The 115,343-nt window shown below is 50.5% G+C and carries 110 protein-coding genes, 2 tRNA genes and 3 pseudogenes (2 of these 115 cut by a window edge); 39 read left to right on the forward strand and 76 right to left on the reverse strand.

Translation table 11 applies throughout. From position 1 onward, the window contains the following. The 4 genes from lpdA to pdhR form a co-directional block, all read right to left on the reverse strand. On the reverse strand, positions 1-375 hold the beginning of the coding sequence (lpdA, locus tag AACH44_RS16965; protein WP_261847069.1) for a dihydrolipoyl dehydrogenase. It extends 1,050 nt beyond the left edge of the window; only the first 375 of its 1,425 coding nucleotides appear in the window; its start codon is at positions 373-375; its stop codon lies beyond the left edge, outside the window. 234 nt (positions 376-609) lie between these two features. Beyond that, positions 610-2,499 (reverse strand): pyruvate dehydrogenase complex dihydrolipoyllysine-residue acetyltransferase, encoded by a 1,890-nt coding sequence (gene aceF / locus AACH44_RS16970; RefSeq protein ID WP_261847070.1) that lies wholly within the window; start codon positions 2,497-2,499, stop codon positions 610-612. Between the two features lie 14 nt (positions 2,500-2,513). Next, the gene (gene aceE, locus AACH44_RS16975; protein WP_261847071.1) at positions 2,514-5,177 is read right to left on the reverse strand and encodes a pyruvate dehydrogenase (acetyl-transferring), homodimeric type; all 2,664 of its coding nucleotides are present in this window, start codon (positions 5,175-5,177) and stop codon (positions 2,514-2,516) included. Between the two features lie 143 nt (positions 5,178-5,320). After that, the gene (pdhR, locus tag AACH44_RS16980) at positions 5,321-6,085 is read right to left on the reverse strand and encodes a pyruvate dehydrogenase complex transcriptional repressor PdhR (RefSeq protein ID WP_261847072.1); all 765 of its coding nucleotides are present in this window, start codon (positions 6,083-6,085) and stop codon (positions 5,321-5,323) included. 658 nt (positions 6,086-6,743) lie between these two features. Here pdhR and AACH44_RS16985 point away from each other — a divergent pair. Further along, positions 6,744-8,102, forward strand: a complete 1,359-nt coding sequence (locus AACH44_RS16985; RefSeq protein WP_261847073.1) for an amino acid permease — start codon at positions 6,744-6,746, stop codon at positions 8,100-8,102. Between the two features lie 81 nt (positions 8,103-8,183). Here the strand turns inward: AACH44_RS16985 and ampE are convergent, their stop codons facing one another. Together ampE and ampD are read right to left on the reverse strand one after the other, a co-directional pair. Then, positions 8,184-9,038 carry a beta-lactamase regulator AmpE gene (gene ampE, locus AACH44_RS16990; RefSeq protein ID WP_261847074.1) on the reverse strand — a complete coding sequence of 285 codons (855 nt, stop codon included), beginning with the start codon at positions 9,036-9,038 and terminating at the stop codon, positions 8,184-8,186. Then, complete coding sequence (gene ampD / locus AACH44_RS16995; RefSeq protein ID WP_261847075.1) at positions 9,035-9,610, reverse strand: 1,6-anhydro-N-acetylmuramyl-L-alanine amidase AmpD; 576 nt, start codon at positions 9,608-9,610, stop codon at positions 9,035-9,037. Before ampD ends, ampE begins: the two co-directional genes overlap by 4 nt. Positions 9,611-10,044: 434 nt before the next feature. Here ampD and AACH44_RS17000 point away from each other — a divergent pair, with 434 nt between their 5' ends. From AACH44_RS17000 to hofC, 5 genes are all read left to right on the forward strand, one after another. Next, positions 10,045-10,905: a nucleoside-specific channel-forming protein Tsx gene (locus AACH44_RS17000; protein ID WP_261847076.1), complete on the forward strand. Its 861-nt coding sequence runs from the start codon at positions 10,045-10,047 to the stop codon at positions 10,903-10,905. 145 nt (positions 10,906-11,050) lie between these two features. Next, positions 11,051-11,941 carry a carboxylating nicotinate-nucleotide diphosphorylase gene (gene nadC / locus AACH44_RS17005; RefSeq protein WP_261847077.1) on the forward strand — a complete coding sequence of 297 codons (891 nt, stop codon included), beginning with the start codon at positions 11,051-11,053 and terminating at the stop codon, positions 11,939-11,941. Positions 11,942-12,267: 326 nt separating this feature from the next. Then, a complete protein-coding gene (gene ppdD / locus AACH44_RS17010) occupies positions 12,268-12,714 on the forward strand; it encodes a prepilin peptidase-dependent pilin (RefSeq protein ID WP_261847078.1) in 447 nt (148 codons plus the stop codon). Positions 12,715-12,716: 2 nt separating this feature from the next. After that, positions 12,717-14,189 carry a type II secretion system protein GspE gene (gene gspE, locus AACH44_RS17015; RefSeq protein WP_261847079.1) on the forward strand — a complete coding sequence of 491 codons (1,473 nt, stop codon included), beginning with the start codon at positions 12,717-12,719 and terminating at the stop codon, positions 14,187-14,189. Continuing rightward, positions 14,186-15,391, forward strand: coding sequence for a protein transport protein HofC (gene hofC, locus AACH44_RS17020; RefSeq protein ID WP_261847080.1), 1,206 nt, complete (start codon positions 14,186-14,188; stop codon positions 15,389-15,391). Before gspE ends, hofC begins: the two co-directional genes overlap by 4 nt. Before the next feature lie 86 nt (positions 15,392-15,477). Here hofC and AACH44_RS17025 read toward each other — a convergent pair whose 3' ends face one another. Beyond that, positions 15,478-16,518, reverse strand: coding sequence for a GMP reductase (locus tag AACH44_RS17025; RefSeq protein WP_261847081.1), 1,041 nt, complete (start codon positions 16,516-16,518; stop codon positions 15,478-15,480). A 294-nt stretch (positions 16,519-16,812) separates the two neighbouring features. Here AACH44_RS17025 and coaE point away from each other — a divergent pair, with 294 nt between their 5' ends. From coaE to yacG, 3 genes are read left to right on the forward strand one after another with little or no spacing between them, the layout of a single operon-like run. After that, positions 16,813-17,439 (forward strand): dephospho-CoA kinase, encoded by a 627-nt coding sequence (coaE, locus tag AACH44_RS17030; RefSeq protein WP_261847082.1) that lies wholly within the window; start codon positions 16,813-16,815, stop codon positions 17,437-17,439. Next, complete coding sequence (zapD, locus tag AACH44_RS17035) at positions 17,432-18,184, forward strand: cell division protein ZapD (protein ID WP_261847083.1); 753 nt, start codon at positions 17,432-17,434, stop codon at positions 18,182-18,184. Before coaE ends, zapD begins: the two co-directional genes overlap by 8 nt. Positions 18,185-18,241: 57 nt before the next feature. After that, positions 18,242-18,436, forward strand: coding sequence for a DNA gyrase inhibitor YacG (gene yacG / locus AACH44_RS17040; protein ID WP_261847084.1), 195 nt, complete (start codon positions 18,242-18,244; stop codon positions 18,434-18,436). Positions 18,437-18,479: 43 nt separating this feature from the next. On the opposite strand, the gene mutT is transcribed toward yacG, so the two are convergent. The 3 genes from mutT to secM all read right to left on the reverse strand — a co-directional run bounded on the left by mutT (position 18,480) and on the right by secM (position 22,296). Beyond that, complete coding sequence (gene mutT, locus AACH44_RS17045) at positions 18,480-18,875, reverse strand: 8-oxo-dGTP diphosphatase MutT (protein WP_261847085.1); 396 nt, start codon at positions 18,873-18,875, stop codon at positions 18,480-18,482. 90 nt (positions 18,876-18,965) lie between these two features. After that, positions 18,966-21,668: a preprotein translocase subunit SecA gene (gene secA / locus AACH44_RS17050; protein WP_261847086.1), complete on the reverse strand. Its 2,703-nt coding sequence runs from the start codon at positions 21,666-21,668 to the stop codon at positions 18,966-18,968. A 112-nt stretch (positions 21,669-21,780) separates the two neighbouring features. Continuing rightward, the gene (secM, locus tag AACH44_RS17055; RefSeq protein WP_261847087.1) at positions 21,781-22,296 is read right to left on the reverse strand and encodes a secA translation cis-regulator SecM; all 516 of its coding nucleotides are present in this window, start codon (positions 22,294-22,296) and stop codon (positions 21,781-21,783) included. 26 nt (positions 22,297-22,322) lie between these two features. On the opposite strand from secM, the gene AACH44_RS17060 reads away from it, so the two are divergent. After that, entirely contained in the window at positions 22,323-22,850 is a 528-nt protein-coding gene (locus AACH44_RS17060; RefSeq protein ID WP_261847088.1) for a DUF721 domain-containing protein, read from the forward strand. 18 nt (positions 22,851-22,868) lie between these two features. Here the strand turns inward: AACH44_RS17060 and lpxC are convergent, their stop codons facing one another. The 16 genes from lpxC to mraZ all read right to left on the reverse strand — a co-directional run bounded on the left by lpxC (position 22,869) and on the right by mraZ (position 40,729). After that, positions 22,869-23,786 (reverse strand): UDP-3-O-acyl-N-acetylglucosamine deacetylase, encoded by a 918-nt coding sequence (gene lpxC, locus AACH44_RS17065; RefSeq protein WP_261847117.1) that lies wholly within the window; start codon positions 23,784-23,786, stop codon positions 22,869-22,871. Between the two features lie 104 nt (positions 23,787-23,890). Next, positions 23,891-25,042 carry a cell division protein FtsZ gene (ftsZ, locus tag AACH44_RS17070; RefSeq protein ID WP_261847089.1) on the reverse strand — a complete coding sequence of 384 codons (1,152 nt, stop codon included), beginning with the start codon at positions 25,040-25,042 and terminating at the stop codon, positions 23,891-23,893. 68 nt (positions 25,043-25,110) lie between these two features. Beyond that, on the reverse strand, positions 25,111-26,367 hold the full coding sequence (ftsA, locus tag AACH44_RS17075; protein WP_010298002.1) for a cell division protein FtsA: 1,257 nt from the start codon (positions 26,365-26,367) through the stop codon (positions 25,111-25,113). After that, positions 26,364-27,245, reverse strand: coding sequence for a cell division protein FtsQ (gene ftsQ, locus AACH44_RS17080; RefSeq protein ID WP_261847090.1), 882 nt, complete (start codon positions 27,243-27,245; stop codon positions 26,364-26,366). Before ftsQ ends, ftsA begins: the two co-directional genes overlap by 4 nt. Position 27,246: 1 nt before the next feature. Continuing rightward, a complete protein-coding gene (locus AACH44_RS17085; RefSeq protein WP_261847091.1) occupies positions 27,247-28,167 on the reverse strand; it encodes a D-alanine--D-alanine ligase in 921 nt (306 codons plus the stop codon). An 8-nt stretch (positions 28,168-28,175) separates the two neighbouring features. Next, positions 28,176-29,636: a UDP-N-acetylmuramate--L-alanine ligase gene (murC, locus tag AACH44_RS17090; protein WP_261847092.1), complete on the reverse strand. Its 1,461-nt coding sequence runs from the start codon at positions 29,634-29,636 to the stop codon at positions 28,176-28,178. A 65-nt stretch (positions 29,637-29,701) separates the two neighbouring features. Then, positions 29,702-30,793: an undecaprenyldiphospho-muramoylpentapeptide beta-N-acetylglucosaminyltransferase gene (gene murG / locus AACH44_RS17095; protein ID WP_261847093.1), complete on the reverse strand. Its 1,092-nt coding sequence runs from the start codon at positions 30,791-30,793 to the stop codon at positions 29,702-29,704. Continuing rightward, the gene (gene ftsW / locus AACH44_RS17100) at positions 30,790-31,992 is read right to left on the reverse strand and encodes a cell division protein FtsW (protein ID WP_261847094.1); all 1,203 of its coding nucleotides are present in this window, start codon (positions 31,990-31,992) and stop codon (positions 30,790-30,792) included. The genes murG and ftsW overlap by 4 nt, the downstream gene beginning before the upstream one ends. Next, positions 31,992-33,308, reverse strand: a complete 1,317-nt coding sequence (gene murD / locus AACH44_RS17105) for a UDP-N-acetylmuramoyl-L-alanine--D-glutamate ligase (RefSeq protein ID WP_261847095.1) — start codon at positions 33,306-33,308, stop codon at positions 31,992-31,994. The genes ftsW and murD overlap by 1 nt, the downstream gene beginning before the upstream one ends. 3 nt (positions 33,309-33,311) lie before the next feature. Then, positions 33,312-34,394 carry a phospho-N-acetylmuramoyl-pentapeptide-transferase gene (mraY, locus tag AACH44_RS17110; protein WP_261847096.1) on the reverse strand — a complete coding sequence of 361 codons (1,083 nt, stop codon included), beginning with the start codon at positions 34,392-34,394 and terminating at the stop codon, positions 33,312-33,314. Next, positions 34,388-35,749 (reverse strand): UDP-N-acetylmuramoyl-tripeptide--D-alanyl-D-alanine ligase, encoded by a 1,362-nt coding sequence (murF, locus tag AACH44_RS17115; protein WP_261847097.1) that lies wholly within the window; start codon positions 35,747-35,749, stop codon positions 34,388-34,390. The genes mraY and murF overlap by 7 nt, the downstream gene beginning before the upstream one ends. Then, a complete protein-coding gene (murE, locus tag AACH44_RS17120; protein WP_261847098.1) occupies positions 35,746-37,233 on the reverse strand; it encodes a UDP-N-acetylmuramoyl-L-alanyl-D-glutamate--2,6-diaminopimelate ligase in 1,488 nt (495 codons plus the stop codon). Before murE ends, murF begins: the two co-directional genes overlap by 4 nt. Further along, on the reverse strand, positions 37,220-38,983 hold the full coding sequence (locus AACH44_RS17125; protein WP_261847099.1) for a peptidoglycan glycosyltransferase FtsI: 1,764 nt from the start codon (positions 38,981-38,983) through the stop codon (positions 37,220-37,222). The genes murE and AACH44_RS17125 overlap by 14 nt, the downstream gene beginning before the upstream one ends. A gap of 26 nt (positions 38,984-39,009) precedes the next feature. Beyond that, a complete protein-coding gene (ftsL, locus tag AACH44_RS17130; RefSeq protein WP_107171044.1) occupies positions 39,010-39,327 on the reverse strand; it encodes a cell division protein FtsL in 318 nt (105 codons plus the stop codon). After that, positions 39,324-40,268 (reverse strand): 16S rRNA (cytosine(1402)-N(4))-methyltransferase RsmH, encoded by a 945-nt coding sequence (gene rsmH / locus AACH44_RS17135; RefSeq protein WP_261847100.1) that lies wholly within the window; start codon positions 40,266-40,268, stop codon positions 39,324-39,326. The genes ftsL and rsmH overlap by 4 nt, the downstream gene beginning before the upstream one ends. A 2-nt stretch (positions 40,269-40,270) precedes the next feature. Continuing rightward, the gene (gene mraZ, locus AACH44_RS17140; RefSeq protein ID WP_261847101.1) at positions 40,271-40,729 is read right to left on the reverse strand and encodes a division/cell wall cluster transcriptional repressor MraZ; all 459 of its coding nucleotides are present in this window, start codon (positions 40,727-40,729) and stop codon (positions 40,271-40,273) included. An 890-nt stretch (positions 40,730-41,619) separates the two neighbouring features. Here mraZ and AACH44_RS17145 point away from each other — a divergent pair. Then, complete coding sequence (locus AACH44_RS17145) at positions 41,620-42,057, forward strand: L-alanine exporter AlaE (protein ID WP_261847102.1); 438 nt, start codon at positions 41,620-41,622, stop codon at positions 42,055-42,057. A gap of 67 nt (positions 42,058-42,124) precedes the next feature. On the opposite strand, the gene cra is transcribed toward AACH44_RS17145, so the two are convergent. The 3 genes from cra to mdh form a co-directional block, all read right to left on the reverse strand. Then, positions 42,125-43,129, reverse strand: coding sequence for a catabolite repressor/activator (cra, locus tag AACH44_RS17150; protein ID WP_261847103.1), 1,005 nt, complete (start codon positions 43,127-43,129; stop codon positions 42,125-42,127). Between the two features lie 283 nt (positions 43,130-43,412). Further along, entirely contained in the window at positions 43,413-44,801 is a 1,389-nt protein-coding gene (ltrA, locus tag AACH44_RS17155; RefSeq protein ID WP_338659228.1) for a group II intron reverse transcriptase/maturase, read from the reverse strand. A 528-nt stretch (positions 44,802-45,329) separates the two neighbouring features. After that, positions 45,330-46,268 carry a malate dehydrogenase gene (mdh, locus tag AACH44_RS17160; protein ID WP_261849446.1) on the reverse strand — a complete coding sequence of 313 codons (939 nt, stop codon included), beginning with the start codon at positions 46,266-46,268 and terminating at the stop codon, positions 45,330-45,332. A 468-nt stretch (positions 46,269-46,736) separates the two neighbouring features. Here mdh and argR point away from each other — a divergent pair, with 468 nt between their 5' ends. Then, positions 46,737-47,207, forward strand: coding sequence for a transcriptional regulator ArgR (gene argR / locus AACH44_RS17165; RefSeq protein ID WP_012773258.1), 471 nt, complete (start codon positions 46,737-46,739; stop codon positions 47,205-47,207). A 68-nt stretch (positions 47,208-47,275) separates the two neighbouring features. Here the strand turns inward: argR and tsaD are convergent, their stop codons facing one another. Next, positions 47,276-48,289, reverse strand: a complete 1,014-nt coding sequence (tsaD, locus tag AACH44_RS17170) for a tRNA (adenosine(37)-N6)-threonylcarbamoyltransferase complex transferase subunit TsaD (RefSeq protein ID WP_261849447.1) — start codon at positions 48,287-48,289, stop codon at positions 47,276-47,278. A gap of 227 nt (positions 48,290-48,516) precedes the next feature. Here tsaD and rpsU point away from each other — a divergent pair, with 227 nt between their 5' ends. From rpsU to rpoD, 3 genes are all read left to right on the forward strand, one after another. Continuing rightward, complete coding sequence (gene rpsU, locus AACH44_RS17175; protein WP_001144069.1) at positions 48,517-48,732, forward strand: 30S ribosomal protein S21; 216 nt, start codon at positions 48,517-48,519, stop codon at positions 48,730-48,732. Positions 48,733-48,886: 154 nt separating this feature from the next. Then, positions 48,887-50,641: a DNA primase gene (gene dnaG / locus AACH44_RS17180; RefSeq protein WP_261849448.1), complete on the forward strand. Its 1,755-nt coding sequence runs from the start codon at positions 48,887-48,889 to the stop codon at positions 50,639-50,641. Between the two features lie 153 nt (positions 50,642-50,794). Then, entirely contained in the window at positions 50,795-52,627 is a 1,833-nt protein-coding gene (rpoD, locus tag AACH44_RS17185) for an RNA polymerase sigma factor RpoD (protein WP_261849449.1), read from the forward strand. Between the two features lie 82 nt (positions 52,628-52,709). On the opposite strand, the gene mug is transcribed toward rpoD, so the two are convergent. Further along, entirely contained in the window at positions 52,710-53,213 is a 504-nt protein-coding gene (gene mug, locus AACH44_RS17190) for a G/U mismatch-specific DNA glycosylase (protein ID WP_261849450.1), read from the reverse strand. Between the two features lie 140 nt (positions 53,214-53,353). Between mug and AACH44_RS17195 the strand changes: the two genes are divergently transcribed. Beyond that, a tRNA-Ile gene (locus AACH44_RS17195) sits at positions 53,354-53,429 on the forward strand. 315 nt (positions 53,430-53,744) lie between these two features. On the opposite strand, the gene AACH44_RS17200 is transcribed toward AACH44_RS17195, so the two are convergent. The 9 genes from AACH44_RS17200 to AACH44_RS17240 all read right to left on the reverse strand — a co-directional run bounded on the left by AACH44_RS17200 (position 53,745) and on the right by AACH44_RS17240 (position 61,395). Next, on the reverse strand, positions 53,745-54,047 hold the full coding sequence (locus AACH44_RS17200) for a DUF1889 family protein (protein WP_338659337.1): 303 nt from the start codon (positions 54,045-54,047) through the stop codon (positions 53,745-53,747). Between the two features lie 444 nt (positions 54,048-54,491). Beyond that, on the reverse strand, positions 54,492-55,073 hold the full coding sequence (locus tag AACH44_RS17205; protein WP_338659338.1) for a hypothetical protein: 582 nt from the start codon (positions 55,071-55,073) through the stop codon (positions 54,492-54,494). Positions 55,074-55,383: 310 nt separating this feature from the next. Continuing rightward, positions 55,384-56,028, reverse strand: coding sequence for a hypothetical protein (locus AACH44_RS17210; protein WP_338659339.1), 645 nt, complete (start codon positions 56,026-56,028; stop codon positions 55,384-55,386). A gap of 53 nt (positions 56,029-56,081) precedes the next feature. Continuing rightward, on the reverse strand, positions 56,082-57,848 hold the full coding sequence (locus AACH44_RS17215) for a lytic transglycosylase domain-containing protein (protein WP_338659340.1): 1,767 nt from the start codon (positions 57,846-57,848) through the stop codon (positions 56,082-56,084). Then, positions 57,849-58,277, reverse strand: coding sequence for a hypothetical protein (locus AACH44_RS17220; RefSeq protein WP_338659341.1), 429 nt, complete (start codon positions 58,275-58,277; stop codon positions 57,849-57,851). It abuts the gene before it with no gap. A 14-nt stretch (positions 58,278-58,291) separates the two neighbouring features. Beyond that, positions 58,292-59,005: a hypothetical protein gene (locus AACH44_RS17225; RefSeq protein ID WP_338659342.1), complete on the reverse strand. Its 714-nt coding sequence runs from the start codon at positions 59,003-59,005 to the stop codon at positions 58,292-58,294. Positions 59,006-59,092: 87 nt separating this feature from the next. Next, positions 59,093-59,263, reverse strand: a complete 171-nt coding sequence (locus tag AACH44_RS17230) for a hypothetical protein (protein WP_005968153.1) — start codon at positions 59,261-59,263, stop codon at positions 59,093-59,095. A gap of 596 nt (positions 59,264-59,859) precedes the next feature. Further along, positions 59,860-60,180 carry a hypothetical protein gene (locus AACH44_RS17235; protein ID WP_338659343.1) on the reverse strand — a complete coding sequence of 107 codons (321 nt, stop codon included), beginning with the start codon at positions 60,178-60,180 and terminating at the stop codon, positions 59,860-59,862. 183 nt (positions 60,181-60,363) lie between these two features. Then, a complete protein-coding gene (locus tag AACH44_RS17240) occupies positions 60,364-61,395 on the reverse strand; it encodes an IS630 family transposase (protein ID WP_338659344.1) in 1,032 nt (343 codons plus the stop codon). Positions 61,396-61,549: 154 nt separating this feature from the next. Between AACH44_RS17240 and AACH44_RS17245 the strand changes: the two genes are divergently transcribed. Beyond that, on the forward strand, positions 61,550-62,584 hold the full coding sequence (locus AACH44_RS17245; RefSeq protein ID WP_261850241.1) for an IS110 family transposase: 1,035 nt from the start codon (positions 61,550-61,552) through the stop codon (positions 62,582-62,584). Positions 62,585-62,943: 359 nt separating this feature from the next. Here the strand turns inward: AACH44_RS17245 and AACH44_RS17250 are convergent, their stop codons facing one another. The 14 genes from AACH44_RS17250 to AACH44_RS17325 all read right to left on the reverse strand — a co-directional run bounded on the left by AACH44_RS17250 (position 62,944) and on the right by AACH44_RS17325 (position 71,921). Further along, positions 62,944-63,414: a hypothetical protein gene (locus AACH44_RS17250; RefSeq protein WP_338659345.1), complete on the reverse strand. Its 471-nt coding sequence runs from the start codon at positions 63,412-63,414 to the stop codon at positions 62,944-62,946. Positions 63,415-63,799: 385 nt separating this feature from the next. Next, positions 63,800-65,929, reverse strand: a complete 2,130-nt coding sequence (locus AACH44_RS17255; RefSeq protein WP_338659622.1) for a DUF927 domain-containing protein — start codon at positions 65,927-65,929, stop codon at positions 63,800-63,802. Next, positions 65,929-66,264: a hypothetical protein gene (locus AACH44_RS17260; protein WP_338659346.1), complete on the reverse strand. Its 336-nt coding sequence runs from the start codon at positions 66,262-66,264 to the stop codon at positions 65,929-65,931. Before AACH44_RS17260 ends, AACH44_RS17255 begins: the two co-directional genes overlap by 1 nt. After that, the gene (locus AACH44_RS17265; protein ID WP_205538213.1) at positions 66,242-66,436 is read right to left on the reverse strand and encodes a DUF4222 domain-containing protein; all 195 of its coding nucleotides are present in this window, start codon (positions 66,434-66,436) and stop codon (positions 66,242-66,244) included. The genes AACH44_RS17260 and AACH44_RS17265 overlap by 23 nt, the downstream gene beginning before the upstream one ends. Continuing rightward, positions 66,414-66,638 (reverse strand): hypothetical protein, encoded by a 225-nt coding sequence (locus tag AACH44_RS17270; RefSeq protein ID WP_151243189.1) that lies wholly within the window; start codon positions 66,636-66,638, stop codon positions 66,414-66,416. The genes AACH44_RS17265 and AACH44_RS17270 overlap by 23 nt, the downstream gene beginning before the upstream one ends. Beyond that, entirely contained in the window at positions 66,635-67,072 is a 438-nt protein-coding gene (locus AACH44_RS17275; protein ID WP_338659347.1) for a hypothetical protein, read from the reverse strand. The genes AACH44_RS17270 and AACH44_RS17275 overlap by 4 nt, the downstream gene beginning before the upstream one ends. After that, positions 67,065-67,382: a hypothetical protein gene (locus tag AACH44_RS17280; protein WP_338659348.1), complete on the reverse strand. Its 318-nt coding sequence runs from the start codon at positions 67,380-67,382 to the stop codon at positions 67,065-67,067. The genes AACH44_RS17275 and AACH44_RS17280 overlap by 8 nt, the downstream gene beginning before the upstream one ends. Continuing rightward, a complete protein-coding gene (locus tag AACH44_RS17285) occupies positions 67,375-67,557 on the reverse strand; it encodes a hypothetical protein (protein ID WP_120358150.1) in 183 nt (60 codons plus the stop codon). Before AACH44_RS17285 ends, AACH44_RS17280 begins: the two co-directional genes overlap by 8 nt. After that, positions 67,550-67,744, reverse strand: a complete 195-nt coding sequence (locus AACH44_RS17290) for a hypothetical protein (RefSeq protein ID WP_338659349.1) — start codon at positions 67,742-67,744, stop codon at positions 67,550-67,552. Before AACH44_RS17290 ends, AACH44_RS17285 begins: the two co-directional genes overlap by 8 nt. Next, positions 67,737-68,774 carry a host cell division inhibitor Icd-like protein gene (locus AACH44_RS21275; protein WP_425606601.1) on the reverse strand — a complete coding sequence of 346 codons (1,038 nt, stop codon included), beginning with the start codon at positions 68,772-68,774 and terminating at the stop codon, positions 67,737-67,739. Before AACH44_RS21275 ends, AACH44_RS17290 begins: the two co-directional genes overlap by 8 nt. Then, positions 68,764-69,570: an antA/AntB antirepressor family protein gene (locus AACH44_RS17310; RefSeq protein ID WP_338659351.1), complete on the reverse strand. Its 807-nt coding sequence runs from the start codon at positions 69,568-69,570 to the stop codon at positions 68,764-68,766. The genes AACH44_RS21275 and AACH44_RS17310 overlap by 11 nt, the downstream gene beginning before the upstream one ends. 8 nt (positions 69,571-69,578) lie before the next feature. Next, positions 69,579-69,776, reverse strand: coding sequence for a helix-turn-helix domain-containing protein (locus AACH44_RS17315; RefSeq protein WP_338659352.1), 198 nt, complete (start codon positions 69,774-69,776; stop codon positions 69,579-69,581). 124 nt (positions 69,777-69,900) lie between these two features. Beyond that, entirely contained in the window at positions 69,901-70,494 is a 594-nt protein-coding gene (locus AACH44_RS17320) for a hypothetical protein (protein ID WP_338659353.1), read from the reverse strand. Beyond that, positions 70,494-71,921, reverse strand: coding sequence for a site-specific integrase (locus AACH44_RS17325; RefSeq protein ID WP_338659354.1), 1,428 nt, complete (start codon positions 71,919-71,921; stop codon positions 70,494-70,496). The genes AACH44_RS17320 and AACH44_RS17325 overlap by 1 nt, the downstream gene beginning before the upstream one ends. 158 nt (positions 71,922-72,079) lie before the next feature. Between AACH44_RS17325 and AACH44_RS17330 the strand changes: the two genes are divergently transcribed. After that, a tRNA-OTHER gene (locus AACH44_RS17330) sits at positions 72,080-72,149 on the forward strand. Between the two features lie 131 nt (positions 72,150-72,280). Here AACH44_RS17330 and AACH44_RS17335 read toward each other — a convergent pair. Continuing rightward, complete coding sequence (locus tag AACH44_RS17335) at positions 72,281-72,595, reverse strand: molybdopterin-dependent oxidoreductase (protein WP_425606602.1); 315 nt, start codon at positions 72,593-72,595, stop codon at positions 72,281-72,283. 372 nt (positions 72,596-72,967) lie between these two features. Here AACH44_RS17335 and AACH44_RS17340 point away from each other — a divergent pair. After that, positions 72,968-74,173 (forward strand): annotated as a pseudogene (locus tag AACH44_RS17340) (glycoside hydrolase family 1 protein). A gap of 97 nt (positions 74,174-74,270) precedes the next feature. Here AACH44_RS17340 and AACH44_RS17345 read toward each other — a convergent pair. From AACH44_RS17345 to AACH44_RS17380, 7 genes and pseudogenes are all read right to left on the reverse strand, one after another. Then, a pseudogene (locus AACH44_RS17345) lies at positions 74,271-74,873 on the reverse strand (sulfatase/phosphatase domain-containing protein); the annotation flags it as partial. Positions 74,874-75,020: 147 nt separating this feature from the next. Continuing rightward, positions 75,021-76,244, reverse strand: a complete 1,224-nt coding sequence (locus AACH44_RS17350) for an anaerobic sulfatase maturase (protein WP_261849451.1) — start codon at positions 76,242-76,244, stop codon at positions 75,021-75,023. 24 nt (positions 76,245-76,268) lie between these two features. Next, positions 76,269-77,174: pseudogene (locus tag AACH44_RS17360) on the reverse strand (PTS transporter subunit EIIB). A gap of 315 nt (positions 77,175-77,489) precedes the next feature. Further along, the gene (copM, locus tag AACH44_RS17365) at positions 77,490-77,852 is read right to left on the reverse strand and encodes a CopM family metallochaperone (protein WP_261849454.1); all 363 of its coding nucleotides are present in this window, start codon (positions 77,850-77,852) and stop codon (positions 77,490-77,492) included. 71 nt (positions 77,853-77,923) lie between these two features. Beyond that, positions 77,924-79,393: a GGDEF domain-containing protein gene (locus AACH44_RS17370; RefSeq protein WP_261849455.1), complete on the reverse strand. Its 1,470-nt coding sequence runs from the start codon at positions 79,391-79,393 to the stop codon at positions 77,924-77,926. Between the two features lie 200 nt (positions 79,394-79,593). After that, on the reverse strand, positions 79,594-80,082 hold the full coding sequence (gene spy / locus AACH44_RS17375; RefSeq protein ID WP_261849456.1) for an ATP-independent periplasmic protein-refolding chaperone Spy: 489 nt from the start codon (positions 80,080-80,082) through the stop codon (positions 79,594-79,596). 270 nt (positions 80,083-80,352) lie between these two features. After that, a complete protein-coding gene (locus tag AACH44_RS17380) occupies positions 80,353-80,649 on the reverse strand; it encodes a hypothetical protein (RefSeq protein WP_261849457.1) in 297 nt (98 codons plus the stop codon). Between the two features lie 215 nt (positions 80,650-80,864). Here AACH44_RS17380 and AACH44_RS17385 point away from each other — a divergent pair, with 215 nt between their 5' ends. Beyond that, positions 80,865-82,919, forward strand: coding sequence for an NADPH-dependent 2,4-dienoyl-CoA reductase (locus AACH44_RS17385; RefSeq protein ID WP_338659355.1), 2,055 nt, complete (start codon positions 80,865-80,867; stop codon positions 82,917-82,919). Between the two features lie 16 nt (positions 82,920-82,935). Here the strand turns inward: AACH44_RS17385 and rlmG are convergent, their stop codons facing one another. Next, positions 82,936-84,075 (reverse strand): 23S rRNA (guanine(1835)-N(2))-methyltransferase RlmG, encoded by a 1,140-nt coding sequence (gene rlmG, locus AACH44_RS17390; protein WP_261849459.1) that lies wholly within the window; start codon positions 84,073-84,075, stop codon positions 82,936-82,938. 162 nt (positions 84,076-84,237) lie between these two features. On the opposite strand from rlmG, the gene AACH44_RS17395 reads away from it, so the two are divergent. The 3 genes from AACH44_RS17395 (at position 84,238) to sstT (ending at position 87,945) form a co-directional block, all read left to right on the forward strand. Then, a complete protein-coding gene (locus tag AACH44_RS17395; protein WP_261849460.1) occupies positions 84,238-85,236 on the forward strand; it encodes a Gfo/Idh/MocA family protein in 999 nt (332 codons plus the stop codon). A 272-nt stretch (positions 85,237-85,508) separates the two neighbouring features. Next, entirely contained in the window at positions 85,509-86,462 is a 954-nt protein-coding gene (locus AACH44_RS17400) for a TerC family protein (protein WP_261849461.1), read from the forward strand. A 235-nt stretch (positions 86,463-86,697) separates the two neighbouring features. Next, positions 86,698-87,945 (forward strand): serine/threonine transporter SstT, encoded by a 1,248-nt coding sequence (gene sstT, locus AACH44_RS17405; RefSeq protein WP_261849462.1) that lies wholly within the window; start codon positions 86,698-86,700, stop codon positions 87,943-87,945. Positions 87,946-88,017: 72 nt separating this feature from the next. Here the strand turns inward: sstT and AACH44_RS17410 are convergent, their stop codons facing one another. The 4 genes from AACH44_RS17410 to uxaC all read right to left on the reverse strand — a co-directional run bounded on the left by AACH44_RS17410 (position 88,018) and on the right by uxaC (position 93,137). Then, positions 88,018-88,548 (reverse strand): YgjV family protein, encoded by a 531-nt coding sequence (locus tag AACH44_RS17410; protein ID WP_261849463.1) that lies wholly within the window; start codon positions 88,546-88,548, stop codon positions 88,018-88,020. A gap of 89 nt (positions 88,549-88,637) precedes the next feature. Then, complete coding sequence (locus AACH44_RS17415) at positions 88,638-90,128, reverse strand: UxaA family hydrolase (protein WP_261849464.1); 1,491 nt, start codon at positions 90,126-90,128, stop codon at positions 88,638-88,640. A gap of 19 nt (positions 90,129-90,147) precedes the next feature. Further along, positions 90,148-91,614 (reverse strand): tagaturonate reductase, encoded by a 1,467-nt coding sequence (locus AACH44_RS17420; protein ID WP_261849465.1) that lies wholly within the window; start codon positions 91,612-91,614, stop codon positions 90,148-90,150. A 113-nt stretch (positions 91,615-91,727) separates the two neighbouring features. Then, entirely contained in the window at positions 91,728-93,137 is a 1,410-nt protein-coding gene (uxaC, locus tag AACH44_RS17425; RefSeq protein ID WP_261849466.1) for a glucuronate isomerase, read from the reverse strand. A 416-nt stretch (positions 93,138-93,553) separates the two neighbouring features. Between uxaC and AACH44_RS17430 the strand changes: the two genes are divergently transcribed. The 10 genes from AACH44_RS17430 (at position 93,554) to AACH44_RS17475 (ending at position 100,842) form a co-directional block, all read left to right on the forward strand. Next, positions 93,554-94,855 (forward strand): MFS transporter, encoded by a 1,302-nt coding sequence (locus tag AACH44_RS17430; protein WP_261849467.1) that lies wholly within the window; start codon positions 93,554-93,556, stop codon positions 94,853-94,855. 209 nt (positions 94,856-95,064) lie between these two features. Further along, positions 95,065-95,841 carry a transcriptional regulator ExuR gene (exuR, locus tag AACH44_RS17435; RefSeq protein ID WP_261849468.1) on the forward strand — a complete coding sequence of 259 codons (777 nt, stop codon included), beginning with the start codon at positions 95,065-95,067 and terminating at the stop codon, positions 95,839-95,841. A 561-nt stretch (positions 95,842-96,402) separates the two neighbouring features. Beyond that, a complete protein-coding gene (locus AACH44_RS17440) occupies positions 96,403-97,086 on the forward strand; it encodes a DedA family protein (protein WP_261849469.1) in 684 nt (227 codons plus the stop codon). A gap of 2 nt (positions 97,087-97,088) precedes the next feature. Beyond that, complete coding sequence (gene mzrA, locus AACH44_RS17445) at positions 97,089-97,484, forward strand: EnvZ/OmpR regulon moderator MzrA (RefSeq protein WP_261849470.1); 396 nt, start codon at positions 97,089-97,091, stop codon at positions 97,482-97,484. Positions 97,485-97,489: 5 nt separating this feature from the next. Continuing rightward, on the forward strand, positions 97,490-97,894 hold the full coding sequence (locus tag AACH44_RS17450) for a DUF1090 domain-containing protein (protein ID WP_261849471.1): 405 nt from the start codon (positions 97,490-97,492) through the stop codon (positions 97,892-97,894). A gap of 175 nt (positions 97,895-98,069) precedes the next feature. Further along, positions 98,070-98,375, forward strand: a complete 306-nt coding sequence (locus AACH44_RS17455) for a DUF883 family protein (protein WP_261849472.1) — start codon at positions 98,070-98,072, stop codon at positions 98,373-98,375. A gap of 14 nt (positions 98,376-98,389) precedes the next feature. Continuing rightward, entirely contained in the window at positions 98,390-98,785 is a 396-nt protein-coding gene (locus AACH44_RS17460; protein ID WP_261849473.1) for a phage holin family protein, read from the forward strand. Further along, positions 98,782-99,072 (forward strand): YqjK-like family protein, encoded by a 291-nt coding sequence (locus tag AACH44_RS17465; protein WP_261849474.1) that lies wholly within the window; start codon positions 98,782-98,784, stop codon positions 99,070-99,072. Before AACH44_RS17460 ends, AACH44_RS17465 begins: the two co-directional genes overlap by 4 nt. 274 nt (positions 99,073-99,346) lie before the next feature. Then, on the forward strand, positions 99,347-99,742 hold the full coding sequence (locus AACH44_RS17470) for a DoxX family protein (protein ID WP_261849500.1): 396 nt from the start codon (positions 99,347-99,349) through the stop codon (positions 99,740-99,742). A gap of 104 nt (positions 99,743-99,846) precedes the next feature. After that, complete coding sequence (locus AACH44_RS17475; protein WP_261849475.1) at positions 99,847-100,842, forward strand: glutathione S-transferase family protein; 996 nt, start codon at positions 99,847-99,849, stop codon at positions 100,840-100,842. Between the two features lie 60 nt (positions 100,843-100,902). Here the strand turns inward: AACH44_RS17475 and AACH44_RS17480 are convergent, their stop codons facing one another. Beyond that, on the reverse strand, positions 100,903-101,799 hold the full coding sequence (locus AACH44_RS17480; RefSeq protein ID WP_039303041.1) for a LysR family transcriptional regulator: 897 nt from the start codon (positions 101,797-101,799) through the stop codon (positions 100,903-100,905). Positions 101,800-101,911: 112 nt separating this feature from the next. On the opposite strand from AACH44_RS17480, the gene AACH44_RS17485 reads away from it, so the two are divergent. Together AACH44_RS17485 and zur are read left to right on the forward strand one after the other, a co-directional pair. Then, positions 101,912-102,610, forward strand: a complete 699-nt coding sequence (locus AACH44_RS17485; protein ID WP_261849476.1) for a pirin family protein — start codon at positions 101,912-101,914, stop codon at positions 102,608-102,610. A 105-nt stretch (positions 102,611-102,715) separates the two neighbouring features. Next, positions 102,716-103,225: a zinc uptake transcriptional repressor Zur gene (gene zur / locus AACH44_RS17490; protein ID WP_261849477.1), complete on the forward strand. Its 510-nt coding sequence runs from the start codon at positions 102,716-102,718 to the stop codon at positions 103,223-103,225. A 44-nt stretch (positions 103,226-103,269) separates the two neighbouring features. Here the strand turns inward: zur and AACH44_RS17495 are convergent, their stop codons facing one another. Beyond that, positions 103,270-103,479, reverse strand: coding sequence for a CsbD family protein (locus AACH44_RS17495; RefSeq protein ID WP_261849478.1), 210 nt, complete (start codon positions 103,477-103,479; stop codon positions 103,270-103,272). A gap of 250 nt (positions 103,480-103,729) precedes the next feature. On the opposite strand from AACH44_RS17495, the gene AACH44_RS17500 reads away from it, so the two are divergent. Further along, positions 103,730-103,870 (forward strand): hypothetical protein, encoded by a 141-nt coding sequence (locus tag AACH44_RS17500; RefSeq protein ID WP_261849479.1) that lies wholly within the window; start codon positions 103,730-103,732, stop codon positions 103,868-103,870. 70 nt (positions 103,871-103,940) lie between these two features. On the opposite strand, the gene lexA is transcribed toward AACH44_RS17500, so the two are convergent. Continuing rightward, complete coding sequence (gene lexA / locus AACH44_RS17505) at positions 103,941-104,549, reverse strand: transcriptional repressor LexA (protein ID WP_261849480.1); 609 nt, start codon at positions 104,547-104,549, stop codon at positions 103,941-103,943. Positions 104,550-104,659: 110 nt separating this feature from the next. Then, the gene (locus AACH44_RS17510; RefSeq protein WP_338659356.1) at positions 104,660-105,025 is read right to left on the reverse strand and encodes a diacylglycerol kinase; all 366 of its coding nucleotides are present in this window, start codon (positions 105,023-105,025) and stop codon (positions 104,660-104,662) included. 127 nt (positions 105,026-105,152) lie between these two features. Here AACH44_RS17510 and plsB point away from each other — a divergent pair, with 127 nt between their 5' ends. Further along, positions 105,153-107,603, forward strand: coding sequence for a glycerol-3-phosphate 1-O-acyltransferase PlsB (plsB, locus tag AACH44_RS17515; protein WP_338659357.1), 2,451 nt, complete (start codon positions 105,153-105,155; stop codon positions 107,601-107,603). 149 nt (positions 107,604-107,752) lie between these two features. On the opposite strand, the gene ubiA is transcribed toward plsB, so the two are convergent. The 5 genes from ubiA to AACH44_RS17540 all read right to left on the reverse strand — a co-directional run bounded on the left by ubiA (position 107,753) and on the right by AACH44_RS17540 (position 112,238). Further along, complete coding sequence (ubiA, locus tag AACH44_RS17520) at positions 107,753-108,616, reverse strand: 4-hydroxybenzoate octaprenyltransferase (protein ID WP_261849483.1); 864 nt, start codon at positions 108,614-108,616, stop codon at positions 107,753-107,755. A 12-nt stretch (positions 108,617-108,628) separates the two neighbouring features. After that, positions 108,629-109,162: a chorismate lyase gene (ubiC, locus tag AACH44_RS17525; RefSeq protein ID WP_261849484.1), complete on the reverse strand. Its 534-nt coding sequence runs from the start codon at positions 109,160-109,162 to the stop codon at positions 108,629-108,631. A 382-nt stretch (positions 109,163-109,544) separates the two neighbouring features. Next, on the reverse strand, positions 109,545-111,191 hold the full coding sequence (gene groL, locus AACH44_RS17530) for a chaperonin GroEL (protein ID WP_261849485.1): 1,647 nt from the start codon (positions 111,189-111,191) through the stop codon (positions 109,545-109,547). A gap of 45 nt (positions 111,192-111,236) precedes the next feature. Then, complete coding sequence (locus AACH44_RS17535) at positions 111,237-111,530, reverse strand: co-chaperone GroES (protein ID WP_005971295.1); 294 nt, start codon at positions 111,528-111,530, stop codon at positions 111,237-111,239. Between the two features lie 237 nt (positions 111,531-111,767). Then, entirely contained in the window at positions 111,768-112,238 is a 471-nt protein-coding gene (locus tag AACH44_RS17540) for an FxsA family protein (protein ID WP_261849486.1), read from the reverse strand. A gap of 480 nt (positions 112,239-112,718) precedes the next feature. Between AACH44_RS17540 and aspA the strand changes: the two genes are divergently transcribed. Together aspA and AACH44_RS17550 are read left to right on the forward strand one after the other, a co-directional pair. Beyond that, positions 112,719-114,158: an aspartate ammonia-lyase gene (gene aspA, locus AACH44_RS17545; protein WP_261849487.1), complete on the forward strand. Its 1,440-nt coding sequence runs from the start codon at positions 112,719-112,721 to the stop codon at positions 114,156-114,158. A 121-nt stretch (positions 114,159-114,279) separates the two neighbouring features. Beyond that, positions 114,280-115,343 carry the 5' portion of an anaerobic C4-dicarboxylate transporter gene (locus AACH44_RS17550; protein ID WP_261849488.1) on the forward strand. 238 nt of this gene lie beyond the right edge of the window, so 1,064 of the gene's 1,302 nt are visible here — the first part of the coding sequence; the start codon lies at positions 114,280-114,282; the stop codon falls past the right edge of the window.

The raw sequence follows: 115,343 nt of genomic DNA on the forward strand, positions 1-115,343 counted from the left end.
CAGCGTGTTAGCCCCAGAAAATTTGCCCAGACCGTTAACAACCTTAACCTTACGGCCCTTTGCCATACCAGCCAGGCCGCCAGTCATTTGATTAATGACCTTTTCTTTCCACAGTCGGATTTTATCAATGTCGGTTTTAGGTTCACCGAACACGATACCGTGTTCTGCCAGCGCCTTGGCTTCTTCAATCACTTTAGCAACGTGCAACAACGCTTTAGATGGGATACAGCCAACATTCAGACACACCCCACCTAACGTGGCGTAACGCTCTACCAGTACGGTTTCCAGCCCCAAATCCGCCGCGCGAAATGCCGCAGAATAACCTGCTGGGCCGCCACCAAGTACCACTACCTGAGCTTTAATTTCAGTACTCATCATGACCTCTTAATTAATTTCCGGCGGGTCTGTGACGTCACACCCGTCGTCGTTCCGATCGGGTACATTTTTAATAACGCCCTCTTCCACCGGGACGTATCTTTGCCGCTGTAGTTTACAAAATTGTTAACAATTTTGAAACAACAAGCGACTAACGATTTGTCCTTGATCACTGACCGCTGTAACAAATAACAGCTTATCAGAAAAAAGCCGGCCGTCAGGCCGGCTTTTCGATTACATCACCAGACGGCGGATGTCAGACAACGTGTTGTTAATGATGGTAATGAAGCGAGCACCATCAGCACCGTCAATGACACGGTGGTCGAAGGACAGAGACATCGGCATCATCAGACGCGGCGTGAACTCTTTACCATTCCAGACCGGTTCCATCGCAGACTTAGACACACCAAGAATAGCGACTTCTGGCGCGTTGACGATCGGCGCAAAGTGCGTAGTCCCGATGCCGCCCAGGCTGGAGATAGTGAAGCATCCCCCCTGCATTTCGCCTGCGGTCAGCTTACCGTCACGGGCTTTCTTGGAGATCGCCATCAGTTCGCGAGACAGCTCAATGATGCCTTTCTTGTTCACATCTTTGAACACAGGAACCACCAGACCATTCGGCGTATCAACCGCTACACCGATGTTGATGTATTTCTTCAGCGTCAGACGTTGAGCGTCTTCAGACAGTGAACTGTTGAAACGTGGCATTTGCTCAAGCGCAGCAGCAACGGCTTTCATGATGAAGACAACTGGGGTGATTTTCACATCCAGTCTGCGCTTCTCAGCTTCCACGTTCTGCTGTTTGCGGAACGCTTCCAGCTCAGTGATGTCGGTTTTGTCGAAGTGCGTAACATGCGGGATCACCACCCAGTTACGGCTCAGGTTGGCACCAGAGATTTTCTGGATACGACCCAACTCCACTTCTTCAACCTCACCAAACTTGCTGAAATCGACTTTCGGCCACGGCAGCAGTCCTGGCAGAGAACCACCAGTAGCAGCGCCAGCGGCAGGTGCAGACTCAGCGCGTTTCACGGCATCTTTCACGTAAGCCTGAACGTCTTCGCGCAGGATACGGCCTTTACGACCAGAACCCTTCACTTTTGCCAGATTCACGCCAAATTCACGTGCCAGACGACGGATAACCGGCGTTGCGTGAATATAAGCATCATTCTCAGCGAACTCGCTCTTGCCTTCAGCTTTCGCTGCCGGTGCAGCAGCAGGTTTGGCCGCTGGAGCAGGTGCAGCGTCTTGCTTAGCAGCCGGAGCCGCCGCCGCAGGTGCAGCGCCTTCTACTTCGAAGACCATGATCAGTGAACCGGTAGAAACTTTATCGCCGGTGCTGATTTTGATTTCTTTAACCGTACCCGCGAATGGCGCAGGAACTTCCATTGAAGCCTTATCGCCTTCAACGGTGATCAGCGATTGCTCAGCCGCGATTTTATCGCCAACTTTAACCATCACTTCAGTCACTTCGACTTCGTCACCGCCGATATCCGGTACGTTGACGTCTTTCGCCGCAGAGGCCGCTGGCGCAGCAGCAGGTGCCGCTTCAGCTTTCGCTGCTGAGGCAGCAGGTGCACTGCCAGCCACGTCGAATACCATGATCAGAGAACCAGTAGAAACTTTATCGCCAGTGCTGATTTTGATCTCTTTAACCGTACCTGCGAAAGGTGCAGGGACTTCCATAGAAGCCTTGTCGCCTTCTACAGTGATCAGAGATTGTTCAGCAGCAACGGTGTCGCCCACTTTAACCAGCACTTCGGTCACTTCGACTTCGTCACCGCCGATATCCGGTACGTTGACGTCTTTCGCCGCAGAGGCCGCTGGTGCAGCGGCCGGAGCCGTTTCTTTCTTCTCTTCTGCCTTAGCAGGTGCAGCGTCAGCTGCACCGTCGGCGGAATCGAAAATCATGATCAGTTTGCCAGTTTCAACTTTGTCACCAACAGAGACTTTAATCTCTTTAATGATACCAGCCTGCGGAGAAGGGACTTCCATAGAAGCCTTATCACCTTCCACCGTGATCAGCGACTGTTCAGCTTCAACTTTGTCGCCAACCTTCACCAGCACTTCGGTGACTTCAACTTCATCTGCACCGATGTCCGGTACGTTGATTTCGATAGCCATGTAATCTTTACCTCTTATGCCAGACGCGGGTTAACTTTATCTGCATCGATGTTGAATTTAGTGATGGCATCTGCAACCACTTTCTTATCGATTTCACCGCGTTTAGCCAGTTCACCCAGAGCCGCAACCACGACGTAAGACGCATCCACTTCAAAGTGGTGACGCAGGTTCTCACGGCTGTCAGAACGACCGAAACCGTCCGTACCCAGTACGCGATAATCGCTAGCAGGGATGAAGTTACGGATTTGCTCAGCAAACAGCTTCATGTAGTCAGTAGACGCAACCGCTGGCGCATCGCTCAGTACCTGAGCCACGTAAGGAACGCGTGGCGCTTCGGTCGGATGCAGCATGTTCCAACGCTCACAATCTTGGCCATCGCGCGCCAGTTCAGTGAAGGAGGTAACGCTGAATACGTCAGAACCCACACCGTAGTCTTTCGCCAGAATCTGAGCCGCTTCACGTACGTGACGCAGGATAGAACCTGAGCCCAATAGTTGAACGTTACCTTTGCTACCCTCAACCGTTTCCAGCTTGTAGATACCCTTACGGATACCTTCTTCCGCACCCTGCGGCATCGCAGGCATGTGGTAGTTTTCGTTCAGCGTGGTGATGTAGTAGTAAATGTTCTCTTGTGCTTCGCCGTACATGCGGTGCAGGCCGTCATGCATGATGACAGCAACTTCGTAGGCAAATGCCGGATCGTAGGAAATACAGTTCGGGATAGTCAGAGACTGAATGTGGCTGTGACCATCTTCGTGTTGCAGACCTTCGCCGTTCAGCGTTGTACGACCTGAAGTACCACCGATCAGGAAGCCACGCGCCTGTTGGTCACCCGCAGCCCAGCACAGATCGCCGATACGTTGGAAACCGAACATAGAATAGTAGATGTAGAACGGGATCATCGGCAGGTTGTTGGTGCTGTAAGACGTTGCCGCCGCCAGCCAGGAAGAACCTGCACCCAACTCGTTGATACCTTCCTGCAGAATCTGACCTTTCTGGTCTTCTTTGTAGTAGGCAACCTGCTCACGGTCCTGCGGCGTGTACTGCTGGCCTTTCGGGCTATAAATACCGATTTGGCGGAACAGACCTTCCATACCGAAGGTACGCGCTTCGTCAGCGATAATCGGAACCAAACGATCTTTGATAGATTGGTTCTTCAGCATCACGTTCAGAGCACGTACAAACGCGATAGTGGTAGAGATTTCTTTGTTCTGCTCTTCCAGCAGCGTGCGGAAATCCTCCAACGTTGGCAGATCAAGCTTCTCGTCAAAGTTCGGCTGACGAGACGGCAGGTAGCCACCCAGCGCCTGACGGCGTTCGTGCAGGTACTTGTACTCTTCAGAATCTTTATCGAAGGTGATGTACGGCAGCTGTTCGATATTTTCATCGCTAACTGGCACATTGAAACGATCACGGAAGTAACGCACGCCGTCCATGTTAACTTTCTTAACCTGGTGAGCGATGTTCTTACCTTCCGCCGCGTCGCCCATACCATAACCTTTAATGGTATGCGCCAGAATAACAGTTGGTTTGCCTTTGGTGTCCTGCGCTTTTTTCAGTGCAGCGTAGACTTTCTTCGGATCGTGACCACCACGGTTCAGTGACCAAATCTGATCGTCGCTCCAGTCTTTCACCAGTGCAGCCGTCTCCGGGTATTTACCGAAGAAGTGCTCACGCACATAGGCACCATTTTTGGATTTGAAGGTCTGGTAGTCCCCGTCGACGGTTTCTTCCATCAGTTGGATCAGTTTACCGCTGGTGTCTTTACGCAGCAGTTCGTCCCAACGGTCACCCCACATCACTTTGATCACATCCCAGCCAGCGCCGCTGAAGATGCCTTCCAGTTCATTGATGATCTTGCCATTACCCGTAACCGGACCATCCAGACGTTGCAGGTTACAGTTGATAACGAACACCAGGTTGTCCAGTTTTTCACGGGTCGCGATGGTGATCGCACCTTTGGATTCTGGTTCGTCCATCTCACCGTCACCCAGGAAGGCATAAACGGTTTGCTTAGAGGTATCTTTCAGGCCGCGATTTTCCAGATATTTCAGGAATTTAGCCTGGTAGATAGCACCAATCGGGCCCAGACCCATCGAAACGGTCGGGAACTGCCAGAAGTTCGGCATCAGTTTAGGGTGCGGATAAGAAGACAGACCGTTACCGTGAACTTCCTGACGGAAGTTGTTCATTTGGTCTTCTGTCAGACGGCCTTCAAGGAAGGCGCGAGCGTAAACGCCCGGAGAAATGTGGCCCTGGAAGTAGACCAGGTCGCCGCCGTCCTGCGCAGTGCGAGCACGGAAGAAGTGGTTAAAGCACACTTCATAGAAAGTGGCGGAAGACTGGAAAGAAGCCATGTGGCCGCCCAGATCCAGATCTTTTTTCGAAGCGCGCAGTACCGTCATGATCGCGTTCCAGCGGATTGCTGAGCGAATACGACGTTCCAGATCCAGATTACCAGGATACTCCGGTTCGTCTTCCACTGCGATGGTGTTGATATATTGACGTGCAGCCGTACCAGCAGCAACGCTAACACCGCCTTTACGCGCTTCACCCAGAACCTGATCTATCAGGAACTGAGCGCGCTCAACACCCTCTTCACGGATGACCGATTCGATCGCCTGCAGCCAGTCGCGGGTTTCGATCGGATCCACGTCATTATTTAAACGATCTGACATGGTTATTCCTTATCTTCTCTAATAAGTTGGTTTGTTGGAGCCTGTCTTCCTGCATTCTGGCTCATCGTTGATCATAAGCAAAATGCATGAAGACAGGCTCATCGTCGTCATAGCCGCATTCAGAGCACCAAAAACACGGGTGCTCAGTCCTTGCGTTGCTGGAGCCGACGCAGCGATCTCTCGCGCCGACTATGTTCCCGGTTAAGATCCAGCAATACTTCCTCAATAAACGCCAGATGGCGGTGTGATGCTTCGCGCGCCCTCTCCGGCTCACGGGCAACAATCGCCTCAAAAATGCTGGCGCGATGAATGCTAACCTGAGCCAACACTTCACGGCTCAAATAAAGCAATTCAAAATTCTGCCTCACGTTCTGTTCGAGCATCGGCCCCATGCAACGTACCAAATGCAACAAAACCACATTATGCGTGGCTTCTGTTACAGCAACCTGATACTGCATAACGGCTTCTGACTCGGCGTCTAGATCGCCCGCTTCCCTCGCCTTCTCAATCACGGCATGACAATCCCGGATGCGTTGCAAATCCGACTCGGTGCCACGCAACGCCGCATAGTAGGCAGCAATGCCTTCTAGCGCATGACGTGTTTCGAGAAGATCGAACTGTGATTCGGGATGTGTGCTCAGTAATTCTGCCAGCGGATCGCTGACACTTTGCCATAGATTGGCTTGAACGAAGGTACCACCACCCTGACGGCGCAAAAGTAAACCTTTGGCTTCCAGGCGTTGAATGGCTTCTCTCAGAGAAGGGCGGGAAACATCGAACTGTTTTGCCAGTTCGCGCTCCGGTGGGAGCTTCTCGCCGGGGCGCAAGGTTCCCTCAAGGATCAGAAACTCCAACTGCTGTTCAATCACATCTGACAGTTTGGGCTGACGGATCTTGCTGTATGCCATGGTGAATTCTTCTCTGCGAATGGCGCGGAGTCAATTGGTAATACCAATTTCAAAAACGTGACGCTAAAGTAACAAAGTATTCACCTTCTGTCCATAAGGACCTTGAGCTAAATCACCAATCCCACCAGATTTTAACAAATGCACGAGAAACATGCGGCAAAGTGATAGCCCACCTGTGGTATTACCATTAATCCCCCTGTCTATATTTTAACTTTTTTGAAACGTAAAGCAGGCAATGCTGAACCGTTTAAATACACAAATAGTGAATTTTTATTCAAAAAATAAGGTTTTTTATTCTTATAAAGATAGCGTAATAACCAGTAGCCCCCTATTGGGGTAAGCACTATTTTTACCGCAGGGATAAAGAGGTAATAAAAAGGGGTAAGCCCAAAGAGGTATTAATCTTCAAATCCCCCCACCCTTTTCCCATCATCAGGGGTTCAATCAAAGAGAGATAAAAATTTTGATGTAGCGATAGCTTTTAATTATCAGGCTATAAGAAATCAGTGCAATCTTGCGCACTTATCACTATTCTTTGGCAAACGGTAGCGGATTTCTTAATTTAAGAAATACCATTCCGTAAAAATAAAATTACACAAACGTACAGTCAATAATACGCAGCGTATTTTTTACTTGCACAGGCAGAGGGTTAAATTTGATGGATAATCAACAAGCGGACGGCACGCTAAAGCGTGGTTTAAAAAACCGCCATATTCAGTTGATTGCCTTGGGTGGCGCGGTAGGTACTGGCCTCTTTCTTGGTATTGCACAAACAATCAAAATGGCCGGGCCATCGGTCCTATTAGGCTATGCAATTGGCGGGCTGATTGCGTTTCTCATTATGCGCCAGTTAGGCGAGATGGTGGTTGAAGAGCCGGTAGCCGGATCGTTCAGCCACTTTGCGTATAAATATTGGGGCGACTTCGCAGGCTTTGCATCGGGATGGAACTACTGGGTACTGTATGTTCTGGTCGCCATGGCCGAACTCAGCGCCGTGGGGATTTACGTCCAGTACTGGTGGCCAGACATTCCGACCTGGGTATCCGCCGCCGTGTTCTTCCTACTGATTAACGCCATCAATCTGGCAAACGTCAAAGTCTACGGAGAGATGGAATTCTGGTTTGCCATCATCAAAGTCGCGGCGATTATTGGCATGATCATCTTTGGCGGCTGGCTGCTGATCAGCGGTACGGGCGGGCCGGAAGCCACCGTGACCAACCTGTGGGCGCAGGGCGGGTTCTTCCCGAATGGCGGGCTCGGTCTGGTGATGGCGATGGCCGTTATCATGTTCTCATTTGGTGGTCTGGAACTGGTCGGAATTACCGCAGCAGAAGCGGATAACCCAGAGAAAAGCATTCCACGCGCAACCAATCAGGTGATCTACCGTATCCTGATTTTCTACATCGGTTCACTCGCTATCCTGCTGTCACTGTACCCGTGGGGCAAGGTTGTGGAAGGCGGTAGCCCATTCGTCATGATCTTCCATGAACTGAATAGCAACGTCGTGGCTACGGTACTGAACATCGTGGTATTGACCGCAGCACTGTCGGTTTACAACAGCTGTGTTTATTGCAACAGCCGCATGCTGTTCGGGTTGGCAAAACAGGGTAATGGACCGAAAGTGCTGGAGACTGTCGATAGCCGTGGCGTACCCGTTGTCGCTATCGGTATCTCCGCACTGGCGACAGCGTTATGTGTACTGATCAACTACCTTATTCCCGGTAAAGCGTTCGAGCTATTAATGGCGCTGGTCGTGTCTGCTCTCGTGATTAACTGGGCGATGATCAGTCTGGCGCACCTGAAGTTCCGTGCACAGAAGGACAAAGAAGGTACGGTGACCAAGTTTAAAGCGCTGCTTTATCCGCTGGGTAATTACCTCTGTCTGCTATTCCTGGCAGGTATACTGGTGGTTATGTTCCTAACGCCAGGCATTCAGATTTCCGTCATGCTGATCCCGGTTTGGCTAGTTATTCTGGCCGTGGGCTACTTTATCAAAAAGAAAAATCAGACGAAGTAAGCCTCAGCGCCCACCGTATTTTTTCCGATTCGATGGCCGACCTTGTCGGCCATTATTTTTCCTACCAACGCACAATAAACATCAGACCAGCGCACCGTATATCGTCAAAAGTGCAACCACCACCACCAGCACCAACGTCACTTTTTTCGCCAGCGTCACGGCGGCTTTAGGCGTTTCTACAGGCTCGCTATGGGATTCACGCGCCAGAGAAAATTGCGCCAACTGCGTTAACACCCAATATTGTGAACTACGGAAATCCCCTAGCGATGCGAACCAGGCAGGTAACGCTTTTTCACCATGCCCCAGCAACGCATAAGCAGCACCAGCCAAACGGGTGGGAATCCAGTCAAGCCAATGTAACAAACGATCGACACCAGACTGCGCACGTTCCAGCGGCGTATTATGCCGGGCAAGCCAGGTTTGTCTGGCGCGCAAAAAACCATACCCCACTAGCGCAACCGGCCCGTATGACCCTGCAGCAACGAACCAAAATAGCGGAGCTAGATAAAACCGGAAATTTATCCATAGCAAGGCATTTTGCAATTCCTTTAACTGCTCGCTTTCACCTGCACCAACGGGTAAACCGTGAATCAACGCCAATTCCTCCGCCATTTCTCGGCTGGCATCCGCCTCGCCGCGCTGTGCCGCCTGCAAATAGCACCGATAGTGCTGACGAATCTCACCCGCACCAATACACATCAGGCTGATCACAATCCACAACAGAAGGGAAACCAGACCAAACAGAATGCCGCTCGTTAGCCACAACAGTCCCGCCACGATGCCCATACTGCATAGCGTCAGGAACAACGTTTGAAATAAAGAGGGAGAGGGAACGTGTCGGAACACAACGCCAAGCCGATGATCAATCTGCCAATGCTCCCCCTGTTTGAACAACCGTTCCCATGCGAGCGTAAGCAACAGTGTAAACAGCGTCATTGATCGAGACTCCTTTTATTTTCTATCCAGTTTTCTTGCAGCAGATGATGATAACCGTCCCAGTCAAATGCCGGGCCGGGGTCGGTTTTACGGCCCGGAGCGATGTCGCTATGTCCGGTAATTCGCGGCAGTGTAATAGGATAAGCCCGCATTAACAGGCGTGTAATCGCAACCAGTGAGTGATACTGCGCCATGGTAAAAGGCAGCGTATCCGTCCCTTCCAGCTCAATGCCAATAGAGAAATCATTACAGCGTTCACGGCCTTCAAACACCGAAACGCCAGCATGCCAGGCGCGCTGGTCGAAAGACACATACTGCGTGGTTTGCCCATCGCGACGAATCAGGCAGTGTGCCGCGACGCGTAAATGGGAAATATCAGCGAAATAGGGATGCGCAGTGGGGTCCAAAGTAGCCGTAAACAACTGGTCAATATACGGGCCGCCAAACTCACCCGGCGGCAGACTGATATTGTGAATCACCAGTAAGGAAGGCACCTCATTATTCGGACGACCATCATGATGCGGCGAAGGCGTGTGTGTAATGTCGGATAACCAGCCATTTTCCAAAAACATCGGCGATAACCTCGCATCGTATCGTTTGCCGGCTGAATCAGGCGAAAAAGCTCATTTCTGGCGTAAAAACTAATTTCAGGTGTAAAACCATATAGCCAAAAGTCCTTGTATCCAAGATACCATGTTTCACGCCATGCTATCTATTCAACTCGGTATCAATAGGCTTTACCATTCATTCAGTGATGCTCCCATCAATTTTCTGCCCGCATTCAATTTCTCGCCCTTTTCCACAAGGGAAAATACCAACATTATTTTGTGACAAAAATCACATTAAAAATGTAACACACCAATGGAAAGCAATCGTTTTCGTGCATTACATCTATTTTTACTTAAAATGCATGACAAAATTATCTTCTGATTTTTTTAGGTATTACCAAAGCTTATTTTACAACCTTACGCACAACGCACATGACGTCTAACATAGGGTACTTAACATGAAGAAAACTTTCGCCGCAGGCGCCTTGCTGGCACTGTCCTGCTCAATGCCTGCCCTTGCCGACAGCAATAAAGCCGAATACCTGTCCGACTGGTGGCATCAGAGTATTAACGTCGTCGGCAGCGCCCACACCCGTTTTGGACCGCAACTGAACAGCACGACCTACCTGGAATACGAAGCGTTTGCACGTAAAGACTGGTTCGATTTCTACGGCTACGCCGATGCGCCTAAATTTTTTGGTGGCGATCCCGACAGCCGTGGTATTTGGGACAAAGGCTCTCCGCTGTTTGTCGAGATCGAACCACGCTTCTCGATTGATAAACTGACAGGGGCTGACCTGAGCTTTGGTCCGTTTAAAGAGTGGTACATCGCCAATAACGTGATTTACGATCAGGGTCGCAACAGCGGTTCACGCCAAAGCACCTGGTACATGGGCTTAGGCACCGATATTGATACCGGCACCGATCTGTCTCTCTCAGTAAACGGCTATGCCAAATACCAATGGCAGAATTACGGCGCGGCGAACGAAAACGAATGGGACGGCTACCGCGTAAAAGTGAAATACTCTTACCCGCTGGGTTCTGTGCTGGGCGGCAATGTCTCGTATATCAGCTTCACCAATTTCGATTTTGGTTCAGAACTGCGTGATAAATCGAATGCAAGCCGCACCAACAACTCCATTGCCTCCAGCCATATTCTGGCGCTGGGCTACGACCACTGGCACTACTCTTTCGTCGCTCGTTATTTCCACAATGGCGGCCAATGGGCTGATGGCGCAGAACTCAATTTCGGCAAAGGTCCGTTTGAAGTGAAATCTACCGGCTGGGGCTACTACCTGGTTGTTGGTTACAACTTCTAAAATCGCATCCCTTTTCCGGCGGATATCAGTATTCGTCGGAAATACAAATAACATTAACATATTGAATTATAATAACTATTCATTCTGGATGTCCTGATATAAACAAGGTAGCATAGACCTCCGAATCCCCCTTCGGAGTTTTGTCATGTCAACGCGTCGCTACAGTCAGGAACAACGCCAACAAGCCTTGCTCGCTCGTATTGCACAAGATATCCCCGCCAGCGTGCAACTGGCACTGCGTGAAGATTTAGGTGGCATCGTCGATGCTAATCAAGATATTACCGCCCTTCTGTTACCCGACAATGAGACCGTCAGCGCACGTATTATCACGCGTGAAGCGGGTATATTCTGCGGCACGCGCTGGATTGAGGAAGTCTTTTCTCAATTAGGCAACACGACAACGATCATCTGGCACGTTACCGATGGCGACGCTATCACTCCCAACCAAACGCTGTGTGACATCACAGGCCCAGCCAAACAGCTCCTGACCGGTGAACGCACAGCGCTGAATTTTCTGCAAACGCTGTCCGGCGTCGCAACCGAAGTCAGCCGCTATGTTGCCGTATTGCAGGGAACGCGCACTCGACTGCTGGATACCCGCAAGACGCTGCCGGGGCTGCGAACCGCGCTGAAATACGCCGTATCATGCGGCGGTGGCGACAACCATCGTCTTGGTCTATCCGATGCATTCCTGATCAAGGAAAACCATATCATCGCTGCTGGCTCAATCAAAAATGCGGTAGAAAAAGCGCAGGCTTTACGCAGCGATGTACCGGTCGAAGTTGAAGTCGAATCGCTGGATGAGTTACAGCAAGCGCTAGAGGCTGGCGCAGATATCATTATGCTGGATAATTTTAGTCTGGATAGCATTCGGGAAGCGGTTGGCTTAACGCAAGGTCATGCGCTGCTGGAAATATCCGGCAATGTCACGCTCGACACACTGCGTGGCTATGCGGAAACTGGCGTGGACTATATCTCGGTGGGCGCATTAACCAAGCACGTACAGGCACTGGATTTATCCATGCGCTTTATTTAATCGCTTCTCTATTTCTACCAGCGAGGTGCCATTTCGCACCTCGTTCACCTCTCTACATCTCATCCCCTCACATACAATCGTAACGACGCAGACTGCATTTCCCACACAGATGCCCCCTCCCGGAAGCATGAAAATTGCGTCTCTGCTCGCAAAAAGTTTTCAATCCTCTGCAAATATCTAAAAACATGTCGTGGCGCCTTCCTGTTTCACGCTTCCCTGCTCGTCAGCCTTCACGCGCTTTTCTATGCTGCCAGCCATCCGTATGGATTTATGTAACGCAACATTTATGCGCCACAAAATTGATATGCAACAACAGGGAAATCAACATGACAAAACAACAAGGGTTTACGCTGATTGAGCTGATGATCGTCATTGCGATCGTCGCCATCCTCAGTGCTATTGGCGTACCGGCGTACCAAGGCTATCTGCAAAAAGCAGCGCTGACGGACATGCTGCAAACGATGGTGTCTTATAAAACGCCTGTCGATCTCTGTGGTCTGGAAAATGCCGCTTTTACGGCCTGCAATGCAGGTAATCAGGGAATACCAGGCAGCAAATCTTCACGCTATGTCAGCACCGTTAGCGTCACTCAAGGGGTGATTACGCTGACCGGACAATCTACTCTGCAAGGGCTGCGCGTCATTCTGACACCAACGTGGGATAGCGAAACTGGCGCTTCGCGCTGGACGAAAAATTGTGCCACAGACAACGGTACAGAGAGCCTGCAATCTGCCTGTCAGGACGTTTTCCGTTTCGATAACACGGCGGGTTAATCATGGCTGATTCCGCCTTCTCCACCGAGCATACGCTCAGCGAGTTACAGACATTGTGCCGACGTTATCAGGCATTATTGCTCAGTATTGATGAACAAACGCTGTCGGTTGCCGTCACAGCATCCCCTTCGGCAGAGATGATCGCTGCACTGCGTTTCGCCAGCAACCGTCGAATTATGGTGGAACAGTGGCCACAGGCAAGAATGGAACAACAGCTTAACCCAGTGAACGCCGTTGCCGAACCAGCAGAAACCTATCGTGCCAGTATTCATCACGCCAACGCAGAGCCGCAGGATCATGACGATGATTCCCCCGTTGCGCAGTTTATCCACCAAACGCTGCGCCTCGCCGTTCAACGCCGCGCCTCTGATATCCACTTTGAGCCGCAGCCAGACAGCTATCGCGTGCGGCTACGCATTGACGGTATGTTGCAGGCCATATCCGCGCCCCCTCCAGAGTTGACAGGCCGGATTACGGCACGACTAAAAATCATGGGCAAGTTGAATATCGCCGAGCGCCGGTTGCCGCAAGACGGCCAGTTCAGCCTAATGTTGGATCAACAAGCCTACTCGTTACGCATCGCCACCCTCCCCGTGCAGCAGGGAGAAAAAGTTGTATTGCGTATTTTACAAACGCACCAACAGGAGTTGGCGCTGGACAAGCTAGGTCTTAGCGAAAAAGCATTGCAGCAGGTTATCGGTGTGCTGAGCGCCTCACAGGGCATGCTGCTCGTCACTGGCCCTACAGGCAGTGGAAAAACCGTGACGCTTTACAGCGCAATATGCTGGCTGAATGAGTGCAGCCGCAATATCTGTAGCGTGGAAGATCCGGTCGAAATTCCCTTACAGGGAATCAACCAAACGGCGATCAATCCCAAAGCCGAACTGGGCTTTGGGCGAATTTTACGTGCGCTGCTGCGACAAGATCCAGACGTCATTATGATTGGTGAAATTCGCGATGCAGAAACCGCAGAAATTGCGGTAAAAGCCGCACAAACGGGCCATCTGGTGATGTCCACGTTACATACCAACTCTGCGGTAGAAACGCTAACTCGTCTCAATCACTTGGGCATTCCTGGATATCTGTTAGCTGCGGCGCTAAGGCTCATCGTCGCACAGCGGCTTGTGCGTCGACTATGCCCGCACTGTAAAACCCCCGGAGAACCGCTACGCTCACTACCAGACGACATATGGCAAGGGTCACTCCAGCATTGGCAGGCCAGCGGCTGTAGCCACTGTTTCTCCGGCTACTATGGCCGTGTCGCGCTCTATGAATTGCTGCCCATCACGCCAGATTTTCAGGTAGCGTTAGCAAGCAACGCCAGCATTGGGGAACTATCGGCTCTATCGAAAGACTCTGGTTTTCCGACACTACTGACCGCAGGGCTTGAGTTGGTCAACGATGGCCTGACTTCACTTGCTGAAGTCTATCGTGTAGTCGGCGATGAGTGGTCGATGAATCAGGAGGCACAATGAGGTTAGAGCGCTTATATCACTGGCAGGCAATCACATCCGAGGGTGAATTTGCTGACGGCGAACTTATTAGCACGCACCGCCAGCATGCCTATGCCAGTCTGATTGCTCAAGGCTACCAGCCGCTCATCGTAAAGGCTGGCCATTATCTGTCGCCCCGCTACTGGAAACGCGAACAGCTAGGTGAGTTAATCAAACAGCTCGCTGCTCTACTACAAGCTGGATTACCGCTGCTGGAAGCATTAAAACTGGTGTCGGAACAGCATGAACGCCCTGGCTGGCGTTGCGTATTACGTGACGTTCGTACTCATGTTGCTCAGGGAAGTTCGCTGTCTGAGGCATTACACGAATATCCCCATGTCTTTCCCGTTCTGTATCGCTCCCTAATTGCCGTCGGTGAATTGACGGGAAAACTAGACACATGCTGCCTACAGCTAGCCCAACAGCAAGAAAAACAGTCCAGATTGCAACAGAAAGTCATCAAGGCGCTACGTTATCCCTGTTTTGTTTTGGTCATTGCAATACTGGTCAGCATGATGATGTTGCTGCTGGTTCTACCCGAGTTTGCGACACTCTATTCTTCGTTCGATACGCCGTTGCCGTGGTTTACCCGACAGTTGCTTCATCTCGCCGATATCCTCGCTAGCTACGGATTCATTGGACTATTGCTGATTAGCGGCCTAATGCTGGAGTATGCCCGACTGAGACAGCAAAGACCATTATGGAAAATCCGAGAACAGGAATGTCTACTGAGGCTCCCTGTGGTGTCCAGTTTGCTACGCGGTAAATCACTGAACCAGATATTCAACATTCTGGCGATGACGCAACAGGCGGGTTTAACGCTCCCAGAAGGGCTGGATGCAGCCGCCACGATCCGCCACCCGCTTTATCAGGCCGCGATTCAGCAGATACAAGAGCAGTTGCATCAAGGCTCGTCGCTATACCATGCCACACAGCATCACATCGCTTTGTTCCCTGCACCGTGTCCGCAGTTGATTCGGGTAGGGGAAGAAACCGGAGCACTGGATACCATCTTTACACAGTTAGCAGAATGGCATGAGAGACGGGTACAACAACAGGCCGACATGCTGACACAAACGCTGGAACCGTTATTGATGATGGTCGTCGGGGGGATGGTCGGGGCGCTAGTGATTGGCATGTATTTGCCGATCTTCCAACTGGGAAATGTATTGGCCGGTGCCTAAACCGACCAATACAGCACGACAACGTTTACAAATCAGGTCGCGTAATCACTATTCACAGCGGAAAGAGGAAATGTGAAAACGTGCAACTATCCGTTGAAAATACGATTTTCCTGCTCGGCCACGCGAATAAACGTTGTACGTTTCGTCAGCTCTTTCAAACGGGATGCACCGACATAGGTACAGGCCGAGCGCAGGCCACCAAGAATATCGCGTACGGTATTATCTACCGGACCACGCAGAGGCAATTTCACGGTTTTTCCTTCTGCGGCACGGTACTCAGCCACACCGCCGACGTGACGTTCCATCGCAGATGCGGAACTCATACCGTAGAACAGCATCATTTTCTCACCGTTTTCTTCAACGATGGTACCTTCACATTCATCATGCCCTGCCAACATGCCGCCCAACATGACAAAATCGGCGCCGCCGCCAAAGGCTTTCGCGACATCGCCCGGCATAGCACAGCCGCCATCACTCACAATTTGCCCGCCGAGGCCATGTGCCGCATCGGCACATTCAATCACAGCGGAAAGCTGAGGGTAGCCAACGCCCGTTTTAACACGCGTAGTGCAGACAGAACCGGGGCCAATCCCGACTTTCACGATGTCCGCCCCAGAGAGAATGAGTTCTTCCACCATTTCGCCAGTTACAACGTTTCCAGCACAGATAACCTTGTCTGGATTGGCCTCGCGCGCTTTTTGCAGGAACGTCACAAAGTGCTCAGAATAGCCATTTGCTACATCGATACAGATAAGTTTTAGCTCTGGCGATAGCGCCAAAATTTGCTTTAACTTGATGAAATCAGCGTCGGATGTCCCAGTGGAGACCATGACATGACGTAATACCGATGCTGGGGCGCGTTGCACAAACTGGGACCATTGCTCGACAGAATAGTGTTTATGGACAGCAGTCAGAACATCAAAAGAAGCCAGAACTTCCGCCATACTAAACGTACCTACGGAATCCATATTGGCGGCGATAATCGGTACGCCGGACCAATTGCCGCCGGCGTGGAGGAAGGTGAATTGACGCTCCAGCTCGACGTCGGAGCGGCTTTTCAGCGTCGAACGCTTTGGCCGGATGAGAACGTCTTTAAAGCCTAACTTTAAATCTTCTTCAATACGCATGAGGTTCGAGTTCCTGGTGAGTGATGGCGGAATGCTCAGTATTGTTACTAAGCATAATCATTTCTGAAAAAATAATAGCCCTTTACCAGTGACGTTATCATACGCAGGAATAATCCTGCGGCAAGACTGCGATTTTCACTTTATTTGGGATAAAATCAGAAAAATTTACCTATCACCTGACAGGGTGATAGTGTGGAGCAAACTGCGGTTTATGCTTGATTGGATTCAGGGGATGGAAATGAACGCCTCTCCCCTTGAAGATAGTAAAAATGTTAACTTTTCAATACAGGTGCAATGACATACATCGTAGCCTTAACGGGCGGTATTGGCAGCGGAAAAAGCACCGTAGCCGATGAATTTGCCAAATTAGGAGCCACTATCGTTGATGCCGATATCCTCGCACGACAGGTAGTCGAACCAGGGAAACCCGCACTGGATGCCATTAAGCTCCGGTTTGGCGACGCTATGCTCAATACCGAGGGTTCATTGGATCGTGCCGCACTACGCCAACGGATTTTTTCCTCACCGGAGGAGAAACAGTGGCTGAATAATTTACTCCACCCGTTGATCCATCAGGAAACACAAGCCCAGTTTCAGGCTGCATCCGCACCGTACATTCTGTGGGTCGTCCCTTTACTGGTGGAGAACGGTTTACAACAGCGAGCACACCGTATTCTGGTCGTTGATGTAGACCAAGACACACAGCTTGCACGCACGCTGGCCCGCGATGGCATCAGCCAGCAGCAAGCAGAAAGCATACTGGCAGCACAGGCAACCCGAGAACAGCGCCTGGCTTATGCCGATGATATTATTGATAATAGTCGTTGCCCAAACGAGTTAGCTCCACAGGTTGCGGAATTACACCGCCATTACCTGGAGCTAGCCGCTTCCGCAGCCGACAGGATGACTAAGAATGAGTGACGCTCCCTCAACGATTTTATTTGAATATCCGCTGAACGAAAAAACGCGTACCTGGTTGCGTATCGAGTCATTGTTACAGCAGTTGCATCAAAACCATTCCCTGACCGATATGGGAAGTGCGCTGACATTTTTTCGCGCTATCGCCGAGTTGCTCGATGTGCTGGAGCGTGGAGATGTGCGGACTGAGTTGCTAAAAGATCTGGAACGCCAACAGCAAAAATTGCTGCAATGGAGTGATGTGCCGGGCGTTGATATGGAGCGCATCCACTCACTGCGACGTCAGCTAAAAGATCTGGCCAGTACGCTGATGGCAGCACCGCGGATGGGGCAATTCTTACGAGAAGACCGCTTGATTGGCATGGTTCGTCAGCGGCTCGGTATTCCCGGCGGATGTTGCAGTTTCGACTTACCAACGCTGCATAGCTGGTTGCATCAGCCTCAGGAATTGCGTGAGAAATTGGTTTATGGCTGGCTTAGTTCCTTGTCGCCACTTAAACAAGCGCTGGATATGATCTTGGAACTGATCCGTCACTCCGCCACGTTCCGTCCACAAACCAGTCTGAACGGTTTCTTCCAGGATAATGCCTCGGATGCAGACCTGCTACGTTTGCGTCTTGAGCAGGTACATCAGCTCTATCCACAAATATCCGGCCATAAGACACGCTACGCCATCCGTTTCCTGCCATTAGATAGCGAAAACGGCCACATTCCTCCTCGTTTAACGTTTGAACTGGCCTGCTGCTAGACTCAGCCCTGACAAACCAGAATGTGTTAAGTCACAAATAGAGTGAAAAAGAATCTTATGACAACAGAAATTACAACCGTAAAGTGCCCAACCTGCAAGCAAGCGGTCATCTGGGAAGCGGCCAGCACCTATCGCCCATTTTGTAGCAAGCGTTGTCAGCTCATCGATTTGGGCGAATGGGCTGATGAAGAAAAGCGCATTCCGAGTGATGATATGGTCTCAGACAGCGAAGACTGGAGCGAAACGCGCTAACGGCCACGTTTCGCGATAACGAGTTCACACAGAAAAGCGCAGATTAAAGCGATTTCAGCCAGCGGATCATCTCCGCATTCGCTGGCGGAAACTCCTCCTCACATAATTCTTCTACGCTCACCCAGCGAGATTCCTGACCTTCCCGGCCATAGGGTTCCCCCTGCCACGTTTCAACCAGAAAGAAATGAAGCGTGATGATTCTCTCCGGCGTAGAAAACGTTTTGTCGTTTAGCGGCTGTGGTGCACTAGCCTCTATGCCCGTTTCTTCACGCAGTTCACGAATCAAGCCCTGCTCTGGCGTTTCGCCCTCTTCAACTTTACCGCCGGGGAATTCCCACATCCCTGCCATATGAACGCCATCAGGACGACGAGCAATAAAGTATTGCTGTTCCGCATTGCGGATGATGCCCACTGCGACGGATAACTGTTTTTGCGTCATGACAATTCCTATCAGATTCTTACCAAGTAAAAGGCGGTCAATGACCGCCTTTGCACTTATCACCTATTAATCACTGGATTCAGCGGCCAATTATTTCTGTAAGCGACCGTGGCACTGCTTATATTTCTTGCCTGAACCACATGGGCAAGGGTCGTTACGTCCAATTTTACGGTCGGCCTGTGCTGGTGAACCTGTATTCAGGCTATCTTCTTCCTGATGGCTCAGTTGCTGCTGCCGCGCTAAACGTTCAGCCTCTTCGCGGCGTTGTTGTTCCAGCGCTTCGATTTCTTCCGGCATTCTCACCTGGACTTTGCTCAGCGTACTGATCACTTCATATTTCAGTGATTCCAGCATCGCGGCAAACATAGAGAACGATTCACGCTTATATTCTTGCTTCGGATCTTTCTGTGCATAGCCACGCAGATGGATGCCTTGACGCAGGTAATCCATTGCCGCCAGATGCTCTTTCCACAAAGAATCCAGCGTCTGCAACATTACGCCTTTCTCGAAGTTGCGCATGACTTCATCGCCAACCACTTCTTCTTTGCGATGATAAACTTCCAGCGCCTGTTGGAAAATACGCTCACGCAGCGTCTCTTCGTGCAGTTCAGGCTCTTTATCCAGCCACGCCTTGATCGGCATATCCAGATCGAAATCGTTCTTCAGGCGCTGTTCCAGACCTTCCGTATCCCACATTTCTTCCAGAGATTCCGGTGGAATATAGCTGTCTATAGTTGTCTTAAACACATCCTCACGAATACTGGTGATGGTTTCACTGATATCGGACACGTCTAGCAGCTCGTTACGCTGTGTGTAGATCGCACGACGTTGGTCGTTCGCCACATCATCGTATTCCAGCAACTGTTTACGAATATCAAAGTTACGGCTTTCCACTTTACGCTGAGCGTTAGCAATCGCCTTGGTGACCCACGGGTGCTCAATCGCTTCGCCCGGTTTCATCCCCAGTTTACGCATCATGTTAGAAACACGATCGGAGGCAAAAATACGCATCAGCGCATCTTCCATCGACAGATAGAAGCGTGATGAACCCGCATCCCCCTGACGACCAGAACGGCCACGCAGCTGATTATCAATACGGCGAGATTCATGACGCTCAGTACCGATAATGTGCAAACCGCCCGCCGCCAACACCGCATCATGGCGTACTTTCCAGGCCGCTTTGATTTCTGCAATTTGTGCGTCATCTGGGTTTTCCAGATGTGCCACTTCGGCCTGCCAGCTACCGCCCAATACGATGTCCGTACCACGACCAGCCATGTTGGTGGCGATAGTGACGGCACCAGACTGACCCGCCTGAGCGACGATGTCTGCTTCCATGGCGTGGAACTTCGCATTCAATACATTGTGTTTGATGCCTGCTTTCTCCAGCGCCTGAGAAACCACTTCGGATTTCTCAATGGAGATCGTACCAACCAGAATAGGCTGACCTTTTACCGAGCGATCTTTGATATCTTCAATGATGGCATCGATTTTTTCCTGCTCGGACATGTAGACCAGATCGGGCAAGTCTTTACGAATCATCGGGCGGTTAGTCGGCACCACAATCGTATCCAACTTATAGATGGAGCTGAATTCAAACGCTTCGGTATCTGCCGTACCGGTCATACCGGCCAGTTTTTCATACAGGCGGAAGTAGTTCTGGAAGGTAATAGAAGCCAGCGTCTGGTTTTCATTCTGGATAGCCACTTTCTCTTTCGCTTCCACAGCCTGATGCAGGCCATCTGACCAGCGACGCCCTTGCATGGTACGGCCAGTGTGCTCATCGACGATGATCACTTCACCGTCTTTCACAATGTAGTCCACGTCGCGGGTAAACAGCACGTGCGCACGCAGCGCGGCGGTCACATGGTGCATCAGCATAATGTTCGTCGGGGAGTACAGCGATTCACCCTCCTCCATAATACCTTCCCGCACCAGCAGTTCTTCTACCAGAACCAGACCACGCTCAGTGAGGTTAACCTGACGCGCTTTCTCATCAACAGAGAAATGGCCTTCACCCTGAAAAGTATCAGAATCTTCTTTTTCCTGACGGATCAGGTGAGGGATAATTTTATTGACGCTAATATAAAGCTCGGAGCTATCTTCAGCTGGACCGGAAATAATCAGCGGCGTACGTGCTTCATCGATCAGGATGGAGTCAACCTCATCCACCAGCGCGTAGTAAAGTTTACGCTGTACGCGCTCTTCCGGGCTGAACGCCATGTTGTCACGCAGGTAGTCAAAACCGTATTCGTTATTAGTACCGTAGGTAATGTCTGCGGCATACGCTTCACGCTTCGCTGGTGCGGGCATTCCCGGCAGGTTAATACCGACGCTCAGGCCAAGGAATTCAAACAACGGGCGGTTATTTTCGGCATCACGCTGTGCCAGATAATCATTCACGGTAACCACGTGTACGCCACGACCCGTCAGCGCGTTCAGGTACGCAGGTAATGTTGCCGTCAGTGTTTTACCCTCACCGGTACGCATTTCTGCGATACACCGCTCATTCAGTACCATGCCGCCAAGCAGTTGCACATCGAAGTGGCGCATGCCAAAGACACGCTTACTGGATTCACGCACGACAGCGAAAGCTTCCGGCAGCAGGTTCTCCAGCGTTTCGCCTTTCTCCAGACGAGCGCGAAACTCCAGCGTTTTCGCTTGCAGTTCCTCATCAGAAAGTTTTTCCATTTCTGGTTCTAAACGACCGATGACATCAACATTTTTACGCATACGACGCAGCGTACGATCGTTACGGCTACCAAAAATTTTGGTTAGGATATTCATGACCATAATAATTTTAATCTCACAAATGCCACGTATCCAGTGGCAACACAACATCGAAAACTGAGAAACTCAGCAAAAAACGAGAGAAATTTCTTCAGCTAATTTATCTACTACACTTTCAACTGAGAAGATAAGGTCCAGCACGAATGCCGCGGATTTTGGCAAGCCAGATGCCGATTTGATGGTGTGCCTGAGGATAAAAAGTGACGCGCTCGGCATGGGGGGAGATCACAAAGGGATATTGGGAATCCTGCGTCAGCAACGCATTTAGCGTATCCAGCAAAACCAGAGAATGAGGTTGAAGATCGTCAACCTGCTGGGCACTGGCCGCCTGTGGTGTCGTCAATGCAAAAGAAAGATGACGAATTACTGTTCGAATAGCATGCTGATGCCAATAATCTACGCTGTAGGACGAGCGCCGATGCGCTTCTTTCAGCGCGACCAGATCGGTAAGGTTCAGCGATACGTTATTCTGACGACTAACGCTAGAGCTTGAATTAGGGAGTGAAGTGATATCCTGTGAGTCGTTCAGGCTTGTCGGCAGGCCAAGACTCGCCGCGACCATCCCTAATAAGAGATGCGGCCAGAAATAACGTCTGCCAAATTGTCGCCAACGATTTAGAATACCAATCACGAGTAACATCCACCGGAGCCAGGTCTATGCGTGATAGCCGCCCACAATCACTGGAATTTCTGTTTGATAGCGCCTCTATGTCGGGTAAAGGCCCGCTACAAGATGTGCAACAGCGCGCTATCGCCTTATTAAAACTCAACCGTGCCGTGCGCGGATTATTGCCTGCACCGTTGCACCCATGGTGCCGCGTCGCTAATTACCGGCAAGGTTTACTGATACTGGAAACCGCCAACGCCAGTTGGCTGATGCGGTTACGTTACGAACAACCTGCGTTGCTCTCTGCATTACGCGCACAAATACTACCATCATTGGCTTCAATCGACATCAGGATTAATCCAACGCTTGCCGCAAAAGGGCATGAAATCGTGAAAAATGGTGACATTGCAGCGACAGAAAATACCGACGACAAACCGTTGCGTCAGCTGAGTGAACAAAGCGCGGAGACATTGAGGACGTTAGCAGGCAACAGCCCGGAAAAACTCAGAAAGATATTAGAACGACTGGCTTCACTGGCCGGAGAGAGTACCAGTAAAACCAGTCGTAATAAGAAATGATTACTTCAATTTCAAGCGTTACGCCAGCACGGTAGATGGTGCTTTAAACGCCAACGGCATTTCAGCTTCGTCTTCGAAGGTCACGTATTCCCACGCTTCCTGATTCGCCAGCACAGCCTGCAACAGTTTGTTGTTCAGCGCATGACCGGATTTAAACGCAGAAAACGCACCGATGATGTTATGACCACACATAAACAGGTCACCAATGGCATCCAGCATTTTATGGCGGACAAACTCATCTTCAAAACGTAGGCCGTCTTCGTTCAGAACGCGATAATCGTCAACAACGATGGCACAATCCATACTGCCGCCCAGGCACAACCCACGAGACTGCAAGTATTCGATATCGCGCATGAAGCCGAAGGTACGCGCACGGCTGATCTGGCGAACAAACGCATCAGCGGAGAAATCCAAACGATAGCGCTGGTTGCCCGCATCAATCGCCGGGTGGTTGAAGTCGATAGTGAAATCGAGGCTAAAGCCGTTAAACGGTTTCATTTCGACCCACTTGTCGCCGTCTTCAACGCGAACGGACTGTTTGATACGTACAAATTTCTTGGCGCAGTTCAGCTCTTCGATACCCGCATCTAGCAGCAGGTAAACGAACGGACTGGCGCTGCCATCCATAATTGGAATTTCTGGTGCGTCAACATCGATGACAATATTGTCAATGCCCAACCCTGCAAGCGCAGCGTTAAGATGCTCCACCGTAGAAATACGCACGTCATGCTCATTAACCAGGCAAGTACAGAGCATGGTATCACGCACGGATTTTGCATCAGCCGGAAAATCAACCGGGGGATTCAAGTCTGTGCGGCGATAGATGACCCCGGTATTTGCCGGTGCAGGACGCATGGTCAACGTGACCTTCTTGCCGGTATGTAACCCGACACCAGTCGCCTGAACAATACGCTTTAATGTACGTTGTTTGATCATCATTTTATCTCGCATGTTACTGAACCTACGAACCTAGTATAGACCAGGCTCGGTGGCACAGTTTAGCACAAAGAGCGGAGATTCCAACGTTATCTGGCAGCAAATTAGTCTGCCTGCTTACGCAGAAACGCTGGGATATCCAGATAGTCTGGCTCTTTATTCGTCTGCGGATTCTGGTCGTTAACCACTTTAGCAGCCGGTTTTTCCTGCGCCAGCGGCGTCATGCCGTGTTGCTGGTAACGATGATCCATCACAGGCTGGCTGGCCTGCTTGCTTGTCACCAGCGTAATCTCAGGACGTTTGTCCATGCCGATACCCGTCGCAACAACCGTTACACGCAGTTCATCATTCATTTCTGGGTCAAGAGACGTACCGATTACAACGGTCGCATTATCGGATGCAAATGCACGGATGGTGTTACCTACCGTCTCGAACTCGTCCAGACGCAGGTCAAAACCCGCCGTGATGTTGACCAACACGCCACGCGCACCGGACAGATCGATATCTTCCAGCAGTGGGCTGGAGATTGCCATTTCAGCCGCTTCTTCTGCACGGTCTTCACCACGCGCCACACCGGACCCCATCATGGCATAACCCATTTCGGACATCACGGTACGCACGTCTGCAAAGTCGACGTTCATCAAACCCGGACGCGTGATCAGCTCGGCGATACCCTGCACTGCACCTTTCAGTACGTCATTCGCTGCACCAAATGCATCCAGCAGGGAAATACCGCGCCCGAGCACTTTAAGCAGTTTGTCGTTTGGAATAGTGATCAGCGAGTCGACGTGCTTAGACAGCTCAGCGATACCCTGCTCCGCAAACGCCATACGCTTTTTGCCTTCAAAATTAAACGGCTTGGTCACCACAGCAACGGTCAGAATGCCCAGGTCTTTGGCGACTTCAGCCACAACCGGTGCAGCACCTGTACCTGTACCACCGCCCATACCTGCGGCGATAAACACCATATCCGCACCTTCCAGTGCTGAACGTAGCGCTTCGCGATCTTCTTCAGCCGAGTTACGGCCAACTTCTGGGTTAGCGCCGGCCCCCAGACCTTTGGTGATGCCGCTACCGATCTGAATCGTCTGGCCAACCGCGGTTTTACGTAATGCTTGCGCATCCGTGTTGACCGCAAAAAACTCGACGCCTTCGATGCGCTCACGCACCATGTGTTCGACGGCATTACCGCCGCCGCCACCAACGCCGATGACTTTAATCACCGCGTCGTTAGTTAATTCCATTGGTTCAAACATAATTTCTCTCCGTTTGTGCCTGTAACTGCGAGATCATAAAACTGTGCCAGGTGATCTCTTTGATAAAATTAGAATTCTTTCCTCAACCAGCTGTTGATTCGCTTGAACCAGTTGCTCACTGAGGCACGTTTTTCGACTTCATGCTCACCACCCAGATGAGATTCTTTCCCGTAATGCAGCAACCCAACCGCCGTTGAGTAATAAGGCTCTTGGGCGTAATCCGTCAGCCCTGTTATATTCATTGGCTGTCCAATACGCACCTGTGTATGGAACACACGCTGCGCACAAGCCGCCAGACCGTCTATTTGCGCGGCACCGCCCGTCAGCACAATCCCTGCTGCCAGATGGTGTTTTACGCCCTGTTGACGCAACTGCTCCTGCAACTGTAAAAGTTCATCGTTCACCAAGTTCAACAGCTCGGTGTAACGTGGTTCAATCACTTCCGCCAGCGTCTGTCTTTGCAGACTGCGGGGTGGACGTCCTCCAACACTCGGGACCTCCACATTCTCATCTTTGCCAACGATCGCGCCTAAGGCACAGCCGTGGCGCACCTTGATCGCTTCAGCATCCGTCGGCGGTGTACCAAACGCGTAGGCAATGTCGCTCGTCACCACGTTGCCTGCATAAGGAATCACTTTCGTGTGTCGCAATGCGCCGCCGGTATAGACCGCAATATCCATTGTGCCGCCGCCGATATCCACAACGCACACGCCCAGTTCACGTTCGTCTTCTGTCAGAACCGCATAACTGGAGGCCAGCCCCGCAAAAATAAGCTGGTCGACCTTTAAACCACAGCGTTCAACGGCTTTAACAATATTCTTCGCCATATCGTTATGGCAGGTTATCAGGTGGACTTTTGCCTGCATACGCACGCCAGATAAGCCAACCGGGTTTTTAATCCCTTCCTGATAATCGATCGCATATTCCTGTGGAATCACATGGAGAACACGGTGTTCATCACGCACGCGCACGGATTTAGCGGTATGCACCACGCTTTCTACGTCGTCCTGCGTGACCTCTTCTTCTGAAATAGGCACCATCCCTATTTCATTCTGGCAACTGATGTGTTTTCCCGACAACGCCAGATACACGGAAGAGATCTGGCAGTCAGCCATTAACTCCGCCTGATCGATCGCGCGCTGAACACACTTAACGACCGATTCCAGATCGTTTACGCCGCCTTTATCCATTCCGCGTGACGGGCAACTGCCTACGCCAATAATATTGACCATGCCATCGGGCAGGACTTCCCCTACCAGCGCAGCCACTTTTGCTGTACCGATTTCCAGCCCAACTACCAGTTTTCTGTCCGTCGACTTGATCATTGTTGTTTAGCCTGTGCCTGTTTCTGGTTACTGTTCTGTTGCTGATCAATGTCTTGTTGCTGACCAACTCGCTGCCGATCAACATGTTGTTGATCAAGCAAGGCTGGAGCCCAACCTATCGCGGCTCCGCTGTCGTATCGCAAGTCTACATGGCTGATACGTTTGTTTTCGCTCTGAGCCTGCCGCTGCAACAGCGGATACAGCTCGATAAAGCGTTGCAGACGTTTGGCCCTATCGTCTCGCCCCAATTCGAGGCGAGTATCATCGTCTAATCCCAGTTGCCATGAATGCCGTGCACTCATCGCCACCGTTTTTAACATAAACTTTCCGGTGGCTAGCGTCTGACTCATGATGCGATAGCCTTCTAAAACTTCTGTTTCACTGCCTTCCGGGCCATACAGCAACGGCATCTTACGGTTACCAACACGTTCAGCAGGTACACTGAACGAATTTCCTTCCGCATCAACCAGTAGCTGATCATTCCAACGCGCTACCGGTACATATTCAACCAGATGAATCTTTAATTCGTCCGGCCACTGCTTACGCACGCTGGCCTGTTTTATCCATGATAGACGTTCGATCTGCTGCTGGATCACGTTCACATCCTGTGTCATGAACGTTCCGGGCGACCCCAACGACAAAATCGCCTGACGAATATCGTCATTGGTGGTGTACTGCCTTTCCCCCGTTACTGCCATACGAGAGAGCGGCAAGCGGCTGGCATCTTTCATCCACCCCACCACCATCCAGCTTCCCCAGACGATCGTCCCTATCACCATCAGCAGGAAAATGATCCCTGCCAATTGGCCTCCATTACTGCGACGTGTTCCTTTCGGTTCAGGCTCTCGTCCGCGTGTATTCAGCGCTGCCTGCGACATATCAGCCAGCAAGCTCCAGAATTTTCACGACCAGTTGCGAGAAAGTCAGACCACGTTGACGCGCCGCCATAGGAACCAGGCTGTGGCTCGTCATCCCTGGTGACGTATTCACCTCAAGTAAATAGAAAGCACCGTCGCTATCCAACATAAAATCGACGCGCCCCCATCCGCTACAGTCCACCGCACGATAAGCCGCCATCGCCAGTACCGCTAACGCCTGTTCTTGATCATCAGGCAAACCGCTTGGACAGAAATACTGGGTATCGTCCGACAAATACTTCGCTTCATAATCGTAAAACGTACCCGCAGGTTGAATACGAATAGAAGGCAATACCTCATCACCCAAGATAGCAACGGTGTACTCTGGGCCACTCAGCCATTTTTCGACCAGAACATCATCATCATGGCGGAATGCTTCTTCCAATGCCGCAGGCAACTCACTAAGCGCGTTCACTTTGCTCATACCAACGCTGGAACCTTCACGGCTTGGTTTGACGATCAGCGGCAGCCCGAGATGCGTGAACTTCGCCAGCAATTCGTTTGCCGCCGTCTCTGAATACTGGCGACGATCCAATGCTACGTAAGGCGATACCGGTAATCCGACCGCTTGCCATACCTGTTTGGTGCGGAGCTTATCCATCGTCAGTGCAGATGCCATAACGCCACTACCGGTATAAGGCAATTCCAGAAACTCCAGAACACCCTGCAATGTGCCATCTTCACCACCACGACCATGTAAAGCGATGAAAACGCGGGTAAAGCCTTCTTCCTTCAATTTCGTCACGGGGAAGTCGCGGGTATCAACCGCATGGGCATTGATGCCATCTTCCTTCAGACCAGCCAAGACCGCCTGACCGGAAAGTAACGACACTTCACGTTCAGCAGAGGTTCCACCAAGCAATACAGCAACTTTCTCAGTCATGATGTTCCTCATTCACTTATCTGCGGCTGTAATCTGGAATCAGCCAGTTTACGCGCCAGTTTACCGATGTTGCCGGCTCCCTGAACCAAAATCAGGTCTTCGCCTCGCAGCGCCTGTGACAACAGTTCCGGTAAAGTATCCACATCCGTCACCAGAATCGGATCAATCTTACCTCTTCCACGAATGGTACGGCACAGTGAACGGCTGTCTGCACCCGGAATCGGTGACTCTCCTGCGGAATACACATCCAACATCAGCAACACGTCAACCTGCGATAACACATGCGCGAAGTCGTCATATAAATCGCGGGTTCGCGTATAGCGATGCGGCTGAAAAATCATAACCAACCGTTTATCCGGCCAGCCAGCACGGGCGGCTTTAATCGTAGCATCAACCTCTGTCGGATGATGGCCGTAATCATCCACCAACATCGCCGTCCCACTTTGCCCGTTAACCAGTTCAAGCGGGTACTCACCGAGGAAATCAAAGCGACGTCCGGTGCCCTGAAAACGCTCAAGCGCGCGCAGAATTGCCTCGTCATCAATGCCCTCATCGGTCGCCACCGCAACCGCCGCCGCCGCGTTGAGCGCATTGTGACGCCCTGGCGCATTCAGCGTAACGTTCAGCAACGGCTTATCTTTCCGCTCCAGCGTAAAGTGCCCTTGTGCGCCAGTCTGACGATAGCCAGCAACGCGCACATCAGCATCGTCGCTAAAACCATACGTAATGATATGACGGCCAACGCGCGGTAACAGTTCGCGGATTACCGCATCATCAACACACATCACAGCCTGACCATAAAACGGTAGGTTGTGCAGGAAATTAATGAACGTCTGCTTCAGGTTCTCAAAATCCCCCTGATAGGTGTCCATATGGTCGGCTTCGATATTGGTGACAATCGCCACCATCGGCTGCAAATGCAGGAAAGACGCATCGCTTTCATCTGCCTCCGCAATCAGGTAACGGCTTGAGCCCAGACGTGCATGCGTTCCCGCAGCCTTCACTAACCCGCCATTCACAAACGTCGGGTCTAATCCCGCTTCCGCGTAAATACTGCTAACCATCGCCGTTGTCGTCGTCTTGCCATGCGTACCCGCGATCGCAATGCCGTGACGAAAACGCATCAGTTCCGCCAACATTTCAGCGCGACGGATCACGGGAATACGAGCATCATGCGCCGCGACAATCTCCGGGTTATCCGCTGTAATCGCGCTCGATACCACCACCACACTGGCGTTCAGCACGTTCTCTGCACGGTGGTGGAAATAAATCTGTGCGCCCAGCTCGGTCAACTGTTGCGTCACCGCATTCGGTGCCAGATCGGAGCCACTAATTTCATACCCTTCGTTGGCCAACACTTCGGCGATACCACCCATGCCAGCACCGCCGATGCCAACAAAGTGTATGTGCCGGACGCGATGCATCTCGGGCACGATTGAACGTAGTTTCGCCAGTTGTTGAGTATTCACGTTATTCTATCGCTACCTTGTAGCGCCGCCGGGCAGTCTTCTCCAACCCGACAACGTTGTATTAATTAACCATGAGCCACATGTGTGGCCCGACTGCCTGCCGCTGCACTGACTTCCGCCGCAACACGATCGGTTGCATCTGGAATCGCCACTGCGCGGGCTTTTTGCGCCATCGCCAGCAAGGTTGTGCGATCCCAACCGGACAGCACCTCACTGACAGCCGCCACGCTAAACTGTAGCTGCTCAATAATTTTTGCCGCGCCAGCCTTTTCCAACGGCAGCGCATTCCAATATTGCTGCCGATCTTTATGCTGAAACGGCACAAACAGCGCCGGTAACCCAGCCGCTGCAATTTCACTGACGGTCAAGGCACCAGAGCGGCATACCACAACGTCTGCCCAAGCGTAAGCTGCTGCCATGTCATCAATAAACTCGGTAATCTTGTGCTGCGTCTGCCCAACATCCTGATAAGCCTGCTGAACAGTTGATAACGCACCTTTACCGACCTGATGCCAAATCGTCACGCGATCGCCCAGCTGTGCCGCCACACCGGGCATCGTTTGGTTCAGTACTCTTGCGCCCTGACTACCGCCGACAACCAGCACCCTCACTGGGCCTGAGCGATCGGCGAATCGTGTTTCCGGCGCAGGTAACGCCAACACATCGGTTCTGACTGGGTTCCCCACAATATCCGCGTTGGGAAACGCCCCCGGAAATGCCTGCAATACCTTTTTTGCGATATGGGACAACCAGCGATTGGTCAGCCCGGCAATACCATTCTGCTCATGCAGTACCACCGGAATGCCGCACAGCCAGGCAGCCAAACCGCCGGGACCGGAAACGTAACCGCCCATCCCCAGCACCACATCAGGCTGGTAGCGGCGCATAATCGCCCGCGCCTGACGCACGGCCTGAAAAATACGGATCGGTGCGCTTAACTGCGCCAAAATGCCCTTACCGCGTAATCCCGAAATGCGGATAAAATCAATTTCGATACCATGCTTAGGCACCAAATCGGCTTCCATACGATCCGCTGTACCTAACCAGCGAACCTGCCAGCCCTGCGCCATCAGGTGGTGGGCAACCGCCAAGCCCGGGAAGACATGTCCACCCGTGCCGCCAGCCATCACCATCAAACGCTTGCCTTCGCCACTCATCGGGCACCTCTCGTAAACGCCTGCGCTTTTGTCAGGCGCGTTTCAAAATCAATGCGTAATAGCAAAACAATCGCCGTCGACATAATCAGCAAACTGGAACCGCCATAACTGATCAGCGGTAGCGTTAACCCTTTCGTCGGCAACATCCCCGCCGCTGCGCCTACGTTCACCAGCGTTTGAAAGCTAAACCAAACGCCGATCGAACACGCCAGAAAGCCAGAAAAACGCTGATCGATCTCCAACGCCCGCTTTCCGATAGACATCGCACGAAAAGCGACGAAGAATATCATTAACAACGCCAAAACCACACCGATATACCCCAGTTCCTCACCTAAAATAGAGAAAATGAAATCGGTATGCGCCTCCGGCAGATATTCCAGTTTCTGTACCGAATTCCCCAGCCCCTGCCCCCAGAATTCACCGCGTCCAAACGCCATCAGAGATTGGGTTAGTTGGTAGCCATCACCGAACGGATCATCCCACGGGTTCCAGAAAGACGTCACACGCCGCATACGATAAGGTTCAGCCACAATCAGCAGCCCAACGGCAAATGCACCGGAACCAATGATCGCCAGAAACTGCCACATCTTAGCCCCGGCCAGAAACAACATCGCCAGCGTCGTAATAAACAACACAACTACCGTACCGAGGTCAGGCTGAGCCAGCAACAGCACCGCCAACACCACCATCACGCCCATCGGTTTGCAAAATCCCCAGAAGTTATTTCGTACTTCTTCAACCTTGCGCACCATGTAGCTGGACAGGTAGCAAAACAGTGCCAGCTTGGATAATTCCGCTGGCTGGATGCGTAACGGCCCCAGAGAAATCCAGCGAGACGCACCGTTAACCGAACTCCCCACCGCGAGTACAACCAGCAGCATGACCATGGCGAGCAATAACAGCACTGGGCTATAGCGTTGCCATATTTCCATCGGGACACGCAGCGTAATTAACGACAAGCCAAATGCTAACCCCAGATAAATCGCATCACGCTTCGCGAACAAAAACGGGTCGTTGGCCAAACGTTGCCCGACAGGCATGGACGCCGAGGTCACCATCACAAAACCAATCACAGCCAGCCCAAGCGTTAACCACACGAGCGTTCTATCGTACAGAACGATGCTCAACGTATCGCTTTCACGCGTTCCCATGACCCAGCTTTTGATGCGTTCGATAAACGCCATCCCGAAGAACCGCATCAACCTAATTCCTTCGCCAGGCGAGCAAATTCATCACCTCGCTGTTCAAAACTGCGAAACTGATCCAAGCTTGCACACGCTGGCGACAGCAACACCATGTCACCCGTCTTAATTCGTTCAGCGATGACGCGCATCGCCTGTTCCATTGTTTCTGTCTGTTCAGCAATCTCCGGGCGCAACGCAGCCAGTTGTTCACCATCATGACCAAAGCAATACAAACGAATACGCTCACCCTGTAAATACGGCACCAGCGGCGAGAAGTCGGCAGACTTTCCATCACCACCCAACAACAGATGCAACGTGCCTTCGACAGCTAAACCGCTTAATGCCGCTTCGGTGCTACCGACGTTGGTGGCTTTAGAATCATTGATCCACCGCACACCATTGCGCTCAAAGGCCATTTGGAAGCGATGCGGCAGTCCAGTAAATGCCGTCAATGCCGCCAGTGCAGAAGCCCGAGGAATCTTCACGGCATCAGCCAGTGCCAACGCAGCTAATGCGTTTGTATAGTTATGCTGTCCGACCAGCTTGATTTCACGGGTGTTAAGTACTCGTTCACCATTCACCCGCAACCACGTTTCGCCCTGCTGGCGGTTAAGATGATAATCACCGACATCAACACCAAAACTGCGGCAGCGCACATCTGCACCACGAATAGGCATAGTCAACGCATCGTCTGCGTTCACCACGCACAGATCCGCATGTTCATAGATACGCAATTTCGCCGCACGATACTGCTGTAGACCAAACGGGTAACGGTTGGTGTGATCTTCCGTTACGTTCAGAATGGTAGCCGCAGCAGCGTGCAGGCTACTCGTCGTTTCCAGTTGGAAGCTCGACAGCTCCAATACATACAGCTGAGCAGGCTGTTCCAGCAGTTGCAGCGCAGGTAGACCAATGTTGCCACCGACGCCCACCTGCCAACCTGCCGCGCGCGCCATATCACCGACCAGCGTTGTCACCGTACTTTTGCCGTTCGAACCAGTAATCGCCACAATCGGTGCCTGCGCTTCGCGACAGAACAGTTCGATATCGCCAACAATCTCAATACCAGCATCAGCAGCGTCACACAGAATCGGTGTCGCTAGCGCCACACCGGGGCTGGCGACGATCAAATCCGCGCTCATCAGCCAGTCTTCATTCAGGCTACCGAGGTGGCGTTCCACCTGCTCAGGCAACTTATCCAGACCCGGTGGACTGATGCGGGTATCCACCACGCGCGGTACAACCCCACGCGCGAGAAAGAAATCAACACAGGAGAGCCCAGTCAGCCCCAACCCGATAATGACGACTTTTTTACCCTGATAGTCCACCATGTCTTATCGTACCTTCAGCGTTGCCAGGCCAATCAGCACCAGCATCAACGAAATAATCCAGAAGCGCACAATCACGCGCGGTTCCGGCCAGCCCTTAAGTTCATAATGATGATGAATCGGCGCCATGCGGAAAATCCGCTGCCCGCGTAACTTAAAGGACCCGACTTGCAGAATCACCGACAGCGTTTCGACGACGAAGACACCGCCCATAATCACTAACAAAAACTCTTGACGTAGCAGTACCGCGATAGTCCCCAGCGCGCCGCCCAGCGCCAGCGAGCCAACGTCCCCCATGAAAACCTGTGCCGGATAAGTGTTAAACCACAGGAACCCAAGCCCTGCGCCCACAATCGCGGTGCAGACGATCACCAGTTCACTGGCATGACGGATATACGGGATATGCAGGTAACCAGCAAAATTCATATTCCCCGTTGCCCATGCAACTAGCGCAAAGCCCGCGGCCACAAATACGGTCGGCATGATTGCCAGCCCGTCCAGGCCATCAGTCAGGTTTACCGCGTTGCTGGTGCCGACAATCACAAAATAGGCCAACGCAACATACAACAGTCCCAATTGCGGCATCACATCTTTGAAAAACGGCACCACCAGCTGCGTGGCTGGCGTATCTTTACCGATGGAATACATGGTGAAAGCCACTACAAGTGCAATCACGGACTGCCAGAAATATTTCCAGCGAGCAATCAACCCCTTGGTATCCTTGCGAACCACTTTGCGGTAATCATCAACAAAACCAACCGCGCCATAGCCTACTAACACCAGCAGTACGCACCAGACATAGGGATTAGACAGATTCGCCCACATCAGCACGGAAACGATAATCGCCACCAGGATCATCACGCCCCCCATTGTCGGGGTTCCGCGTTTGCTAAAATGCGATTCTGGCCCTTCGTTACGCACAACCTGCCCAATCTGCAAACGTTGCAGCCAAGCGATCATATGCGGCCCCATCCATAAGGAAATAACCAATGCGGTCAGCAGGCTGACAATGGCGCGGAACGTCAAATAAGAAAAGACGTTAAAACCGGTATAAAGTTTGGCCAAATGTTCGGCCAGCCATACTAACATTGCGCATTCTCCTGTAATGCATGTACAACCTGCTCCATCGCAGCACTGCGTGAGCCTTTGACCAATACGCTGATGACGTTATGTTTTGACATCAGCACCTTCAAACGTGAAACCAGCGCGGCTTTATCATGAAAATGTTCACCATTGCCGCTGGCAACGCCGATCAATTCACTCAGTGTTCCTACACTCAATACGCAATCAATACCCACCACTCGCGCCGCTTCGCCCACCTGACGATGGCACTCAGGGGCTTCCTCTCCCAGTTCACCCATATCACCAACGACCATCACGCGGTAGCCCGGCATGTCAGCCAATACCTGTGCTGCCGCCGTCATCGAGCCCACATTCGCGTTATAGCTGTCATCCAACAACAGCTTGCCTTCAGACAACGCGATCGGAAACAATCGCCCTGGCACCGCCTGAAGTTGAGACAAACCTGCTTTAACCGCCTCCAGCGTCGCCCCGACAGACATCGACAGTGCGGCCGCTGCCAGTGCGTTAGAAATGTTATGTCGACCAGGTAAAGGCAGCAGAACCTGCGTTTCGCCAAACGGTGTGTGCAGAGTGAAGCGTGTACCTTGTGCCAAAACCGCTACGTCGCTGGCAAAAAAATCGATGTCGCCAGCAGCCTCCGGTGAGAAACGCCAGACAGTTTTATGATTCAAGGTGACCTGCCAGTGCGGGAAATCGTTACTGTCCGCATTCACGATCGCTACGCCGTCTACTGGCAAACCCGCAAAAATCTCACCTTTCGCCTGTGCCACGCCGGCCAGTGAACCAAAACCTTCCAAATGCGCAGCAGCCAGGTTATTGACCAGCGCACTTTCCGGCCGCACCAGATCGGTGGTATAGGCAATCTCACCAATGTGATTTGCCCCGAGTTCAATCACTGCAAATTGGTGTTCCGCCGTCAGACGCAGCAGCGTTAACGGCACACCGATGTCGTTGTTGAAGTTACCCGCGGTATACAACACCGAGCCGCATTGACGCAGAATCGCCGCTGTCATCTCTTTAACCGAGGTTTTTCCGGAAGAACCGGTCAGTGCAACAACGCGCGCCGTTGACTGCTGGCGAACCCAGGAAGCCACTTGCCCTAATGCCAAACGCGTATCGCTTACCAGCAACTGCGGTACATCAATAGGTAAGTACTTACTGACCAACAGTGCTGCCGCTCCGCCTTTCACCGCATCAGCAGCGTAATCATGTGCATCAAATTTCTCGCCTTTCAGGGCGACAAACAAGCAGCCAGACGACAGCTTGCGCGTATCGGTTGAAACATCCTCAATATCAATACTTTCGCCAATCAACTGCGCATTCAGCACCGTGGCAAGTTGCTGCAAAGAAACGCGAATCATGCGATCACCCCCAGCAGGCGGGCAACGGTGATGCGATCGGAATAATCAAGACGCTGATTGCCAACCAGTTGGTAATCTTCGTGTCCTTTGCCCGCGACCAGCACCACGTCATTTTCCTGCGCCTGCATGATCGCGCTAGTGACCGCTTCAGCACGTCCGTGAATCACCTGAACCCGTCCGGCATCCAACAGCCCAGAGAGAATATCGGCAACGATCGCCTGAGGCTCTTCACTGCGTGGGTTATCATCAGTCACCACAACGCGGTCGGCCAGCTGTTCTGCAATGCCGCCCATAAGTGGGCGCTTACCTTTATCACGATCGCCACCGCAGCCAAACACGCACCAGAGTTTCCCCAGACAGTGCAAACGCGCCGCTTCAAGCGCTTTTTCCAGCGCATCCGGCGTATGAGCATAATCAACAACGACCGTGGGTTTGCCTTCAGCATGGAAAACCTCCATGCGGCCACATACGGGTTGCAGTTGCGATCCAGCGATCACTAACTTATCGAGCGGATAACCAAGAGACAGCAGTGTTGCCAACGCCAGCAGCATATTGCTGACGTTAAACGCCCCCATCAGGCGACTTTCAATTTCGCCATGTCCCCAGCTTGAATCAAACGCAATCGTGGCACCGTTGTCGTGATAATCAATCTGTGTCGCTTTCAGCCAGCGCCCACGGCAGCCGGGGACCAAATTGTTTTCCATGGTTACAGCAACCGCGTCCGGCAGCTTCGCTAACCAGCGCAGACCAACCTCATCATCAGCATTGATAATCATCTGACCAACACGATGCTCGGCGAACAGCGCCCACTTGGCCGCTTCATAGCTTTCCATATCGCCATGGTAATCAAGATGATCGCGGCTCAGATTGGTGAACACCGCCGCCGCAAACGGCAAGGCGGCAACGCGATTTTGCACCAGCCCGTGTGAAGAGACTTCCATTGCGGCGAACGTCGCACCTTGCTCGACCAGTTGGCTCAGCACCTGCTGAACATCGACAGCAGATCCTGTCGTATTCTCTGTCGGAATCGCCCGACCCAATAGGCCATTGCCTACCGTGCCCATCACCGCACTCGTTTCGCCTAATGCCTGGCTCCACTGCGCCAGAAGCTGAGTCGTCGTCGTTTTTCCGTTGGTTCCCGTTACGCCAATCAGCTGTAATTTTTCCGCTGGCTGCTGATAAAAACGGCCTGCCAGCGCAGAAAGCCGTTGGTTCAGATTACTGAGATAGACCACTGGCACACCGTGCATTTCGCGAACCGTGCCATCAGCAGCTTCACCTTCTGCTTCGGCAACAATCGCTGCTACGCCTTGCGCAATTGCCTGCGGAATATAGCGCCGTCCATCTGTTTTGTGCCCGACAATCGCGACAAACAGATCCCCGGCAGCCGCGATGCGGCTGTCTAATGTCATTTCCCGCAGCGCGTGCACCGGGATGTCTTGCACCCACGGCGCAAGTAAATCGCGCAAATTACGATCTGCCACCTGATCCCTCTTCTCTATTAATTACAAACTCGTTTTTGTCGCCCGTCGACAACGCATCCGGTTCAATATTCATCGTACGCAGGACGCCACCCATGATGGCGCCAAAGATTGGCGCAGAAACTGCGCCGCCGTAGTACTTCCCTGCCTGCGGATCGTTGATCACGACAACCAGAGCAAAACGTGGATTACTGGCTGGCGCCACACCCGCCGTATAGGCAATATATTTGTTGATGTACTTACCATCTGGGCCGACTTTCTTGGCTGTACCCGTTTTAATCGCGATACGGTAGCCCTTGATGGCCGCCTTGGTGCCGCCACCGCCGGGTAGTGCAACGCTTTCCATCATGTGCACTACGGAACGCACGAGCGCTTCAGGGAAGACGCGCTCGCCAGGCACGGGGGGATCAACTTTGGTAATCGACAGCGGGCGGTAAATACCGAAGCTGCCGATCGTGGCATAGACTCGCGCTAACTGTAACGGTGTTACCATCAGCCCGTAGCCGAAAGAAAAGGTGGCCCGCTCTACGTCAGACCACCGTTGTTTTTGGGGGTATAAGCCACTGCTTTCTCCGACCAACCCCAAATTGGTCGCTTTTCCTAATCCAAAGCGGGCGTAAGTATCGACCAGCGCAGAGGAAGGCATCGCTAACGCCAGTCTGGAGACACCGACGTTACTCGATTTCTGCAACACGCCCGTCAGCGTCAATTCGCTGTAGCGCGCCACATCTTTGATTTCATGCCCATTAACGTAGTAAGGCAGCGTATTGAGTACGCTATTTTCTTTAACGACACCGCGCTGCAAGGCTGTCATCACCACCATCGGTTTAACGGTAGAACCGGGTTCGAAGATATCGGTGATAGCACGGTTACGCATAATGTCTTTCGGCGTACCTGCCAGATTATTCGGGTTGTAAGACGGGCTATTCGCCATTGCCAACACTTCACCAGTATTCACATCGACCAGTACGGCCGTTCCCGATTCGGCTTTGTTAAAGGCAACCGCGTTATTAAGTTCACGGTAAACCAGCGCCTGCAAACGCTCATCAATACTGAGCACCAGATTATGTGCAGCCTGACTGTCAACGGAGGAGATATCTTCAATCACACGGCCAAATCGGTCTTTGCGCACGGTACGCTCACCGGGTTGCCCGGTCAGCCAGCGGTCAAAACTTTTCTCAACACCTTCAATGCCTTCTCCATCGATATTGGTGAAACCAATGAGGTGAGAGGTCACTTGTCCAGAAGGATAGTACCGGCGAGACTCCTGCCGCAGATTAATGCCTGGTAATTTCAGCTTATGAACATATTCGCCAATAGCCGGATTCACCTGACGCGCTAGATAGACGAAGCGTCCTTTCGGGTTAGCATTGATCTTGGTTGCCAACTGATCTAACGGAATATCGAGCGCGTCAGAAAGGGCTTTCCAACGTGTATCCAGCGTGATACCACCACGGTCGTTCACCTCTTTCGGATCGGCCCAAACGGCATTCACTGGCACACTGACGGCCAAGGGACGGCCAGCGCGATCGCTGATCATACCGCGCGCCGTCGGCACTTCCTGCACGCGTAAGGAACGCATATCGCCTTCGCGCACCAGTTTATCTGGATTGATGACCTGAAGATAAGCTGCGCGAGCCATCAAGCCAACCATCGCAAGCAGGATACAGCCGCAAAGCAACGCAAAACGCCAGCTAACAAAGCTGGCTTGCTCTTCTTGGCGCTTTAACTTTCCTGTACGGGCTGCTTTCATGCTTCGTTGGTTGCCTATTTAGTTCATTACTTAACCACAATATTTTCCTGTGACGGATCAACATGCCCCATTTGCAGTTTTTCCGTCGCGATCCGCTCAACGCGGCTATGATCCCCTAATGAGTTTTCCTCCAGGATCAGATTTCGCCATTCGATATCCAGCGCATCACGCTCCAGCAAAAGCCGTTCGCGCTCTGCTGTCAGCAAACGCGTCCGGTGCGCCGTCGTTACGACAAAGACGGCAGAAATCAACACGGCGACCATCAGCAGCACCGGGAGTTTTGCATTACGTAGCAGATCCTCACCGATGACGCCAACCAGCGTATGCCGTTCATTACCGATCATGCTGGCAGTCTCTCAGCAAACCGCAGCACCGAACTGCGCGCACGCGGATTTTCTGCCACTTCTTCTTCCGACGGCATCAGTTTCTTTCCAACAGGCTTTAATGTTTGTCCACCTTGGCTGCGCAGTTGCTCTTCCGTTAGCGGCAGGCCAGCAGGCACCTGTGGGCCACGGCTTTGATGACGGATAAACCGTTTCACAATCCGATCTTCTAACGAATGGAAGCTGATCACCGACAGACGCCCCTGTGGCGCCAGTACGCTCAGCGCACCTTCTAATGCACGTTCGATTTCTTCCAGTTCACTATTGATATAAATGCGGATCGCCTGAAAGCTGCGCGTTGCCGGATGTTTATGCTTTTCCCGTACCGGGCTAGCAGCAGCAATCAATTCTGCCAGTTCTTTTGTCCGCGTCATCGGCTCAGTACGATTACGTTCCACAATGGCGCGCGCAATACGCTTGGCAAAACGTTCTTCACCGAACGTTTTTAAGACCCAAACAATGTCATCAGCTTCCGCTTTCATCAGCCATTCGGCAGCAGACAAACCGCGCGTCGGGTCCATACGCATATCCAGCGGGCCATCGCGCATAAATGAGAACCCACGCTCAGGGTCATCAAGCTGCGGGGAAGAAACACCGAGATCGAGCAAAACGCCATCGATCTGCCCGATCAGCCCGAGTTCCGAGACATAATCCGCCATGGCAGAGAACGGCCCATGAATAATGGAGAAACGCGGATCGTTAATCGCTTTGGCTGCTTCAATGGCCTGAGGATCGCGATCAATAGCTAACAGACGCCCTTCCGGCCCGAGTTGGGAAAGAATGAGGCGGGAGTGACCACCACGGCCAAATGTGCCGTCAATGTATGTGCCGTCGCTGCGAATATTCAGGCCATTTACAGCCTCATCCAACAGGACGGTGGTATGTTTATAATTTTCCAGCATGGCTATAGCGATAGATCCTGCAACCGCTCAGATAAAGGTTCCTGAGTCGATTGTTCAGCGTCAATATCATCCTTGACCTGTTGATACCAAGTCTGTTCATCCCACAGCTCAAACTTGTTGAACTGCCCGACTAGCATCACTTCTTTTTTAAGGTTCGCATGCTGCCTTAACGTATTCGCAATCAACAAACGCCCTGCACTATCCATTTGACACTCGCTGGCATGCCCCAATAACAAACGCTGAACACGGCGCTCCACAGGGTTCATGCTCGACAAGCGAGACAGTTTTTGTTCAATGATTTCCCATTCAGGTAAGGGATAAAGCAGCAGGCATGGCTGATGCAGATCAATGGTGCACACCATTTGACCTTGCGATTCCTCGTTCAGCATTTCCCGGTATCGGGTAGGCACAGCAAGACGCCCTTTACTGTCGAGGTTAACCAGCGTAGCCCCACGAAACATACCTGAGTTACCCCCCCCATCGCCTTTTTCACCACTTTACCCCACAAAATCCCACCTTTAAGAGTGTACGGAGGGTATGAAAACCTTGTCAAGCCAGAGCGGACGCGCTTTGGGATTATTCATGAATGAATTGAGGTCAGCATAGAGGTAAAAGGAATAAGGAGTCAGAATTAACAAAGATTAACATCATGATAATTTGAGAAAAATTCACAACGACGCTGAATTATTGCAAACATATAGCCACCAACTCGGGTATCTCGATTATTTTTACTGTCACACGCTGATACCAAAGACAAAGGTTTTCAGAATAGTCTCATCAGGCCGAACGCCTTGAATACCAAGGATTGAGCGAACCCGCTGGATCATACCGCAGAGGTTAACAGTTGCTCAATGTCACATTTCTAACATCTACATCGTCGATTTTTTATTAATTAGCCAATTTACCCTACGTTAAGTTCTTTCTCCGACAAATTCGGCTTCCTGAAAAGAAAAACAGGTTCAGGAAGCATGACGAATAAATCGTGCGTTTCATACATCCAGAAAAACATTAAAATGGACATCACAAGCGACCCTTTTTTATCGGTCATCCCCTCACTTCCTTTAATACTTCAACACAATTCCCCTTCCTCAGAAATGCCTCGCTCTCCATGAAATACAACTCATTGTTTTTAATTCATTTAAAATTCTTTGTCGCGATAAAAAAACGAGAAATTTACCGGATAGAAATAAAGTAGCGGAAAAGTATAAAAAACATTCGCAAATAAATATTTTTAGCTAGTACTAAGCCAGTCATTCAGTGATGTACACTACACAAATAAAATAAGTCATGACAAAAAACCACCCAACCCTTTAACACCAGTTTATCTGCCCTAAGAATGGAGCATCTCGGTATGTTTTCCCCGACGTCACGATTGCGAAGCGCCACCGCTGATACCTTTGCACTCGTTGTCTACTGTTTCATCATCGGCATGGCGATTGAAATTATGCTTTCTGGGATGAGCGTCGAGCAGTCATTGTCTTCACGTCTGCTATCTATCCCCGTCAATATTGCTATTGCGTGGCCATATGGGCTTTATCGCGATCGCGTGTTGAATATGGCCAAGCGTCACGGTGGTGATTATTTCCTGGTGCGCAGCGTTGCTGACCTGTTTGCGTATGTCAGTTTTCAATCTCCTGTTTATGCTGCGATTCTCTGGGTTATCGGGGCAAGTCCCGCACAAATATTGACCGCAGTCACTAGTAACCTGGTGATATCAATGGTGATGGGTGTAACGTATGGCTACTTTCTGGAATATTGCCGTCGGCTATTCCGGGTCGCACTGCCATAAAATGAATTGAGAGCAGATTAGAGAAGAAGCGCCATAGCAATCTATGGCGCAGAAAGGCAGAGGAAGATTATGCGCGGCTCAATGAGCCACGACGGTACAGATTGCGTCGAATACGATTCAAACCCGGCTTCGGCCTTTTCGGTTCATCCAGACTGGCCAACACCAATTCCAGCACACGCTCTGCAACTTCACGATGGCGCTGGGCGACAGACAATACTGGGCATTCCAGATAATCCAACAGCTCATTATCCCCAAAGGTCGCGATAGCCAGATTATTCGGCAAACGCCCGTTAATCTTCAGGTTAACGTCCATCACCCCCTGCAATAATGGGAATGAGGTAGTGAACAATGCATCAGGCATAGGATTATTATTTAAATAATCCATAAACGCTGCCGCCGCTGCTGCACGCTCATAGCTATTGGAATAAAGATATTTCACTTCACGCGGATCGCTCGCCCACGCCTGCCGAAACCCCTGTTCACGCAGGAAGCTAACAGAAAGCTCAGGTAACGCCCCAAGATAGACTACCGATTTCGCCGGCATTTTCCTTAATTCCTGCGCCAACATTTCAGCATCTTCAAGGTCGGCTCCGACCACGCTGGTGAAGTGTTCACGATCTAACGCTCGATCTAATGCAATAATCGGCAGGCCGCCGTTTATCCAGCGCTGATAAAACGGGTGCTCGGGTGGCAACGCGGTAGAAACGATAATAGCGTCAACTTGCCGCTGTAACAGATGTTCAATACACCGCATCTCGTTATCCGGCTGATCTTCGGAACAGGCGATTAATAACTGATATCCACGCTGTCTGGCCTGGCGCTCTAGATAATTGGCGATGCGTGTATAGCTGGTATTTTCCAGATCGGGAATAACCAGACCAATTGAACGTGTGCGTCCGGCACGTAATCCAGCCGCGACGGCGTTGGGATGATAATTGTGCTCCCTGACGACAGCCATGACTTTCTCAACGGTCTTATCGCTGACGCGATATTGTTTGGCCTTCCCGTTAATGACATAGCTGGCTGTCGTGCGTGAAACACCCGCAAGACGCGCGATTTCATCCAGTTTCACGGTAACCCCTTAGTAGGCCGGAAAATAAGTAGGCCGGCTCAATAAATAGTGCGATGACCATAAAATCATCATGGATATGGCGTAGATCTAACAGCAGAAGCTTTTGTACGGCAACTGCTTTTATCACGTTACCCACATATTTCAAGCCGCCATATCAATAATGGACGTCTTTTAGGCTGAATATATTGCTTTTATAGAAAATAAGGGATCGAGTAGGAGGCGAGATTACTCCCGCCGTCCTCTCACACCACCGTACGTGCGGTTCCGCATACGGCGGTTCATGTTAACTCTGGAACTGCCGTTGCTGCTCCACTAGTGATATCAAGCCGAGTCGTCTGAACTGCGCCGTCTTTATCGCATCATTCATGTGACTCGACCCCGCGTTCCACCACGCTCCTCGCTGGTTACTCGCCGACCTCCACGCTCGCTTTTCACACAAGCCCGCTCGCATTAGCATTCGGGCTCGCGTATACGTTCGTTTCCATTGCCGCCACAGTAGACTGCGCAGTTTACGCCTGACCCAGCCGTCAATCTTCTCCAGAACTCCTTTTACTTCCGTGTATCTGAAGTAGCTCATCCAGCCTCGCAGTATCGGTGTGAGTTCATTGATTACGCCTTTCACTGATTTCGTCGCGTGCCCTGTCGTCAGGCTACGGATCTTCTCCTTCAGCCTCTCGACACTGCTCCCTGCGATCTTCAGTCGGGTCTGTTTGTGCCGTGTCACGCTGTATCCCAGGAACTTACGCTCCCACGGTCGCGCCACCGCACTCTTCTGCTCATTGACCTTTAGCTTCAGTATGTCTCTCAGGTACACCCTGATTGCCCTAAAGATATGCTCGCCTGCTTTGCGACTGCTCACGTAAATGTTGCAGTCATCCGCATAGCGACAGAAGCTGTGACCTCGACGCTCCAGTTCTTTATCCAGTTCATCCAGCAGAATGTTCGACAGTAGCGGCGACAACGGTCCGCCCTGCGGCATTCCCTTACCTCGCTTCTCTGTCTCGCACCCGTTCGTCATTTCCGCTTCAAGGTAGCGACGTATCAGTTTCAACAGCCGTTTATCCCTGACATGCCTCGCCAGACGTGACATCAAAATGTCATGATCCACCCGGTCAAAGAACTTTTCCAGATCCAGATCGACCACCCAGCGTTTCCCGCTTTGTATGTAGCGCTGTGCCTGTTGCACTGCCTGCCACGCATTGCGGTTACTTCTGAACCCGTAACTCGATTCGCAGAAGTGCGGCTCCACGACCGGACTGAGTTGTTGTGCTATCGCCTGCTGGATAAGCCTGTCCACTACCGTCGGGATACCCAGGGTTCTCACGCCGCCGTCCGGCTTTGGGATATCCACTCTGCGTATCGCCTGCGGCTGGTAGGCGCCCGTAATCAATGCCTGCCTGATACTCGCCCAGTTCTGTTTCAGCCACGGCTTCAACTCCGTCACTTTCAGGTTATCTACCCCTGCCGCGCCGTTGTTTTCCACCACGCGCTGATAGGCCAGCATCAGGTTCTCTCTCGTTATCACCGTTTCCATCGTCAACGGCATTTCCGCTTTCGTTTGCCCACCGACCGCCGTGGGGATTTCAGCACCCTCATGCAGCACTGACGGATACTGTCCGTCTCCTCTGCCGCTGGCCGCAGTGCTCTGCGCTTGTGCCTCATTAATTCCCATCGAGTATCGGTGTCCTAATCACGGTTAATCATGTTCAGCCCTTCATGCTGCCAGTTATGCAGCACTACTACGGCTTCGGCTGACTGCTGCACGTTCATCCCGTCGCCTCTCGACGCTCGGTAGCCCTGAAGCAAACGTGCAGCCCTCCCGGGGTAATTCGCGCGACCTTCCTGCTTATGCCTGTCAGCTTTACGTCACAGCGTTCTGTGCAAGTATTGGGCTTTGATGATATTTGCCACCTTACCCCGCTGTGCCGCCTAAACTGCTTCCTGTTCGTCAGGCCAGCATTTTGCCTTCAGCTTCCTTCAGATCCCACCTCGCGGTGGGCACCCTTGCCGTTCGGCTAACACTTCCCCTTGCCGGGTGTGTAGAGGACTTTCACCGCCAAGTCGCCCCTTGACCACTACAGTCAACGGACAGCGCCCGTCAAGGCGCTACGCGCCATGCCCGGCGCACAAAAAGAAAAGCCGGAGATCGGCATCTCCGGCTTTTTACTCTGCGTATTATTAACGCCCAATAATACGCTAATTAGTTCTTGATGAACGTCTCACCTAACTCAATATCCTGCTTCAGCGTATCCAACATGCTGTTAAGTGCGTTTTGCTCAAACGCACTTAATACGCCAATGTCTTTACGCTCAGCGACGCCATCTTTGCCTAACAGAATCGGCTGCGCGAAGAAACGAGCATGTTTGCCATCACTCTCAACGTACGCACATTCCACCACACCGTTTTCACCTTGCAGCGCACGAACCAGAGACAAACCAAAACGCGCAGCAGCCTGACCCATGGACAACGTAGCCGATCCGCCACCTGCTTTGGCTTCAACAACCTCAGTGCCTGCATTCTGGATACGCTTGGTCAGATCGGCCACTTCCTGCTCGCTGAAGCTAATACCAGGAACCTGAGACAGCAGAGGCAGAATCGTCACACCAGAGTGTCCGCCGATAACTGGCACGTTAATATCCTGCGGCTGTTTGCCCTTCAGCTCAGCAACGAACGTGTTGGAACGGATGATATCCAGCGTTGTGACACCGAACAGTCTGTTTTTGTCGTACACGCCAGCTTTTTTCAGCACTTCGGCTGCAATAGCAACGGTCGTATTCACCGGGTTGGTAATAATGCCGATACAGGCTTTCGGGCAAGTAACCGCAATTTGTTCAACCAGATTACGCACAATACCCGCGTTGACGTTGAACAGATCGGAACGATCCATGCCAGGTTTACGTGCCACACCGGCAGAAATCAGCACGATATCTGCGCCAACAAGCGCGGGTTTAGCATCTTCACCGCTATAGCCTTTGATCTTCACTGCTGTAGGAATATGGCTCAGATCGACGGCAACACCCGGCGTGACCGGAGCGATATCGTAAAGGGATAGTTCTGAACCTGAAGGAAGCTGGGTTTTGAGGAGGAGTGCGAGCGCCTGACCGATACCACCTGCTGCTCCGAGAACTGCAACTTTCATCCTAAACTCCTTATTATCATAAAATAAAAAAGTGCCGTGAATTCATTTGGTTATAAACAGAATATAAAAATAGAGATAAAATCAGTCTACTTATCTTTCAACAAATGAACGAGAGACAAAAAATTTGCTATGTCTCTAATAATAAATCAAAAAAGACCGTTCGTTTGAATGGTAAGTAAAATTAATAAGCTATTGAGCTATAACGTGGTGTTAATTCACGTGCGTTTAACCAGTGGGCTACATTACACCGATCAATGGTGTCCAAACAACATCATTCTGATAACATTTGATTTACTTTTATGTGACGCGGGACGCATTTTTCGGACTGCCCGGAGGCTGAATTTTTTTGAAAACAGCGATTAGCGCATATCTGAGGAAACAGACTGGAATTATACGCGATTTAATTGCATAAAAATTCACACAACTGCATAATAGGAGGATTAACCATAACAATTAATCCGGTGCAGAATGCGAAATTCGACAAAACAAGAAGACCTCGTTAAAGCGTTCAAAGCGCTGTTAAAGGAAGAGAAGTTCAGTTCACAAAGTGAAATTGTTCAGGCATTGCAAGACGAAGGTTTTGAAAACATCAACCAATCCAAAGTCTCGCGCATGCTAACGAAATTTGGCGCAGTGCGCACACGCAATGCCAAAATGGAGATGGTATATTGCCTTCCTGCAGAACTCGGTGTCCCTACCACGTCCAGCCCGCTAAAGAATCTGGTGTTGGACGTAGACTACAACGACGCTGTCATTGTGATCCATACCAGCCCGGGTGCCGCGCAGCTCATCGCACGCCTGCTCGACTCATTAGGAAAATCTGAAGGTATTCTGGGCACCATCGCGGGTGATGACACCATCTTCACTACGCCAGCCAGAGGATTCAGCGTCAAACAGCTTTACGAAGCGATTCTGGTGTTATTCGAACAAGAACTGTAATTCGCTCGTCTGCTGCCGCTTTTTACTACGTGTAGACCTGCTACACGTAGTGATTATCGCCCGAACGCTCACACCGCGGGCAATTCAGCCAGTGGCCAGCGTGGCCGAACAGATACGCCAAGCGTCTGGCTCGCACCATGAACCAGACGCACGCTGCCCGCATAGGCAATCATCGCACCGTTATCTGTGCAAAACTCGGGACGCGCATAAAACACTTCACCACCGCGTTTCGCCATCACCTCGCCTAGACGCTGGCGTAATGAACGGTTGGCACTTACGCCCCCCGCCATAACCAGCCGCTTAAAACCGGTATCATCCAACGCACGACGACATTTGATGGCCAGCGTATCCACGACAGCATCCTCAAACGCACGTGCAATATCAGCACGCGTCTGCTCATCATCACCATTGCTACGAATTGTATTAGCAGCAAACGTTTTTAGGCCAGAGAAGCTGAAATCCAACCCCGGCCGATCGGTCATCGGGCGCGGAAACGTAAAGCGATGAGGATCGCCCGCCTGTGCCATTTTCGACAGCATCGGCCCCCCCGGATAGTCCAATCCCAGTAATTTGGCGGTTTTATCAAACGCTTCACCCGCTGCATCGTCAACCGATTCACCCAGCAAACGGTATTCACCAATCCCCGTCACGCTGATGAGCTGCGTATGACCGCCAGACACTAACAACGCAACAAAGGGAAATGCAGGTGGGTTATCTTCCAACATCGGGGCCAGCAAATGCCCTTCCATGTGATGCACAGGAATCGCCGGTACGCCCCAAGCGAAGGCCAGAGCACGGCCGACAGTCGCGCCCACCAATAATGCGCCAACTAAGCCAGGCCCAGCGGTATAAGCCACGCCATCAATATCACCGGCCTGCAACCCAGCTTCACGCAGCGCCGCCTGAATTAACGGAACCGTTTTACGCACGTGGTCACGTGAGGCTAGCTCAGGCACGACGCCACCGTAGTCAGCGTGCAATTTGATCTGGCTGTATAATTGATTGGCGAGCAAACCCGTTGCCGTGTCATAAATGGCCACACCCGTTTCATCACAGGATGTTTCGATACCCAATACGCGCATTACTGTTCCTACCTTGACGACGATACAAGCACGCGTTAAATGCTGCTTGCTTCAAACTGTGGGTAGTCTACCATAAGCGGCCTGATTTCTGCGCTGGCCTTGGTTGCGCGTTTTATGATCACCGCGATGCTTTACAAAGGCGTCACGTTTGCAGTAGAATTCCGCACCATTTTGAAAAGGCTGGCACAAGGCCAGCGGCAAACCGAATTTATTAAGGTGAGAGGCACATGCCGGTAATTAAAGTACGTGAAAACGAGCCGTTCGACGTAGCTCTGCGTCGCTTCAAACGCTCTTGTGAAAAAGCAGGCGTTCTGGCTGAAGTTCGTCGCCGTGAGTTTTATGAAAAACCAACGACCGAACGTAAGCGCGCTAAAGCTTCTGCAGTGAAACGTCACGCGAAGAAATTGGCTCGAGAAAACGCACGCCGCACTCGTCTGTATTAATTTTCAGGAGGGTTTCCCTCCAACGCGTGATTAATCCGCAGACTTAGCAGTTGCATACGTAAGGCCGTGCTTTCCGAAAGGAAGCGCGGCTTGTTGTCGTTTATAAGCTATATCCAATGTAACCACCTTACAGAAGGATATACACCAGGGGCTTATGGCTGGACGAATCCCACGCGTATTTATTAATGACCTGCTGGCTCGCACCGACATCGTCGATCTCATTGACGCGCGCGTCAAACTGAAAAAGCAGGGCAAAAACTACCATGCGTGCTGTCCGTTCCATCACGAGAAAACCCCCTCATTCACTGTAAACGGTGACAAACAGTTCTATCACTGTTTTGGCTGTGGCGCACATGGCAACGCCATAGACTTTTTGATGAATTACGATCGTCTCGAATTCGTTGAAACCATTGAAGAACTAGCTACCCAATACGGCCTCGACGTGCCTTATGAAAGCGGTACAGGCCCAACCCAGTTAGAGCGTCACCAACGGCAAAGTCTGTACAAATTGATGGGACAGCTCAGCGGGTTCTATCAACAAGCGCTAAGCCAATCCGTCGGTACACCAGCGTTACAGTACCTGCAACAGCGCGGTTTAAGCGCAGAAGTGATCAGTCATTTTGCAATTGGCTTCGCCCCGCCCGGCTGGGATAACGTTTTAAAGCGCTTTGGCCGTAATAATGACGACCGCAGTACATTGAACGATGCTGGCATGCTGGTGACTAACGATCAGGGTCGCATGTATGACCGCTTCCGCGAGCGTGTCATGTTCCCTATCCGCGACAAGCGGGGTCGAGTGATCGCCTTTGGCGGACGTGTATTAGGCGACGGTACGCCAAAGTATCTTAACTCGCCGGAAACAGAGATTTTTCATAAAGGTCGCCAGTTATACGGCCTGTATGAAGCGCAGCAGAGCCATACAGACCTCAAACGACTCTTGGTTGTTGAGGGCTATATGGATGTGGTGGCACTGGCGCAGTTTGGTATTGATTATGCGGTGGCGTCGCTGGGGACTTCCACGACCGCCGATCACATTCAGTTACTATTTCGCGCCACAGACCAGGTGGTGTGTTGTTACGACGGAGACCGTGCCGGACGCGAAGCGGCATGGCGCGCGCTGGAAACTGCGCTACCCTATTTGAATGATGGTCGTCAGCTACGCTTTATGTTCCTGCCGGACGGTGAAGACCCCGACACGCTGGTGCGTAAAGAGGGCAAAGCAGCTTTTGAACAGCGCATGGAACACGCTCTACCACTGTCACAGTTCCTGTTCGAGACACTGCAACAGCAGGTGGATATGAGTTCACCCGATGGCCGGACCAAGCTCAGCACGCTGGTGCTGCCGCTGATAGGCCAGGTGCCGGGAGAAACGCTGCGGCTGTATTTACGCCAGCAGCTCGGTAACAAGCTAGGGATTTTGGACGACAGCCAGTTGGACAGACTGCTCCCAAAAGTGGCAGAGCAGACTCAGTCCTACCAGCCGCCGCAACTAAAAGTCACAACTATGCGTATACTTGTAGGACTTTTAGTACAAAACCCAAGACTGGCGACAGAGGTGCCTGACCTCACGCTGGAAGACATTGAAGAAGACAAAGTGGCTGGCTTATCGCTGTTTCAGGATTTGGTAAAAACCTGCAACGCCAGCCCAGGAATGAATATGGGTCTGCTGTTGGAAAAATATCGCGACAGCAAATACCGTAAGCAGCTTGAAACCATGGCGTCATGGAACCATATGATCGTAGAAGAAGAGCTCGACGAGAAGTTCAGAATCAGTCTGGCAGAGCTCTACGATCAGTTATTGAACCAGCGATTAGATATTTTGATAGCCCGTGACAGAACGCATGGGCTCAACGCCAAAGAGAAAAAAGAGCTTTGGTCGTTGCAACTGGCATTGACCAGAAAACACTGAACAGAGGCTTAATTGCCGATAAATAGCAGGGTCGAGCCCTGCAAAGAGCCGCTACAGGGGCTGCGGCGATAATAAAAATACCCCTAATGCTATTGTTAGCGAACTACGCTGACCGACACCAACCCAAATACTCTGAAGTGTGGATACCGTCTTATGGAGCAAAACCCGCAGTCACAGCTGAAACTGCTTGTCACCCGTGGTAAGGAGCAAGGCTACCTGACCTATGCTGAGGTCAATGACCATCTGCCGGAAGATATCATCGACTCGGATCAGATCGAAGATATCATCCAGATGATTAACGACATGGGCATTCAGGTGATGGAAGAAGCCCCAGATGCTGACGATCTGTTGCTGGCCGAAAACACCAATGATGCCGATGAAGATGCGGCAGAGGCTGCTGCGCAGGTTCTATCCAGCGTTGAATCGGAAATTGGTCGTACTACCGATCCGGTTCGCATGTACATGCGTGAAATGGGTACCGTTGAGCTGTTGACGCGTGAAGGCGAGATCGATATCGCCAAACGTATTGAAGACGGTATTAACCAGGTTCAGTGCTCTGTTGCCGAGTATCCTGAAGCCATTACTTACCTGCTGGAACAGTATGACCGTGTCGAAGCGGGCGAAAGCCGCCTGTCCGATCTGATCACCGGCTTCGTCGATCCTAATGCGGAAGAGGACATTGCGCCTACCGCGACTCACGTTGGTTCCGAACTTTCGACCGAAGAAATGGACGATGAGGACGAGGAAGAAGACGAGGAAGAAGAAGACGACAACAGTATCGATCCTGAACTGGCGCGTGAAAAGTTCACCGAACTGCGTGAGCAATATGAAACGACCCGTCAGGTTATCAAAGCCCACGGTCGTAGCCATGCGCTGGCAGCACAGGAAATCCTGAATCTGTCCGAAGTGTTCAAGCAGTTCCGTCTGGTGCCGAAACAGTTCGATTTACTGGTTAACAGCATGCGCTCCATGATGGATCGCGTCCGTACTCAGGAACGTTTGATCATTAAGCTTTGCGTTGAGCAGTGCAAAATGCCGAAGAAAAACTTCGTCACGATGTTCACTGGCAATGAAACCAACAACACCTGGTTTTCCGCAGCCGTCGCAATGGGCAAACCTTGGTCTGAAAAGCTGAATGATGTTGAAGAAGACGTCACCCGTAGCCTGCAAAAGCTACAGCAGATCGAAGAAGAAACCGGTCTGACGATCGAACAAGTTAAAGACATCAACCGCCGTATGTCGATTGGTGAAGCGAAAGCTCGCCGTGCTAAGAAAGAAATGGTGGAAGCCAACTTGCGTCTGGTTATTTCTATCGCGAAGAAATACACCAACCGCGGTTTGCAGTTCCTCGACCTGATTCAGGAAGGCAACATCGGTCTGATGAAAGCGGTAGATAAGTTCGAATATCGCCGTGGTTACAAATTCTCGACGTATGCCACTTGGTGGATCCGTCAGGCGATCACCCGTTCTATCGCCGATCAGGCGCGTACCATCCGTATTCCTGTACACATGATTGAGACGATCAACAAACTGAACCGTATCTCTCGTCAGATGTTGCAGGAAATGGGTCGCGAGCCGACGCCGGAAGAGCTGGCTGAGCGTATGCTGATGCCAGAAGACAAGATCCGTAAAGTGCTGAAAATCGCGAAAGAGCCGATTTCAATGGAAACCCCAATTGGTGATGATGAAGATTCACATCTGGGCGATTTCATCGAAGATACGACGCTGGAGCTGCCGCTGGATTCCGCGACGTCGGAAAGCCTGCGTTCGGCGACACACGACGTATTGGCTGGCCTGACTGCGCGTGAAGCGAAAGTCCTGCGTATGCGTTTCGGTATCGATATGAACACCGACCATACGCTGGAAGAAGTGGGTAAACAGTTTGATGTTACGCGTGAACGTATTCGTCAGATCGAAGCGAAAGCGCTGCGTAAACTGCGCCACCCAAGCCGTTCCGAAGTGCTGCGTAGCTTCCTGGATGATTAATTCATTCCTTAGCTAATCCACACGATAAATAACCTCGGTTCGCCGGGGTTATTTTTTGTCTGTCAGAACCCCCAGATTGGATTTATGCCTTATCCTGCAACGCCAGATGCAGCTCCTGATAAGACGCCACCAGCGATTCCAGCGTCGCACGATTCAGTCCACTAGGATTCGGCAACACCCAAACCTGCGTCTCGCCAATGCGCAACTCCTGACGCCCCCACGAAACCTTCTTGATACCAAACGCCTGACTGAACGCCTGCTTACCCAGCACGGCCAGCGCACGCGGCTGATAGCGCTCCATCTTCTCAACAATCGCATTCCCGCCTTGCAGCAGCTCATCTCGACCCAGCTCGGTTGCCTCGACCGTTGGACGCTCCACCAACATGGTGATACCGCACCCCGTGTCAAGCAGATGCTGTTCTTCCGCAGGTGTCAGCAAGCGTTCAGTAAAGCCTGCTTGATAAATCACTTTCCAGAAGCGATTACTGGGATTAGCAAAGTGGTAGCCGTGATGCGCCGTCGACAGCCCGGGGTTAATGCCGCAGAAAACCACCTGAAGATGCATGGCCAGAATATCGGTAATCATGTCTTTCCCTACTGCCGTTGACTACAGCCATCGTAAATTCTGATAAGAATAACAACAAGCTATCTTGAGTATAAAACCACCACCCGGTAGATAGGCTATAGACCTTCCCCCACACATTACCGTATAATCACCGCCCATTCGGCCCCTTAGCTCAGTGGTTAGAGCAGGCGACTCATAATCGCTTGGTCGCTGGTTCAAGTCCAGCAGGGGCCACCAAACATATCAAGGAGTTACGTTAATAGCGTGACTCCTTTGTTTTTTCGGGGATACTTATGGGATACCTCGTAACAGTAACCGTAGGTATTAAAATGGCTAGGTGACCGAATTGCCGCACTATTACCATGTTTACGGCTGTGGTCTTTAGCATAAATACGGCATGAATTAATAAAAACTCACAACATATTGTTTTTAATTACTTTTATAAGAAATAACAGGCTTTTTTTTATAATATAAATACACTGGTTACTGAACAATAAAAAAAGCACCAGTACGGCACGGTGCTTTTTTGTTAAAACGCTTATTTTGATGAAGTCACTCGATGAGTGCTCGAAGTTCTTCCTGCATATTTTCAGAAAAATAGCCAGGGTGCTTAACTATTACACGACCACCAGAAGCAACTTTATCAGCCCACTCAGCCATCTTCTTCGTAAATCCTGAATCCCATCCATTTTGAACGCCACGAGCATAGATAGCGTCAGCACTGATAGGGTTATCCACACCTTTAAGGTATTTGAACATCTCTTTGGCACGGCTTTCATCCATAGGATGTGGAGCTGATGTCGAAGTGTTCATGCTGCTTATATAGTCGAGAGCTTTATCAATGATTGCTGACATCGGATTATCCTTATCTGATTTATTGTTCCGCCCCAGACTAACAAAAAATAGAGCCCAAAAGCACCAGATTGTCAGCATGATGCCGTTGTACGCATAATAACCCTGCCACCTCAACCTAGTGCCCCCCCTTCCTGCTGCATAATGCAACAATGAACTAACACCTACGTTGCAACAATCGTGACGCAACCAACTACCAGGCCAAATCTGAGATAGATTTCAGGGAACGGCCCAACGTCACCTCTCTGTCGCTAAGTTAGTGAGTGGATAGCTTTCTTAGTATCAAAAGTTACCATCTTGATCCCGAATCGTTCCGCCCCATTGCATCGTTTGGTTGTACATTAACTGTTGGAGAATAGTATTGCGGCTTCTGATGATTTTGAGAGCCACTCATAGGCTGTCATGCTAATCAGCAAAGTGCAGGAAAAAACAAGCACTGGTGACTATCTAATTATCTTCGGCCAGAACATAAAGCATTGAAGGGACCACCTCACGTATCGCCGTTGTCTCTGTTTCATCACTCATCAGCATCAGTGTGTAATCCCGGCACTCAAATACCACGTCAGCATTGGATAGCCCAAAGGCTCCACCAGCAATAATCTCCCCAACCTCACACGCTGGCGTTTCGACGATAGACAGGCGATAGCCGCCAAACGTTACTGGCGGGTTATCAGGGCCTTCACTTAAATAGAGGCCTACAGCCTTAGCAGACAGTGCAGCACGTTCATGCCCATCCATGCCAACCGCCTGACCAACACAATCCGCCAGGTGCCGCTTAATCTCAGTGACGCTCATTTCTACCAGATCGTTACCTGCTTTTTTCTTCTTTCTGGCCAGCACAGACTTGCTCTTGGCGTTCTGTGCTCGTGGATCATGACTGTCACGATACCGAGACAGATAAGCGTCACAAGCATCCGAATCAACCTTACCGCTAACCCGCACAGGAAAGCCCGTTTTGCTCTCCCAGTTGTAGAATGCTCGGCGACTCATCCCGGCATGTTCAGCGTACTGGCTTACTGACATCAACATAAAAATATTCTCTCTGACAGGCAGAGTGTGAACCCTTCACACTTGTGCACACTAACATCTGCGAAGGGTTCACACTTTTTAATGAAAAGTGTGAATCAAACTGTGAAGCAAATACTGTTCTATTTCCTCGCTACGCCTTGCCACCAAGTACTTGTAACAATCCCTCAACAAAACTGTGAAGTGTAAAGTGTGAATCAAATTCAAAAGTTGATAGCTAGTGAAACAACGCGGCTCGCAATGCCCGTGCTTTACAAAAGTGCCAGGAAGGACCCATTTTTTTCTAGATGATAACCGTTGTCATTTGTTGCCATCATTTCGCCGTCCTCATCGCTTCCGCTATCGCTTTACTCAACTCACCCGGCATCAATGCTGCCGCCATCGTGTTAGCTCTGTCCATGTAACCTAGGGTTGGGTTGACTTGCAGCGCGTCACCAAAACGAATCAACAGCTTTGGCGCTGGCATCTTCTGTCGAGAACGACGAGAACCATTTTGTGATCGCTTCAGCCGTTTTTTCCCTTTCTTTGTCTTCTTCGCCTTCCTGCGCTGCCATACACCGTTTACGCCACCGACCTCGCCAACAAACACATCTGGCTTGGCTTTCAGTTGCGACATCTTGTTACGCGTCAGGTTGCCGTGTTTGTTCAGCTTAATGTTTTTGGGATTGAGCAATGCCTGACTATTCAGCTTATGAACACCACCGAATTCAAATGGCTCTAAATAGCTGGCAGCAATATCGCGAACAAACACTCTGGCTTTTAAATTGTTTCTATTAGCCCCCACAGACCCTAGCGAATTGACTGTAAACGGGGTAGGGTTTTCCAGATTCCGTTGAAATGCTGTTTTTTGCGACGCCTGAATTTTTCGTGCAACACTCGTCAATGCCTGAGCCGTGGCGAATGGAATCTGTTTCTTTATTCTTTGCAGTTGAGCCGATAACTCTTTCAAGCCAGACATATCACCACCTAAAAGTAATTAAATTTCGTCATTACCCATAATGATTTATGTATTTACGAAAATTGCAGCGGTGTTGTTATTCTCCCGCCATTACCACTGGATAACGTTCGCCGTTCTCCTGTTTTGTTATCAATCATTGATATTTCGATCTGCATTGGGCCATCTTGCAAAGTTTGATTAAGTGTAGATAGCGCTGAGATCAAATCCTTACTGGCATCAGCAACATCACTATTACCTTGAGAGGACTGATTACTGAATATTAATGATGAATTTCGGTTAACGCTGCCATCCATTTCCAAATCACCATCTTGTTGATAGAAATATGATGGCAAGCCCGGCATTGTTTTATGCAGATAATCTCTGGTTTCCTTTGGCGCACGCCCCAAGCCATAATCACGAACCCGCCCAGGTCCCCAGTTATATGCGGCAAGGGCCTTCTTCACATCGCCATCGAACATTTTGAGTAAATCTGACAAGTAGCGTGCTGCGGCCTCACTCGATTTGTGAAAATCCATTCGATCACCTGACGAATTAAGCCCATAATCTCTGCCAGTAGCTGGCATAAACTGGAATGGGCCTTGAGCGCCTTTGGGCGATAACAGATTTTTTCCACGAGAAGATTCAGCATCCCACACATTATCAAGAATACCTGAAGGGAGTTTGTGTTTAGCTTCCAACGTTGAAAGATGTTTTTGTTCTGGTGTATTTCCTAGCGCTCTATCTGTTGGGTTAATTATCTTTTCATGTTGAGACTGCCAACTTTCAGAATATTTACGGTTTAACTTGTCCTGTAAAACATCCCCAGGCCTACCGAGCGCTAATTCAAGCCCTTCTTTGAATGTTAAGGAGTTCTTAAACTCCTCATCACGTCGTGCTCGATGTAAAATATCCTGTTGCTTATCACCATGATAAAAATTATTTTCACTGTCTTTTTCGTACTTTTTACTTTCCTTTAGTGCTTTTGCTGCGGGTGATTCACCACTTCCGCCAAGTAAAGCCTGAGACTTGAGGATTAACCCATCAAACCGAGCACCTATTTGGTTAAGTTGCTGCTTGAACGCTACGGCGTTCTGGATTTCTTTATCACTAAGAATTAGCCCATCACGCTGCGCCTGATCTTTAAGTCGTTTAACCTCATCCGTTGAATTTCTCATCAAACTCAGCAAATCTGGAGATAACCCAAGCTTATTGGCATATAGTGCCTGAAGACCTGGCGGCATGGATTGCATCACTCGGTTCAGATCATCAACTAGCCTCCCAACATCAGCTAGCCCCTCTTTTGTTTTATGTATGTCAATGCCCATTTGCATCAAATTTGACTTAAAAGCGTTGTTACCCCCCCATAAGCCATCAGTTGCTTTTGTGAATAAATCGTTTATTGCCGATTCAGAAGCCTCCCGAGCGCTACCGTTTTCAATCATAGCTCCGGTAAGTTCCTGAAAGGCATGAGCCGTCATGCTGACATTCTTTGCAGTGGTATCAATGCGGTAACCGTAATCTGCAAACTCTTTCAGGTTATTTTTAACAACATTGATAACCGTGGCAGCGCCACCCAGCCCAAGTGTTAACCCCCCCACCATTTTCAGCGGGGGAACCAGATCGCCAACAAACTGGACACTATCTTTGGCGTATCGAGATAAATTCTCGAATTTTCCACCAAGTTCATCAATCTCCTGACGCGAATCATCCCCGCCTAGCTTCAGCTTGTCTCGCGCATTATCCAAGACGGGCTCTAACTTCCGCACAGCCTCTTCAATTCGAGCTATGGAGGCACTAGCCTGTTCATTAGCTGTTAGCTCAAAATCAAATGAATTACTCACTCATATCCCCAATCTCAAAGTAGATATTGAAATAAAATCTTCAGCGGTGAGTGGCTCGACGCATTTCTCCAATGCCACCAGCGCAGCGTTAAAACCAGCACTATATCCATTGGCATCATTATTCAGCGAACTGTAAATAAACGCCGCCATATTACGATCTTCCGTATCCAGACATTCCCAGCCAGGATAAGCCGCAATCATTTTACGTTTGGTGTAATGGCTAAGGTGCCGATGGCTTACTGACAGAATATCGATTGCCTGCTGATAGGGCTTACCCCGTTTAATCAGCTTGAGTGCAAATATGGGGTTACTTTTTGCTTCTTGGCTAACCGCTATCCAATGTGCATTGGAATGCTGTGATTGCCTCTCCTGTTCAGCGGCTAGGCCGCTATCCTGTACCCCAAGATTTAAATGGCTGAACGTTCTCATAAGCACTCATCCAGTTAACGAGGCGGCATATCAATGATCGGCAATCCTGCATCCAGTCGAGATTTAATCTTTGCAGCTTCATTCACTGGATTGGCGGCTTTACCGCTGACTAACCGACTGTCTCCAGGCAAAACAGCACCCGTTGCGCGGAATTGCTGATTGCGACGTGCGGCGGCTTGAGCCAGCGTCTCTTTGTACTCTTCATCGGCCTTACGGCGTGCATTAAGGTTGTCTATCGAGTTAGGATCGGAATCATTTATCATTTGGGTGGAGCGTGCTGCCAGCGCCTGAAGCTCATCATCAGTCAAAGGCTCTTCCATTTTCTTCAACGCTTTTGTGGCACTGTTACGGGCTGCGCTAAAACCGTTTTTATCACCGTTCTGGACAGAGTAAGTCAGCGCTGTCCGTGCCTTTTCTTCATCGTCCTGAAATTCCCAGGTGGGATCGTTCTCTTCCATAAATTTTTGGGTAAATACGGATAATCCCTGCGGTGAAGATACCAGCTTCGCCTTGATTTTCTTGGATGACAATTCAGTCTCTTTCAGCAGGCGAATAGCAAGGATAGGGTTTTCCTTGGCTTCATCAGAAATAGCGACATTATGTTCACGGCTATGCTGACTGGGACGAGCAACCTTAATCGGCTCTTTTTCATCGGCAGATTGAATAACATCATTGCTGTTTGAGCTTTTGGCTTTGGAACCGCCAAAAAGATGTGAAAAATCAAGCATGGATATTTTTCCTTTAGAGACATGTTGACGGTCGTTAATGGCCTCTCTGAATTCGCCAAAAACCAAAAAATTAGAAGCGCTGTGCCGTTACCCCACTATTTTGTTTAACACCTTGTCCATCAGGCGGCGGGCAACTTCATGGATTGACGGTGTGATACCAAGCTCAGAACGCTTACTCTCTTGCTCCCGTAAACGTTGTAGTGCCTCCACTTGTTTCCGTGTAAGCAGTACAGCCTGTGTATTGGGTTTACGATTCATATGATGGCCTTAACTGATTATTTATACAGTTAAATATATTGCAATAAATGCAACAATACAAATTATTATTGCAATTTAAGGGATATAGTTAAGCTCATCATTCCAATGCAAAACGCCAACTTACGGCACTTGCCAGAACGGGAAAGTTAATCAGGGAAGATGTTTTTTGCAGCAAGGGAGGATTGGTGGCGCTGATAAATGCTTCTAAAAGCAGTTCTGGTATTCAGGTTTCCACCAGCACCTTTCAGATAAAGCCGTGTCTTTCAGGTTAGACAGTGGTTAACAGGGTATGCATCTATGCTGTGAGATCGATTTTCTTCTACCGGAGTCTAGGCAATCTTTTCATGCCGTGGTTTCCGTAATGTTTGTAATAAAGCGTGAAACCAGCGTGGAAAAGGGCTAAGGCCGTTTAATTTTTTTCTGCATTTCGCAGGCTACTTCGCGCAGCTTGATTAAACGGCCAAGTTGCGACTCACATCTGAGAGTCACTCTTCAAGATTTACATAAAAATATAAAGAAAAAACCATCAAGAAAGTGGAAAGCATGAGTAAAAACAACCTCCAATAAAATAAACTATCAAATGTCCAGATAGTTATTTAACCGATTGATATCTCTGCAAACCACATCCAATCCTTACCGTTCTCGACCCACTCCGTACCGGAAATAATAATAAGTCCAGTTTCACTATCTTTCACCACTCGGGCTGTTACTGGAATTTCATATCTAACATCATTCAAAGTATTTTTAAGTGCGACCCCCTTAAAAAGGCTACCGTACTTTTTTTTCAAAGATACAGTGTAATTGTCTCCATAATGATTCATATCAAATGAGATACTTTCTTCTTTTACAACAACATCAGTAAATTTTCCTTGCTCACTATTCTCGTAAAAAATAGCTTTTCCATCATTGTATTCCATAATTACCCTCGTTAATTATTTCTCACTCATCCATTCAGCATGTTCAGGCAGCAGACGTCGATACACTTCAGATTGATCCAGAAGAGCATGCAACAGTGTCGGTCATCGTAGAAAAAACCTTATTTAAGAGCCTGACGATAATCTGCTGTATGCATCGTATCTAAATAGCTTTTCATAATACTGCTACACCCTTGCCTTTCCCGGTGCATTTCCAGGGAAAGGCGAAGCAGCCTCCATGAACTGGGCTACGTTCTGCAATAACTGCCACATGTAATGACAGTGATGATTTCGTGTTACCGTTTCATGCAACTTATGCCAGAGCCCTTCTATTCTGTTCAGCCAGGGCGAGTAAGTCGGCAAAAACAGCAGGTTGAACTTCGGATTCTCTGCCAGCCAGCGCTGGGTTTCCTTACTTTTATGAATGATGTAGTTATCTACTATCAGTGTGATAATGCTGGCGTGCCGGTATGTGCGTTTCAGTTTAACCAACAGATTTATAAACAATTTTGATGTCTTCTTTATTCCGCCTATATAGGTCACCTTTCCTGTGTCCGCGTGCAGTGCGCCAGCCAGATAATGTTTCTGATTCTGGCCCGGCGTCACTATCCGTTTTTGGTTACCTTTCTGGCTCCAGTCAGCGCCGATTTTCGGGTTGAGGGCAATATCAACCTCATCCTGATAAAACACGGGATGTTCCGAACTGTTGACAGCCAGCGCGGCCTGAATAGCGGTCATTTTTTCATCGTAATCTGGGTCGGAGAGCTTCAGTGTGGGGGCAGCCCGACGCCAGACAAGACCGGCCATCTTAACCCAGCGATACAGGGTACTTCGTGAGGCATTAATGTTGAAAAAACCATTTATCTCCATGGTCAGCAATTCCAGACTCCAGCGCGAGCGTAGCCATCCGACATCCTGTGGCGAGTAATCAACCAGATGAGATAGCAGCGGCAATACAGGCTCTGGCGACCATTTCGGCGGTCGTCCTGCGGGTCGGCTTTCCAGTCCTTCGGCGCCACTTTGGGTAAACCAGTTTATCCAGCGTCCGACGGTGGAACGAGCAGCCTGAAGGTGTTTAGCCACATCGGAAACGGAGATGCCATCATCAAGCATTAGTAGAGCGGCAAGCCTGCGATAATGGTTCTTGTCGCGTGTCGTCTGCATGGTTTTCTGCATCAATTGACGCTCGTCGGGTTGGATAGGTGTTATGATCGGCATGACTCAGTCCGGTTGGTGATTTGGGATATTCAGCGATTGATCAGATCGCTCAACTTGGACTGAGTTCCCCCCCAAGTGATGTGATGGACGTCCCTCCTCAACATAATCCTGCCACACTTATGTTGAGCCGTCCCATTTATAGAGGAACAACATCATGAACACGATAAAAGTCGTCGGTATCGATCTGGCTAAATCCGTTTTTCAGCTTTGTGTCTGGATGAATGATGGGACCGTTGCCTGGAATCGAAAAGTTTCTCGCAGCAAGCTGTTAGATACTGTTCGTCAATTCCCGCCGGATACACTTATCGCAATGGAAGCTTGTGCAACCTCGCATTACTGGGGGCGGACTTTCCAATCCATGGGATACGCCATCCGGCTCATTCCAACCCAACATGTAAAGGCGTTAACTCGTCATCAGAAAAATGATGCCAATGATGCTCTAGCAATATGTGAGACGGCATTTCGTCCGGGGATTCACTTTGTTGCTGTAAAAACTCTTGAGCAGCAAGATATCAAAGCGCTGCGTTGTGCCCGTCAGTTGATGGTCGAACAGCGCACCGCCGCCGCCAATCAAATTCGTGCTCTGGCCGCTGAGCAGGGCTTCGAGTTCCCGGTTGGGATACACACTTTGCAACAGCGATTACCCGATTTGATTGAAGATGCGGAAAAGCCTGTGTCTCCGGTATTACGCCATTTGCTTTCCACTTTATTGGAAAACATCCACACACTGAATGAATATATTCGTTCAACAGAATATGAAATCGCAGCATTGTGTCAACAGCAACCCCGGTATCGAGCACTGATGACTATACCGGGTGTTGGCCCGCTCATCGCCGCCGCTTTTTTAAGTGAGGTTGATGCAGAACAATTTGCTAACGGAAGACAACTTTCCGCCTGGTGTGGTCTGGTTCCCCGGCAACATAGTTCCGGCGGGAAACACATCCTCACTTCGATGACTAAAAATGGTAACTGCGACCTTCGGACACTCATCATTCATGGAGCCAGAGCGGTCATGCGCTGTGCCCAAAAGCGGGATGACCGTCTTGGAAGATGGCTTAATCATGTCACTGAGCGACGGGGAAAAATGAAAGCCACCGTGGCGCTGGCAAATAAGTTAACACGTATTGTCTGGCGGTTGCTGTCTGAACCGGTTGATTTCAATATGGATAAGGCATTTGCGATGAAGTAATGATTTAGTTCGGCACAAAGTAAAAGATTTCCTGAGTTTGCAGGCACTGATGAGAAAACGGTAAACCAACCCTGTAATAACCTGAAGTAGATCCAGGTAGAAAATACCGGTCAAGTGATAAGGAAACAGGGTGCGGATGACATCATGGCGCGGGAAAATTTTCCCAAAAAGACGCCGGATATATGACAGCAAACCGTATCACGTCAGTACTTGTACGCCACGGGACGTCCATATATGATCTATTATTTCGGAAAGCTATTTAGGCTGGTTAATCCAAACTTCTCTTGGTGTTCCCTAATTTCATCATCAGTTATTGACATATATCACTCCCAAAATGAAAACACACGGTGAAGCCCAGACTAAAAAATAAACTTACCAGCGTCTTTATAGCCCAAAGGCTTTGCTTTAGGCAGCTTCATAAGGGCATCTAAGTTAGATTGCCGGACATAGATATCGAAAATTCTATCACCATGTACCCCCATAATATATTTCCCCGTTTTTCTTTCTATCCAACAACTGGCATGTACCCCAATAAAGGCTTTCACTTTTGATTTTTTAGCCACTGGCTTTGCTGACAGATAGCGCTCATCTTTTTGCTGAGGGTGCTTCTCATGGTTATAATCCCACCAAACTGAAAATCGTAACTCATCACATCCAATGTCAGCCCAATTAATTACAGTTGGTTTGCCATCAATTTCGCAAAGTATGTACTCATGCTTTTGGTTATGATCTTCATGAGAAACACCGTTTAAATCAATTTTGTTTTGCCGTATCGCCTCGTTCAGTGCGGTAACAAGTAAATTTAATAGAGCTTCACGTTTGCTTAACATAGCTACTCCTCAGGCAATAGATGTTGTACTGTTCTATACGTTTGGCAAAGTAAAAAAAAGACGTAAGTAAATAAATATGTGTGGGTTACGTGGGTTATTGGGTTATCTTCGCTTGCTAAGTATTTTTTATTCCATACATTCAATAAGTTAACTTTTAATCAACACAGAAAAGTAACCCACTCAGCCCCTCAAATAACCCACTCAAGCGTTTTTCAGGTGGGTTACGATTTTCACAGTGGGTTATTTTGCCCTGTTAGTGGGTTATAAATAGCCTTTTGTGGGTTACGAGTGGGTTATAGCATTCCTTTAAAATCAGCACGTTAAATAACTTTTCTATCACGTAACCCACATAACCCACCTCTATAAGCCTCACCTGTATAAAAAATTACTCATCATCAGGAGAGAACATCAGCACATAAAACACATGCTGCTTACCTCCCATCTTGCGGAGTGCTTTTTTCTTGTGCCGCCCCTTATCCCCGGTCTCAAGCATCCCGGCACTGGCTAAAGCTCTGGCAAATTGCGTATGGTTAAAGCCACTCGCTATTTCCCGCTCAAATGCAGCAGGAAAGGTGTAAAATTTGTAAACCTCATCCCCGGATGGGTTTCCAGTCCGGTAGCCTGCCAGCTCTTTGATCGGCAAATCCCGTGCATCGGTTTCAGGGTAGGGAAGGTAACGACTGAAACCATAGGCATTAAGAAACGCCTCACACTGCTCGATGATCTGCTGGTGTTCCTTGTTACCCGTCCCGAACTCTTTCACCCAGGCGTTAAAGCTATGCTGGATGGCATCACGGCTGGCCTGTTCACTCCATCCGGTGATCGGCACACCAGCTACCAGCGCCGCTTCAAGGATTGCAAAGCGTTCGGCCACGCGGTGTACCTGCTCACCATAATCGGCCGGAATAAGACCACGCCAGCGCGTCTGCGCGTCACGTACCGCCTGTTTTGCCTCCTGCTGGTGAGCCGCCAGCCATTTAACCCACTCACGCCCCGCCGCCCCGTGGTTATCAATCCAGGATTCTTTCAGTGCGTCAGCATGAGCCTTGCCGTTCGGGAGACCGTTAAAGACCGTCGATTTCTCCATAGGGATGTTCAACAAGCGTACCAGTTGCCCTGCCTTAACTTTTAGCCCACCAGCAGCAAGGAAGGTTTCAATGTCCATTTCCCCGGTACTGATCGCCACAGTGCGCCAGCGTTTCAGTTCCCGATTACCGCCCTCCTTGGCCCCCTGTAACTTTCCGGCACCGTTAAACAGAGTGTAAGCAGACGTGGCAACATCTTTGGCACTGCTGCCTTGCCCCACCTCATCAAGCGGTAACAGACTGTCGTTATGTGCTTCCGCTTCGTTGGCTATGCCAAGCGCAGTCCCATACCAGGTAAGCCGCAGGGCATCCGGTTCCCCCCACAGGCTGCTCGCAATATTGGCCGTGGTAGTCTTACCAGCACTCGATTGTTCGAACAAATGGACACCGAAACCATCAGCCCCCACCAGCCCGATAAGCGGGGCAGATAATGCAGCCGCCACGCCCAACATCATTGAAGGGTTTCCTCCGGCCAGACGTGCGACGGAATCCCGCCAACTGGCGGTTGTACCAGCAATGGCATACCCGAAAGATGCCGCACTGCGACCATTAAAGAGAATAGGCATCTCTGGATCGCCAATCACTTCACCATCGGGCATGATGTATGCACCATGATGCCAGCCCGTAGTATGGGTAATAATCCATTCCCGATCAGCACCACTTTGCTGCAACCAGTCAGCCAAGATTGCCCGAAAGGTACTTTTGGTGGTGACATTCACCCCGCCAGCCTTGAGGGAGCGCCAGCCGTCACGCTCTCCAATATCAGCACAGGGGATCGCTCTGGTAATATCTTCGTGGCCACGCGGCGAACGCCAGCGCAAAACAAGATAACGCTCTGCACCATCACTACCAGAACCCACGACCTCAAGGGGCGAACACAACCACGTTTCGTTATTGATGATCTCGCCGCTGTCCTTGTCCACCTTTGGCGTGATCCAGTACAAGCCATCGTTACGGCTCTCTACACGGGGTTTCAGTTCATCACCTGGTTCGGGCTTCGGTTCCCGTTTCTTCACAGGAAGATTTATCACAATACTTTCCCCACGCTCTGCCTCTTCCCTGAGCCGTGGAAGTATGTCCGTCCAGTTCTCCTTTGGCTGGGGTTCAAACATGCTGTTAAACAGGCTGGCTTCTTTCACATCTGATAGCGCCAGTTTCGTTGCAATAGTGCTTATCTGAGTTTCGGACAGATCACCAGCGCGGATCACACGAACGTAATGACGGCCTCTATCAACAATGTTGAGTCTTTCCAGCTCCGCCAACTGCGATTTACCCAGATATACGGGTGGTATATCATCACCCGCCCTTTTCCCTTCACTCTCGATCCAGTGCTGAGCATGTGAATAGGCATCTTCACCCGCAAAGATAATCGCCTCGGTAAATTTATCTTTCGGCAGAAATTTAATATTCGGGGCATTTTTCATCTTCATCATTGCAACTTTCCCACCATCTGGAACTTGCCGATCAACGGGTGGAACCAGTATTTACTGCCGTATTTACGTTTGGCGCCCTTAATAACGATCAGAGCCGCTTTACGGAATTTCTCTTCATGCACGATGTAGCCATTGCCCTGCTTCACAATCATTACGCCACTGTTACGCGCCAGTTCCTCCGCCTTACTGGTGGATAACCCCATTTCAGCCGCCAGCGTCGTTAGCGGAGCCATACCATCCGGTACGTTGCCTTTTTGCTGCATCGCTGCAAGGGCAAGCTCCAGCGCTTCTACGCGCTTCACCAATCCGTTAAACGTTACTTGGCTGATCATGTTTGGCCCCTTCCATAAAAACAAATTCGGCAAGAAAGCGGTTATCGGGATAAACACACTCCGCTGAATAACCATCACGCACAAACGTTACACGGTTAAAAGCATTCGTCCTGACAGTGACGCATTGGCCGTTTTTGCCCTGATAGCGATCATTTGGTTGAGGCTGGCGCATTGCGTACCTCCATAGCTTTATCAAGATGATTAATGGCACCAGCCACCAGCGACAGAACGGCGGCAACAAGGTTAGCGTCCTCTTCGTCCCGTTCCTCACTCGGTAAGGCGTCAAGCCACATTGAAAGCACCGCTCTGGCCTGCTTGTTCATTGCATTGGCATGTTCAACGCACGTAACGACTTCAAGATGTTGTCTGTTCATGACTGAATCCCCGCATCTACTTCCTCAAAGCACGTAATGGCGTAAATACCATCAACCCACAAATAAACCTCACGGCGTTGTTGTTCGTCAGTGATTTGGGGAATGACCTCAGTCAGTAGGTGCCGTAATCCCACCTGAGCGCGTAACAGACGATTACGCGATATGTTTTCCGGCGTAGCGGGTACTGGCGCACAATTTGAGCTAATCAGGGCGTTAACACGCCGCTGATCGTCGTAGTAAGCATCCAGATTGATTTCGTTCGCCTTTACTGGAGAAAAGTCACGGATAAACGCATCCCGCTGGTAGTGATGCCTGGCTTGTGGGTATTGCTCATAGGAGAACACGACGCGATCAACTGTTTGCTCCCGGATAACCACCGACACTTCACTATTGTTCTCGATGAAACGAGCGCCCACAGAAATTAGCTCACGCATGGTGCACCTCCGTAGAAACAGAAGGTGTTGGCTTAAAGTGGCTTTCAATCACCTGTAGGTTGTCTTCCACCAGCATCACCATTACAGATACCTGGCTCATGGCGCTGCGCATTCTGGCGTTAACAGGGTCGCGTATCCATTCCAGATCGCGTCTGGTGTCGTACTGCTTACACCATGCCACTGCGATGAATTCCTGGTGTTTAGCCAGTTCATCAAAGTACGTGCGTAACGTGGTAAGCGCCTCTTCTGGCGTCTTTTCAGGGGAAAGTAATTTCCCGCTGACAACATGCGGAGCGATAGGGTTAACCATGTGTCACCTCCACCAGCTCAGCTTCTGCCCTTTCCAGTATTTCAGCGACGGCTTCAAGTGCGTTTTCTACAGCGGGATTGTTAATGTCTTGGGACGCTATCAGCGTAATAATGGCCTTAGCGTGAACAATCTGAGTGTGCGCTTCATCAGCATGATTGATGTGTTTCTTAAGCATGACCAACCTCCCCTTGAACCGTGGTTTCCGATGTATGGACGGCTTGGTGAAGGCTATTCAGCCGTTCCGCTAACACGAAAGTTAAAATCTCTTTAGCTTCGGGGTTGCTCAGTTCAACAATGGCGTAGACCAGCGCACGGCACTGATCGATAACCTCTTCCAATTCCAACTGTGTGTTATCAAACATGGCGCACCTCCTGCGTTTCGGTTTCAACAACACAGATAGGCATGGCGATTTCCACCATACCCGCCAATGGAAGGCGTGCAGCAAAAGAGAGGATGAAGTGAGGGGCCAGAATGCGGCGGGCTTCACATTCAGTTTCAGCATCAACGGACAGGCGGCAAGGCTTGGCCTTCTTGTCGTGGCGATTAAGAGCAAGAAAGCGCCATGTAAATTTAGGGTGAGTTTGGGTACACTTCGGCATAGCCATAGCGTTAGTCTCCATAACGTTTGTGGTTAGAGGCCCGGTTAGTGTTAGCGCACTGCCGGGCTTCGTTGTTTTGCTCACTAACTCAAGCAAGGTGAACACCACCAATATATTAGCAGGTGAACACCACGTCAATACTTGATTTGAGTTTTTTATCAGGCATACTGAACACCACCAAATGTACGGAGATTCAGTAATGGCAACGGGTAGAAGGAATAACAAATCACTGCAAGTCTCAGTCAGGCTCCCACTGGAAGACTTGGAATTAATCGAAAGCGTCAAAGAATCCGACGAGAGTACAGCAGGTTTTCTCATTGCCGCCGCCAAGGGTGAGATCAAACGCCGCCAGCGTAGACAGAGCAAACAACCAGCCAATGGGGATACTGAGTAATGCCTAAGAATCGCTTTACCAGAGAACAAGCTATCGACCAAATGAATGTCGAACTCTCTCCCTTCGTAGTCAACGCAGATAAGGCATGTGACACCGATCCAATAAGTTATCAAATCTTCGTTTCTGCCGATGACGATAGGTATATCGAGCACGGTGAATTCGGATATAAAGACTATTCGAAACCAGATGTATTCTTGCCACGGCTTAGAAAAATCAAAGAATTTTTGCTCTCTTGAAAACTCAGATGCTTGCTTTACAAGCAAAGCGCAAAATTGCGCTGGTACTGAATGGTCATTTCGCCCATTGACCTGATCGATCAGCGTGTTATCCTGAATATGCTTTAATTTTGTGCAGTGACATGGGCGGCCCGGCATGGCCGCTTTTGTTTTATTTAGCATCAGATACCTCCAGCAGGCGTTTAGCCAGCCAGCGCTGAGCCAGTTCAGTTAATTTCGCCTTGCGGGTAATCGTCGGAGTATCCAAATCCAACAACGCACAATCACGATTTCCCAAATAAGCCAATAACGCCAGTTGGTCAGCGTTCATGTGGTCACGCACCTGCTTAATTGCGATACCCTTCTGTTTCGCCCAGGTTCGCGGGTGTAAGCCCAGCACAAGGTCATTCAGGAACAAACTTTCATTGCTGTAGGCAAAGCCGTGCTGCTTGTCTCCTGTGCGCTCGATGTAGCCTTTCATCGCATCGGCCATGCTTTTGTGGTCTTCACAGGCTGCTACGCGATTCTTTCGCCAGTTCAGCAGGGCAGATTGGTGTTCCTCTGGCGCTACACGGCGTAAACGTTCTTCACAGTCGATGAAATACTGACGGGCCAACTTTCCCTGATCGTTACGTTCGACCATCGAAAGCTCTTTCGCCATATTCAGGCTGAGAATGTAATCGTGTTCGATGCGCTGGCGAGATTTTGAGCTCGCCCGTTTTGGCGAGGTCAAATTCTCAACAATTACATAATCAACCCCTTCAACAAATCCGTATTGCTTGATTCGGCCTTTAATCCAGTTAGTGAAGTCACGCCCAACTTTTAAAAACTCATGAAGTTTTCGCCCACGAACTGACTGAATTTCTTTACCGTTAATACTGCCATCAGTAACAGGAAGCAGTTCCGAAAAATTAATAGATTCCTGATTTTCAGCGTAACTAATCTCCTGACCGGTTACGGCCATATTTTTAGTTTTCATACATCACCTCACAATGTTTGTGTTTGACGTACAGAAACCAAGTAAGCATCCAAATCTGATTTGTGATAGATAACTTTTTTCTTACCTACCTTGTAGAACGGGATACACTCACGACCAGAACAAGCCCAGTTAGCTAAAGTCTGAGGACTGACACCGATATATTCGGCAGCTTCTTTGCGGGTAAGGCGGGATTTGACTATTTGCATTGGTATCACCATGTATTACGGGTTAACGATGGTGATAAATATGAATTGATAGATAGCTATCAGATAGACGATGAGCTCGTTATTATATGATTAAAACGCGCTCTTATGGTATAAAAGCGCGCTATTAGGTAATAACTAAATTAAAAGGAGGAGAAGGCCTAACCTTTTCATGTTGTCCTAACTCATTATCCTTTATCCACTTTTGTAAACTTTGTCGACTAACTTCCTCATTGAAATGTGAATGCAACTTTTCTACCATCCCGTTTTTGCTTGCATTCGGATATTTTCCCCATGTATCCCGCATGATTTTTATAGCGTCATCATAATGACGATGTCGTGGCCCCTGAGCATTGGAACGATTTTTTTCTGAAATTCGATTATTAGTCTCATCGTTAACCACTGCACCCAACACAACTGGTTCAATTCCTCTATATAAATCATACCGTGCCGTCGCTTTCCTTAATGCAAATGCGGAATTTTCCAGACCCAATACTTCAAGCATGGCAATAGCAACCATTAACGCTTTTACGTCATCAGTAGGAATATCCGTCATTAATTTATCGTAATTATCGTCGTTTCCCCTTACGTATTTTATTTTCTCTTCATCAGAAGTAAATTGCTCTACTTTATAGAACCATTTGTTAGTTGCTGCATTAGTTGCTCTTGAATCCAGATCCAAAATTATTTGTTTTCTTTGTTCTTCTGTTAGGTTGGTCATTATTTTGAAATCATCCCATATCTATTTGTCAATTCAAAAATTAGTTGGCGTTTTTCTTCGTCACTTAATGGAACCAGCGCCATCATTAAATTCGCGTCTATTCCTTTTTTACGTTCCACCAGCCCTGCATGCTCTAAAATGGCATGTTCTATTTTCTTCGCGGGCTCTTGCAATTCATCGGCCCCAAAATGCAAATATCCTTGTGTTACGTCAGCGCTACGCATGGTGCGATGATTCATGAGCCGCTTAAGAATATATGAGCCAACACCCGCCAGCTCTGCCACTGTGCCAAAGGTTCTACGGGCATCGTGGCACCTGAATTCGATAGCCGGTAGGTTATCCAGATTCGGTTCTGGCACCGTTGCCGCTACAATACGAGCAATCACCCTGCGCGGTTCCTGAATTACCCCACCACTTCGCCCAGGAAAAACCTGTATATCTTTTTCTCCCTTTGTTCTGAGACGACGCCGAAATATTTTTAGCAAGGTTTCGGTTATGGGCAACTCCAAAGGGTCGCCGTTCTTAGTGGTATCAATCCAAAAATAACGACCTCCCATATTTACCCTGTCCCAGGTAAGCCCAAAAACCTCAGAGCGACGTAGCCCAGTAAATAAGGCCGTGTCTATCGCATCACACATAGCCACAGCAACATCATCCCTTGTTTCTTCTGCCCTAACTCTGACAAGATCAACAGCTTTTAACCACCGCCCCAAATCGTGAGTACGGATGCGATCTGTTTTTCTCGTCGTTCCGTGCCACTGGCGTTTAGTGCTCAGTACCATCGTAGGCGGATCGGGAAGCAACGTTTTCCCTTCTTCATCCCGGTAATGGTCATACGAAAAACGGTAGACAGCGCGTAATGCTCGCGCCCATAAATCAGCTTGTGCGGTACTTCCAGAACCAACACCAGAACGTAGAGTGCTTTTGTCCACTCCAAACCACACCGAGCCTTCAGTAATTGCCTTATGGCGGTTCTCCACCCTGTCACGGCTGATATTCGCCATCGGTTGTTTCATCCAATCGCCAGAGAAATTATTGAGGATTGCCCGGTACTGATGCTCAGTCGCTTTTTTAAGTCGGTGCCCCCGATTCTGTACATAAGTATTAAGAGCGTCTTCTAATGTCACTGAACTCTTGGCTTTTACTCGCTTTATATCGTTTGGATTTCTGCCGCTGGTCGCCACCTCGCCAAGCAGCTCTAACGCTTTTGCTCTGGCACTATCGATAGATAAATCAGGGAAGCGTCCCAACGTAGCCCGAATGAACTTGCCCTCGCGTTTACGCGCTATGCAAAAGCTCTTCACGCCCGTAGCACCAACACGCAATATCAACCCATTCACTACGGTATCCCTGAACTCAAGCCGTGCACCGTCTGGGCTAGGAGCTAATGCAGATATTCCTGCTTTCGTAAATTTGAAGGATTTCATTAAAAATGCATCCCAAAGGTATCCCTAAACGTCGTTTGGTAAAACTCATTCGCTCTGGGATACTTATGGGATACCTCAGAGCGGTATTAATAAGTATTTCTGGGTATTTATACAGTGTCAATGGATTTATTAATTTGTTGAAATATAACAATAAGTATTTACAGGTAGGTTTTATTAGAAGCACTCATAATCGCTTGGTCGCTGGTTCAAGTCCAGCAGGGGCCACCAAATTCAAGGAGCTGCGTTAATAGCGCAGCTCCTTTATTTTTTGTGCAACCCCATTGTTGGCACTAGACCTTCCCCACCCGATAAGTTCCACACTTGTTACATCGGCTTCTTTCTGATGCGCTGCTAATGCTTTATTTTTTAGAGTAATACTCTATATAAATAGTATGATATTGCATAAATACCCATTCATTAACCAACAAAACAAGTAAATCTTTAACCTGCTTATTGTGCAGCATGGTGATGCTTGCCGCCGCCCACAGTGCACCGGGCAGCAGGATATCGGCATAGCGGTTAGTCTCGGTATCGAGAAACGCATCTTGTGTGATAACCAGCTCAGCCGCTCGCAGCTCCGCGATCACATTCTTGCGGTTGGAAACCGTAGCCACCGGATTCGTACAGATGATCCAACACGCTTTGATCTTACCCACCATCATGTCTTCAAACATAGCGACGGTGCCGCTTTGCGGATATCCACCTCTGCCAGCCCGTGATCTCCGCCATTTTCTCTGGGTGGTAGTCTTCAAGAAATTCAGGTATCGCCTCCCCCCTTCAGCGAACTCGGCGATACCGGCTTAATAGAGATGTCGTAAACTGAGAGACCGGAGTTACATAACCAGACAGGAGCATTGCCGCAGGAATTCAGGATTGTATAGTGTTCTAACAAGACGTTACCGCCAATGGCGGGCGAGACTTGGGCAGAGGTGAGTAGTGATACTCTTTTCTGCCCAAGTTTTTTTTGCCTGTTATCCGGTAGTTCCCTGTGCGGAACCAGCGTCCGGCGCAGCGTAATGATGTAGAAAACGATAAGGAGAAATACTATGAAAACATTCCCCGGCGGATTTTTATGGGGCGGTTCAGTTGCAGCAAACCAGGTCGAAGGCGCATGGAATGAAGACGGTAAAGGTGTATCCACCTCCGATCTTTAGCTAGAGGGCATGCATGGTCCGGTGACGGAGCGCGATGAGAGCACGAGCTGCATCAAAGATCGGGCAATCAATTTTTATCATCAATACCCGCAGGATATTCAGCTGTTTGCCGAAATGGGGTTCAAGGTGCTGCGCACCTCCATCGCCTGGACACGCATTTATCCCGAAGGCGACGAAGCAGAGCCTTGCGAAGCCGGTTTGGCCTTCTACGATCGCCTGTTCGATGAAATGGCAAAGCATCAGATTCAGCCACTGATTACGCTGTCGCACTATGAAATGCCGTACGGCCTGGTGAAAAAGCTAGGAGACTGGGGCAACCGTGCCGTCATCGACCATTTTGAGAAGTATGCACGTACCGTTTTCAGCCGCTACAAAGACAAAGTGAAGCACTGGCTGACCTTCAATGAAATCAACATGGCGCTGCACTCACCCTTTACGGGCATCGGGCTGAGCGGCGAACCTACGAAGCAAGAGATTTATCAGGCTATCCACCACCAGTTGGTTGCCAGCGCACGTGCGGTAAAAGCCTGCCACGACATCATCCCCGATGCCAAAATTGGCAATATGCTGCTGGGCGCGGTGCGCTACCCCATGACCTGCCACCCGAAAGATGTGCTGGAAGCGCAGAGCAAGAACCGTGAATGGCTGTTCTTCGGTGATGTCCAGGTGCGCGGCACCTATCCGGCCTAGATTCGGCGCTATTTCCGGGAAAATGGCGTCGAGCTCACCATTACCACACAGGACAAAGACGACCTGAGCCACACCGTAGACTTTGTCTCGTTCAGCTATTACATGAGCGGCTGTGCGACCTTCGAACCGGAAAAATATCAATCTTCACGCGGCAATATCATCCGCCTGATTCCTAACCCACACCTTGGAGCCTCCGAATGGGGCTGGCAGATCGACCCCGAAGGCCTGCGCTTCCTGCTGAACGAACTGTATGACCGCTATCAGAAGCCACTGTTTATTGTGGAGAATGGCCTGGGTGCACGCGACGTAGTAGAAGAGGACGGCAGCACTCACGACAGCTATCGCATTGATTACCTGCGTCGCCATCTGATTCAGGTGCGTGAAGCCATTGACGATGGCGTTGGTTAGACGGGAGCACGTTTTTCCCCTGCCGATCCTTCAGCTCTTCATACAGCTTTTTGCGCAGCGCGATTTTGACATTCACGATCTTCTCATCGGTAGCATCGACCAAGTTGTGCTTCTCTTCCCGATCGTTCTGCATGTCGTAGAGTTCTTCTTTATCCCATACGCCGTAATATTGGATGTATTTGTATTCCGGCGTCCGGATCGCAAACGTGGTTGGCGTCTGCGGGAAGCTGTATTGCCAGAAGTATTCATAGACGAAGTAGTGTTTACGCTTCGGCACGGTATAGCCATCCAACCCCAGACGCCAGAAGCTCTGCCCGTCATAATGCTGTGGTGCGGCAATACCTGCGGCTTCCAGAATGGTTGGCGCTACGTCGATGTTTCTGACGATGTCTTCTACCACTTTGTCTTTGGCGAAACCCGGCCCAGAGGCAATCAGCGGCACGCGGATCGACTCTTCATAGGCATTACGCTTATCGATCAGCCCGTGTTCACCGAACATAAAACCGTTATCCCCCATCACCATGATAATGGTGTTCTTATCCAGCCCCTGTTTTTGCAGCCAGTCGCGCCCGCGTCCTACGCTGTCATCCACCGAGCACAGCGTTTCATAGTAGTCACGCTGGTACTGCTGAAGAGCCATATCCGTGTTATAGGGGTAATCCACGCCGTGCCAGCTGTTGCGCTGGTTCTTCACGCACATCGGCTTGCCGGCGAAGCCGCCGCTGCGGCCTATACACCCGCTGCTTACATACAGGCCAGCGTAATCGCGACCAGAAGTCTGTTTTTTTCATCGTTCTTCCTTTTATGCCATCCCTTCCCAGAGCACTCGAAGAGTATTCGGCATCGGTTAATAAAATTCTGCTTTTATATTCCTTCTTACTTTCTTCATCGATTCCTGGCGTCTCAATTGAGAGAGCAAGGCATTCATACGTGGTAAAACATGAAATAGGTACGTTTTAAAACCATCACAGAAATAGTTTTTATTCGGTCGCCCATCGCTGGAAATTTCAAACCGATGCTTCGGGCAGCCGCCATGACAAACTGCTTTCACTTCACAGTTCAGGCAATCTTTGCTGATGTTTTTTCGCTTATTTTCGCCAAAGGCGAGGTTTTGCGGCGAATTCACCAGCGACGCCAGATCGTCCTGATTAATATTGCCGAGCTTATTTTCGGGATAAACAAAATGGTCGCAGGAATACACGTCGCCATTCGCTTCAACAATCAGGTTGCCGCCGCAGGTTTCATTGATGATGCAGGCGCTAAGCTGCCCGGTCATTTTGGTCAGCGTTTGTTCGAAGTTCATGACAAACACATTGCCCAAATCGTGCTGAACCCAATGGTCAAAGATCGTATTCAGGAAGCGGCCATACGCTTTGGCGGGCACTGACCACTCCGTCACACTGCACTGGCCTGAAAAATCCGGTTGAATCAGCACCAGTCCGTTGTCATCCGGCTGAGCCGCGCGGCGCTCCACCAGCGGAATGAACTGCATGTAGCGGCTGCCGATGCGTTTAAGAAACTGGTAGACATCCAGCGGGCGTTTCACGTTTTCCGCATTCACCACCGTCAGGGTATTAAACTCGACCCGATGACGTTTCAGCGCCTCCAGCCCCTTCATCACGTCATCAAAGGTGCTTTTCCCTGCCCGCGTGAGGCGATGCGCATCATTGCTGATGCGGTCACCGTCAATCGATAATCCCACCAGGAACTGGTTTTCTTTCAGGAAGCGCGCCCAGTCGTCATCAATATTGGTGCCATTGGTCTGAAAGAAATTATTGATCTGCTTGGTGCCACGGTATTGGTTCTGCAGCCGCACCGCTTCACGGAAGAAATCGATGCCCAACAGCGTCGGTTCACCCCCTTGCCACGGGAAATCAACAACGGGTGCCTGCTGGCTACTGATGTTCTTTCGCACATAGTTTTCCAGCGTGTCACCATCCATCTTCCAGCGACTTTTGCGTTCGGGGTACAGATGTTCCTTCTCCAGATAAAAACAGTATGAGCAATCGATATTGCACACGGATCCTGAAGGCTTGGCCATCAACTGAAAATTGGCAATAGATTGACTCATTGGCACCTCGACTTAACTTATCGGTTACGCCAGCGCGATGACCGTCTCTCCGGCCTGCTGCTGACGTGCAGCGCCAAGGCTGAATACGCGATATTCTTCCGCATTCGTAATAACCATTGGCGTCACGGTATCGTAGCCCGCCTTCTGGCTCGCCTCCAGATCAAACTCCAGCAGCAGTTGGCCTTTTTTCACCTTGTCGCCTTCCGCAACGTGCATCTGCTTCCGCAACGTGCATCTGATAGTGCTGGCGATCCCAGTTGCTCCGCTGTCGCCGGAGCTTCTTTCAGTGGCTGAGCATTTGTGTTTTGGTGTGATACTGGCGAACGTGTTGGCGCTGGCGTTTTCTCAGCAGGGGCTACGGGATCGTCGAACCCAACAATGACCGTCAGCACAAAACTCACCGCGAAAGCGATGGCACAGCCGATGAGGAACCCGACAACCCCTTCTCCGTAGAAAATCGGCAACGTCAGTAAACCGGGCATCCCCATGGAAACCGCCGAACTTTTCGCATAGCCAACGATAGCGCCCCCAATAGCCGCAGCGATTACCGCGCAGATAAACGGTTTTTTCAGCTTCAGCGTCACACCGTACACACCGGGCTCTGTGATACCAAACAGCGACGCGATAAAGGTACTACCTGCCAACGCTTTGAGTTTTTTATCTTTGGTACGCACCATGACGCCCAGCAGTGTGGAGATTGAACCAAAAGCGCGGTACACCTTCGGCACTCGATTCCCGATAACCACCTGCAACTGCCCTGAAGCATTGATGACCGTAATGACACCTTCCAGTGCTTCCAGTGCAGTCATATCGACGTTGCCATGGTCAACAATCTTAAAGCGCAAGCGTGTTGCACAATGCACCAGAGTAGAAACGTTGGTTTCCCCTCCGACTAACTCCAGAATATTTTCAGCGAGCTTTGCTATTCATAATAACTTCCCGTTTCCTCAATGGAGGCAACTGCCCAATACACGTCATCCCGCTTGTTGTACGCAGTCCAACTGGAAAATAAGCAAAAAAAACCTGGATAAAGCGGCGTGCTATACGCTGCTTTATCCAGGTCTCGCCCAGAAAATTCTGGTGACGTCCTTTCCTGTTTTCTAATAAGTTAACGTGAAGAAAGCTATCTCTACGTTTTATTCTGTGAAAACAGCCACTAAACTTTTGCTAATCAGGCGAAGCCGCCTGATCCACGACGTGATAAGAGCACAATGGCGCATCTTGGAAGATGCGCCATCGGCAAATTTACGGTTTTCCCTGCTTCTTCAGCCAAGCTTCCATTTGGTCGATCTCCGGCTGCTGGGCTTTGATAATCTCTTCCGCCAGCTTGCGCAACTCAGGATCTTTACCGTACTGCAATTCCGTTTTCGCCATATCAATCGCGCCGCGGTGATGCGCAATCATCCCTTTGGCGAAGGCAATATCAGGATCGCTAGACTTCAGCCCTTCCATCATCTCACTATGCATCGCATCCATCCCTTTCCTATACACCTGTTGGGACGACGACGCGTCGTTTGCAGAACCATGGCCGCTATGCGCACTGTCGGCCGCAAACGAGAGAAACGGAACCAGCAACGCTGCCGTTAATAACAAATGGACTTTCTTCATCACAACCCCTCAATCAGTCACAGTACGTTTTGAGGGTAGACGTTCCAGTAAGGGGAAGGTCAAGGGAAGATTCAAACCTCCTCGACCAGACGCATGCAGACACGATTACGCCCCTGCGCCTTCGCTTTATACAGTTGCTCGTCCGCCAGCCCGATCAGATCATAAATATTACCGCCCTCATACTGGGCAAACACGGCAACACCAATACTGGTCGTAAAATGGATTTCCCGCCCATCGGGCTGCGTAAGTGGGGTTAATTCCGTCAGACGCCGTAACGCTTCAGCCATAGCTTCAGACTGCTCAACCGTTAGGTCATAAGCTGCAATCACGAACTCTTCTCCACCCCAGCGGCAAAGAACATCGTTCGGACGAATAGTAGCACTCAGCATACGGGCAAAGCTGGCGATCAGTTCATCACCGCAGGCATGCCCATAGGTATCATTAACCTGCTTAAAATAATCGATATCCAGAAATAGCAGCGTTAATTGGCGCTTTTTCTTATTCATCAGCATGCCCTGCTTTCCGTTCAGCATGCTGAGGAAAGCACGGCGATTGAAGGTATTGGTAAGTGCATCCTTCAGGCTGTTGCTTTCAATAATTTTAATCAGCCTCCGGTTCATCGAGACAAAATGAGAGACGCTTAACATCGCCATAATTAACATCGCAATATTCAGCCGCGCCGTGGTGAGAAACGAATTAATGTACGCTTCAGAATTTGAATTAATGAGTATACCGACCTGATTAATATAGAGATAATTCAGTATTACTCCGGTGATTGCACAGAGCAACGACATTACTGGGAAAGAGTAGTTGAATGCACACAGCGTGAGCGGAATAACAGATAGCGTAATCAGGCTGGCATCCAGAAAAAATAGGCTCACCAAGAGGAAAATAATAAAAACGAGAAAAGGAAAAACATTATCTCTGACATGCTTAGGACATAGCGGAATATTCCGCAACGCCCGCAGAATGTCTTTACCCCGCAAGAAAAAGAACGCGAGGATAATGCCGGTTCCCAGTTGCTCACTGAACCAGTCCATAAACTCGTCATAGCGGTTACCCGTATCGTAGATATAGGCATAAAACCCATATGCCACACCGGATGACAAGGCACCTAAAAACGTCGAGGCAAAAATAATATAGACGTAATATTTGCTGAATTTTTCAAAGGTGGACCACTTTCCGGTAAACCGACACATCAGGCAAAAGGCGCACCAGGCGGTTACCACAAAGACCATATTACACAGGCACAATAGCACCTTGGTTTTTAACGGTGAGCTATTGTCCATCAGTAACGCCGCTAACAGCATCGCGACATAACTCACCAAAAAACCCATACAGATAGAGAGTGTCTTACTTTTTATCGTCCCTTTTCTGGCCCTGAAGCTAACCATGAGACAAAAAACTAAAATATTAGCGGGCCAAAATAGCGATAGCTCATCCAGCACGCGAAATCGAAATCCCATACAACTCACGATGAGGGTAATCAGAAATAAAAACGGCATGAATTTTTTAGTTTTCAACATCAAATCTTTATTCATCAGCCCTTTGCCGCCCGCTACCCGATAGATCCACCCGCTTCACCTACGGGAGGATAGCATTAATCATTTCCCTACTCAGCACGATGCTTCAGGGAAAAATAAAAAAACCACCGGGCTGATGGACTGCTTGTTCGCAGCACATCAGTCCGATGGTCTTGGCGCATTTATTTCAGATCTCTCGCGGACTCCTGGATAATGTGTTATTCCGCAGAGGTTCGCTTGCCATCAGGCTTTTGCGGTTGAGTCAGCCGCTTTTCAAAGCTGTCGTTGTACTGTTTCTTCTGCTCTGACGTCAGAACATTATAAATTTTGTTTTGGGTTTCCAGCCCATTAAGCATTCTGGCCTTGTGTGCCGCGTCCGCTTTATCCAACTGCGCCTGCGCTTTTGCGGCATCAAACGTCTCTGAGGCGACCAGGCTATGCATGTCACGACGATCGTCCTGCATCGCTTTATGCATTTTCTCGCGTGAATCCTTAATGATGTCTTTAATTTGCTGTTTCTGCGCTTCCGTCAAATTCAGCTCTTTAAACATCGTATCCGGCCCCATCATGCCACGGTGCTCACGACCCTCTTTCATCATCATTTTGTGTTCTGAGGCCGGGCCTTTCGGTGCGTCATTAGCATGCGCGAGACCTGCCGCGCCCAATGCCAAAGAAGAAGCAACCAGCATTGCAGTGAGTTTACGCATATTCTATTCCTCTCTTTGAATTAACGTGTCGACGGCGAGTGCCGTGCTACGAGAGGAAGTATAGGCTCGACACCTTCAGTTAATTAGAGCAAGGGTAAATCTCTGCAAGCATCAGCTCCACATTTACGGCAATTATGGAGAATAAGGAGGAATTGTGTAAGAAAGCGGAAGTATTGCGTTAATAAAGCGCCGCGCTGCAATCGTGCGACTTTACCCCTGATGCTTTTTTACAGCACCGCGGCCACTAGCTAAAAAGTGCCAGCAGTGCGATTACCGCAGTGAACGCCTAAAGGCCGTAGCCTCTTGTGCCAACACATCAAGATGGGCATAAATAACTTTCATTTTCTGAATCAACGGATTTCGCTCTGGAGAGCTATCCATCGTGCTCAACTGCGCAGAGAGTTTTTCAATCTGCGCACAAAGGTAGGCATCACGCTCTTTCGCCTGAAGCAATTGCTGATGAAGGGAGTGATGTTCCTGTCGCCACGTCTGTTGCTGACGCTGCACGCTTTGTTCTAACGCCTGAAGCGCGCTATCCAGCCGATATTCCAACTCTTCCACCCGCATAACGATACCTTTGCCCAATAAACTCGCGGATTATAATGTCACACGCCCCCGACAACAAACACTCCAGCGCACGATCCCTTGTCTGCACACACTTATCCCTATGGTTAGCAATGACATCAATCACAATAAACAAACATAAATTTCACAACTCCCTCAATTACCGCTAGATTGAACACCATGACTCATCAGACCAGTTAACGTCACCGGAGGGTGCAATGACTGCCTACCCCACGCTGCTTGCCCCACTCGATCTTGGCTTCACCACGTTAAAGAACCGCGTAGTGATGGGATCCATGCATACCGGTCTGGAAGAACACCCAAACGGCACAGAAAGGCTGGCAGCATTTTACCGCGAGCGGGCACTGGGCGGCGTAGGTTTGATTGTTACAGGCGGTATTGCGCCAAACGCAAAGGGAGCCGTCGCCAGGGGGGACGCGACCCTACATGACGAGGCACAGCTTGCGCATCATCAGATACTTACGCAGGCGGTACACGAGGCCGGCGGGAAAATCGCGCTGCAAATTCTCCACGCCGGACGCTACAGCTATCAGCCCGATCCGGTTGCGCCATCCGCCATTCAGGCACCAATTAACCGCTTTGCGCCACGGGCAATGAGTACGCAGGATATTGTGCAAACCATCAACGACTTTGCTCGTTGCGCCCTGCTGGCGCAGCAGGCAGGTTACGATGGCGTGGAAATCATGGGCTCGGAAGGCTATCTGATTAATCAGTTTCTGGTGGCGCGCACAAATCATCGTGACGATGAATGGGGCGGTGATTTTCAACGCCGCTGCCGCTTTGCACTTGAGATTGTCCGTGCCATTCGGGAGCAAACAGGGCCTGACTTCATCCTGATTTACCGTTTATCCATGCTCGATCTGATAGAAGAAGGTTCAAGCTGGCAGGAAATTGTGCAACTGGCGCAGGCCATTGAGCAAGCGGGGGCGACGCTCATTAATACGGGTATCGGCTGGCATGAAGCACGCATTCCAACCATTGCGACGCTGGTGCCACGGGGTGCCTTCGGCTGGGTGACGCAGAAGCTGATGGGGAAAGTCCGTATCCCGCTAATTACCACCAATCGCATCAACGATCCCGGCGTGGCGGAACAGTTGCTGGCCGAGGGCTGTGCCGACATGGTATCGATGGCGCGCCCTTTTCTCGCCGATGCGGAACTGGTGGCAAAAGCGCAGTCGGGACGCGCCGATGAAATCAATACCTGCATCGGCTGCAATCAGGCCTGCCTCGATCAGATTTTCGCTGGTAAGGTCACTTCTTGTCTGGTTAACCCACGCGCCTGCCACGAAACTGAACTCCCTATCAAGCTTGCGCGAGTCAGTAAACGCTTTGCGGTGGTCGGCGCAGGGCCTGCTGGCATGGCCTTTGCCGTCAACGCCGCCACACGCGGCCATCAAGTCACGCTGTTTGAATCATCTTCCTATATCGGTGGACAGTTCAATATTGCCAAACAGATACCGGGCAAAGCGGAATTTTATGAAACGCTGCGCTACTACCGTCGGCAGCTCGAATTGCTTGGCGTCACGCTGCGTCTAAGTACGCAGGCAGCCGCCGCCGATTTACTCGGTTTTGATGACGTGATTCTGGCCTGTGGCATCATGCCGCGAACCCCTGCGATTGCAGGTATCGATCACCCAAGCGTACTGAGCTATCTGGACGTACTGCGCGACAAAAAGCCCGTCGGCAAGCGAGTGGCTATTATCGGCGCAGGCGGCATCGGATTTGATACCGCGCACTATCTGCTTAGCGATAGCCGCTTTCTTAACGAGCATCATCGTCTTAATACGCATGCCTCTCCGGCGGAACAAGTTGATTTCTATACGCAATGGGGTATCGATACACAGTTGCAACACCGGGGTGGCCTGCTGCCCCATCACTCTGGCGAACTTCCCCATCAACGGGACATTACCTTATTACAGCGAAAATCCGGCAAGCCCGGTGAAAATCTGGGGAAAACGACAGGCTGGATACATCGCACTACGCTGCTACGCCACGGGGTGGCAATGCTGGGCGGTGTGGAATATCGCCATATTGATGATGAAGGGCTGCATATTATCCACGACCAGCAACGACGCTGTTTGCCCGTGGATAACATCATTATCTGTGCAGGTCAGGAACCCAACCGTAAGCTGTATGACCCTTTACTGGCTGCTGGATGTCATGTTCACTTAATTGGCGGCGCCGATGTGGCACAAGAGTTGGACGCTCGCCGGGCGATCGATCAGGCTACCCGGCTGGCGTTAACGTTATAGCGTAGACACATTCAGGTTAGCGAGACGATCCCGTTTTAACCGCACGCAGTACAGCGAACTTCGTGTTGCTGGCAAGGGTTTCACAGTTACCGAATAGACGCTTCAGCTTGTGGAAGTAATCCAGATGACGATTACCCACAATACGCAGTTCTCCGCCAACCTGAAGGCAGCGTCTGGCATCCATAAACATCTGCCAGGCGATTTCGTCCGTCACCGCCTGCTGCTGGTGGAATGGCGGGTTACACAGCACCGCCTGCAACGTATCGCGCTTAACGCGCACCAATCCGTTATTCACCACGAAGCTACAGCGCTCAATATCCTGCGGGCAATTGGCCTCAACGTTCATCTGGCTCGATGTCACCGCCATATAGGATTCATCGAAGAAACCGACAGTAGCTTCCGGGTTAGCTTTCAACGCGGCCAGCCCAATGACACCATTGCCGCAGCCGAGATCGATAATCTTACCGTCTAGTTGTTCCGGCAAATGCTGCATAAAGAAACGTGCGCCGATATCTAACCCATTACGCGAATACACGTTCGCATGGTTTTGGATGCGATAACCGTAGCCGTCCAGCTCCCACTCGGTAATAAGTGGCTGCTCACTAACTTTCAGATCCGCCCACTCACAGTGAACCAAACGCGCCTTTTTCCAGGCTAATGAGGTTTTCGTCGGCCCCATTACGCGCTCAAACAGTTGCAGCGTCGAGGTATGAATATCCTTCGCCTTTGCTCCGGCAATGATGCGCGTTTGCGGCGTGACGACCTTGCGCAACATTCTCAGTTGGTGTTCCAGCAGCGCGATCGTTTTAGGTATTTTAATCACCACCAGCGCAGGCGCAGCGGGTAGATCCGCCATACTATCCAACAGCGTTACCACATCGGCATCATAACCGTTCAGTTCCAGGTTATGTCGCGTCGCCAGTTGGCTAAGATAAGAGTCACTGATACTAACGGGCGATTGTGCCTGTAAACCGCAGGCCAGCGCACCAAATGTATCATTGAAAATCAGGCGCGGGCCCGGCGCGATTTCCATGTTGGCCAGTTCACGCAGCAGATATTCATCTGCGGCATCCCACGCCTGTAGCGCCGAGTTTTCAGCGACCTGAGGGTAACGCACCAACGTCAGGTTGCACGTTTCCAATTCGAGTTGGCTCATTAGCCTCTCCTGCATCATAAAATTTGCGCTGTTTATCCCTTAAAATAGCCCATCAGTAAATGCTTTTCTCTGCCAGAACGGGAAATGATCGACGTTACCTTGTCATTTCACCGTGATAATCTGCGTAGTCATGCATGAATGCCTTCAGGATACCAAACGCTTATGATTCGCTTCGCTATTGTAGGAACCAGTTGGATCACCCGTCAGTTTGTGGATGCCGCCCATGAAACTGGCAAGCTGAAGCTCACCGCCATCTATTCCCGAACGGCAGAAAAAGCGCAGCCGTTTCAAGCCGATTACATGGTGGATACGCTATTTGATTCACTGGACGCCATGGCGAAATCCAACCTTATCGACGCCGTATATTTGGCCAGCCCTAACTCACTGCACTGCGAACAAACCCTGCTTTTCCTGAGCCACGGCAAGCACGTCATCTGCGAAAAACCACTGGCTTCCAACCGCTATGAAGTCGAACAAATGATCGCCTGCGCCAGAGAAAACCAGGTCGTGCTGTTTGAAGCGTTCAAAACCGCCAGCCTGCCTAATTTCGGCGTGATACAGCAGGCACTGCCGAAAGTCGGCAGATTGCGTAAAGTGGTGCTGAATTACTGCCAGTATTCTTCACGCTACCCGCGCTATTTGGCAGGCGAGAACCCGAACACGTTCAATCCAGCGTTCTCCAACGGTTCCATTATGGATATCGGCTACTACTGTCTGGCCTTCGCCGTGGCACTGTGGGGAGAACCTTGCACCACGCAGGCTAGCGCGACGTTGTTGGAAAGCGGCGTGGATGCGCATGGCAGCATCATCCTGAATTACGGCGACTTCGATGTGACCATCATTCATTCCAAAGTCAGCCACTCTGCCATCCCCAGTGAGATTCAGGGGGAAGACGGCTCGCTGGTGATTGAAAAAGTCTCCGAATGTCATAACGTGAAATTCATCCCGCGTGAAGGCAAACAGTTGGATCTCAGCCAGCCGCAGCATATCAACAGCATGTTGTACGAAGCCGAAGTTTTTGCCGCATTGGTGAACGACAACGATATTAACCATGCTGAACTGGCGCGCTCACGCACCGTCGCTGGGATGCTGACAGAAATACGCCGCCAAACCGGTGTCGTATTTCCAGCCGATGCCGCAGCGCCGGGAAATGCAGAATAAGACGGTGATGACGATTTGACCAAGATCATCTTTTCACCTATCTTCAGTCAGGCAAAGGGGAGTAACTTTTCCGCCAGCTAATCGTCATTACGGTGCGTTCCGCATCCGGTTACTGGGCAACGTTGATGAAAAGCGTCATTCTTAATGAAACAGCTTCATTAACGTTGTAAGTGAGACCTTGCCGGAAGGCGAGGTGCATTTGCAGCTTTAATCATGAGCGGCCAGCGTCCTTCCGATGTTGGCCGTTTTTGTTTCTATTTAAGGAGCTTGCTATGCACACCATTGGCACCCCCTGGTTATGGGGCAGCTTCGCTGCCATTGTTATTGTGATGCTGGTCATTGACCTGCTCTACCAAGGGCGCAAAGGGTCGACGGTAATGACGTTCAAACAGGCTGCCGTCTGGTCTATCATCTGGGTCACACTCTCTCTGCTGTTCAACGCCGGTTTCTGGTGGTATCTGGATGGCATGATGGGTCGCGAGGTCGCCAACGCCCAGTCGCTGGCGTTCCTGACCGGTTATTTGATCGAGAAAGCCCTCGCCGTCGATAACGTCTTCGTCTGGTTGATGCTCTTCGGCTACTTCGCTGTTCCCCCACAATACCAACGTCGCGTACTGATTTACGGCGTGCTGGGTGCCATCGTTCTCCGAACGCTGATGGTGTTTGGCGGCAGTTGGCTGGTCACACAGTTCCAATGGCTGCTCTATGTATTTGGCGCGTTTCTGCTGTTCACCGGTATTAAAATGGCGCTGGCTAAAGAGGGGGACGGAGCAATCGGTGACAAACCGCTGGTGCGCTGGCTGCGTAGTCATCTGCGCATGACGGACAGCATCGAGAATGAACGATTCTTCGTGCGCCGTAACGGCCTGCTGTATGCCACGCCGCTGTTTCTGGTGCTGATTATGGTTGAAATCAGTGACGTGATTTTCGCTGTCGACAGTATCCCGGCGATTTTCGCCGTCACGACCGATCCCTTTATCGTGCTGACATCAAACCTGTTTGCCATTTTGGGTCTACGTGCCATGTACTTCCTGCTGGCTGGCGTGGCTGAACGCTTCTCGCTGTTGAAATATGGCCTGGCCGTCATCCTGATTTTCATCGGTATCAAGATGTTGCTCATCGACATTTTTCATATTCCGGTGGCGATTTCTCTGGGCGTCGTCGCCAGTATTCTGGTCATCACCATGCTGATCAACGTCTGGGTGAACAAACGCGCCGAGCGTTAATCCTGTTCTCCCTCTCCGTAGAGTTATACGGGGTGACGGGGTGACGGGGTGACGGGGTGACGGACAAGGATGTCCGTCATAAAAAACCACATCAGCGCTTTTCTCAACAGCAAATTTTCATATACTGATACACACAAACACATTTAGTTACGGAAAGAAAAAACCACCCGGCGCACGCCAGAGGTGTCAGTCCGTGCACACAACCACTTAGCGGAACGGTTACACCGTCAAAAATATGGAAACTCAACAGTCTCGTTTTTTGCAGTACATTACCCGCGGCAGTCTGGTCCAACAGATTCTTCTGGGACTTGTAGCCGGTATCATTCTGGCTTCGTTGTCCACACAAGCCGCATTGGCTGCCGGTTTATTGGGTACGCTGTTCGTCGGTGCCTTAAAAGCCGTCGCGCCCATTCTGGTATTAGTGCTGGTCATGGCTTCTATCGCCAACCACCAGCAGGGGCAGAAAACCAATATTCGCCCGATCTTGTTTCTTTATCTCATCGGTACTTTCTCCGCCGCGCTGATTGCCGTGGTGCTAAGCGTCATTTTCCCTTCTACGCTGGCACTCAACGCGCAGGCAACTGACATCACACCGCCTTCAGGCATTGTCGAAGTGCTGGAAGGGCTGTTGATGAGCATCATCGCTAACCCGATTCACGCACTGCTGAATGCGAACTATATCGGTATTCTGGTCTGGGCCGTGGGACTGGGCATTGCGTTCCGTCACGGTTCGGACAGCACCAAGAGCATGATTAATGATGCCTCCAATGCGGTTACCATGATTGTACGCGTGGTGATTCGTTTCGCACCGCTGGGGATTTTCGGTCTGGTCGCCTCAACGCTGGCGGAAACCGGCTTCGGTGCACTGTGGGGTTATGCCCATCTGTTGATGGTGCTGATCGGTGGCATGTTGCTGGTCGCGCTGGTGGTCAACCCATTGATCGTTTACTGGAAGATTCGCAGTAACCCTTACCCGCTGGTGCTGCGCTGCCTGCGTGAGAGCGGCGTGACCGCCTTCTTTACTCGCAGCTCCGCCGCCAACATTCCGGTGAATATGGAGCTGTGCCGCAAGCTGAATCTAGATGAAGACACTTACTCTGTCGCTATTCCACTGGGTGCCACCATCAATATGGCAGGCGCGGCGATTACCATCACCGTGCTGACGCTGGCCGCCGCACATACGTTGGGCATTCAGATCGACGTACCGACAGCACTGCTGCTTAGCGTCGTGGCCTCACTGTGTGCCTGTGGCGCATCGGGCGTCGCGGGTGGTTCGCTGCTGCTGATTCCGCTGGCATGTAGCATGTTTGGAATTTCCAACGATATCGCCATGCAGGTGGTCGCGGTGGGCTTCATCATCGGCGTCTTGCAGGACTCGGCAGAAACCGCCGTCAATTCTTCAACGGATGTGATGTTTATCGCCGCCGTGTGTCACGCGGAAGATGCCAAGCTGGCGGAAAAAGAGCGTCTGAATTCGCTGTAATCTATTCAGGGCTTGATTATACGCCGTTCGCTTAAAAACGAGCGGCGTTAACGTGATGAGAAACACCTGAAATTACGCTTTCTTCTCCGCGCTAAAAGGATCGATGCCGCGCTGCTGCATACGCCAGAAGCGGATGATGTTAAAGCCATTCATCAGCAAAAAACTGCCTTCTATTAGCGATCCGCCAATCGAACCCAACCAGATATTATGTGCAACCCAGCAAGCGGTTGAGCACCACATCACGCAGCGCGTCGTCAGCCCAGAAGTACGGAACAGCGCCCAGGTACTGGCGACCGTGCCTACTATCGGCAGCAGTTCCATTGCATGTTTCATGCCTGATAAACCAAATACGAGCGTTAATGCAATAAAGACAAACATCACGATGATGTTGTGTGTTTTGAGTGAAATGAGCGTACGTGCCGAGTTCAACAAGGCGCTGGCACCCGCCGCATTTGCCCCCATCAGGAAGAAATGCAAACCAATGACGGCGCTGTATGCCGAGAGCTGTATTTTGAATTTTTGATCGTTACGGTTGAAAAACATGGTAATGCCGACGACAAACGCCAGTACACCGACAGACTGGGCAATCCAATACTGTGTCATGATCCCTGCCTCTAAAAAGTTGTGGCGAAAAAAAACGGCACCATTATGAAAATGAAACGCCGTTTTATTTTAATTGGAGTGGATAAGATTTACAACGTCACGCCGCTCTTAAATATGGCCAATTCACGGAAATCGTTCACTTCATTCCTCGTGCGCTTACCGTCAGCAATCTCGACAATCAGCGCTACGAACTGGCTCAGCAGTTCATCCATCGGCATGTCGTGGATCAGACGCCCCGCATCGAAATCAATCCAATGTGGTTTCTTCTTCGCCAGCTCACTATTGGTCGCTAGTTTTACGGTAGGAACAAATCCACCGTAAGGCGTACCACGTCCGGTACTGAACAGCACCATATGACAACCCGCTCCCGCCAGCGCGCTGGTTGCGACGGCATCATTCCCCGGTGCACTGAGCAGATTGAGCCCCGGTGTATGTAAGCGCTCGCCATATTTCAGCACGTCGACCACTTTGCTCTGTCCGGCTTTTTGCGTACAACCCAGTGATTTCTCTTCCAGTGTGGTGATCCCGCCCGCTTTGTTACCCGGCGATGGGTTCTCGTAAATCGGCTGGTTGTGCGCAATAAAGTACTGTTTGAAGTCATTCACCATGTGCACCGTTTTCTCAAACGTCGCTTCATCACGGCAACGGCTCATCAGAATACGTTCCGCACCGAACATTTCCGGCACTTCAGTCAGCACCGTCGTGCCGCCATTAGCAATCAGATAGTCGGAGAAACGGCCTAGCAGCGGGTTGGCCGTAATACCAGACAATCCATCGGAGCCGCCACATTCCAGACCAAACTTCAGTTCGCTCAGCTTACCCGGCTCGCGTTTGTCATGACGCATCGCCTCATACAGCGTATGCAGACGCTCCAAACCGGCTTCAACTTCATCGTCCTGCTGCTGGCACACCATGAACGTCACGCGATCGGAATCAAAATCACCCAGCGTAGTGCGGAACGCATCAACCTGATTGTTCTCACAACCCAGACCGATCACTAGCACCGCCCCCGCATTCGGATGACGCACCATGTTTTGCAGCATCGTGCGGGTGTTCTCATGATCCTGACCCAGCTGTGAACAGCCGAAAGTATGGCTGAACAGGTAAACGCCGTCGATACCTTCCGCATCGTTGGTTTCTTTCAGGAAACGCTGCTGAATCTGGCGAGCAATCCCGTTTACACAGCCGACGGTTGGCAGAATCCATAACTCATTACGGATACCGACATCGCCATTTTTGCGACGGTAGAGTTGTACCTCACGATCGCCCATCTGTACAGGCAGTTCGAGAAATTCAGGTTGGTACTGGTATTCATCCAGATCGCTCAGATTAGTCTTCGCATTCTGGGAGTGAATATGTTCTCCGGGAGCGATGGTTTCCAGCGCATGGCCGATCGGCAGGCCATACTTGGTAATCATTTCTCCCGGTGCGATGGTTTCCAGCGCGAACTTATGTCCGCGCACGACAGGTTGCTGAAGTGTCACCGTATGGCTATCCACCGACACCGTTTCACCTTGCTCAACATCACGCAAGGCAACAGCCACATTGTCCAGAGAATGAATTTTTATAATACTTTGCATGGATAACCCTTCTTGCTGATTAGCAATAACCTTCCACGGCTGCGCGCATACCGCGTTCAACGATGGTTTGTAACTGTTCTGTCACCTGTGCAGCAAGCCCAGGAACCTGCGTTAAATCCTGTTCCCAATGGTCCGCATCGCGCAGCACAACATTCACCAACTCAGCCAGACTGACGGTGTTCTCTTTTACGCCCGCCCATAGTGAGGAATAACGTTCCAACCAATGTGCGTCGTCCTGCAACGGATAGGTTTGCAACGCATTGCCTTCACCGCTACGCTCACCGCGATAGAAGGCAATCAGGGCAGCCAGCGCAAACGTCAAACGCGCAGGTAGCTCACCGTGACGCTCACGGTAGGTCAGCAGTTGCGGCAGAATACGGGTGCGGAATTTAGTCATACTATTCAGCGAGATAGATAACAGTTGATGCTGAATAAACGGGTTACGGAAGCGGCTTAGCACGGCCTGAGCAAATGAGGTCAGTTCGTCATGCGGTAAATCCAGTACCGGCACAATCTCTTCGGCAATGGTCTTTTCCACGAATTTGCCAATCAGCGCATCATTCATCGATTCGCCAACAGTATCCAGACCCGCCAGGAACGCGACCGGCACCAACGCGGTGTGAGCACCGTTGAGAATTGCCACTTTACGTTCTTTGTACGGCTTGATGTCATCAACGATACGAACGTTCAAATCCAGCTTGTTCAGACGCAATTCTTCCGCCAGCCACTGTGGCCCCTGAATCACGAACAGGTAGAAGTGTTCCGCTGTGTCCCAGAACGTATCCTTGTAACCCATCTCCTGTTCTAACGCCTCAACTTCAGCACGCGGGTAACCCGTCACAATACGGTCGACCAGCGTCGAGCAGAAGGTGTTGTGATCGTTCAGCCAGGCGGTAAACGTTGGCGTCAGTTCCCACTGTGCGGCATAACGCAGCACCAGCTCTTTCAGCGCCACACCGTTGTAATCAATCAGTTCGCACGGCAGCAGTACCCAGCCTTTGTCTGCCGCACCGTCAAAATGACAGAAGCGCTCATACAGCAGACGCGTTAATTTCGCAGGGAAACTGACTGGCGGCGCATCGCTCAGGCGGTCTTCCGCGTGGTAGCTGATACCCGCTTCGGTGGTATTGGAGAAGACGAAGCGGATGTTCGGATCGTGCGCTAACGCCAGATAGTCATCGAACTGACGGTATACGTTGATTTCACGGTTTACCGAACGGATCAGACGTGATTCGCGAACGGCTTCACCTTGCTCATTCAGGCCACGGATAATGGTGGTGTACAGCCCATCCTGAGTGTCCAGCGCGGGCGGGAAATCGGAATCGATCGGGCGCACAATGACAATACCCGCATCCAAATCGGTGTGCTCATTCAGCAGATCCAACTGCCAGTCAACAAAGGCACGCAGGAAGTTACCTTCACCAAACTGGATAACACGATCCGGGTGTTGACGACCAGGGAAATTACGACGATTTAACGTTTGCATTAACAGGCTACCTTAAGACAAAAGACCGAGACACACAGAGTCGCGGCGTAAGCCCCTTCGGGAACCTTACTGCCGCGCCTCTCGTGCAATTCACACCTTACGACGCGGTGGAATTACAGCTCGATGGCAAAATAGTTTTTAGCGTTATCGAAACTGATGTTTTTCACCATTTCGCCCAGCAAAGGAAGATCGGCTGGCGCTTCGCCATCTTCCACCCAGCGGCCAATCATTTGGCACAGAATGCGGCGGAAATATTCATGGCGGGTATAAGACAGGAAGCTACGGCTATCGGTCAGCATACCGACAAAGCGGCTCAGCAAACCAAGCTGTGCCAGCTGTGTCATCTGGCGTTGCATACCGTCTTTCTGATCGTTAAACCACCAGCCAGAACCGAACTGCATCTTGCCCGGCATCCCTTCGCCCTGGAAGTTGCCGATCATGGTACCGAGCACTTCGTTATCGCGCGGGTTCAGGCAGTAAAGGATGGTTTTCGGCAGCAGGTTTTCTTCATTCTGTTTGCTGAGCAGGCGAGACAGTTCCTGAGCCAGCGGACGGTCATTGATGGAGTCGAAGCCCACATCCGGCCCCAGCAGCTTGAACTGACGCAGGTTGTTGTTACGCAGTGCACCAATGTGGTACTGCTGAACCCAGCCGCGGCGGGCATATTCCGCACCCAGCCAGACCAGAACGCCGGTCTTGAACTGTGCCACTTCATGTTCACTCAGCGTTTCGCCCGCAAGACGACGCGCCAGAATTTTATCCAGCGTTGCCTCATCCGCCTCGGCAAACATCACCACATCCAGCGCATGGTCAGACACTTTACAGCCATGTGCCGCGAAGTGATCCAGACGCTTGGTCAATGCCGTTTGCAGATCGCTGAAACGACGAATGTCGGTGTCAGAAACCTCACCCAGCTTCGCCATATAGTCATTGAAAGTTGCCAGATCAATGTTGAACGCTTTGTCGGGGCGCCAGCTCGGCAGCACTTTGATGGAGAAGCTTGAATCCTGAGCAACGGCTTTATGGTGGCGCAGATCGTCAATCGGATCGTCTGTCGTCCCCACCATTTTCACGTTCATCTGTTGCATGATGCCGCGCGCGGTAAAGTCATCGCGTTCCAACATCGCATTACAACGATCCCAAATGTCTTTTGCCGTACTCGGTGACAGCAGCGTACCAGTGACGCCGAACGGACGACGCAGTTCCAGGTGTGTCCAGTGGTAAAGCGGATTGCCTATGGTGTGTGGCACGGTAGCGGCCCAGGCTTCAAATTTTTCCCAATCGCTGGCATCGCCCGTACACAAACGCTCAGGCACGCCGTTAGTACGCATCGCACGCCACTTATAGTGATCGCCCTTCAACCAGATGTCATACAAATTTTTAAAGCGATAATTTTCCGCGATCTGCTCAGGCGGTAAATGACAGTGGTAGTCAAATATCGGTTGGTCGACGGCATACTCATGATAAAGGCGACGGGCAAATTCAGTGTCTAACAGAAAATCTTCACTCAGAAACTGGGGCATGTTTTCTTCCTTACCGTGCTTCTTGTGCACCAAATGGGTTGGTCGTTAAAAGATATCACACCAATTATGCGCAATATCTCACAGCATTTGTGAGGTCATGATCGCAAAAATGTAACAAAGCAGTACAATAACGCAGCACTTAAGGCCTTATACCGCCTCACTCTCTCGGTTTAAACGAGGAATTTGTTATTCCATATAAAAATAATGGTTTTGTGATATCACTCAACTTTTAAAGTTGTATGACAAATTATTGTAGCGCTGCCTTAAGCAGGGATTCAATCGCTATCTCACAAAGAGAAGGGGTTTCCTGTTCAGCACAACAAAAAAACGTGTCGCATTACATCACAAGACACCTCACACCGTGACGCTACTCAAGAGCCACCACTGTGTTTTTTATTGATCGGAGAGAAAGTTAAATGCGTAAAATCAAAGGATTACGCTGGTACATGATCGGCCTAGTGACCGTTGGTACCGTGCTGGGATATCTGACGCGTAATGCAATTTCTGTCGCTGCCCCGACGCTACAGGATCAATTGCATATCACCACACAGCAGTATTCTTACATCGTGGCTGCCTATTCAGCTTGTTATACCATTATGCAGCCCATCGCCGGTTACGTACTGGATTTGCTCGGCACAAAAATCGGCTATGCCGTGTTTGCGATCCTGTGGGCTGTCTTCTGCATGGGAACCGCACTGGCAAACAGCTGGGGGGGATTAGCGATCGCCCGTGGCGCGGTCGGTATGGCAGAAGCCGCAATGATCCCTGCAGGCCTGAAAGCCAGTAGCGAGTGGTTCCCGGCAAAAGAGCGTTCTATCGCCGTCGGTTACTTCAACGTGGGGTCGTCTATCGGTGCAATGGTCGCACCACCATTAGTGGTGTGGGCCATTGTGGCGCACAGTTGGGAGATGGCCTTTATCATTACTGGTGCACTGAGCCTGGTCTGGGCCATCTGCTGGATCGCTTTCTACAAGCATCCAAAAGATCAGAAAAAACTCAGCGACGAAGAGCGCGACTACATTCTTAATGGGCAGGAAGCACAGCACCAAACCAATAACGCGAAAAAAATGTCTACCTGGCAGATCCTGCGTAACCGCCAATTCTGGGGTATCGCGCTGCCGCGTTTCCTGGCTGAACCTGCGTGGGGAACCTTCAACGCGTGGATCCCGCTGTTCATGTTTAAAGCCTACGGCTTCAACCTGAAAGAAATTGCCATGTTCGCCTGGATGCCAATGCTGTTCGCCGATATCGGCTGCATCCTAGGTGGATACCTGCCGATGCTGTTTCAGAAGCATTTCAAAGTGAACCTGATCGTGTCTCGCAAGCTGGTTGTCACCATGGGTGCGATACTGATGATTGCTCCGGGGATGATCGGGTTGTTCTCCAGCCCTTATGTCGCCATCGCCCTACTGTGCGTCGGTGGCTTCGCACACCAGTCACTGTCCGGCGCACTGATTACGCTGTCATCCGACGTATTTGGCCGTAATGAAGTGGCCACGGCAAACGGTTTGACGGGTATGGCAGCCTGGATGGCAAGTACCCTATTTGCACTGGTGGTCGGCGCGCTGGCTGATACGCTGGGCTTCAGCCCGCTGTTTGCCGCACTGGCGGTCTTTGATCTCTTGGGCGCCGTCGTCATCTGGACGGTGTTGAAAAACCAACCCGCATCAGAAGTCGCCGCGGCCGCTGAAACATTGAAAGAAGCTAACCAGCACTGATAATCCCTGCATGATCCTAACTCATCCGGTATGATCTGATACCGGTTGAGCCGCCTCTCCCCGATAACACACTGCGATAACTGTGACCACAATATTGGTTACTGCTATTATTAAGTGGTATAACAAATCATCCCTCAAAGATTAACGAGATAGACACTCAGGCCCTGACGTGGCACATGGACCGTCATCTATCGAGAGTAGACATCATCATGGCACTCACTGAACCCAGACGGCTATACCAGCAATTAGCCGCAGAATTAAAACAGCGTATCGAAAGCGGTATATATCAGGTCGGCGAAAAATTACCGGCAGAACGTTATATTTCTGAAGAAATGAACGTCAGCCGCACCGTAGTACGTGAAGCTATCATCATGCTGGAAGTCGAAGGATACGTTGAAGTACGCAAAGGTTCAGGTATTCACGTTATTTCCAACCAGCAGAAGAACCCGCTCATTAATAGTAGCGATATTGAATTCGTTGCGGCCGGCCCATTTGAGCTACTTCAGGCTCGTCAGCTTATTGAAAGTAACATTGCTGAATTTGCGGCCACGCAGGTGACCCGTCAGGACATCATCCAACTGATGGAAATTCAGGAATATGCGCGTCAGGAAGATCGTTTCCGTGATTCTCAGTGGGATCTCAAATTCCACGTCCAGGTTGCGCTGGCTACGCAAAACTCCGCGATGGCAACCATCGTAGAAAAAATGTGGAGCCAGCGGGTTCATAATCCCTACTGGCGTAAATTGCATGAGCACATCGACGACAAGTCGATTGAAAGCTGGTGCGAAGAGCACGACCGCATCCTTAAAGCGCTGATGCGCAAAGATCCATACGCCGCAAAACTGGCAATGTGGCAACATCTGGAAAATACTAAACAGATGCTGTTTCGCGCCACAACGGATGATTTCGAGTTTAACGTCGATCGTTACATGTTCGCCGAAAACCCCGTCGTTCATCTCGACCAGATACACACCGGTAAACCCTAAAACACTTTTTGCCCCTTGCTTTGAACGAGGGGTAATATTTTTGAACCTGCGAGAAAAGGTCAGAAAACGTTGATTTCTGTCAGCGAGTGTAAAATATCGTAGAAACCCTCACTCTTCTTCGAAAAATCCCCCTAAATCGCCGCGGTTGTCGTAATATTTCCCTGTCTCAATAACACCTATTTTGTTACAGTTAACGCGTCTTTCTTACGCTTAATCCATCGCTTCGGGCGTAAAATCTGCCAAGGGCAAACAATCCCTAAGCCGCCTGTTTATCAGGTTCGCAGCAAGAAGTGAGCATCAAGCCAGACACCAGCGGCACTATCGGGCGGAAGAAAACAGCGATCGCCAAAACTATAACCCTGTGCCCGATATACCCTAAATAATTCGAGTTTCAGGCAGGCGGCAAGAGAAGGACAAATTCGTCGGGAACGAATTTGACCAGCCAACGCACATGCGACTTGAAGTATGACGGGTATAAAACTGTATTCACTCTTATCATGTCCAGAAGCGTGCGTGATTGTCGCCAAGGCTAAAATGTAACAGCAGTATTAGGAATACCGGATGGAATTAATCAAAGAACTGTTAAACGCACTCTGGCATCAGGATTTCGATATTTTAGCCGACCCGAAGCTGGTATGGACCATCTACATATTACTGTTCCTAATTATCTTTCTGGAAAATGGCCTGCTCCCAGCCGCTTTCCTGCCCGGCGATAGCCTGCTCATTTTGGTCGGCGTCCTCGTCGCCAAAGGGACGATGAATTACCCTTTTACGATATTTCTCCTGACAACGGCCGCTAGCCTCGGCTGTTGGGCCAGCTATATCCAAGGGAAATGGCTTGGCAATACGGGCGTGGTTCAGGGCTGGCTATCACATTTGCCCGCGCACTATCACCAACGCGCCCACCAACTCTTCCACCGTCATGGTCTGTCCGCGCTGTTAATTGGCCGCTTTCTGGCTTTTGTCAGAACGTTACTCCCTACCATCGCCGGCTTGTCTGGCCTGAATAACGCGCGTTTTCAGTTCTTTAACTGGATGAGCGGGTTCTTGTGGGTATTTATTCTGGTTACGCTGGGCTTCGCCTTAGGGAAAACAACGGTCTTCCTGAAATATGAAGACGAGTTGATGCTCTGCCTGATGATGCTGCCGCTGGTGCTGCTGTTTATTGGCCTGTTTGGATCGCTTTTTGTCCTGTGGCGTAAAAAGCGTGACACTAAAGCAGATAATGCAGCAAAAGGGAGCTAATCGTGTCACGTCACTGGCTATTCCCTAAGTTTTCCCCCAGGAAAGTAGGTCGCATACTGCTCTTACTTGCCCTGCCACTGATTGCCTTAACGCAGTCCCAATCAGTGCGTCTTTCCCAAGACGATGCTATGCTACATATCAAACCTTATGGCGGTGCCGCATTGCCAGATGGCTTTTACGTGTATCAGCGCCTCAATGAAAAAGGGATAGCGATCAAAAGTATTACGCCAGAACAAGATAGCCTGATCGTTCGTCTTGCTTCACCAGAACAGAGTATCGCAGCCAGAGATGTCCTGCGTTTGTCTCTCCCTAAAGTCACCATTACTGCGCAGCAAGTGACAACCCCGCCCCCCTTCTGGCAGCAGAAACTGACACAGAAACAATCCAAACTGGGGTGACGACTATGACATTATTTCCATCGAAACTATCTCCATCCATTATTGCCTTATCTGTCCTGCTTTCCGGTCATGCGCTGGCTAATACCGCCAGTCAGGTAGAGACCTGTCAGCAGAAAGCGCAAGATATTCAGCGCCAAATCGATGAAGCGCGTAAACACGGTAATCAGAACCGCATTAGTGGATTAGAGAAGGCACTGGACGGCGTGAAAACCCACTGCACGGATGTTGGGTTAGCAGAGAAACGTCAGGAAACCATTGCGAAAAAACGCAAAGACGTCGTTGAACGGCAGCAAGAACTGAATGAAAGCCGCCAGAAAGGGGATGACGCCGACAAGATCCTCAAGCGCGAAAGAAAGCTGGCTGAAGCCGAGCAGGAATTACGCGCCGCGGAACGTGCCTCATCGCAATAACCCATCAATAGATTGCCCTGATAAAACACACAGCAACTGTTCATTTTGTATTCAAAAACCAAATCACTAAAATTTACAGCGCGTTATCAGAATTGTCCGTACCCATTTAGGGCGGCATAAATTTCAGCTTCAGCTATAGTTAACGTTCAGGTTTATAACATGAAGGGTTATTAATATGGCTAAAGATCAAAATTCTGAGTACCTACGCGCCGAATTGAAATCACTAGCGGACACACTGGAAGAAGTATTAAGCACCTCCAGCGATAAATCTAAAGCAGAACTCGACAAACTGCGTAGTAAGGCAGAGAGCGCACTGAAAGAAACCCGTAGTCGCCTGAGCGATACGGGTGAGCGCATCGCATCCCACACCAAAGAAGCGGTTGAATCAGCGGATGACTATGTGCGTCAGAATCCATGGACCGGTGTCGGCATTGGTGCAGCAGTCGGCGTCGTGCTTGGCGTTCTGCTGTCTCGTCGCTAATTTAGCGGATTGCTATGACGGATAAATCACAACAAGGCCCCGCAAGCGGGGTCATGGCTTCTGCTCAGCGCATCATCTCCATTATTGTCAGCATGGTGGAAAGCCGCGTCCGATTGGCTGTAATTGAATTAGAGGAAGAGAAAGCCAATCTAATTCAGTTGCTGATCATGGTCGGCTTGACGCTGCTTTTTGCCACTTTTGGCATTATGAGCCTGATTGCGCTGATCATCTGGGGCATCGACCCACAATATCGTCTCTTTGCGTTGGGATGTATTACCGCCACATTGCTTGGGCTGGCGCTGATAGGCGGCATATGGACACTCCTAAAAGTACGTCGTTCTACCTTGCTCAAAGCAACGCGTAAGGAGCTGGCGACCGACAGATCGCTGTTGGAGGAAGAGACCAAGTGAATCAGCACCAACAGCGAGACAGAGAAAAAGCCCAGCTACTGCGCCAGATACAACAGCAGCGGCTGGATTTATCGGCAGGTAAGAAGCACTGGCTGAATACCACAGCCCGTTACGATCGCGGCTGGCAAAGCCTGATGCAGTGGCGTAAATACTGGATCGTAGGTTCCAGCCTCGTGGCACTCTATGGTGTGCGCCATCCCAGCCGCATGATTCGCTGGGGACGCCGCCTCGTCGGGCTTTGGGGGACATTCCGACTCGTACGCAAAACATTTGACCAACGCCCGTAACGCTCTCTGTTTCATCGATTATTTGCCTTCCCTATTAGACACTTCTCATCTCACTTTTTGCCTAACGCGCTCACGTTTTTACAGCGCGTTCTTGCCTAATTAACTGAACATCAATTTTTCTGAAATAAAGCAACAATTATACTCGCTGGCAGCGCAAATCATCTCTCTATACTATCTGCCCATAACCTGATGGCGGGCAACGTTTTCAGATAACACCTGCTACAACAAACACAATAGGGTCGTATAGCCCACAACAAAATCAATTGGAGAGATGATGAAAAATTTAGAAAGCACTGCACTGCTGGTTGCTCGTATCTTAATGCCGATTCTGTTTATCGTTGCAGGTTACGGTAAGCTGGGTGATGCCTATGCAGGCACACAACAATACATGCAGGCGATGGGCGTACCGACCTTCCTGCTGCCGCTGACCATTCTGCTGGAACTGGGTGGTGGTTTGGCGGTTCTGTTCGGGCTGCTGACGCGTACTGTCGCGCTGGCCACTGCGGGCTTTACACTGCTGACTGCACTGCTTTTCCACTCTAACTTTGCGGAAGGCATGAACCAACTGATGTTCATGAAAAACCTGACCATCGCTGGTGGTTACCTCCTGCTGGCTGTCACTGGCCCAGGCGCATTCAGCATCGACCGCCTGCTGGGCAAAAAGTGGTAAGGCGAACCTTTTCCGGTTTGTACTACACTTAATCATCAAATAATGAATGAGACGGCAAGCACACAAAGCTTGCCGTCGTTTTATCATCACTCACGGGAGGATTTATGGGACAACTGGTTGACGGCGTATGGCACGATACCTGGTATGAAACCAAATCTACCGGCGGTCACTTTAAACGTTCAGAATCTGTATTCCGTAATTGGGTAACGCCTGATGGCTCTCCCGGCCTCACTGGCAAAGGCGGCTTTCCCGCTCAGTCTGGCCGTTATCACTTGTATGTTTCACTCGCCTGTCCGTGGGCACATCGCACACTATTAATGCGACAGTTGAAAGGGTTAGCAGATCACATCGCCGTTTCGGTGGTTCATCCGCTCATGCTCGATCATGGCTGGACGTTCGGTACCGATTTTGAGGCCACGACGGGTGACTCGCTCTATCAACACGAATTTCTCTACCAACTCTACCTTCATGCCAAACCAGACTACAGCGGTCGTGTGACGGTTCCCGTCCTGTGGGACACCGAGCAACACACGATCGTCAGTAACGAATCTGCCGATATCATCCGTATGCTGAACCGCGCTTTTGATGGTGTGGGCGCAACAGCCGGAGATTACTACCCAGAAGCGCGACGAGATCAGATTGATGAATTGAATGGCTGGATTTACGACAAGATCAACAACGGTGTTTACAAAGCGGGTTTTGCGACAAGCCAATCAGCCTATGATGAATCCGCCACGACCGTTTTCGCCGCGCTCTCCGATCTGGAAGCCATTCTGGCAAAACAGCGTTATCTGACTGGCGAACAGTTAACCGAGGCCGATCTGCGGCTGTGGACAACGTTGATCCGTTTCGATCCGGTCTATCACACGCATTTTAAATGCGATAAATATCGCCTGAGCGATTATCCGAATCTGTTCGGCTTTCTGCGTGATATTTATCAGATGCCCGGCATCGCCGATACCGTCGATATGGCGCACATTCGCCACCACTACTATCGCAGCCACAGTACGATTAATCCGCACGGTGTGATTTCTCTGGGTCCAGAGCAAGATTTAAACCAGCCTCATCAGCGTGATAAGACGTTTGTCGATTTACGCTAAACGGCAATGAATACAAAAGGCAAGATGTGGAACCACACCTTGCCGCAGAAAATGCAGAATTTAGGGCTGGTTCAGCAGTTTGGGAATTTCACGCAGGAACCAGGATTTCGCTTCGCCCATGCTGTCTCGCCGCCACGCCATAATAATCTGACTTTCCATCTGGTGTTCTGGCCCAATCACCAGTAAACGCCCTTCGGCAATATCCTGCGCGACCATCGGATACGGCATGGTTGCGACGCCTAATCCAGCCAGCAGCGCACGCCGTTTATCATCTAGCGAACTCACCGTCAAACGCTGCTGCTTATCCAATAGTTGTACTGTCAGCACCGGGCGTTCACGCGCGGTATCCGCCATAGCAATCCCACGATATTTCACTCGGGTCGCATCCGACAGCGGTTCAGGCTCCTGATGAATGGGATGCTCCGGGCTGGCGACATAAACGTTATTCATCGTGTACAGCTTACGGGTATTCATTTCGGAAGAGGCACGAAAATGCATGTCCGGCGCAATCACGATATCGGCACGCCCTTGTTCAAGACGTTCCCACGCCCCTGCCAGCACTTCAGTCAGAATCGATACCTGCGTATTTGCTTTGAGCGCCAGTTTATCGATCAAGGGAAAAATTCGCTGAGTTGGAATCAGGGCTTCGGTCACAATCGTCAGGTGCGTTTCCCAACCGCGAGCCAGCGCTTCCGCATCCGTGGTGAGTTTATCTGCGGCTTCCAGCAGAATACGCCCACGTTCCAACAACATTCGTCCGACATTCGTGAATTTAGTTCGATGCCCGGAACGATCGAACAACACCACATCTAATTCTTCTTCTAGTTTCTGCATGGTATAGCTCAGTGCCGAAGGCACCCTACCCAACTCGTCTGCCGCAGCGGCAAAGCTGCCACGACGATCGATCGCATCCATCACCCTCAAGGCTTCCAGCGTCAATGCTCGTTCTCTCGCCATCTTGGTACTCATTCAGGAATTTTGAATATACTGACCAGATTAACTAGCTAACAATCCAACGTCCACACAATTACTATCGGTTTAAGAAATAATTCTCTGGGGGATAAAAATTATGATCACACGAAGAGCAGCCGGGCAATGCGGCCAGGCCGATTATGGCTGGTTGCAGGCACGCTATACCTTCTCTTTCGGTCACTATTTTGACCCCCAGTTGCTGGGTTATGCTTCTCTCCGTGTGCTCAATCAGGAAGTACTGGCACCGGGGGCATCATTCCAGCCGCGAACTTACCCACGGGTTGATATCCTGAACATTATTCTTCAGGGGGAAGCAGAATACCGTAACAGCAATGGCGGCCATATTCAGGCCAAAGCGGGCGATGTGTTGTTGCTTGCCACTCAACCAAACGTTAGCTACAGCGAACATAATACCAACCCCAGCAAGCCGTTGACACGCCTGCAATTATGGCTGAACGCCTGCCAAACCAGAGAGAACAGCCCGCTGCAACGCATGGGACTCAATACATCACCTCATACTTTGCTTGCGTCACCGGAAGGCGAACAAGAAAGCCTGCAACTGCGTCAACAGGTCTGGATTCACCATGTCGATCTCCAGCCGAATGAACAAAGCACGATAGTGCTACAGGGAAATCAGGCCTATCTCCAGTTGATTCACGGTTCAATGGTGGTGAAAGGCGATCAGCACAGTGAAGCATTACACTGCGGCGATGGTGCCTTCATCAAGGAAGAAAACACGTTGGCGCTACAGGCAGAATCTCCGTTGCGAGCACTGCTCATCGATCTGGTTGTGTAGTTTCTCTTCCCATCGTCTTCGCAGGAAAACGCCACTCGCTCGGCGTTTTTATTCAGCCGTGGTAAGATATCCGTCTTGTTCCTCAATGTGTCAGGTGATATGACAATGGATTCAACCAAACAGGACAAACTTCTTGCCCAGGCTGAACAGATTTGTCAGCAGCGCGCTGTGCGTCTAACACCACAGCGGTTGGAGGTTCTACGCCTCATGGCACAACAAACGGGTGCGATCAGCGCTTATGACCTGCTGGATCTTCTGCGACTCACTGAACCTCAGGCCAAACCGCCTACGGTGTATCGCGCACTGGACTTTCTGCTGGAACAGGGCTTTATTCATCGCGTTGAATCAAACAACAGCTACGTGTTGTGCCACCATATAGAAGACCACAGCCATACGTCTGCCCTTTTCATCTGCGACCGCTGTCGGCAAGTCACTGAACGCCAAACCGAAGGTGTAGAAGAAACGCTACGCAGTCTGGCGCAGCAGTCAGGATTTACACTGCGTCACAGCGTGGTGGAAGCACATGGGTTGTGTGGTGACTGTCAGGAAGTAGCATCATGCAAACAGCCGGATCATTGCGATCACGACCATACGGTCCCAATTAAAAAACGATAGCCCCGAAGGCTATCGTCTCTTTCAGCGAAGAAGCATCACGTCCACTACCAGTGATATTTGTGGTGCTCTTCCCAGAGTTTCACTTCTTTCTCTGCCGCTTCTTTTGCGTACCCGTAACGCTCTTGGATTCTCCCCACAAGTTGGTCACGTTTACCTTCGATGACCGTCAGATCGTCATCCGTTAATTTGCCCCATTGCTCTTTCGCTTTACCTTTAAACTGTTTCCAGTTACCGCTGGCTTGGTCTTTATTCATAAGAATCTCCCTACCTTAGGTGAATTGCGCATAAAAAATCGTGACTACCGACTTATGCGTCAGTTTCAGATAAATAGATTTATTCAATAAGCAGCATCATAGCTATGTGAACCATGACGGTGCTCTTCGCCACTGTCTGCCTTGATTACCGGGTTATCTACATGTGATGGCTAATGATCAATCGACAAACGAGCAATCAAGATAAAAATGCTCACCTTGATAAAAATTATAGCCGAATATTTCACTCAACATGAAAAACAAAGAATCTGTGACTAAAGCAGGCGTTGGGAAAGAGAAAATCACTGCAAAAAACAGTGAAGAAACAGAGGGTAATGAGGATCGTAGAAAACGCGCGCGAAATGTAACTAAATATATGCAACGAGCAGATTAACACGCTAAACGATGAATACAGAACATGATGCACTGACCCAGACAGACGAGCAGTGCATCTCTGTGAACGGTTAGCTCCAATCGCTGTTACGAATCACGCCAACCGCTAAACCTTCTATCGAAAAGCTTTGCTGACGTAGATCGACAATAATAGGGGCAAACTCTTCATTTTCAGCGAGGAGGTGCACTGTATTGCCCTGCTTCTTCAGGCGCTTCACCGTCACTTCATCGTCGATACGCGCCACCACAATCTGACCGTTGCGCACATCTTCGGTTTTATGTACGGCCAGCAAATCGCCATCCATAATACCAATGTTTTTCATCGACATCCCACTCACCCGCAGCAAGAAATCAGCGCTGGGTTTGAACATCGCAGGGTCAACCTGATAGTGACATTCGATATGTTCCTGCGCCAGCAGCGGTTCACCTGCGGCCACGCGCCCCACCAGAGGAATCCCCGTCTCTTCTTCCATCAGCAGACGAATACCACGAGAAGCGCCCGAGACAATTTCAATCACGCCTTTACGCGCCAGCGCTTTCAGATGTTCTTCAGCCGCATTGGGAGAGCGGAACCCCAATTGTTGGGCAATTTCCGCCCGTGTTGGCGGCATTCCGGTTTGCGCAATATGATCGCGGATCAGGTCATAAACCTGCTGCTGCCTTGCTGTTAATACTTTCATTCCGCCCCCTGGTTGTTTATACAGTCTTGCTGTGAGTATATACAGGTAAGGCACAATTGGGAATGAAGATATCGGTAAAGCCCCTGACTTTTACTCATTTATGCGTGCCGTCAGGCAAAATGTTGCCAGAGGATACTGCCCCACACAACAACGGCTAACAAGATAGCCACAAAGACAGCGGCCGACCCAATATCTTTCGCCCGACCAGATAATTCGTGATGTTCGAGGCCAATGCGATCGACAACCGCTTCAATGGCGCTATTAGCCAACTCAAACAGCATAATCAATACCACAGACCCGATCAGCAGCAGTTTTTCGACCAGCGTAACTGGCAGTAAACACGCGATAATGACGCCGACCAGGGTCAGTATCGTCTCCTGACGAAATGCCGCCTCATGCTGCCACGCCTGCTTCAGCCCCTTAAAGGAATAACCGGTTGCCTTAATAATCCGGGTCACCCCCGTTGCTTTATTCATTTATCCTCCGCTATTTATGCAAAATAGTTCGCATTTTAACGCACCTACGTTGTCTCATCACCACAGATCTCCGGCGCAGTTTCTGGTATCCTTGCGGCGCATTGCTAACAAGAGGCTCCACGTTGTTATGTCAGGTTGGCGTAAAATTTACTATAAATTATTGAATCTACCACTGAAATTGCTGGTAAAAAGCAAAGTTATTCCCGCAGATCCAGTGGTCGAGTTGGGGTTAGATCCCTCACGTCCTATACTCTATGTTCTGCCTTATAACTCTCAGGCGGATCTCTTGACGCTACGTGCGAAATGCTTGGCATTGGGGCTATCCGATCCTTCGTTATCGTTCGAATTCAATGGCGTCGAACTTCCTAGCCACGTCTTTATTAATGACGGGCCGCGCGTCTTCCGCTATTACGTTCCCAAGCAGAAATCCGTCAAACTGTTCCACGACTATCTGGACCTGCATCGTGCCAATCCAGATTTAGACGTACAGATGGTGCCGGTTTCCGTGATGTTTGGGCGCTCCCCGGGTCGGGAAGGCCACTCTCAGGCCGCACCACACCTGAGATTGCTCAACGGTATAGAGAAATTCTTCGCCGTCCTGTGGCTAGGTCGCGACAGCTTTGTCCGCTTCTCCAGCCCGGTGTCGCTGCGCTATATGGCGACCGAGCACGGCACTGACAAAACCATAGCCCACAAACTGGCGCGTGTCGCACGTATGCATTTCTCCCGCCAGCGTTTGGCGGCAGTTGGGCCACGCTTGCCGGTGCGTCAGGAACTATTTAACAAGCTGCTGGACTCCAAAGCGATCAAGAAAGCCGTAGACGATGAGGCACGCAGTAAGAAGATTTCCCACGAGAAAGCGCAGCAAAATGCCATCGAGCTGATGGAAGAAATCGCTGCCGACTTCTCCTACGAAGCGGTGCGTCTGTCAGATCGCGTCTTGAGTTGGACGTGGAACCGTCTTTATCAGGGGATTAACGTCCATAACGCCGAACGCGTGCGGCAACTGGCGCAGGATGGTCATGGCATTGTCTATGTGCCCTGCCACCGCAGCCATATGGATTACCTGCTGCTGTCCTACGTCTTGTACCATCAGGGTTTAGTGCCGCCGCACATCGCCGCAGGTATCAATCTTAATTTCTGGCCAGCGGGACCGATCTTCCGCCGTCTTGGTGCGTTCTTTATTCGCCGAACCTTCAAAGGTAACAAACTTTATTCCACCATTTTCCGCGAATACCTGGGCGAGCTATTTGCCCGTGGTTATTCCGTTGAATACTTCATGGAAGGCGGGCGTTCGCGCACGGGTCGTCTGTTAGAGCCGAAAACCGGTACGCTGGCGATGACCATCCAAGCCATGCTCAGAGGCGGTACACGCCCTATCACGCTGGTGCCGATTTATGTCGGTTACGAACACGTGATGGAAGTCGGTACCTATGCGAAAGAGCTACGCGGCGCGGTGAAAGAAAAAGAAGGCTTTATGCAGATGGTGCGTGGCTTACGTAAGCTGCGTAATCTGGGTCAGGGCTATGTGAACTTCGGCGAACCACTTCCGCTGACAACCTATCTGAACCAGCATGTGCCGCAATGGCGTGACGCGATTGATCCGATTGAAGCGCAACGCCCAAGCTGGCTAACGCCGACGGTGCAGGATATCTCCATGGATATCATGGTGCGCATCAATAATGCTGCGGCAGCGAACGCAATGAACCTATGTTCCACCGCCCTGTTAGCATCGCGCCAGCGTTCTCTGACCCGCGAGCAAATGCATGAACAGCTAGATTGCTACCTGCAACTGCTGCGTCAGGTTCCTTACCACAAAGATATTACAGCGCCTAAGAAGACAGCGGATGAACTGTTGGAACACGCGCTGGGCATGAACAAGTTTGAAGTAGAGAAGGACAGTATTGGCGACATCATCATTCTGCCGCGCGAGCAGGCCGTTCTGATGACGTATTATCGCAATAACATCCAGCACCTGTTGGTCTTGCCGTCGCTGATCGCCAGCATCGTCATCCATCATCGTCGGATTACACTTGCCGACGTCGTGCAACAAATCACGCTCATCTATCCACTGCTGCAAGCAGAATTGTTCTTACATTATTCCGAAGACCAATTACCAGGTGTGCTGGAAACCTTGGCTAATGAACTGATTCGACAACAGTTACTGTGTAGCCGTGACGGCGGGCTAGCCATTAATCCACCACGCATCCGTACGCTGCAACTGTTGTCAGCTGGCGTGCGCGAGACGCTGCAACGTTATGCGATTACGCTGTCCTTGCTATGCGCAAATCCAGAAATTAACCGAGGAACGCTGGAGAAAGAAAGCCGGAATATGGCACAGCGTCTGTCTGTTCTGCACGGAATTAATGCGCCGGAGTTTTTCGATAAAGCGGTGTTCTCCACGCTGGTTGCGACGTTACGTACAGCCGGATATATCACCGACAGTGCAGAAGCGGCGCAAGGCGATATCGTGGCAATCTACAACATCCTTGGCGATCTGATCACCCCGGAAGTTAAGTTGACTATCGAAAGTGCCAGCTCATCTGCCGAAATGGAAACAAACAGCCAGACGGTGTAAGAGGCAAAGCAGGAATAATAAGCCGGGGAAATGGCGGATAACATGCCGCCATCAAGCCGTGGACACGTTTAGCATGACAAACGAACCCGACATTCCGTCATAAAAAAAGCAGCGAGAAATCGCTGCTTTTTTGTCTCTGACGATAAGCTCTACAAGCCAAACAGCACGCCAATAAATATCGCCATACCCGCGTACTTATTATTGTGGAATGCTTTGAAACAAGCATCACGTTCACGCCTGGCAGTCAATATTTGCTGATAGACAAACATCGCGCCAGCTACCAGCAGCGAAATGTAGTAGGGAATTGCCAGTCCGGTAATGCTTCCCAAAGCCAGTAGCAACAGCAGCATACTGAACTGCAATAACCCGATGATGATATTGTCAAAACGGCCAAATAAGATCGCTGTGGATTTCACGCCGATCTTCAAGTCGTCATCACGATCTACCATCGCATATTGCGTATCGTAAGCCACCGTCCAGCAAATATACGCCAAAAACATCATCCAGCAGGTCACCGGCAAGCTTTCACTGACCGCAGCGTAGGCCATCGGAATCGACCAGCCAAACGCCGCCCCCAGCACGAACTGAGGCAGATGGCTGACCCGTTTCATAAACGGATAAACCCACGCCAGAGCCAGCCCGGCGACAGACAATAAGATAGTCATCTTATTCAGCGTCAACACCAGACCAAACGCCAACAAGACCAGCACCACAAACAGAACTTTGGCAGATTGCTCGCTCACCTCACCGCTGGGCAAGGGGCGAGAAGCCGTACGTTTTACATGGCCGTCAAAATGCCTGTCGGCATAATCATTAATGACGCAACCCGCCGCACGCATAAGGAAAACACCTGCGACAAAAACAATGAGCGTCCACGGTGCAGGTGTTCCTCCTCCCGCCAGCCACAGCGCCCATAGCGTCGGCCACAGCAGTAACAGAGAACCTACCGGTTTATCAATCCGCATCAAGCGACAATAAGCCAGCCATTTCCCTGCGGTAACACTTCTTTCCAAGGATTTATCTCCTCAAATTACCTGCCAACCTTCATCACCTGGTGTGTAATAAACGGGTGATTCCGGTAAGAAAAGCTCAGTCAACAGTAACGGATGACCAGAAAGACACAGGCGGGAACGCCGAGCCCATAAGCCTTCACTGCACCCGGTATGAATATAATCACGCGTCAGCGATTTTTGCTCAAACAGATAACGACCTAACGGCTGATGGCCTATTTTCGTCAACGCTGCACCTGAACCATCGAGCGTCTGTTGCGGAACAATCGTTCTGCCGAAAAGCCAAGGGCGATCGTCACCATACAGCACCACTTCACGCAGCCAGTAACGTTCATCGAGAGGGAGTTGATCGCGCTCTTCGCCCAACACCTGTGACGTAATGACCCCCTCACGACAAAGCGTGACCCTCAGTTGGGCACAGTATTTTTCAAGCCGCTGCGTCATGGAACTGGTTTCCATCAGCCAGTCACCAATGTGTTCAGGTAATACCGAAGGGGGTTCAGTAAACCAGGATATGGTGCGTAGAAGCGTTGACGCATCGTCAGACATTGTCCCGACTCCAAACAGGGTTGCTTATCGATAAAGCATTCGTAAATAAAGTAAGCGCACCTATTGTAGCGCAGAATGCTTCCCCGATAACACGCTATAACCCAATTCATCCCTGATGTGGCAACATTTCAGCAATGGGACTAAATGTGTCACGTCCATCGCGATGTTTCAGTAACCATTCATTAGATAATCTGGCGAAAAATCAGCCAAAAGAAACGACTACCTCAATAATCCATTGAATTGATTAAATAGAAATGGGGCGCATAAAAAAAGCACCACCCAGTATCGCGACCGGATAGTGCTCTTTAAAGGACAGAAAGACGAGCTTCTGTAATCGACGCCCTGTCACCGGAAAACGGCTTCTGGTGGCAGGAGTGTCACATTACATCATGCCGCCCATACCACCCATACCGCCCATGCCACCAGCAGCACCTAAGTCAGGTGCATCGCCTTTCGGCAGGTCGGTGACCATACATTCGGTGGTGATCATCAGACCAGCAACGGAAGCCGCGAACTGCAGCGCAGAACGGGTAACTTTGGTCGGGTCCAGGATACCGAAGTCGATCATGTTGCCGTATTCTTCAGTTGCTGCGTTGTAACCGTAGTTACCTTCGCCTGCTTTAACGCTGTTCGCAACCACAGATGGCTCTTCGCCAGCATTGGAAACGATCTGACGCAGTGGCGCTTCCATCGCGCGCAGCGCAACTTTGATACCCACGTTCTGGTCTTCGTTTTGAGCAGTCAGAGAAGCCAGTTTAGCCGCGACACGAACCAGCGCCACACCACCACCAGCAACCACACCTTCTTCTACCGCGGCGCGAGTCGCAGCCAGGGCATCTTCAACGCGTGCTTTCTTCTCTTTCATTTCAACTTCAGTTGCTGCGCCAACTTTGATGACAGCTACGCCGCCAGCCAGTTTAGCCACTCGCTCTTGCAGTTTTTCTTTGTCGTAATCTGAGGTTGCTTCTTCAACCTGCTGACGGATCTGAGCAACACGGCCCTGGATCGCAGCTTCTTCACCCGTACCATCGATGATGGTGGTAGTGTCTTTGTTGATCACAACGCGTTTTGCCTGACCCAGATCTTCCAGCGTTGCTTTTTCCAACTCCAGACCGATCTCTTCAGAAATAACAGTACCGCCAGTCAGCGTAGCGATGTCTTGCAGCATAGCTTTACGGCGGTCACCGAAGCCCGGCGCTTTCACCGCAGCGACTTTCACGATGCCACGCATGGTGTTAACCACCAGTGTCGCCAGCGCTTCGCCTTCAACGTCTTCAGCAACGATAACCAGCGGTTTGCCCGCTTTCGCTACCGCTTCCAGAACTGGCAGCATTTCGCGGATATTGGAGATTTTTTTGTCAGCCAGCAGAATGAACGGGCTTTCCAGTTCTACAGCACCGGTTTCCGGTTTGTTGATGAAGTACGGAGACAGGTAGCCACGGTCGAACTGCATACCTTCAACCACATCCAACTCGTCTTGCAGACCGGTACCTTCTTCAACGGTGATAACACCTTCTTTACCGACTTTATCCATTGCTTCGGCAATCATTTTGCCTACGGTTTCGTCGGAGTTAGCAGAGATGGTACCCACCTGAGCGATAGCTTTAGAGTCAGAGCACGGTACAGACAGTGTTTTCAGCTCTTCAACAGCGGCGATAACGGCTTTATCGATACCGCGCTTCAGATCCATCGGGTTCATGCCCGCGGCAACAGCTTTCAAGCCTTCAGTGATGATAGCCTGCGCCAATACGGTTGCGGTCGTGGTGCCGTCGCCTGCTGCGTCATTCGCTTTAGAGGCAACTTCTTTCACCATTTGTGCGCCCATGTTCTCGAACTTGTCTTCCAGCTCGATTTCACGCGCAACAGATACGCCGTCTTTAGTAATGGTCGGTGCACCGAAGGATTTATCCAAAACTACGTTACGGCCTTTTGGGCCCAGGGTAACCTTCACTGCATCAGCCAGTACATTCACGCCGCGCAGCATTTTTACGCGAGCGTCATTACCGAATTTTACGTCTTTAGCTGCCATGGTGTATTTCCCTTAAATTCGTTCAGTTCAGATGATTACGCGCAATTACGCTTCAACAATTGCCAGAATGTCGCTTTCAGACATGATCAACACTTCTTCGTTATCGATCTTCTCTGCTTTCACGCCATAGCCATCATTGAAAATAACGATGTCGCCCACTTTCACATCCAGCGGCTTCACTTCGCCATTTTCCAGGATACGTCCGTGACCTACGGCCAGAACCTCACCACGGGTAGATTTACCAGCAGCGGAACCAGTCAGTACGATACCGCCAGCAGATTTTGACTCGACTTCTTTGCGCTTGACGATCACGCGGTCATGCAATGGACGAATATTCATTGATAGCTCTCCTTTGAGAAAGTCCATATCGGTTTAGGATAAACGCCGACGATGTTTTCATAACGACTATGCTTTTCATAATCGGCCTTGTGGTGTTCTAAGTGGGGGCGTTTCGCTGCCCTTCAAGGGAGAAAATTCATTTTTTTTGCGTTAGGCGGTTACATGTAACCGATGCCAGATAAAAAATAAGGATTATCAACATGATAATCCTTATCTGTTTTTCAGGCAGTCGCGACGTTAGCGCTCGTCCCGATCGTCGCGGTGTTCAATATTTCCGCGCCCACCGTCCTTGCGCTGATATTCACCTTCAAAAGTATTCCCGCCAGAAGGCGGTGCGTCGGAACCGGAACGCCAAATGTGTAAGTGAGGCATCAGTTTGAGCGTCAGGCTTTTCTGTACTGGCGGCAGTAACAACAACAGCCCCAGAAAGTCGGTCAGGAAACCCGGAATCAGGAGCAGGAAGCCAGCCAGCACCAGTGAAACGCTTTTAACCATTTCAGCCGCAGGGCTTTCACCTGCCGCCATTTTCTGCTGCATCTGCACCAGCGTTTTCATTCCCTGATTACGCACCAGCGAGACGCCCACGCAGGACGTGAAGACCACCAGCAGCAGAGCCATGGCGACACCCAATACTTCAGCCACTTGAATAAACAGCGATATCTCGATGTATGCTAAAAGAAAAATCAGTAATAACGGTAACCAGCGCACCCGGTTCTCCTGTGTTTTTTTAACGCGTACTGTCGTTAATAAGAACGTGTGTTAATGAAAACGTGTTAAGCCATCACGATTGAAAATCCAGATACGCTTTACTCCCAATGGATTAGGTGAGACACGCGCTCTGCCCTGCAATCCGGCACATCATGATTTAGTTAAATGGGTGTGCCTTTGCACGTTTTCAAGCCGCCACGCTACGATTATTGTTCTAAAATAATGACTCGTGACTACAATCACAGTTCATTTACTGTAACGGTAGAGAGCACCAGTATAGTGATCTAAACACCTGTTTTTCACTGCCATAACGACATATCCTCACGGCAATGGATATATGGTTGGTCAAACATCCCAATACTATTGCCGAGAGAAGACGGTTTATCCGTAGTCGCTCTATTTTCCGAAGTAAAGCCATCTGAAAAACCAGCCCACAACGTCTAGTCACCTCACTAGTCGTACAACAGGATAGGAATTTTCATGTCAGAAAACATCCGTATTGAAGAAGACCTGTTAGGCACCCGAGAAGTTCCCGCAGACGCGTATTATGGTGTTCATACGCTGCGCGCCGTCGAAAACTTCTATATCAGTAACAATAAAGTCAGCGACATTCCCGAGTTCGTGCGCGGCATGGTCATGGTGAAGAAAGCCGCCGCGCTGGCGAACAAAGAACTGCAAACTATCCCGAAAAAAATCGCCGACGTCATCATCCGCGCCTGTGATGAAGTGCTGAATAACGGCAAATGCATGGATCAGTTCCCGGTAGATGTCTATCAAGGGGGCGCGGGCACGTCGGTGAATATGAATACCAACGAAGTATTAGCCAATATTGGTCTGGAGTTGATGGGCCACCAGAAAGGCGAATACCAGTATCTGAACCCCAACGATCACCTGAATAAATGCCAATCCACCAATGATGCCTACCCCACCGGATTTCGTATCGCGGTCTACGCGGCCGTACTGAAGCTGACGGAAGCGATAGCGAAGTTGAGTGAGGGTTTCGAACGCAAAGCTAAAGAGTTTGAAGACGTTCTGAAGATGGGCCGCACCCAGTTGCAGGACGCGGTGCCGATGACGCTCGGACAAGAATTTCATGCGTTCAACGTGCTGTTGCAGGAAGAAATCAAAAACCTGTTGCGCACGGCGGAACTGCTGCTTGAAGTCAATCTGGGCGCGACTGCAATCGGTACGCGCTTGAACACGCCAGACGGCTACCAGCAACTGGCGGTACAGCGTTTGGCGGAAGTCAGCGGCCTGCCGTGCGTGCCCGCAGAAGATTTGATCGAGGCGACGTCAGACTGCGGTGCCTATGTGATGGTGCACAGTTCGCTGAAACGTCTGGCCGTGAAACTGTCGAAGATCTGTAATGACTTGCGTCTGCTCTCTTCAGGCCCGCGCGCTGGCCTGAATGAAATCAACCTGCCGGAGTTACAGGCAGGCTCTTCGATCATGCCAGCCAAGGTTAACCCCGTGGTGCCGGAAGTGGTCAATCAGGTGTGCTTCAAGGTCATCGGTAACGACACCTGCGTCACCATGGCATCGGAAGCTGGACAATTACAGTTGAACGTGATGGAACCGGTTATCGGCCAGGCGATGTTTGAATCGACCCATATCCTGACCAACGCTTGCTACAACCTGCTGGAGAAATGCGTCAACGGCATCACCGCCAATAAAGGTGTCTGCGAAGCCTATGTTTTCAACTCTATCGGCATTGTGACGTACCTGAACCCGTTCATCGGCCACCACAACGGCGATATCGTCGGCAGAATCTGCGCCGAAACAGGCAAAAGCGTGCGTGAAGTCGTACTGGAGCGCGGTCTACTGACAGAAGCCGAGCTGGATGACATTTTCTCCATCCAGAACTTGATGCATCCGGCGTACAAAGCCAAACGCTATACCGATGAAAACGAGCTTCCCTAATACCGACATCTAATTCCAACAGGCACGTCCGTTCACGAAGAACAGCGTGCCTTTATTTTTTGCTGCATACAGCCATAAGAATAAGTTATGAAATTTTTATTATTAATTAAGGAGCGCAGTCATGCTTGGTCTTGAGTTACTCATCGTTCTGCTCGCCATCTATTTGGGGGCTCGACTGGGAGGCATCGGCATTGGTTTCGCTGGTGGCCTAGGGGTGCTCATACTTACGCTAGGGTTTCAGATCAAACCCGGCGTCATCCCTTTTGATGTCATTGAAATTATCATGGCCGTTATCGCCGCCATCGCCGCCATGCAGGTGGCGGGCGGAATGGATTATTTGGTCAGCCTAGCGGAAAAACTGCTGCGTACGCACCCGAAATACGTCACCTTTCTCGCGCCACTGGTCACTTACTTCATGACGATTCTGGCGGGAACCGGACACACCGCGTTCTCCACTCTGCCAGTTATCGCCGAAGTTGCCAAAGAGCAAGGGATTCGCCCGTCTCGCCCGCTCTCTATCGCCGTTGTCGCGTCGCAAATCGCGATTACCGCGTCCCCCATCTCTGCGGCGGTGGTGTTTGTCGCCGGTATTCTTGAGCCGCACGGGGTCAGCTACCTGCTGCTGTTAGGGATTTGTATTCCTACCACGCTCGCAGCGATTATGCTGACAGCGATTGTGACCAATTTCCTGGGCAAAGAGCTAAAAGATGATCCGATTTATCAGGAACGGCTGAAAAAAGGTGAAACCACGCTGCGCGGTAATAGCCAGCATGAGATCAAACCGGGAGCCAAGCTGTCTGTGCTGCTGTTTCTAATCGGCATCGTCGCTGTCGTTCTGTATGCCACGGCAATCAGCGGCACCGTTGGGCTGATTCAAAACCCGGTACTGCCACGCAACGAAGCGATTGTGGTCTTCATGCTGACCATCGCCACGCTGATTTGCCTCACCTGCAAAATCGACACCTCGCGCATCCTCTCTGCCAGCACGTTTAAATCTGGCATGAGCGCCTGTATCTGCGTAATGGGCGTGGCCTGGCTGGGCGATACCTTTGTTAAAGCCCACATTTCCGATATTCAGGACACCGCAGGCGCACTGCTGCAAAGCTACCCGTGGATGCTGGCCGTCGTGCTGTTCTTCGCCGCTACACTGCTTTACTCTCAGGCGGCAACAGCGAAGGCGCTGAT

The sequence above is a fragment of the Pectobacterium araliae genome, assembly GCF_037076465.1.
GTDB lineage: Bacteria > Pseudomonadota > Gammaproteobacteria > Enterobacterales > Enterobacteriaceae > Pectobacterium > Pectobacterium araliae.

Bases quoted from the DNA above. Each gene is read 5' to 3' on its own strand.
- AACH44_RS17475 (WP_261849475.1), top strand. From the start codon at position 99,847: ATGGGACAACTGGTTGACGGCGTATGGCACGATACCTGGTATGAAACC.
- murF (WP_261847097.1), bottom strand. From the start codon at position 35,749: ATGATTCGCGTTTCTTTGCAGCAACTTGCCACGGTGCTGAATGCGCAG.
- ltrA (WP_338659228.1), bottom strand. From the start codon at position 44,801: ATGGGAATTAATGAGGCACAAGCGCAGAGCACTGCGGCCAGCGGCAGA.
- ftsA (WP_010298002.1), bottom strand. From the start codon at position 26,367: ATGATCAAGTCGACGGACAGAAAACTGGTAGTTGGGCTGGAAATCGGT.
- zapD (WP_261847083.1), top strand. From the start codon at position 17,432: ATGAGTGACGCTCCCTCAACGATTTTATTTGAATATCCGCTGAACGAA.
- AACH44_RS17350 (WP_261849451.1), bottom strand. From the start codon at position 76,244: ATGAGTCAATCTATTGCCAATTTTCAGTTGATGGCCAAGCCTTCAGGA.
- mug (WP_261849450.1), bottom strand. From the start codon at position 53,213: ATGATTACCGATATTCTGGCCATGCATCTTCAGGTGGTTTTCTGCGGC.
- AACH44_RS17370 (WP_261849455.1), bottom strand. From the start codon at position 79,393: ATGAATAAAGATTTGATGTTGAAAACTAAAAAATTCATGCCGTTTTTA.
- murD (WP_261847095.1), bottom strand. From the start codon at position 33,308: ATGGTGGACTATCAGGGTAAAAAAGTCGTCATTATCGGGTTGGGGCTG.
- coaE (WP_261847082.1), top strand. From the start codon at position 16,813: ATGACATACATCGTAGCCTTAACGGGCGGTATTGGCAGCGGAAAAAGC.
- mdh (WP_261849446.1), bottom strand. From the start codon at position 46,268: ATGAAAGTTGCAGTTCTCGGAGCAGCAGGTGGTATCGGTCAGGCGCTC.
- AACH44_RS17455 (WP_261849472.1), top strand. From the start codon at position 98,070: ATGGCTAAAGATCAAAATTCTGAGTACCTACGCGCCGAATTGAAATCA.
- murG (WP_261847093.1), bottom strand. From the start codon at position 30,793: ATGAGTGGCGAAGGCAAGCGTTTGATGGTGATGGCTGGCGGCACGGGT.
- mraY (WP_261847096.1), bottom strand. From the start codon at position 34,394: ATGTTAGTATGGCTGGCCGAACATTTGGCCAAACTTTATACCGGTTTT.
- spy (WP_261849456.1), bottom strand. From the start codon at position 80,082: ATGCGTAAACTCACTGCAATGCTGGTTGCTTCTTCTTTGGCATTGGGC.
- AACH44_RS17480 (WP_039303041.1), bottom strand. From the start codon at position 101,799: ATGGCGAGAGAACGAGCATTGACGCTGGAAGCCTTGAGGGTGATGGAT.
- dnaG (WP_261849448.1), top strand. From the start codon at position 48,887: ATGGCTGGACGAATCCCACGCGTATTTATTAATGACCTGCTGGCTCGC.
- AACH44_RS17380 (WP_261849457.1), bottom strand. From the start codon at position 80,649: ATGCGGGTGGAAGAGTTGGAATATCGGCTGGATAGCGCGCTTCAGGCG.
- AACH44_RS17495 (WP_261849478.1), bottom strand. From the start codon at position 103,479: ATGAATAAAGACCAAGCCAGCGGTAACTGGAAACAGTTTAAAGGTAAA.
- hofC (WP_261847080.1), top strand. From the start codon at position 14,186: ATGAGGTTAGAGCGCTTATATCACTGGCAGGCAATCACATCCGAGGGT.
- AACH44_RS17535 (WP_005971295.1), bottom strand. From the start codon at position 111,530: ATGAATATTCGTCCATTGCATGACCGCGTGATCGTCAAGCGCAAAGAA.
- AACH44_RS17205 (WP_338659338.1), bottom strand. From the start codon at position 55,073: ATGTTGATGTCAGTAAGCCAGTACGCTGAACATGCCGGGATGAGTCGC.
- AACH44_RS17325 (WP_338659354.1), bottom strand. From the start codon at position 71,921: ATGAAATCCTTCAAATTTACGAAAGCAGGAATATCTGCATTAGCTCCT.
- AACH44_RS17125 (WP_261847099.1), bottom strand. From the start codon at position 38,983: ATGAAAGCAGCCCGTACAGGAAAGTTAAAGCGCCAAGAAGAGCAAGCC.
- rpsU (WP_001144069.1), top strand. From the start codon at position 48,517: ATGCCGGTAATTAAAGTACGTGAAAACGAGCCGTTCGACGTAGCTCTG.
- mraZ (WP_261847101.1), bottom strand. From the start codon at position 40,729: ATGTTTCGTGGGGCTACGCTGGTTAACCTCGACAGTAAAGGGCGTCTT.
- AACH44_RS17225 (WP_338659342.1), bottom strand. From the start codon at position 59,005: ATGCTTGATTTTTCACATCTTTTTGGCGGTTCCAAAGCCAAAAGCTCA.
- sstT (WP_261849462.1), top strand. From the start codon at position 86,698: ATGGAAACTCAACAGTCTCGTTTTTTGCAGTACATTACCCGCGGCAGT.
- ampE (WP_261847074.1), bottom strand. From the start codon at position 9,038: ATGACGCTGTTTACACTGTTGCTTACGCTCGCATGGGAACGGTTGTTC.
- rlmG (WP_261849459.1), bottom strand. From the start codon at position 84,075: ATGAGCCAACTCGAATTGGAAACGTGCAACCTGACGTTGGTGCGTTAC.
- AACH44_RS17415 (WP_261849464.1), bottom strand. From the start codon at position 90,128: ATGCAAAGTATTATAAAAATTCATTCTCTGGACAATGTGGCTGTTGCC.
- AACH44_RS17315 (WP_338659352.1), bottom strand. From the start codon at position 69,776: ATGCAAATAGTCAAATCCCGCCTTACCCGCAAAGAAGCTGCCGAATAT.
- AACH44_RS17220 (WP_338659341.1), bottom strand. From the start codon at position 58,277: ATGAGAACGTTCAGCCATTTAAATCTTGGGGTACAGGATAGCGGCCTA.
- aceE (WP_261847071.1), bottom strand. From the start codon at position 5,177: ATGTCAGATCGTTTAAATAATGACGTGGATCCGATCGAAACCCGCGAC.
- copM (WP_261849454.1), bottom strand. From the start codon at position 77,852: ATGAAGAAAGTCCATTTGTTATTAACGGCAGCGTTGCTGGTTCCGTTT.
- AACH44_RS17470 (WP_261849500.1), top strand. From the start codon at position 99,347: ATGAAAAATTTAGAAAGCACTGCACTGCTGGTTGCTCGTATCTTAATG.
- ftsW (WP_261847094.1), bottom strand. From the start codon at position 31,992: ATGCGGTTCTTCGGGATGGCGTTTATCGAACGCATCAAAAGCTGGGTC.
- AACH44_RS17450 (WP_261849471.1), top strand. From the start codon at position 97,490: ATGACATTATTTCCATCGAAACTATCTCCATCCATTATTGCCTTATCT.
- AACH44_RS17500 (WP_261849479.1), top strand. From the start codon at position 103,730: ATGAAAAACAAAGAATCTGTGACTAAAGCAGGCGTTGGGAAAGAGAAA.
- lexA (WP_261849480.1), bottom strand. From the start codon at position 104,549: ATGAAAGTATTAACAGCAAGGCAGCAGCAGGTTTATGACCTGATCCGC.
- plsB (WP_338659357.1), top strand. From the start codon at position 105,153: ATGTCAGGTTGGCGTAAAATTTACTATAAATTATTGAATCTACCACTG.
- AACH44_RS17025 (WP_261847081.1), bottom strand. From the start codon at position 16,518: ATGCGTATTGAAGAAGATTTAAAGTTAGGCTTTAAAGACGTTCTCATC.
- AACH44_RS17060 (WP_261847088.1), top strand. From the start codon at position 22,323: ATGCGTGATAGCCGCCCACAATCACTGGAATTTCTGTTTGATAGCGCC.
- aceF (WP_261847070.1), bottom strand. From the start codon at position 2,499: ATGGCTATCGAAATCAACGTACCGGACATCGGTGCAGATGAAGTTGAA.
- AACH44_RS17275 (WP_338659347.1), bottom strand. From the start codon at position 67,072: ATGCGTGAGCTAATTTCTGTGGGCGCTCGTTTCATCGAGAACAATAGT.
- rpoD (WP_261849449.1), top strand. From the start codon at position 50,795: ATGGAGCAAAACCCGCAGTCACAGCTGAAACTGCTTGTCACCCGTGGT.
- ftsL (WP_107171044.1), bottom strand. From the start codon at position 39,327: ATGATCGGTAATGAACGGCATACGCTGGTTGGCGTCATCGGTGAGGAT.
- AACH44_RS17145 (WP_261847102.1), top strand. From the start codon at position 41,620: ATGTTTTCCCCGACGTCACGATTGCGAAGCGCCACCGCTGATACCTTT.
- argR (WP_012773258.1), top strand. From the start codon at position 46,737: ATGCGAAATTCGACAAAACAAGAAGACCTCGTTAAAGCGTTCAAAGCG.
- AACH44_RS17430 (WP_261849467.1), top strand. From the start codon at position 93,554: ATGCGTAAAATCAAAGGATTACGCTGGTACATGATCGGCCTAGTGACC.
- AACH44_RS17210 (WP_338659339.1), bottom strand. From the start codon at position 56,028: ATGTCTGGCTTGAAAGAGTTATCGGCTCAACTGCAAAGAATAAAGAAA.
- groL (WP_261849485.1), bottom strand. From the start codon at position 111,191: ATGGCAGCTAAAGACGTAAAATTCGGTAATGACGCTCGCGTAAAAATG.
- AACH44_RS17280 (WP_338659348.1), bottom strand. From the start codon at position 67,382: ATGGTTAACCCTATCGCTCCGCATGTTGTCAGCGGGAAATTACTTTCC.
- AACH44_RS17310 (WP_338659351.1), bottom strand. From the start codon at position 69,570: ATGAAAACTAAAAATATGGCCGTAACCGGTCAGGAGATTAGTTACGCT.
- AACH44_RS17290 (WP_338659349.1), bottom strand. From the start codon at position 67,744: ATGTTTGATAACACACAGTTGGAATTGGAAGAGGTTATCGATCAGTGC.
- nadC (WP_261847077.1), top strand. From the start codon at position 11,051: ATGTCAACGCGTCGCTACAGTCAGGAACAACGCCAACAAGCCTTGCTC.
- mutT (WP_261847085.1), bottom strand. From the start codon at position 18,875: ATGACGCAAAAACAGTTATCCGTCGCAGTGGGCATCATCCGCAATGCG.
- AACH44_RS17265 (WP_205538213.1), bottom strand. From the start codon at position 66,436: ATGCGCCAGCCTCAACCAAATGATCGCTATCAGGGCAAAAACGGCCAA.
- pdhR (WP_261847072.1), bottom strand. From the start codon at position 6,085: ATGGCATACAGCAAGATCCGTCAGCCCAAACTGTCAGATGTGATTGAA.
- secA (WP_261847086.1), bottom strand. From the start codon at position 21,668: ATGGTCATGAATATCCTAACCAAAATTTTTGGTAGCCGTAACGATCGT.
- gspE (WP_261847079.1), top strand. From the start codon at position 12,717: ATGGCTGATTCCGCCTTCTCCACCGAGCATACGCTCAGCGAGTTACAG.
- AACH44_RS17410 (WP_261849463.1), bottom strand. From the start codon at position 88,548: ATGACACAGTATTGGATTGCCCAGTCTGTCGGTGTACTGGCGTTTGTC.
- AACH44_RS21275 (WP_425606601.1), bottom strand. From the start codon at position 68,774: ATGCTAAATAAAACAAAAGCGGCCATGCCGGGCCGCCCATGTCACTGC.
- AACH44_RS17485 (WP_261849476.1), top strand. From the start codon at position 101,912: ATGATCACACGAAGAGCAGCCGGGCAATGCGGCCAGGCCGATTATGGC.
- AACH44_RS17510 (WP_338659356.1), bottom strand. From the start codon at position 105,025: ATGAATAAAGCAACGGGGGTGACCCGGATTATTAAGGCAACCGGTTAT.
- AACH44_RS17230 (WP_005968153.1), bottom strand. From the start codon at position 59,263: ATGAATCGTAAACCCAATACACAGGCTGTACTGCTTACACGGAAACAA.
- ftsQ (WP_261847090.1), bottom strand. From the start codon at position 27,245: ATGTCGCAGGCAGCGCTGAATACACGCGGACGAGAGCCTGAACCGAAA.
- aspA (WP_261849487.1), top strand. From the start codon at position 112,719: ATGTCAGAAAACATCCGTATTGAAGAAGACCTGTTAGGCACCCGAGAA.
- ubiC (WP_261849484.1), bottom strand. From the start codon at position 109,162: ATGTCTGACGATGCGTCAACGCTTCTACGCACCATATCCTGGTTTACT.
- AACH44_RS17400 (WP_261849461.1), top strand. From the start codon at position 85,509: ATGCACACCATTGGCACCCCCTGGTTATGGGGCAGCTTCGCTGCCATT.
- ppdD (WP_261847078.1), top strand. From the start codon at position 12,268: ATGACAAAACAACAAGGGTTTACGCTGATTGAGCTGATGATCGTCATT.
- AACH44_RS16985 (WP_261847073.1), top strand. From the start codon at position 6,744: ATGGATAATCAACAAGCGGACGGCACGCTAAAGCGTGGTTTAAAAAAC.
- AACH44_RS17245 (WP_261850241.1), top strand. From the start codon at position 61,550: ATGAACACGATAAAAGTCGTCGGTATCGATCTGGCTAAATCCGTTTTT.
- AACH44_RS17320 (WP_338659353.1), bottom strand. From the start codon at position 70,494: ATGACCAACCTAACAGAAGAACAAAGAAAACAAATAATTTTGGATCTG.
- AACH44_RS17250 (WP_338659345.1), bottom strand. From the start codon at position 63,414: ATGTTAAGCAAACGTGAAGCTCTATTAAATTTACTTGTTACCGCACTG.
- AACH44_RS17395 (WP_261849460.1), top strand. From the start codon at position 84,238: ATGATTCGCTTCGCTATTGTAGGAACCAGTTGGATCACCCGTCAGTTT.
- ampD (WP_261847075.1), bottom strand. From the start codon at position 9,610: ATGTTTTTGGAAAATGGCTGGTTATCCGACATTACACACACGCCTTCG.
- AACH44_RS17260 (WP_338659346.1), bottom strand. From the start codon at position 66,264: ATGATCAGCCAAGTAACGTTTAACGGATTGGTGAAGCGCGTAGAAGCG.
- AACH44_RS17240 (WP_338659344.1), bottom strand. From the start codon at position 61,395: ATGCCGATCATAACACCTATCCAACCCGACGAGCGTCAATTGATGCAG.
- exuR (WP_261849468.1), top strand. From the start codon at position 95,065: ATGGCACTCACTGAACCCAGACGGCTATACCAGCAATTAGCCGCAGAA.
- AACH44_RS17440 (WP_261849469.1), top strand. From the start codon at position 96,403: ATGGAATTAATCAAAGAACTGTTAAACGCACTCTGGCATCAGGATTTC.
- AACH44_RS17335 (WP_425606602.1), bottom strand. From the start codon at position 72,595: ATGTTTGAAGACATGATGGTGGGTAAGATCAAAGCGTGTTGGATCATC.
- lpxC (WP_261847117.1), bottom strand. From the start codon at position 23,786: ATGATCAAACAACGTACATTAAAGCGTATTGTTCAGGCGACTGGTGTC.
- AACH44_RS17285 (WP_120358150.1), bottom strand. From the start codon at position 67,557: ATGCTTAAGAAACACATCAATCATGCTGATGAAGCGCACACTCAGATT.
- zur (WP_261849477.1), top strand. From the start codon at position 102,716: ATGGATTCAACCAAACAGGACAAACTTCTTGCCCAGGCTGAACAGATT.
- AACH44_RS17385 (WP_338659355.1), top strand. From the start codon at position 80,865: ATGACTGCCTACCCCACGCTGCTTGCCCCACTCGATCTTGGCTTCACC.
- AACH44_RS17200 (WP_338659337.1), bottom strand. From the start codon at position 54,047: ATGTCAGCAATCATTGATAAAGCTCTCGACTATATAAGCAGCATGAAC.
- AACH44_RS17235 (WP_338659343.1), bottom strand. From the start codon at position 60,180: ATGGAATACAATGATGGAAAAGCTATTTTTTACGAGAATAGTGAGCAA.
- rsmH (WP_261847100.1), bottom strand. From the start codon at position 40,268: ATGCTGGAAAATTATAAACATACCACCGTCCTGTTGGATGAGGCTGTA.
- AACH44_RS17000 (WP_261847076.1), top strand. From the start codon at position 10,045: ATGAAGAAAACTTTCGCCGCAGGCGCCTTGCTGGCACTGTCCTGCTCA.
- AACH44_RS17085 (WP_261847091.1), bottom strand. From the start codon at position 28,167: ATGACTGAGAAAGTTGCTGTATTGCTTGGTGGAACCTCTGCTGAACGT.
- AACH44_RS17270 (WP_151243189.1), bottom strand. From the start codon at position 66,638: ATGAACAGACAACATCTTGAAGTCGTTACGTGCGTTGAACATGCCAAT.
- AACH44_RS17255 (WP_338659622.1), bottom strand. From the start codon at position 65,929: ATGAAGATGAAAAATGCCCCGAATATTAAATTTCTGCCGAAAGATAAA.
- yacG (WP_261847084.1), top strand. From the start codon at position 18,242: ATGACAACAGAAATTACAACCGTAAAGTGCCCAACCTGCAAGCAAGCG.
- AACH44_RS17460 (WP_261849473.1), top strand. From the start codon at position 98,390: ATGACGGATAAATCACAACAAGGCCCCGCAAGCGGGGTCATGGCTTCT.
- uxaC (WP_261849466.1), bottom strand. From the start codon at position 93,137: ATGCCCCAGTTTCTGAGTGAAGATTTTCTGTTAGACACTGAATTTGCC.
- ftsZ (WP_261847089.1), bottom strand. From the start codon at position 25,042: ATGTTTGAACCAATGGAATTAACTAACGACGCGGTGATTAAAGTCATC.
- AACH44_RS17420 (WP_261849465.1), bottom strand. From the start codon at position 91,614: ATGCAAACGTTAAATCGTCGTAATTTCCCTGGTCGTCAACACCCGGAT.
- tsaD (WP_261849447.1), bottom strand. From the start codon at position 48,289: ATGCGCGTATTGGGTATCGAAACATCCTGTGATGAAACGGGTGTGGCC.